The organism is Agarivorans sp. MS3-6 (genome assembly GCF_054112545.1).
Map to the genome: position 1 here is coordinate 1,878,186 of NZ_CM134202.1, position 115,343 is coordinate 1,993,528.

At 45.0% G+C, this 115,343-nt stretch carries 100 protein-coding genes (2 of these 100 cut by a window edge); 49 read left to right on the forward strand and 51 right to left on the reverse strand.

What is annotated here, in order from left to right; all coding sequences use genetic code 11:
- Both ACVFI8_RS08495 and ACVFI8_RS08500 read left to right on the forward strand, forming a co-directional pair.
- Window positions 1-640, forward strand: partial view of an ABC transporter permease subunit gene (locus tag ACVFI8_RS08495; RefSeq protein WP_248713899.1) — the 3' portion only. The gene continues 206 nt to the left of window position 1, outside the view; the window shows 640 of its 846 coding nt (coding positions 207-846); its start codon lies beyond the left edge, outside the window; its stop codon occupies window positions 638-640.
- 27 nt (window positions 641-667) lie between these two features.
- A complete protein-coding gene (locus ACVFI8_RS08500) occupies window positions 668-1,210 on the forward strand; it encodes a cupin domain-containing protein (RefSeq protein WP_248713898.1) in 543 nt (180 codons plus the stop codon).
- Window positions 1,211-1,277: 67 nt separating this feature from the next.
- Here the strand turns inward: ACVFI8_RS08500 and ACVFI8_RS08505 are convergent, their stop codons facing one another.
- Both ACVFI8_RS08505 and ACVFI8_RS08510 read right to left on the reverse strand, forming a co-directional pair.
- Window positions 1,278-4,364 (reverse strand): efflux RND transporter permease subunit, encoded by a 3,087-nt coding sequence (locus ACVFI8_RS08505; protein WP_248713897.1) that lies wholly within the window; start codon window positions 4,362-4,364, stop codon window positions 1,278-1,280.
- Window positions 4,364-5,464 carry an efflux RND transporter periplasmic adaptor subunit gene (locus ACVFI8_RS08510; protein ID WP_248713896.1) on the reverse strand — a complete coding sequence of 367 codons (1,101 nt, stop codon included), beginning with the start codon at window positions 5,462-5,464 and terminating at the stop codon, window positions 4,364-4,366. Before ACVFI8_RS08510 ends, ACVFI8_RS08505 begins: the two co-directional genes overlap by 1 nt.
- Before the next feature lie 295 nt (window positions 5,465-5,759).
- On the opposite strand from ACVFI8_RS08510, the gene ACVFI8_RS08515 reads away from it, so the two are divergent.
- Window positions 5,760-5,951, forward strand: a complete 192-nt coding sequence (locus ACVFI8_RS08515) for a hypothetical protein (RefSeq protein WP_248713895.1) — start codon at window positions 5,760-5,762, stop codon at window positions 5,949-5,951.
- 13 nt (window positions 5,952-5,964) lie between these two features.
- Here ACVFI8_RS08515 and ACVFI8_RS08520 read toward each other — a convergent pair whose 3' ends face one another.
- Window positions 5,965-7,461 carry an aldehyde dehydrogenase gene (locus tag ACVFI8_RS08520; RefSeq protein ID WP_248713894.1) on the reverse strand — a complete coding sequence of 499 codons (1,497 nt, stop codon included), beginning with the start codon at window positions 7,459-7,461 and terminating at the stop codon, window positions 5,965-5,967.
- Between the two features lie 133 nt (window positions 7,462-7,594).
- Between ACVFI8_RS08520 and ACVFI8_RS08525 the strand changes: the two genes are divergently transcribed.
- The 4 genes from ACVFI8_RS08525 to ACVFI8_RS08540 all read left to right on the forward strand — a co-directional run bounded on the left by ACVFI8_RS08525 (window position 7,595) and on the right by ACVFI8_RS08540 (window position 14,161).
- The gene (locus ACVFI8_RS08525; protein WP_248713893.1) at window positions 7,595-8,299 is read left to right on the forward strand and encodes a glutamine amidotransferase-related protein; all 705 of its coding nucleotides are present in this window, start codon (window positions 7,595-7,597) and stop codon (window positions 8,297-8,299) included.
- Window positions 8,300-8,485: 186 nt separating this feature from the next.
- Window positions 8,486-9,841, forward strand: a complete 1,356-nt coding sequence (locus ACVFI8_RS08530; protein ID WP_248713892.1) for a TolC family protein — start codon at window positions 8,486-8,488, stop codon at window positions 9,839-9,841.
- 6 nt (window positions 9,842-9,847) lie between these two features.
- Window positions 9,848-11,011, forward strand: coding sequence for an efflux RND transporter periplasmic adaptor subunit (locus ACVFI8_RS08535; RefSeq protein ID WP_248713891.1), 1,164 nt, complete (start codon window positions 9,848-9,850; stop codon window positions 11,009-11,011).
- Between the two features lie 12 nt (window positions 11,012-11,023).
- Window positions 11,024-14,161 (forward strand): efflux RND transporter permease subunit, encoded by a 3,138-nt coding sequence (locus ACVFI8_RS08540; protein ID WP_457873815.1) that lies wholly within the window; start codon window positions 11,024-11,026, stop codon window positions 14,159-14,161.
- 105 nt (window positions 14,162-14,266) lie between these two features.
- On the opposite strand, the gene ACVFI8_RS08545 is transcribed toward ACVFI8_RS08540, so the two are convergent.
- Window positions 14,267-15,091, reverse strand: coding sequence for an HDOD domain-containing protein (locus ACVFI8_RS08545; RefSeq protein WP_248713890.1), 825 nt, complete (start codon window positions 15,089-15,091; stop codon window positions 14,267-14,269).
- Between the two features lie 172 nt (window positions 15,092-15,263).
- On the opposite strand from ACVFI8_RS08545, the gene ACVFI8_RS08550 reads away from it, so the two are divergent.
- Window positions 15,264-15,476 carry a hypothetical protein gene (locus ACVFI8_RS08550; protein WP_248713889.1) on the forward strand — a complete coding sequence of 71 codons (213 nt, stop codon included), beginning with the start codon at window positions 15,264-15,266 and terminating at the stop codon, window positions 15,474-15,476.
- Here ACVFI8_RS08550 and ACVFI8_RS08555 read toward each other — a convergent pair.
- Complete coding sequence (locus ACVFI8_RS08555) at window positions 15,468-16,208, reverse strand: TetR/AcrR family transcriptional regulator (RefSeq protein ID WP_248713888.1); 741 nt, start codon at window positions 16,206-16,208, stop codon at window positions 15,468-15,470. The two genes, ACVFI8_RS08550 and ACVFI8_RS08555, sit on opposite strands and share 9 nt — an antisense overlap.
- A 168-nt stretch (window positions 16,209-16,376) precedes the next feature.
- Here ACVFI8_RS08555 and argA point away from each other — a divergent pair, with 168 nt between their 5' ends.
- Window positions 16,377-17,708 carry an amino-acid N-acetyltransferase gene (argA, locus tag ACVFI8_RS08560; RefSeq protein WP_457873600.1) on the forward strand — a complete coding sequence of 444 codons (1,332 nt, stop codon included), beginning with the start codon at window positions 16,377-16,379 and terminating at the stop codon, window positions 17,706-17,708.
- Window positions 17,709-17,884: 176 nt separating this feature from the next.
- Here the strand turns inward: argA and ACVFI8_RS08565 are convergent, their stop codons facing one another.
- From ACVFI8_RS08565 to ACVFI8_RS08590, 6 genes are all read right to left on the reverse strand, one after another.
- Entirely contained in the window at window positions 17,885-18,904 is a 1,020-nt protein-coding gene (locus tag ACVFI8_RS08565) for a porin (RefSeq protein WP_248713886.1), read from the reverse strand.
- A 213-nt stretch (window positions 18,905-19,117) separates the two neighbouring features.
- On the reverse strand, window positions 19,118-19,711 hold the full coding sequence (locus tag ACVFI8_RS08570) for a hypothetical protein (protein ID WP_248713885.1): 594 nt from the start codon (window positions 19,709-19,711) through the stop codon (window positions 19,118-19,120).
- A gap of 134 nt (window positions 19,712-19,845) precedes the next feature.
- Complete coding sequence (locus tag ACVFI8_RS08575; RefSeq protein ID WP_248713884.1) at window positions 19,846-20,043, reverse strand: DUF4250 domain-containing protein; 198 nt, start codon at window positions 20,041-20,043, stop codon at window positions 19,846-19,848.
- Window positions 20,044-20,211: 168 nt separating this feature from the next.
- Window positions 20,212-20,469: a GrxA family glutaredoxin gene (locus ACVFI8_RS08580; RefSeq protein ID WP_248713883.1), complete on the reverse strand. Its 258-nt coding sequence runs from the start codon at window positions 20,467-20,469 to the stop codon at window positions 20,212-20,214.
- Window positions 20,470-20,595: 126 nt separating this feature from the next.
- Entirely contained in the window at window positions 20,596-21,903 is a 1,308-nt protein-coding gene (locus tag ACVFI8_RS08585; RefSeq protein WP_457873601.1) for a phthiocerol/phthiodiolone dimycocerosyl transferase family protein, read from the reverse strand.
- Between the two features lie 60 nt (window positions 21,904-21,963).
- A complete protein-coding gene (locus ACVFI8_RS08590; protein WP_248713881.1) occupies window positions 21,964-23,145 on the reverse strand; it encodes an MFS transporter in 1,182 nt (393 codons plus the stop codon).
- 115 nt (window positions 23,146-23,260) lie between these two features.
- On the opposite strand from ACVFI8_RS08590, the gene ACVFI8_RS08595 reads away from it, so the two are divergent.
- Complete coding sequence (locus ACVFI8_RS08595; protein ID WP_248713880.1) at window positions 23,261-24,133, forward strand: LysR family transcriptional regulator; 873 nt, start codon at window positions 23,261-23,263, stop codon at window positions 24,131-24,133.
- Between the two features lie 93 nt (window positions 24,134-24,226).
- Here the strand turns inward: ACVFI8_RS08595 and ACVFI8_RS08600 are convergent, their stop codons facing one another.
- Window positions 24,227-24,352 (reverse strand): hypothetical protein, encoded by a 126-nt coding sequence (locus ACVFI8_RS08600; RefSeq protein ID WP_457873602.1) that lies wholly within the window; start codon window positions 24,350-24,352, stop codon window positions 24,227-24,229.
- 727 nt (window positions 24,353-25,079) lie between these two features.
- Complete coding sequence (locus ACVFI8_RS08605; protein ID WP_457873603.1) at window positions 25,080-25,529, reverse strand: hypothetical protein; 450 nt, start codon at window positions 25,527-25,529, stop codon at window positions 25,080-25,082.
- Window positions 25,530-25,941: 412 nt separating this feature from the next.
- Between ACVFI8_RS08605 and ACVFI8_RS08610 the strand changes: the two genes are divergently transcribed.
- Together ACVFI8_RS08610 and pntB are read left to right on the forward strand one after the other, a co-directional pair.
- Complete coding sequence (locus tag ACVFI8_RS08610; RefSeq protein ID WP_457873604.1) at window positions 25,942-27,501, forward strand: Re/Si-specific NAD(P)(+) transhydrogenase subunit alpha; 1,560 nt, start codon at window positions 25,942-25,944, stop codon at window positions 27,499-27,501.
- Between the two features lie 13 nt (window positions 27,502-27,514).
- Window positions 27,515-28,915, forward strand: coding sequence for a Re/Si-specific NAD(P)(+) transhydrogenase subunit beta (gene pntB, locus ACVFI8_RS08615; protein ID WP_248713877.1), 1,401 nt, complete (start codon window positions 27,515-27,517; stop codon window positions 28,913-28,915).
- Window positions 28,916-28,978: 63 nt separating this feature from the next.
- On the opposite strand, the gene ACVFI8_RS08620 is transcribed toward pntB, so the two are convergent.
- The 5 genes from ACVFI8_RS08620 to ACVFI8_RS08640 form a co-directional block, all read right to left on the reverse strand.
- Window positions 28,979-29,845 (reverse strand): hypothetical protein, encoded by an 867-nt coding sequence (locus ACVFI8_RS08620; RefSeq protein ID WP_457873605.1) that lies wholly within the window; start codon window positions 29,843-29,845, stop codon window positions 28,979-28,981.
- Window positions 29,846-30,661 carry a HipA family kinase gene (locus ACVFI8_RS08625; RefSeq protein WP_457873606.1) on the reverse strand — a complete coding sequence of 272 codons (816 nt, stop codon included), beginning with the start codon at window positions 30,659-30,661 and terminating at the stop codon, window positions 29,846-29,848.
- A gap of 2,021 nt (window positions 30,662-32,682) precedes the next feature.
- On the reverse strand, window positions 32,683-32,994 hold the full coding sequence (locus ACVFI8_RS08630; protein ID WP_248713874.1) for a DUF496 family protein: 312 nt from the start codon (window positions 32,992-32,994) through the stop codon (window positions 32,683-32,685).
- A 189-nt stretch (window positions 32,995-33,183) separates the two neighbouring features.
- Window positions 33,184-33,705 carry a DUF2058 domain-containing protein gene (locus ACVFI8_RS08635; protein ID WP_248713873.1) on the reverse strand — a complete coding sequence of 174 codons (522 nt, stop codon included), beginning with the start codon at window positions 33,703-33,705 and terminating at the stop codon, window positions 33,184-33,186.
- 121 nt (window positions 33,706-33,826) lie between these two features.
- On the reverse strand, window positions 33,827-34,354 hold the full coding sequence (locus ACVFI8_RS08640; RefSeq protein ID WP_248713872.1) for a DUF4115 domain-containing protein: 528 nt from the start codon (window positions 34,352-34,354) through the stop codon (window positions 33,827-33,829).
- Window positions 34,355-34,450: 96 nt separating this feature from the next.
- Between ACVFI8_RS08640 and recG the strand changes: the two genes are divergently transcribed.
- Window positions 34,451-36,532 (forward strand): ATP-dependent DNA helicase RecG, encoded by a 2,082-nt coding sequence (gene recG / locus ACVFI8_RS08645; RefSeq protein WP_248713871.1) that lies wholly within the window; start codon window positions 34,451-34,453, stop codon window positions 36,530-36,532.
- A gap of 6 nt (window positions 36,533-36,538) precedes the next feature.
- On the opposite strand, the gene ACVFI8_RS08650 is transcribed toward recG, so the two are convergent.
- Together ACVFI8_RS08650 and glpK are read right to left on the reverse strand one after the other, a co-directional pair.
- Window positions 36,539-37,480 (reverse strand): LysR family transcriptional regulator, encoded by a 942-nt coding sequence (locus tag ACVFI8_RS08650; protein ID WP_248713870.1) that lies wholly within the window; start codon window positions 37,478-37,480, stop codon window positions 36,539-36,541.
- 213 nt (window positions 37,481-37,693) lie between these two features.
- Complete coding sequence (glpK, locus tag ACVFI8_RS08655) at window positions 37,694-39,208, reverse strand: glycerol kinase GlpK (RefSeq protein WP_248715576.1); 1,515 nt, start codon at window positions 39,206-39,208, stop codon at window positions 37,694-37,696.
- A 226-nt stretch (window positions 39,209-39,434) separates the two neighbouring features.
- On the opposite strand from glpK, the gene ACVFI8_RS08660 reads away from it, so the two are divergent.
- Entirely contained in the window at window positions 39,435-40,238 is an 804-nt protein-coding gene (locus ACVFI8_RS08660) for a DeoR/GlpR family transcriptional regulator (protein ID WP_248713869.1), read from the forward strand.
- On the opposite strand, the gene ACVFI8_RS08665 is transcribed toward ACVFI8_RS08660, so the two are convergent.
- Complete coding sequence (locus ACVFI8_RS08665) at window positions 40,215-40,958, reverse strand: MBL fold metallo-hydrolase (RefSeq protein ID WP_457873607.1); 744 nt, start codon at window positions 40,956-40,958, stop codon at window positions 40,215-40,217. The genes ACVFI8_RS08660 and ACVFI8_RS08665 overlap by 24 nt on opposite strands.
- 190 nt (window positions 40,959-41,148) lie before the next feature.
- Between ACVFI8_RS08665 and glpD the strand changes: the two genes are divergently transcribed.
- Window positions 41,149-42,693, forward strand: coding sequence for a glycerol-3-phosphate dehydrogenase (gene glpD / locus ACVFI8_RS08670; RefSeq protein ID WP_457873608.1), 1,545 nt, complete (start codon window positions 41,149-41,151; stop codon window positions 42,691-42,693).
- A gap of 92 nt (window positions 42,694-42,785) precedes the next feature.
- Here glpD and ACVFI8_RS08675 read toward each other — a convergent pair whose 3' ends face one another.
- Window positions 42,786-43,172 (reverse strand): hypothetical protein, encoded by a 387-nt coding sequence (locus ACVFI8_RS08675; RefSeq protein ID WP_248713866.1) that lies wholly within the window; start codon window positions 43,170-43,172, stop codon window positions 42,786-42,788.
- Between the two features lie 436 nt (window positions 43,173-43,608).
- Between ACVFI8_RS08675 and arnB the strand changes: the two genes are divergently transcribed.
- From arnB to ACVFI8_RS08715, 8 genes are all read left to right on the forward strand, one after another.
- Entirely contained in the window at window positions 43,609-44,784 is a 1,176-nt protein-coding gene (arnB, locus tag ACVFI8_RS08680; RefSeq protein ID WP_457873609.1) for a UDP-4-amino-4-deoxy-L-arabinose aminotransferase, read from the forward strand.
- Window positions 44,774-45,781: an undecaprenyl-phosphate 4-deoxy-4-formamido-L-arabinose transferase gene (gene arnC / locus ACVFI8_RS08685; RefSeq protein ID WP_248713864.1), complete on the forward strand. Its 1,008-nt coding sequence runs from the start codon at window positions 44,774-44,776 to the stop codon at window positions 45,779-45,781. The genes arnB and arnC overlap by 11 nt, the downstream gene beginning before the upstream one ends.
- Window positions 45,782-45,810: 29 nt before the next feature.
- Entirely contained in the window at window positions 45,811-47,787 is a 1,977-nt protein-coding gene (gene arnA, locus ACVFI8_RS08690; RefSeq protein WP_248713863.1) for a bifunctional UDP-4-amino-4-deoxy-L-arabinose formyltransferase/UDP-glucuronic acid oxidase ArnA, read from the forward strand.
- Window positions 47,788-47,789: 2 nt separating this feature from the next.
- Window positions 47,790-48,704: a 4-deoxy-4-formamido-L-arabinose-phosphoundecaprenol deformylase gene (gene arnD / locus ACVFI8_RS08695; protein WP_457873610.1), complete on the forward strand. Its 915-nt coding sequence runs from the start codon at window positions 47,790-47,792 to the stop codon at window positions 48,702-48,704.
- Window positions 48,705-48,716: 12 nt separating this feature from the next.
- On the forward strand, window positions 48,717-50,366 hold the full coding sequence (arnT, locus tag ACVFI8_RS08700; protein WP_457873611.1) for a lipid IV(A) 4-amino-4-deoxy-L-arabinosyltransferase: 1,650 nt from the start codon (window positions 48,717-48,719) through the stop codon (window positions 50,364-50,366).
- A gap of 1 nt (window position 50,367) precedes the next feature.
- Window positions 50,368-50,727 carry an EamA family transporter gene (locus tag ACVFI8_RS08705; RefSeq protein WP_248713860.1) on the forward strand — a complete coding sequence of 120 codons (360 nt, stop codon included), beginning with the start codon at window positions 50,368-50,370 and terminating at the stop codon, window positions 50,725-50,727.
- Window positions 50,718-51,143, forward strand: a complete 426-nt coding sequence (gene arnF / locus ACVFI8_RS08710; RefSeq protein ID WP_457873612.1) for a 4-amino-4-deoxy-L-arabinose-phosphoundecaprenol flippase subunit ArnF — start codon at window positions 50,718-50,720, stop codon at window positions 51,141-51,143. The genes ACVFI8_RS08705 and arnF overlap by 10 nt, the downstream gene beginning before the upstream one ends.
- Window positions 51,144-51,279: 136 nt before the next feature.
- A complete protein-coding gene (locus ACVFI8_RS08715; protein ID WP_457873613.1) occupies window positions 51,280-53,535 on the forward strand; it encodes a hypothetical protein in 2,256 nt (751 codons plus the stop codon).
- A 9-nt stretch (window positions 53,536-53,544) separates the two neighbouring features.
- On the opposite strand, the gene ACVFI8_RS08720 is transcribed toward ACVFI8_RS08715, so the two are convergent.
- From ACVFI8_RS08720 to ACVFI8_RS08730, 3 genes are all read right to left on the reverse strand, one after another.
- Entirely contained in the window at window positions 53,545-54,450 is a 906-nt protein-coding gene (locus ACVFI8_RS08720) for a LysR substrate-binding domain-containing protein (RefSeq protein ID WP_248713857.1), read from the reverse strand.
- 112 nt (window positions 54,451-54,562) lie between these two features.
- Window positions 54,563-55,462 (reverse strand): bifunctional GNAT family N-acetyltransferase/hotdog fold thioesterase, encoded by a 900-nt coding sequence (locus ACVFI8_RS08725; protein ID WP_248713856.1) that lies wholly within the window; start codon window positions 55,460-55,462, stop codon window positions 54,563-54,565.
- Between the two features lie 81 nt (window positions 55,463-55,543).
- Entirely contained in the window at window positions 55,544-55,993 is a 450-nt protein-coding gene (locus ACVFI8_RS08730) for a hypothetical protein (RefSeq protein WP_457873614.1), read from the reverse strand.
- A gap of 132 nt (window positions 55,994-56,125) precedes the next feature.
- Between ACVFI8_RS08730 and ACVFI8_RS08735 the strand changes: the two genes are divergently transcribed.
- A complete protein-coding gene (locus tag ACVFI8_RS08735; protein WP_457873615.1) occupies window positions 56,126-57,388 on the forward strand; it encodes a hypothetical protein in 1,263 nt (420 codons plus the stop codon).
- A 58-nt stretch (window positions 57,389-57,446) separates the two neighbouring features.
- Here the strand turns inward: ACVFI8_RS08735 and ACVFI8_RS08740 are convergent, their stop codons facing one another.
- Window positions 57,447-58,382, reverse strand: a complete 936-nt coding sequence (locus tag ACVFI8_RS08740) for a MalM family protein (RefSeq protein ID WP_457873816.1) — start codon at window positions 58,380-58,382, stop codon at window positions 57,447-57,449.
- Window positions 58,383-58,483: 101 nt separating this feature from the next.
- Window positions 58,484-59,680, reverse strand: a complete 1,197-nt coding sequence (locus ACVFI8_RS08745; protein ID WP_457873616.1) for a carbohydrate porin — start codon at window positions 59,678-59,680, stop codon at window positions 58,484-58,486.
- Window positions 59,681-60,539: 859 nt separating this feature from the next.
- Between ACVFI8_RS08745 and ACVFI8_RS08750 the strand changes: the two genes are divergently transcribed.
- Together ACVFI8_RS08750 and ACVFI8_RS08755 are read left to right on the forward strand one after the other, a co-directional pair.
- The gene (locus tag ACVFI8_RS08750) at window positions 60,540-63,743 is read left to right on the forward strand and encodes a GH116 family glycosyl hydrolase (RefSeq protein ID WP_457873617.1); all 3,204 of its coding nucleotides are present in this window, start codon (window positions 60,540-60,542) and stop codon (window positions 63,741-63,743) included.
- A 49-nt stretch (window positions 63,744-63,792) separates the two neighbouring features.
- A complete protein-coding gene (locus ACVFI8_RS08755; protein WP_457873618.1) occupies window positions 63,793-66,207 on the forward strand; it encodes a GH36-type glycosyl hydrolase domain-containing protein in 2,415 nt (804 codons plus the stop codon).
- Between the two features lie 75 nt (window positions 66,208-66,282).
- Here the strand turns inward: ACVFI8_RS08755 and ACVFI8_RS08760 are convergent, their stop codons facing one another.
- The 5 genes from ACVFI8_RS08760 to ACVFI8_RS08780 all read right to left on the reverse strand — a co-directional run bounded on the left by ACVFI8_RS08760 (window position 66,283) and on the right by ACVFI8_RS08780 (window position 71,430).
- The gene (locus tag ACVFI8_RS08760) at window positions 66,283-67,374 is read right to left on the reverse strand and encodes an ABC transporter ATP-binding protein (RefSeq protein WP_248713850.1); all 1,092 of its coding nucleotides are present in this window, start codon (window positions 67,372-67,374) and stop codon (window positions 66,283-66,285) included.
- Window positions 67,375-67,376: 2 nt separating this feature from the next.
- Complete coding sequence (locus ACVFI8_RS08765) at window positions 67,377-68,720, reverse strand: GH1 family beta-glucosidase (RefSeq protein WP_457873619.1); 1,344 nt, start codon at window positions 68,718-68,720, stop codon at window positions 67,377-67,379.
- Window positions 68,721-68,922: 202 nt separating this feature from the next.
- On the reverse strand, window positions 68,923-69,924 hold the full coding sequence (locus ACVFI8_RS08770; RefSeq protein WP_248713848.1) for a LacI family DNA-binding transcriptional regulator: 1,002 nt from the start codon (window positions 69,922-69,924) through the stop codon (window positions 68,923-68,925).
- 190 nt (window positions 69,925-70,114) lie between these two features.
- Window positions 70,115-70,552, reverse strand: coding sequence for a D-aminoacyl-tRNA deacylase (dtd, locus tag ACVFI8_RS08775; RefSeq protein WP_248713847.1), 438 nt, complete (start codon window positions 70,550-70,552; stop codon window positions 70,115-70,117).
- A complete protein-coding gene (locus ACVFI8_RS08780) occupies window positions 70,552-71,430 on the reverse strand; it encodes a virulence factor BrkB family protein (RefSeq protein ID WP_457873620.1) in 879 nt (292 codons plus the stop codon). Before ACVFI8_RS08780 ends, dtd begins: the two co-directional genes overlap by 1 nt.
- Before the next feature lie 195 nt (window positions 71,431-71,625).
- On the opposite strand from ACVFI8_RS08780, the gene ACVFI8_RS08785 reads away from it, so the two are divergent.
- From ACVFI8_RS08785 to ACVFI8_RS08795, 3 genes are all read left to right on the forward strand, one after another.
- Window positions 71,626-73,185, forward strand: a complete 1,560-nt coding sequence (locus ACVFI8_RS08785; RefSeq protein ID WP_248713845.1) for a SulP family inorganic anion transporter — start codon at window positions 71,626-71,628, stop codon at window positions 73,183-73,185.
- A gap of 126 nt (window positions 73,186-73,311) precedes the next feature.
- Window positions 73,312-74,760, forward strand: coding sequence for a cardiolipin synthase (gene cls / locus ACVFI8_RS08790; protein ID WP_248713844.1), 1,449 nt, complete (start codon window positions 73,312-73,314; stop codon window positions 74,758-74,760).
- Window positions 74,761-75,095: 335 nt separating this feature from the next.
- Window positions 75,096-75,953 carry a PEP-CTERM/exosortase system-associated acyltransferase gene (locus ACVFI8_RS08795; protein WP_248713843.1) on the forward strand — a complete coding sequence of 286 codons (858 nt, stop codon included), beginning with the start codon at window positions 75,096-75,098 and terminating at the stop codon, window positions 75,951-75,953.
- A 53-nt stretch (window positions 75,954-76,006) separates the two neighbouring features.
- Here the strand turns inward: ACVFI8_RS08795 and typA are convergent, their stop codons facing one another.
- The gene (typA, locus tag ACVFI8_RS08800) at window positions 76,007-77,830 is read right to left on the reverse strand and encodes a translational GTPase TypA (protein ID WP_248713842.1); all 1,824 of its coding nucleotides are present in this window, start codon (window positions 77,828-77,830) and stop codon (window positions 76,007-76,009) included.
- Window positions 77,831-78,172: 342 nt separating this feature from the next.
- Here typA and glnA point away from each other — a divergent pair, with 342 nt between their 5' ends.
- From glnA to glnG, 4 genes are all read left to right on the forward strand, one after another.
- Window positions 78,173-79,579 carry a glutamate--ammonia ligase gene (gene glnA / locus ACVFI8_RS08805; RefSeq protein WP_248713841.1) on the forward strand — a complete coding sequence of 469 codons (1,407 nt, stop codon included), beginning with the start codon at window positions 78,173-78,175 and terminating at the stop codon, window positions 79,577-79,579.
- Window positions 79,580-79,682: 103 nt separating this feature from the next.
- Window positions 79,683-80,213: a DUF4124 domain-containing protein gene (locus ACVFI8_RS08810; protein WP_457873621.1), complete on the forward strand. Its 531-nt coding sequence runs from the start codon at window positions 79,683-79,685 to the stop codon at window positions 80,211-80,213.
- 76 nt (window positions 80,214-80,289) lie between these two features.
- Window positions 80,290-81,345: a nitrogen regulation protein NR(II) gene (gene glnL, locus ACVFI8_RS08815; protein WP_248713839.1), complete on the forward strand. Its 1,056-nt coding sequence runs from the start codon at window positions 80,290-80,292 to the stop codon at window positions 81,343-81,345.
- 12 nt (window positions 81,346-81,357) lie between these two features.
- On the forward strand, window positions 81,358-82,767 hold the full coding sequence (gene glnG / locus ACVFI8_RS08820) for a nitrogen regulation protein NR(I) (protein ID WP_305883146.1): 1,410 nt from the start codon (window positions 81,358-81,360) through the stop codon (window positions 82,765-82,767).
- Between the two features lie 71 nt (window positions 82,768-82,838).
- On the opposite strand, the gene ACVFI8_RS08825 is transcribed toward glnG, so the two are convergent.
- The 4 genes from ACVFI8_RS08825 to ACVFI8_RS08840 all read right to left on the reverse strand — a co-directional run bounded on the left by ACVFI8_RS08825 (window position 82,839) and on the right by ACVFI8_RS08840 (window position 86,266).
- Entirely contained in the window at window positions 82,839-83,417 is a 579-nt protein-coding gene (locus ACVFI8_RS08825; RefSeq protein WP_457873622.1) for a DNA topoisomerase family protein, read from the reverse strand.
- Window positions 83,418-83,609: 192 nt separating this feature from the next.
- Window positions 83,610-84,083 carry a DUF494 family protein gene (locus tag ACVFI8_RS08830; RefSeq protein WP_248713837.1) on the reverse strand — a complete coding sequence of 158 codons (474 nt, stop codon included), beginning with the start codon at window positions 84,081-84,083 and terminating at the stop codon, window positions 83,610-83,612.
- 2 nt (window positions 84,084-84,085) lie between these two features.
- Window positions 84,086-85,189, reverse strand: coding sequence for a DNA-processing protein DprA (dprA, locus tag ACVFI8_RS08835; RefSeq protein WP_457873623.1), 1,104 nt, complete (start codon window positions 85,187-85,189; stop codon window positions 84,086-84,088).
- Entirely contained in the window at window positions 85,190-86,266 is a 1,077-nt protein-coding gene (locus ACVFI8_RS08840; RefSeq protein WP_248713835.1) for a LysM peptidoglycan-binding domain-containing protein, read from the reverse strand.
- Window positions 86,267-86,366: 100 nt separating this feature from the next.
- On the opposite strand from ACVFI8_RS08840, the gene def reads away from it, so the two are divergent.
- From def to ACVFI8_RS08865, 5 genes are all read left to right on the forward strand, one after another.
- Entirely contained in the window at window positions 86,367-86,867 is a 501-nt protein-coding gene (gene def / locus ACVFI8_RS08845) for a peptide deformylase (RefSeq protein ID WP_457873624.1), read from the forward strand.
- 25 nt (window positions 86,868-86,892) lie between these two features.
- Window positions 86,893-87,849 carry a methionyl-tRNA formyltransferase gene (gene fmt / locus ACVFI8_RS08850; protein ID WP_457873625.1) on the forward strand — a complete coding sequence of 319 codons (957 nt, stop codon included), beginning with the start codon at window positions 86,893-86,895 and terminating at the stop codon, window positions 87,847-87,849.
- Complete coding sequence (rsmB, locus tag ACVFI8_RS08855; protein WP_457873626.1) at window positions 87,842-89,164, forward strand: 16S rRNA (cytosine(967)-C(5))-methyltransferase RsmB; 1,323 nt, start codon at window positions 87,842-87,844, stop codon at window positions 89,162-89,164. Before fmt ends, rsmB begins: the two co-directional genes overlap by 8 nt.
- Window positions 89,165-89,234: 70 nt before the next feature.
- Window positions 89,235-90,611: a Trk system potassium transporter TrkA gene (trkA, locus tag ACVFI8_RS08860; protein ID WP_248713831.1), complete on the forward strand. Its 1,377-nt coding sequence runs from the start codon at window positions 89,235-89,237 to the stop codon at window positions 90,609-90,611.
- A 14-nt stretch (window positions 90,612-90,625) separates the two neighbouring features.
- Window positions 90,626-92,080 carry a TrkH family potassium uptake protein gene (locus ACVFI8_RS08865; protein ID WP_248715573.1) on the forward strand — a complete coding sequence of 485 codons (1,455 nt, stop codon included), beginning with the start codon at window positions 90,626-90,628 and terminating at the stop codon, window positions 92,078-92,080.
- A 446-nt stretch (window positions 92,081-92,526) separates the two neighbouring features.
- Here ACVFI8_RS08865 and ACVFI8_RS08870 read toward each other — a convergent pair whose 3' ends face one another.
- A complete protein-coding gene (locus tag ACVFI8_RS08870) occupies window positions 92,527-92,757 on the reverse strand; it encodes a hypothetical protein (protein WP_248713830.1) in 231 nt (76 codons plus the stop codon).
- Window positions 92,758-92,772: 15 nt separating this feature from the next.
- Complete coding sequence (locus ACVFI8_RS08875; RefSeq protein ID WP_457873627.1) at window positions 92,773-93,162, reverse strand: SirB2 family protein; 390 nt, start codon at window positions 93,160-93,162, stop codon at window positions 92,773-92,775.
- A gap of 287 nt (window positions 93,163-93,449) precedes the next feature.
- Here ACVFI8_RS08875 and ACVFI8_RS08880 point away from each other — a divergent pair, with 287 nt between their 5' ends.
- Both ACVFI8_RS08880 and ACVFI8_RS08885 read left to right on the forward strand, forming a co-directional pair.
- Window positions 93,450-93,593, forward strand: a complete 144-nt coding sequence (locus ACVFI8_RS08880) for a hypothetical protein (RefSeq protein WP_248713828.1) — start codon at window positions 93,450-93,452, stop codon at window positions 93,591-93,593.
- 275 nt (window positions 93,594-93,868) lie between these two features.
- Entirely contained in the window at window positions 93,869-94,201 is a 333-nt protein-coding gene (locus ACVFI8_RS08885) for a hypothetical protein (protein WP_457873628.1), read from the forward strand.
- Here the strand turns inward: ACVFI8_RS08885 and ACVFI8_RS08890 are convergent.
- The 3 genes from ACVFI8_RS08890 to ACVFI8_RS08900 are packed head-to-tail and all read right to left on the reverse strand — an operon-like array spanning window position 94,198 to window position 96,476.
- Entirely contained in the window at window positions 94,198-94,524 is a 327-nt protein-coding gene (locus tag ACVFI8_RS08890) for a YdbL family probable chaperone protein (protein ID WP_248713826.1), read from the reverse strand. The two genes, ACVFI8_RS08885 and ACVFI8_RS08890, sit on opposite strands and share 4 nt — an antisense overlap.
- A gap of 6 nt (window positions 94,525-94,530) precedes the next feature.
- Window positions 94,531-94,731 carry a YnbE family lipoprotein gene (locus ACVFI8_RS08895; protein WP_248713825.1) on the reverse strand — a complete coding sequence of 67 codons (201 nt, stop codon included), beginning with the start codon at window positions 94,729-94,731 and terminating at the stop codon, window positions 94,531-94,533.
- Entirely contained in the window at window positions 94,689-96,476 is a 1,788-nt protein-coding gene (locus tag ACVFI8_RS08900) for an intermembrane phospholipid transport protein YdbH family protein (RefSeq protein ID WP_457873629.1), read from the reverse strand. Before ACVFI8_RS08900 ends, ACVFI8_RS08895 begins: the two co-directional genes overlap by 43 nt.
- 250 nt (window positions 96,477-96,726) lie before the next feature.
- Between ACVFI8_RS08900 and ACVFI8_RS08905 the strand changes: the two genes are divergently transcribed.
- Entirely contained in the window at window positions 96,727-97,104 is a 378-nt protein-coding gene (locus tag ACVFI8_RS08905) for a DUF2500 family protein (protein ID WP_248713823.1), read from the forward strand.
- Between the two features lie 9 nt (window positions 97,105-97,113).
- On the opposite strand, the gene ACVFI8_RS08910 is transcribed toward ACVFI8_RS08905, so the two are convergent.
- Both ACVFI8_RS08910 and ACVFI8_RS08915 read right to left on the reverse strand, forming a co-directional pair.
- The gene (locus tag ACVFI8_RS08910) at window positions 97,114-98,022 is read right to left on the reverse strand and encodes a patatin-like phospholipase family protein (RefSeq protein WP_248715572.1); all 909 of its coding nucleotides are present in this window, start codon (window positions 98,020-98,022) and stop codon (window positions 97,114-97,116) included.
- A gap of 104 nt (window positions 98,023-98,126) precedes the next feature.
- A complete protein-coding gene (locus ACVFI8_RS08915; protein ID WP_457873630.1) occupies window positions 98,127-99,047 on the reverse strand; it encodes a DMT family transporter in 921 nt (306 codons plus the stop codon).
- A 137-nt stretch (window positions 99,048-99,184) separates the two neighbouring features.
- Here ACVFI8_RS08915 and ACVFI8_RS08920 point away from each other — a divergent pair, with 137 nt between their 5' ends.
- The 5 genes from ACVFI8_RS08920 to ACVFI8_RS08940 all read left to right on the forward strand — a co-directional run bounded on the left by ACVFI8_RS08920 (window position 99,185) and on the right by ACVFI8_RS08940 (window position 104,393).
- On the forward strand, window positions 99,185-99,640 hold the full coding sequence (locus ACVFI8_RS08920; protein WP_248713821.1) for a DUF2214 family protein: 456 nt from the start codon (window positions 99,185-99,187) through the stop codon (window positions 99,638-99,640).
- Window positions 99,641-99,748: 108 nt separating this feature from the next.
- Window positions 99,749-100,753: an alpha/beta fold hydrolase gene (locus ACVFI8_RS08925; RefSeq protein WP_248713820.1), complete on the forward strand. Its 1,005-nt coding sequence runs from the start codon at window positions 99,749-99,751 to the stop codon at window positions 100,751-100,753.
- Window positions 100,754-100,791: 38 nt separating this feature from the next.
- Entirely contained in the window at window positions 100,792-101,586 is a 795-nt protein-coding gene (locus tag ACVFI8_RS08930; RefSeq protein WP_248713819.1) for a Cof-type HAD-IIB family hydrolase, read from the forward strand.
- A 22-nt stretch (window positions 101,587-101,608) separates the two neighbouring features.
- Window positions 101,609-103,138: a copper resistance protein NlpE N-terminal domain-containing protein gene (locus ACVFI8_RS08935; protein WP_457873631.1), complete on the forward strand. Its 1,530-nt coding sequence runs from the start codon at window positions 101,609-101,611 to the stop codon at window positions 103,136-103,138.
- 67 nt (window positions 103,139-103,205) lie between these two features.
- Window positions 103,206-104,393 (forward strand): NAD(P)/FAD-dependent oxidoreductase, encoded by a 1,188-nt coding sequence (locus ACVFI8_RS08940; RefSeq protein WP_457873632.1) that lies wholly within the window; start codon window positions 103,206-103,208, stop codon window positions 104,391-104,393.
- A 487-nt stretch (window positions 104,394-104,880) separates the two neighbouring features.
- Here the strand turns inward: ACVFI8_RS08940 and ACVFI8_RS08945 are convergent, their stop codons facing one another.
- Window positions 104,881-105,813, reverse strand: a complete 933-nt coding sequence (locus ACVFI8_RS08945) for a helix-turn-helix domain-containing protein (RefSeq protein WP_457873633.1) — start codon at window positions 105,811-105,813, stop codon at window positions 104,881-104,883.
- Between the two features lie 164 nt (window positions 105,814-105,977).
- On the opposite strand from ACVFI8_RS08945, the gene ACVFI8_RS08950 reads away from it, so the two are divergent.
- Together ACVFI8_RS08950 and ACVFI8_RS08955 are read left to right on the forward strand one after the other, a co-directional pair.
- Window positions 105,978-107,615 (forward strand): sulfatase-like hydrolase/transferase, encoded by a 1,638-nt coding sequence (locus ACVFI8_RS08950; RefSeq protein WP_457873634.1) that lies wholly within the window; start codon window positions 105,978-105,980, stop codon window positions 107,613-107,615.
- Window positions 107,616-107,704: 89 nt separating this feature from the next.
- On the forward strand, window positions 107,705-108,841 hold the full coding sequence (locus ACVFI8_RS08955; protein ID WP_457873635.1) for a DUF3179 domain-containing (seleno)protein: 1,137 nt from the start codon (window positions 107,705-107,707) through the stop codon (window positions 108,839-108,841).
- A gap of 301 nt (window positions 108,842-109,142) precedes the next feature.
- Here the strand turns inward: ACVFI8_RS08955 and ACVFI8_RS08960 are convergent, their stop codons facing one another.
- On the reverse strand, window positions 109,143-110,471 hold the full coding sequence (locus tag ACVFI8_RS08960; RefSeq protein ID WP_457873636.1) for a 6-phospho-beta-glucosidase: 1,329 nt from the start codon (window positions 110,469-110,471) through the stop codon (window positions 109,143-109,145).
- Window positions 110,472-110,585: 114 nt separating this feature from the next.
- On the opposite strand from ACVFI8_RS08960, the gene ACVFI8_RS08965 reads away from it, so the two are divergent.
- Window positions 110,586-111,515 carry a LysR substrate-binding domain-containing protein gene (locus tag ACVFI8_RS08965; RefSeq protein ID WP_457873637.1) on the forward strand — a complete coding sequence of 310 codons (930 nt, stop codon included), beginning with the start codon at window positions 110,586-110,588 and terminating at the stop codon, window positions 111,513-111,515.
- Between the two features lie 198 nt (window positions 111,516-111,713).
- On the opposite strand, the gene ACVFI8_RS08970 is transcribed toward ACVFI8_RS08965, so the two are convergent.
- The 5 genes from ACVFI8_RS08970 to ACVFI8_RS08990 form a co-directional block, all read right to left on the reverse strand.
- Window positions 111,714-112,424, reverse strand: coding sequence for a TPM domain-containing protein (locus ACVFI8_RS08970; protein ID WP_248713806.1), 711 nt, complete (start codon window positions 112,422-112,424; stop codon window positions 111,714-111,716).
- A gap of 36 nt (window positions 112,425-112,460) precedes the next feature.
- A complete protein-coding gene (locus ACVFI8_RS08975) occupies window positions 112,461-112,886 on the reverse strand; it encodes a DUF1493 family protein (RefSeq protein ID WP_457873638.1) in 426 nt (141 codons plus the stop codon).
- A gap of 474 nt (window positions 112,887-113,360) precedes the next feature.
- Window positions 113,361-114,269, reverse strand: coding sequence for a diguanylate cyclase (locus tag ACVFI8_RS08980; protein WP_457873639.1), 909 nt, complete (start codon window positions 114,267-114,269; stop codon window positions 113,361-113,363).
- Between the two features lie 135 nt (window positions 114,270-114,404).
- Window positions 114,405-114,980: a YdeI/OmpD-associated family protein gene (locus tag ACVFI8_RS08985; protein ID WP_457873640.1), complete on the reverse strand. Its 576-nt coding sequence runs from the start codon at window positions 114,978-114,980 to the stop codon at window positions 114,405-114,407.
- A 98-nt stretch (window positions 114,981-115,078) separates the two neighbouring features.
- A protein-coding gene (locus tag ACVFI8_RS08990) for a hypothetical protein (RefSeq protein ID WP_248713802.1) crosses the window boundary here: on the reverse strand, window positions 115,079-115,343 show its 3' portion. Its footprint extends 56 nt past the window's final position; only the last 265 of its 321 coding nucleotides appear in the window; its start codon lies off the right edge, out of view; it ends in the stop codon at window positions 115,079-115,081.

Here is a 115,343-nt window from a genome sequence, read left to right on the forward strand (position 1 = left end):
AACCATTGGCTTTTTGTCTGCGAGTGCCGCGGTTGTGCTAGGCACATTGGCAGCATTTGTGCTTACTCGCTTTGGTAAGTTTAAAGGCGAAACCAGTTTTGCCTTTATGATTACCGCTCCGCTGGTGATGCCAGAAGTGATCACCGGTTTAAGTTTGTTGTTGCTGTTTATTTCTTTAGGTCAGGTGTTTGACCTATTTAATCAGCGCGGCATGCTCACCATTTGGATAGCCCATGTTACTTTTTGTACGGCTTATGTCTCGGTAGTGGTCAGTTCGCGACTGCGTGAACTAGACCAAAGTATCGAAGAAGCCGCCATGGATTTAGGGGCGACGCCGCTTAAAGTCTTTTTTGTGATCACTCTACCGACTATTTTACCTGCGATTGTAGCTGGCTGGTTATTGGCCTTCACCTTATCGCTAGATGACTTAGTCATTGCCAGTTTTGTATCGGGGCCAAGTGCAACCACTCTACCGATGGTGGTGTTCTCGAGTGTGAGATTAGGCGTAAGTCCTAAAATTAATGCCCTTGCTACATTGATAATTGGTGTAGTATCTGTCGCTACTTTTATTGCTTGGTGGTTGATGGCCAGAGCAGAGAAACGCCGCTTACTCGAATTTAGAGCCAGTAACGCTGGCTAATCGACGTAGATTAAGGAACAAATTGTAATGGATGTTGGCAAACGACTAAAAAGTATCCGTTTAATGCGTGGGATTTCGCAACGCGAACTCGCCAAATTAAGCGGAGTAACCAACAGCATGATTTCGCAGATTGAACAAAATCAGGTTAACCCTTCAGTTGGCTCGATGAAAAAAATCTTGGATGCTATTCCAATCTCTATGGGGGAGTTTTTCACCCTAGAAATGGAAAGTGAAGACAAAATATTTTATACCCCTGAAGAGCTAACCGACCTTGGAGATGGGGTGGTAAAAATGCTATTGGTAGGCAGTAAACATACTGGCCGACAATTGGCTATTCTGCGAGAAGTCTATCCCCCCGGCGCGGATACCGGCACCGAGTTTATTCAACACGAAGGGGAAGAAGGCGGCATCGTTATACGGGGAGAAATTGAAATCACCGTAGGCAGTAAGTCTAAAGTACTTAAAGCCGGCGATTCTTACTATTTCGAGACTCGCAAACCACACCGCTTCCGTAATAAAAGCAAGGAAGAATGTGAGCTGATTAGTGCGGCTACCCCACCAACCTTTTAGGTGTATCACCGTTGATTAAAAAAAGCCGCTTCCTTGATGAAGCGGCTTTTTTGTTGGCCATCATGTATTAGTGAGCGACGGTAGGTTCCCCAACCGATGGGATTTTGCGTTTACCTTTGGCAATTAATGAAAATACCACTGGCACAAAGAAGAAAGACAGCATGGTGGTTAATACTGTGCCGCCTGCAATGGCAACAGCAAAAGGTGGCCAAAAACCACCACCGGCTAAAATCAGCGGTAAGAAGCCCCCCACGGTGGTAATAGTGGTAGAGCTAATATGCCGAGTACAACTTAATACCCCAAAGCAAATCGACTCACTATCACCCGCACAGGCTTTAGCATCAGATTTAAGCTCGGCGACAATCACAATCGCAGCGTTAATGGCTAAACCAATTAACCCGAGTAAACCAATAATCACCGTAAAGCCAAAGGGATAATTACCTAAAAATACACTTAATAGACCCAAACCCGCCGCTTGAATAGCGGTAAACATGATCAAAAAGCTCAACCTAAATGAGTTAAATGAAAGCACCACTACCGTCACCAGTAACACCGCAATAATGCCCACACTGGCTAATAGGTTGCCAACGGCTTCATTACGCTCTGCGCCTTCCCCGCCAAACTCCAAAGTGTAACCGGCAGGTAACGGTATGTTTTCTTCTATTAGGCGCTCTCTAAACACCTCTAAAACTTGCTCGGGTAAAATATCGGTAGTGAGGTAACCCTCTACCACATTAATCCGCTTACCATTGCGGCGAGGAATCTCTCCTCGGCTTGGTCGAATATCAAACTCGGCCAAAGAAGCCAAAGGAATATTTCCGGCAATCTCGCTGGTTAAGGTGATATCCCCTAAGCTAGCTAACTCTTTACGTTGTTCATCGGCTAGGCGGATCCTTACCGGTAGCGACTCACTGGCCTCTAATACGCTGCCATTAATGCGTCCTTCTAAATTAGCCTGTAATTGCCCCGCAACTTGAGTAAGGGTGACCCCACTCAGGCGTGAAGCATCCTCATTCATTTTCAACCACACTTTAGGAGTCCCTGCTAATAGGGTTGCTCGAGTGTGAATAACATGAGGGATCTCAGCCAATATCCGTCGGTATTGGTCACCTAGTTCTTTAAGCTGATCTAGATTAGGACCATATACCCTAAGTTCGATAGGCGCGTTAAAAGGAGGGCCTTGTTCTAGCTTGCGCACCAAAATTTGCGCTTCAGGGTAGAGTGAGTCTAACTCTGATTGTAATAAGGGAATCAGCCGGTTAGCCGCTCTAAAATCATCGGTAGTAATCATTGCTTGGGCATAGTTTTTTGCCCCTTGTTGACGCAGCATTAAGTTGTAATAGAACGAGGGGGCATTATTGCCGACAAACCAGCTCACTGACTTAATCCCCTCTTTACTGTAGAGATGTTCAGTCACACTCTCGGTTAAGCGCTCAGTGGCATAAATACTGGCTTGAGGCGCCATATACACTTCAATTTGGAACATATCTCGATCAGACGGCGGGAAAAATTGCTCGGTGAGGCTTCCGGCACTATAAAAACCAAACATCGGTAGCGCAGACACCAATAAAATAGTGATTTTAGGATAACGTAAACTGGCTCGTAAGCAGGCATGAAAGCCATTACTTAAGCTGGCTAATTGAATGCCTTTTTCATACCAATGATCAGCGGTTTGCTGCGAAGGTAGAAAATGCCCAGAGAAGGTTGCCACTAGGGTATGCGAGATAAAGTAAGAGCCAATAAGTGAGAAAATAACACTTAAAGCGATGCCACCCACAAACTCACCAGCGGGACCTGGCATCAATACGATAGGTAAAAAGGCCAGTATGGTGGTTAAAGTTGAGCCCAATAACGGCAGCCAAAGGTGTTTAATTGACTCCGTTACCGCCTGCAGCCCTGATTTTCCTTGCTGGCGTTTTTGCGCGATGGTATCGGCCATAACAATGGCATTGTCCACCATGATCCCCAATGCCACCACTAAGCCCGTGACCGACATCTGATGAATAGGTAAGCCGTAAAACTTCATGCATGCCAAGGTAAACATTACCGTTAGCGGCAGCGATAAACCTACAATCAATGCCGAGCGCCAACCTAGGGTCAGCAGTAATACCGCGACGATAATGGCAAAACCGATAAGTACGTTAACCACCAGCTCACCCAGTCGCTTAGAGGTATAACCGTCTTGTTCAAAAATGATCTCAGCATTCACGTTACTAGGCAAAATACTGCGAAATTCATCCAAAGTTTTATCGACGCGCGCGCTCCATAGATCAACGCGGTATTCAGCTAACATTCTAATGCCAACCACTACTGCAGGTTGACGTTCAACGACGGCTATCTGCTCAGGCGGAGACTTGAGCTGTCGGCTAACTGTTGCCAAATCACCCAAGCGATAGACAAAGCCATTTTCAGCACTACTAATGGGGATATCTTTAATGCGTTCTAGCGAGTCCAACTCGCCCTCTAATTCGAGCTGCATTCGGGTGTAGTCGTTGCTTAACTCACCGGCTGACACTTTAGCATCGGCTCCGGCAATCATTTGCGAAACTTGCTCGGTGGTAAGTTTTAACGCGGCCGCTTGGTAAGGTTCTATTTCAACCAGAATTTCTTCTACGCCTTGCCCCTGCAAATCTACAAAATCTGTACCAGAAACATTACGTAAACGGTTTTGTAACTCTTTGGCATAACGGCCTAAAATAGCTAGATCTGCCTCACCGGGCCCTACCCAGCGTAAGGCAACCAAACTGGTAAAGGCATAACCCCGATCGTCATCAACCACCGGCTCAGAAGTGCCCGCGGGTAAAAATGGCGGTAACTCTCCGACTAAGTCTCGAACCCTTGCCCAAATGGGGACAACATCAATCACGTCATCGTTCAGCTCCACTTGCAACACTGAAAACCCAGGACGAGAAGAAGACTGCACGCGTTTAATTTCGGGTAATTTTCTGATTTTGTTTTCAATTAGCTCAGTCACTAAAGCTTCGACCCGCTCAGCTGAAGCGCCAGGGTACTGAGTAACAATGCTAGCAAAACGGCTGGTTATTTTAGGATCTTCACTGCGTGGTAAGGTACTTATTGCTCCTAAACCCGCCACCACTATCAAAGTGATCAGTAGGGCGATAAAACGACCGTTGTTATAAATAGCAGCTATCATTACTGGCTAGCCTCATCGCTAATATTGCTAGGGTTAACCGTTTGACCGGGTACGTAGCGGTGCATGCCGGTGGCAACTATCGCCTCGCCAGGCTTTAACGCTCCGCGGACAAAGGCTTTATCTTCAGTGGCATAACGTACACTCACATCACGCCGCTCTAACTCATAATGACCATCGTCTTTTGCGACTATCGCGTAGATATTCCATAAACCTCGAACACCATCGGTAATGGCGCTAACCGGGATCCAATAGCCGGGTTCATTCACCCGTTCAATGACATTTAGATAAGCCAGTTGACCGCTAATCAAACGGTCATTTTCAGGCAAAGCAAAACGCAATTGTACAGTACGAGTTGCTGGGTCTACTTGCCCCCCCGAGGCGACCAAATCAACACTGTAATCGCGCTTAGCCACCGTGACAGATTTAGGGGTAAGCATGTCTACATGCTCTAGTAGCCGCACTGGCACACCCACTTTAATTTCATTAGCGCCAAGCTGAAGTACCGTAAGCACAGGCTGAGAAGCGCCTATTACCGCCCCTTCAGAAACGGTACGGCTGTCGATAATACCGCTGTAGGGCGCCAGCAGTGTGGACTTTTCAATGCGTGTTCTATTGGCTTTTATCGATGCATCAATACGCGCTTTATTCGCCCGTAACGATTTTTGTTGAGCGATCAGTTCATCAACACTTTGCTCGGAAGCATAGCCTTCAGTTTTCAAGGACTGAACCCGTTTAAGATTGGCTTTTACCAGTGAAGCATCGGCAGCTAGCTGTTGTAACTGAGCTTGTAAATCAATGAACTCGATCTCTAATAGCTCAGTATCTAGCTGCATTAATATATCACCTTGCTCGACCCGCTCTCCTTCATCAACGAAAATTTGCGAGATTTTACCCGCCAATTCAAAGCCAATATCAGCCCGTTGTTTAGCGATAACTTGACCGACAAACTGCCGTTCAACGGAATAGCTTTCACTTAAGACCGGTACAAAACTTTTAACTTGTGCCACGTTTTTTGCCTCCGCAGAATTAACCGCAGCGTCTTGTGCCACGACAATCAGAGGGATAAACAAAAAAGTGAGAGAAAATAGTGACCTAAGCATAGTAACGTCCAATGTAACCAATCTAATGAATGCATTACTCAGTGTAGAAAGAGTGTGCTTGAGTGTCTAGTGTTTGCCCACTCAATCGACAAATACTTATTAAGCTGCCCAACAGCGCACTGATTAGTTTGCCGCTAAATATCGTGCCCAGTGATAGCCACATAAGCATTCTCTCGTGCTCGGTCTTAGGCTTAACAAGCTTAACTATAGACCGTTGTTAGCTTGATTAAGCTGAATACGAGGCTAAATAGGCCTTTAGCACTATACTTAAAGCAAGCAATGTGGAGGGCAAACGATGAGTGATTGTAGTTTATTGCCTAAAGGCACCGACTTAGTGAGAGCGGTTAAATACATTGGTGAGCATCATTGTCATGATTATCGCTCGTTAAATGAAGTGGCGTTTCGCTTTGATCTAAACCCCTTGGATCAACAATTTATTTTGGACCATTTTTATGAGGCGCCCAAGCCCGAAGGCTTGGACAAATAGGCTTACTGGCCCACTACGTTAAATCTATCCAGGTAGATTTGAGCTCGGTATACTTATCCAAAGCGTGTAATGACTTGTCGCGGCCATTGCCTGACTGTTTAAAACCGCCAAATGGCATAGTCATGTCTCCACCATCCCAATTATTAACAAACACCGTACCCGCTCGCAAAGCTCGAGAAGTGCGAACCGCTGTATTGAGATCCGCAGTCCATACACCCGCCGCTAAACCAAAGTCGGTATCGTTGGCTAAGGCTATGCCCTGCTCTAAGTCATCAAATACTTGCACCACTAATACCGGGCCAAATATTTCTTGCTTCACAATGTCGAGGCTGGCATCTACATCGTCGAAAATTGTAGGCTGTATATAGAAGCCGCCTGTGTGTTGTAGGGCTTGCTCGCCACCACACAGTAATGTTGCACCTTGGCTTTTTGCTCCTTCAATAAAGCCAAGCACCCGTTGCATCTGCGCTTCATCCACCATGGCTCCCATACTTGTTGTTGGGTCGAGAGGATTACTAGGCTGCCATTGCTCGACTAAATTTAGCATTTTGTCGAGCAATAATTTATGGATACTGCGATGTACAATTAACCGTGAGGCTGCAGTACATACTTCACCTTGGTTATAAAAGATCGACGCTACCGCGGTTGCCGCGGCTTTATCGAGGTCAGCCACATCGGCGCAGACTAAGTTTGGGCTCTTGCCACCACACTCCATAAAAGCGCGCTTAAGGTTAGATTGACCAGAAAACTCTACTAGCTTTTTACCCACCCCAGTTGAGCCTGTGAAGGTAATACAGTCTACATCCATGTGCAGCGCTAAAGCTTGGCCAGCCGTATGCCCATATCCTGGCAGTACGTTAAACACACCATCAGGAATGCCCGCTTGTTGAGCCAATTTAGCCAACATTAATGCACTCAATGGTGATTTTTCAGAAGGTTTAAGAATGACCGAATTACCAGTAGCTAAAGCTGGACCAATTTTCCAAGACGCCATCACTAAGGGAAAATTCCACGGTACGATTGCCGCTACCACCCCTAAGGCTTCTCGGGTCACTAGGGCTAAGGCATCACGGGTGACAGGGGCAACTTCATCATAAAGTTTGTCGATAGCTTCGGCATTCCAAGCTATGCAACGAGCCGCTGCCGACGCATCGTAAGATAGCGCATCAGCGATAGGCTTGCCCATGTCTAAGCTTTCTAACAAGGCTAATTGTGAATGGTGCTGATCGATCAAAGCAGCAAATTTTAGTAACACGGCTTTGCGCTCGGCCGGGGCTTTATTTGACCAAACACCTTGGGTATAGGCATCACGGGCCGCCTTTACCGCAATCTCTACATCGGCGGCATCACACTCGGCAACGCTGGCTAATCGCTCACCGTTCGCCGGATTGATGCAAGCAAAGGTCTTACCAGAAACAGCATCTACGAACTTCCCGTTAATAAATGCTTGTTGCGGAAACTCTAATTGAAGAGCCTGTTGCTGCCAATACTGCACATCATGTTGCGTCATGTTACCTCCGAGTAAACCATCACTGTCATTCAATAATTAACAAAACTACACAAATATTAATTATTATTCTAGGGTTGATACAATTTATTTAACAGTTTATGTTTGAAGCATTGTTTATTTTAGGAATCCAAAGATGCAGATTGCTATTCTTAACTGCGATCGAGTAGACCCGCATTTAGCCAAAACCTTTGGTGAATATCCCGATATGTTCATTCACCATTTATCGGCGCAGGACTCTCGCTTAAGTTATCAAATATTTAACACCCTAGAAGGTGAGTTACCTGAACTGGAGGACTTTGATGGCTTTCTGATCACCGGCAGCCGACATAACGCTTATGATCAGCATCCATGGATATTGCAATTGCAAACTTGGATACAGCAATGCCACCAGCTAAAACGCCCCTTAGCAGGTATTTGTTTCGGCCATCAAATAATCGCCCGAGCACTAGGTGGTGCGGTTAGTAAATCAGATAAAGGTTGGGGTTTAGGCGTTGCTCAAAATAGCTTAACTAAGCCCCCTTCATGGTCTGAGCTAAGTAGCGAAAGCTTTAATATTTTAGTCAGTCACCAAGATCAGGTCAGCCAATTACCCGATGCAGCAGTGCTGTTAGCCAGTAGTGACTTTTGCCCCTATTTCATGTTTCAGATCAGCGAACATATCTTTGCTATTCAAGGACATCCTGAATTTGATAAAGACTACGCCGCAGCGCTAATTGATAAAAGACAACTGATCTTATCGCCCAATCAGTTCGTTTTAGCTAAGTCGAGTCTAAATCATACACTTAACGCAGAGCTGGTGTTTACTTGGATTTTGCAAATGTATCGTCAAAATGTCTGACAAAAAAATCAATTATTCGGCTTTTCTGTAAAGATTGTGTAAAAGCGCGGCATTGGCTATCGACAACACGCTATTGGCAACGTTAAATAACGCTAATAAGGATATTCAATTTAAATAGGGATAAAGATGCAGCGGCTGTTAAGGGCGTGGATCATATTAGGGAGCACGCTGCTACTAGGATGTAGTATGACCGATACTCCTAATCACAACGAGGTTCCTGAAGTTTCAGCCCCTAGTTGGACCAGCAGCTATCAATCAGGCAGCTTTGTTGACCAACGCTTCGAACAAGCCCTGCCTGTCCCCTTGCAAGAGTTAGTCACAGAAGCGCTAAGCAGCAATCCCGCGCTGCGACAAGCTGGTTATTCGCTAGACCAGCAGCTTTATCAGATACAAATTGAAAACGCCCAACAATGGCCTAGTGTTAATGCTTTTGTTAGTGGGCAACGCAGCGGCGCGAATAGCAGCTCAACCTCTCAACTCAGCTTAGGTGTTGATTTCAGCTGGGAGATTGACTGGTTAGGCAAACTCGATGCTCGCCAACAAGCCGCGGTGCTTGATGCAAAAGTCAGTTTTGAACAATGGCAACAACAGCAAATTGATTTAGCGGCTACCACCGCACAACAATGGTACAACGTGCTTGAAGCTCAGCAGCAGCTGGCCTTGATTAACGAGCGTTTTAGCAATCTCAAAGCCAATTTGCAGATTATTGATGAGAGTTACCAAAGTGGCCTTAATAGTGCCTTAGATGTGTATTTAGCCCGAGCCGATTTAAGTGCAGCCCAAGTACAACAAAATAATCGAGTCAACCAACTAAGCCAAGCGCAAAGAGAGCTAGAATTGCTACTAGGGCGTTATCCCAGCGGCACCATTTTAGTCGAGGGTGAGTTAAACGTTCCTTTAGACACCCTTCCTGCCGGTGTACCGTCTGAATTACTGCAACGTAGACATGATATTAAGGCTGCCCAATACCAATTAGCCGCAGCCGACCTGCGGGTGTATGCCGCCTATCGCGATCGCTTTCCTAGCCTCACGCTAACCGCCAGCGGTGGTAGCCAGAGTGAACAACTTAATCAGTTATTAAATGGTGATTCAGTTGTGTGGTCATTATTTGCCGGTATTACAGCGCCCATATTTGACGCCAACCGCCGAGAAAACTTGCAATTACAGCAATATGCCCGCGCTCAATCACTCAACGCAGCCTATCTAGAGCAAGTATTAAGCGGTTTTGCCGAGGTAGAAGAGCGCTTAAATCTTGAACCCAGCCTCTATCAAAATGCCCAATTGTTAGCGGCCGCAGCTGAAGACTCAAAACAAGCGGAAACCCTCGCCTTTGAAAACTATTTAGCGGGTTTAAATGGCTACGTAACGGTACTCGAGTCTCAGCGACGCGCCTTTGACGCTCGCAGCAGCGCGATTAGCGCACTCAATTTACAGTTACAAAACCGTATCGCGCTATACCTAGCCTTAGGTGGCAGCTTGAATCAGCCACAAACTACCCGTGAGGCCTTTGCCTCAGAACCACTATTTGAACCTGGAGCTTAGCCTACAATGGCCAAATTACTGAGATTGAGTTTGCCGTTAATCGTTATCATCATCGGCATTGCGGTTAGCCAATATATCAAAGCAAATAAACCAGAGGCGCAACGCAAGCCCAAGGCACAAATAGCTAAATTATCGGTAGAAGTCAGCCCGCTTCAAGCACAAGACTATGTTGCTAAAGTTAATTCTTACGGCAGCATTCAAGCTCATACCGAAGCTAACTTGATCTCTCAAGTTGCTGGCAGTATTACCTATGTAGCAGCCAACTTTCGTGAAGGAGCCTTTTTTGAAAAAGGTGAAGTACTACTAAAAATTGATGCCAGAGACTATCAGAACGCGATTACCATTGCCGAAGCAGAACTACAGACCACCCAACTGCAATTAGCAGAAGAGTCAGCCAAAGTAGAACAAGCATTGCGTGATTGGAAGCGTTTAGGCAAAGGTAAACCGGCCAATGACTTAGTATTACGTAAACCCCAACTGGCAGCCCAACAGGCGGCTTCAGCCTCGGCAAAAGCTAAGTTAACGAAAGCCAAGTTGGACTTAGAAAGGACCATTATTCGCGCGCCTTACGCCGGTAGAATCATCGACAAAAATGTAGAACTGGGCGAATACGTCAGCAGTGGAACTAAGCTGGCCAGCAGTTATGCCATTGACTACCTAGAAATACGTTTACCGTTAAGCTCACGTGAACAAAGTGTATTAAGCATTCCTGAAAACTACCGCCAACGGGACAGCTCAGAGGCTAAACCCGAGGTTCAAGTCAGTACTCAGTTTGGTAATAAGCAATTTAGCTGGCAAGCACAAATAGAGCGCAGTGAAGCGGCGTTAGACAGCAGCAGCCGGCAGCTGTTTGTAGTGGCACAAATTGATGATCCTTATGGCCCAGCAAATGAAGATAAACCACCGTTAAAAATTGGCCAATTTGTTAGTGCAAGCATCACCGGCAATACCCTCAACAATGTGTTTGTAATACCCCGCAGTGCACTTTACTCAGACCAACAAGTCATTATTCTTGAAGATGGATTACTGCAACGTAAAAGCGTGGATGTGGTTTGGCAAGACCCGCAACACTTCATCATTGAAGGCGGCATTGAAAATGGGCAGGTACTGGTCACAACGCCACTGGGCAGAGTGATCAGTGGCACCCCAGCACAAGCGGTAGGAGAGTAAGCCATGCACGGAATGATTGCTTGGTTTACCCGCAACCATGTAGCGGCCAATTTACTCATGGTGCTCATTGTTGGCCTGGGTTTGTACTCGGCTAAATTTCGCTTGCCGCTTGAAGTGTTCCCAGAGTTTGAACTGGACATGGTAAACGTAAGCATCGCCTTACCGGGCTCAAGCCCAGAAGAAAGCGAAGAGAGCCTAGCAATTCGCATCGAAGAAGCGATTAGCGATATCGAGGGAGTCGAGCAAATTTCCTCAGTCTCCCAAGAAGGGGCTGCTCGCGTCAGCGCTGAAATCAATTCACGCTATGACACTCGAGATGTAATGAGCGACATTAAGTCTCGAATCGACGCCATCAATACCTTTCCCAGTGATGCCGAGCGCCCAGTCGTGAGCCTAAGTCAAAGAAAGCGCGAAACGATTACCGTTGCCATCTCTGGCGAGCTGAAACACAAAGAATTACGACTCGTAGCCGAATCTATTCGTGATGAATTGTTACAATTACCTGAGCTAACCCAAGTAGAACTCGATTCGGTTGCCCCTTATGAAATATCCATTGAGGTGTCTGAACAAAAGCTTCGTGAATACGGCTTAGAACTGAGTAAAGTAGCCGAAACCATCCGCCAAGCTTCTCTGGATTTGTCCGCTGGCTCGGTAAAAACCCAAGGTGGTGAAATACTATTGCGCACCAAAGGACAAGCTTACATTGGTGGTGACTTTGACGATCTGGTGATTATCAGTCGAGCAGACGGTACTCGAATTAAACTGTCTGATATAGCCACAGTTGTGGACGGTTTCGAAGAAACGCCTATCGTTAATCGCTTTAATAATCAGCCTGCGGTAATGATTGAGGTTTACCGAGTGGGTGACCAAAGCGCAATTGCTATCTCAGAAGCGGTAAAACAATACATCGTCGACAAGCAAGCCTTTCTGCCCCAAGGCTTGTCACTCAACTATTGGCGTGATAGTGCCAAGATTGTTAAAGCGCGTCTCAATACCCTCAAAAATAGCGCGATCCAAGGCTGTATATTAGTGGCTTTGCTATTGGCTATTTTTCTGCGCCCAGCCATTGCGGTTTGGGTATGTATAGGTATCCCAATCAGCTTTATGGGTGGCTTATTACTGATGCCAACCCTAGATGTCACCATTAATATTATTTCCTTGTTTGCCTTTATTATGGTGCTGGGGATCTTGGTTGATGATGCGATTGTCACCGGAGAAAATATATACACCCATCTTAAGGCCGGGGAAGAGCCCCTTCACGCTGCAATTAAAGGTACTCAAGAAGTTGCGGTTCCGGTTACCTTTGGGGTATTAACCACCGTGGCCGCTTTTTTACCTTTGATGATGATTGATGGGGTTCGCGGCAAAATTTTTGCGCAAATCCCGCTGATTGTGATTCCAGTGTTGTTATTTTCTCTCGTCGAATCAAAATTGATTCTGCCGGCTCACTTAAAACACATAAAACCGGTAGATCCAAATAAACAGGGCCGTTTTAGCTATTGGCAAAACAAAATTGCAGATGGTTTCGAAAATGCCATTTTGCGCTTTTACCGCCCACTACTAAAACGGGTGTTATCTAGACGCTTACTCAGTGCCAGTGTCGCCATTAGCATTTTCATCATCATTTTATCTTTAGCAACATCAGGCTGGGTGAGGTTCATTTTCTTCCCTAGAGTACCTAGCGAAACCGCGAGAGCAAGCTTAGTGATGCCGGCAGGAACCGCTTTTAATACCACCGACAACTACATCAATCGCATGTTAGATGCGGCCTTAATCCTGCAAGACAAATATCGCGACCCTGATGGCGGTGACAGCATTATTTTAAATATCTTAGCAACCAGTGGTTCGAGTGGAGGCTCAGGTAGCGGTCAAAGTAATGTTGGCCGAGTCATATTTGAGATTGAGCCCCCAGAGTCGCGCACCGACAACGTTACTAGCAGTCAATTAGTCAAAGAATGGCGTCAATTGATCGGCGGCTTACCCGGCGCTGAAAGCCTCACCTTTCGAGCAGAAATTGGCCGCGGAGGATCGCCCTTAGATGTGCAACTAAGCAGTAACGATTTTGCCGCTATGGCACAGGTGGCTAGCTTAACCAAACAAAAGCTGGCGGAGTATCCTGCAGTGTTTGACGTTGAAGACAGCCTCGCCAATGGCAAACTTGAGTTACAGCTAAATATTAAGCCACAGGCACAAGCCTTAGGGTTGAGCCTAAACGACTTAGCACAGCAAGTACGTAGTGCTTTCTTCGGCTACCAAGTACAACGAATTCAACGCGGCAAAGAAGATGTAAAAGTGTATGTTCGTTACCCTGCCAGCGAACGGCGTTCACAGTACAATTTAAATACTATGCTAATTCGAACGCCCACCGGAGCGGAGCTTCCATTTAGTGAAGTGGCCACCATTACGCCTTCGCAAAGCCCGGCCACCATCACCCGTATTGATCGCTTACGTACGCAAAACATTCGTGCCGACGTTAATAAAGCACAGGCCAATATCGAAGTAATAAAAAGTGAGTTACAACAATGGCTAAGTGACACCTTAGTGGCTTATCCGCAGGTTAATGCCAGCTTAGAGGGCGAAGCCAAAGAGCAGCGTGATTCTTTTTCAAGCTTAGGCTTGGGTTTGATATTTGTGCTGTTTGTGATTTACGGACTATTGGCGATACCGTTTGGCTCTTACTGGCAACCTTTAGTTGTGATGTCGATTATTCCCTATGGCGCGGTGGGCGCTGTAGTCGGTCATATGATCATGGGCATGCCATTAACCATTATGAGCATGATGGGGATGCTTGCCTTAACTGGGGTTGTAGTTAACGATAGCTTGGTGTTAGTTGACTACATAAACCGCCAACGCGCTAAAGGTGTCGAATTGCTCACGGCAGTGACCAATGCTGGAGTGGCCCGCTTCAGAGCGGTGATTTTAACGTCTTTAACTACCTTTGCCGGTTTAATGCCGTTAATTTTTGAGAAAAGTACCCAAGCTCAATTTTTGATTCCTATGGCGGTATCCTTAGGCTTCGGTATTCTCTTCGCCACCATGATCACTTTATTGATAGTACCAGTGAACTATTTACTGCTAGAAGATGCGAAGCGCGGTTTACATGGATTAAAAGCGTGGTGGCGACAAGGATTTGAACAATCAGCTAGCTAAACCCAAGGTAGATAGTGCCTCTAGGTTTAGATGAGCCTAATGAGGCAAAATGTGGATATAAAAAAGGGCTTAGGCAGCCCTTTTTTAAACAAGATGTATGTCTGCTTAAACCACACTGGCAGAGACCATGTCTTCGGCTTGCTCTAATGCTTCCTCAACAAATAGAGTGGCATTATCTTTATTGAGGCCAACTAGCTCACATAACGGAGCCGGTAAGTTGCTGCATACCATCTCAGCACTTAAACCTGCATCAAGCGCATGGTGCGCGAAAATAGCCAAACGAATTAATACCGCAGGTTGAGAAACCTCATCATAATCCATCGGGTTAAGTTGCTGTTCGATCGCATCGGTGACTAAAGGAGAGAAATTCCAACGATGGGCTAACTCACCGCCAATTTGCGCGTAGTCTAAGCCCAAGGTTTGCCTTTGCGCCGATACCCGGGTTTCGCCACTCTCAAGGCATAACTCTATTAAACCAGCCTCTTCAGGTGTGGCACTCGCGATCAGCAATTCACCAAAGTTATGCAACATACCGCAGGTAAAAGCGGTGTCAGGGTCAACCTCGGTACATTTGGCAAGGGCCTGAGACAGCAAGGCTACGTACATAGCTTGTGACCAAAACTGCTGCTGGTCGAAGCCTTTAGTTGGCATCATGCCATTTAAACCTGCGGCAACAACGATAGAGCGGACCCGCTTTAAGCCCAAACGGATAGCGGCGGCTTCTATAGAATCAATCTGCTTCACCCCTCGAAAAGCAGCCGAGTTTGCCATTTTAAGTACGTTTGCTCCCAACGACTGATCAGTGGCTAGCTTTCTTCCTAAGTGGTGAAGATCAACGCTATCATCATTTATGCTGGTTAATAATTCCTGCATGATTTGTGGCATCACCGGAAGTTTTTTAACTTGCTGGAAAAAGGCTTCCAGTTCCATGGGTAACTCTCCTAAAAATATTGTGTGAAGCAAATCTGGCTTTGGCACACAAAACGGTCAAAAATTAAGCACCACTTCACAATACGACAAGTCATGAATTAGCTTTTTGCTTAATTGACCCACACTAAAGATGTATTCGGAATAGTTTGACCTTATAGGCGCGGAAAATACAGTGACGATCGCACAAAATGACAGGAAATCTTGGCCCAGCTGTAAACCTATCACTCAAGGTTTGTCTGAACAGGTACTGAAAGAATTAATTCTAGGAGACGAAACCTTAGATTATGGTTCTTGGCTTCACTGCTTAGGCGCAGAAAAACTGGTAGACGCACAAGAATACCCAAGTACCAGTCAAGCGCATATGATCAGTGACGCACTAGCGTAAAAACTGCGTCGGCACTGCCTGCTTTAGTACCAACTCACGAAGTCTATCTAGCATAATTTGATACCAGGCAAACTGATGGTGTAGCTCTTCGGCAGTAATGCCAATGGTTCCAGCCATGAAATTTCTAGTAAAACCATATAGGTAAAGACAAACACTGGTTAAGGCTTCATCATCCCAGTTAGAGCCATTCTGCCTAAAAGAGGCTTTGGTATGCTCGATGAGAATAGAACGGTGCCAATTTTCAAGGGCTTTAAAGTCTTTGTCATGCGTAAATAACTCGTGAAAGCTTACCAACATCACTTCTGTTTCAGCTAAAGCGTTAATTTTAATCTGACCACTATTAGCATAATCAACAATGTTACCCACCGCTTGCTGAAAATTTGACTCTTCAACAACCCGTTGTACTTTTTTAAACCAACGATGAGCCAAGGCGAAAAAAATGGCTTCTTTGTTTTTAAAAAAGCGGTACAAAGAAGCAATATCAATAGCGCAACTTTGGGCGATCAGATTAGTATTAACGGCGGCTAGGCCTTGTTCCTTTATTAACACGAGAGTGTTATCTAAAATGTCTTCAACTAGTCGTCTAGTGCGCTCTTGGCTCGGTTGGTTACGCATGGCCAAATGGTCTGGGACAACATAGTTCTCCATATTTACCTCTAGAAAATTAAAATTACCTATCAAACCGTTGATTTGATAAAAATTAAATGACGCGGTCATAAAATAACACAGCATGCTTATACGCTACCTTGCCGCTGTAAACAACTCCCAGCCAAAGAGCAATGCTATAATCATCCGCTTATCGAGAAAATTAACACTCGACAATATTGTAGACTATGCAACAATATCACTATATTTGACTTTTTAGTCGAATCTAACAAATAGTTATTCACGGAGAAGACATTGGACCGCTCTGCCGAAGATTTAGTCAGCTGGTTTCGCCAGTCTGCCCCCTACATAAATGCCCACCGCGGCAAAACATTTGTTGTCATGTTAAGTGGTGAAGCGAGTAGCAGTGACAATTTCAGTAATATTATCCAAGACATTGCCCTACTAAAAACCTTAGGGGTAAAAATTGTCTTGGTTTGTGGGGCTAGGCCACAAATTGATGCCTTGATCGCCGCTCATCAACATAGCTGCCTATTCGCCGGGGAGCAACGCATCACCGATGAACGCAGCCTAAACATCATAAAACAAGCTGTTGGCCAGATTCAAATGGATATCGAAGCCCAGCTTTCGATGGGCTTAGTTAACTCTCCTTTGCACCAAGCCCATATTAACGTCGTGCGTGGTAACTTCGTGGTTGCTCAGCCTATTGGTGTTGAAGACGGCATTGATTTTTTGCATACCGGAAAAGTAAGGCGTATCAACCATCAAAGTATTCAACGTCAGTTAGAACATGGCGAGATTGTCATGGTATCGCCGATAGGCGTATCAGTTACCGGCGAACTATTTAATATTTGTTCTGAAGACATCACTACCGAGATTGCTGTATCGCTAAAAGCAGACAAGGTTATCTATTTTTGCCCAGAGCAAGGTATTCATGATCAACATGGCCAACTGGTTAGCGAACTACTCCCCGACACCGCCAATCAGTTAATGCGCTCAGAGCAATTCTTAAGAACCACCGATAAAGACACATTGCGGTATTTAAGTGCAGCAATACAATGTAGCGACCGCGGCATAGAACGTTGTCACTTAGTCAGTTATCAGCAAGATGGTTCGTTACTTCAAGAACTGTATACTCGTGACGGCAGTGGTACGCAATTAGTTCAATATAGTTATGAACGGGTGCGGCTAGCGAGACTGGATGATATCAACGGTATTATTGAATTAATAAGACCCCTAGAAGAAGAAGGGATCTTAGTTCGTCGCTCACGAGAACTGCTGGAGATGGAGATTGAACGCTTCACCATTGTAGAACGAGATGGAATGATTATTGGCTGCGCAGCCCTTTATGCCTTCGCTGAAGAAAACATTGGTGAGCTAGCTTGTTTGGTTAGCCACCCCCAATATCGCCAAGCAAGCCGAGGCGATCGCTTGCTACAAGCCATCATCAAACGCGCTCGCCAACAAGGTTTAGGCCAGCTATTCGTTCTTACCACCAAGAGTATTCACTGGTTTAGAGAACGTGGCTTTTCACCCGCTGATTTTGAAGATTTACCCACCGAGAAACAAGCTATATATAACCTACAGCGGCGTTCTAAAATTTTGCTGATGGATATTGAGAGCTAAGAACCCCATCAAATAAGAGTGAGAACGAAGGAAGGTTAAGGCCTTCCTTTTTATTGGCAGGCATGTGGTGCAAGCGACCAACAAAAAGCCAGCTCTAGGCAGAGCTGGCAAAAAACAAACATACGCAGAAATAAACAAACACACTAAGTTAGGCACTTAGTGTGTAATACACCCAATTAGAAGTCATAACGAGCCGCGAAGTGCAACTCGTTTTCGGCATCATCGATGTTGTTAAGTTGGTAAGCCGCTACGATACGCAGTTGCTTAGTGAGGTCGTAGCGACCTTCGATGGTGTAGTAATCAACATTGTCATACTTATCGCCATCTTTTGGATCAAGCTCTGATTTGTTCCACATGACTTGGGCACGGAAGGCCTTGGTGAACTTGTAACCCGCCACTAATTCATATCCGGTGTAATCACCTTGTTTATCAGCAGAGTGTTGCTTGAAAGCTTTGTTGTTAGTACCCGTTGAGTAGTTCGCTGCCGCGTAAACACCGTTTGCATCGTAGTTAACGCCAACTAAGGCCATTTTGCTATCGTCAATACCGTCAGCATTACTCGCCATGTTGTAACCAGCACCGAGACCTAAACCGAAGTCAAAAGTGTAAGCCAAGGCCAAGCCATAAGCCGAGTTATCTTGGCTGGCGCCAGTCTCGTCTTTCTGATTATCGTTAAACTTGTAAGAAGCATGAATATCAAAACCACTGAATTCGCCCGCGTACTTTAATACGTTATCTGAACGACCAATGCCTTCTTCACGGCTAGAGCTAATGCCAATCGCTGAGTTGCCGTAAGGGTTAACATAACTTGAGTCTGTCCAATCAGCGATTAACTCTAAAGCGCCGTAGTTACGACCAAAAGTGACCTGGCCAAAGTCGCCGCCAAACCCAGCATAAGCTAAGCGCGCCTTAGTGGCAGAGGTATTATCACCTTCACCGTTATTCTCCATTTGCAGCTCATAACGGGCTAAAGCGTAATTTGACTCACCGAAGTTAGATTTAGCTTTAGCGCCAAAACGAACATATTGATCTGCACCAAAATTATCTGACTTACCAGCGTCATCACCCGCAGTATAACCCGCATAAACACGACCATATAAATCAACAGCGTGTTTTTCGTCTTGATATACTTTAGCGGCTTGAACCGAACCGGAGGCGGTAGCAACCGCTAGCGCAATAAGAGTAAGCTTTTTCATTTGAATCCCTAAAAAATGTGAACTACATCAACTAAATAAGTTGAGCAAATTCTAGGGACGAAAAATGACAGTTAGGTGACTGAATCATTAAAGATTAATGACAAAGGAACTTTATGAAAATCACCATAAACACATAATTAATAAGCATTTTACTTTTTCATAAGTTAATCAATAACAACTTAAAAAAGAATAAAGATGCATTATAAACAGAGGCTAAAAGCGGTAGTTTAAACCCAAATTCAAACCCAGTTGCGACCAGTAACTGCCTGTAAATGTGACTTCACAACCGGGACCACATTGGATCTTGGTGCCTTCGTTGACAAAGGTGCTATAAAGACGCCCCTCCAGTTTTAAATCTAGGTTTTTGCTTAGATGATAAAAATACCCCCCACCAATACTAATAGAGAAACGTTGCTTATCGCTGCCAGGGCTTGCCGCAAAGTGTGTCATTCCGGCCCCACCGCTAGCGAAGGTCTCAAAGTTTTCATAATGCCAACGACGAGAAGCCGTTAGGTGGGCATAAACAACATCAACATCGGTTGACTGCTGATCGTCCATCTCGGTGTTTTGCCACGACACTAAAGCGCCAACGTAATTATCGAAGCTTTCTCGTTTACGAGTTTCGCCAGAATTAGTAGCAAAATCGAAGGCAGCCATATAGGAAGGAGATGAACGGACGGAATAGGTTTGTTCAGTATTTAGGTCATCCATTTCGCCACCAAAGGTGTAGCCGGCTCCCACACTCACATCTGCTAATGCGGGTAACGATACCAATAAACCGAGAAACAAAAATCCTTTTTTAAGCATAAGTCACCTCCAGTAGACACGGTATCAGTGTCTACTATTCAGTAACTTATGCCAAGTCTAAATAAGCTTAACTTGGAATAACCTAAGCCTCACTCACCTAACAGTCGCGCGTTTTTCAATAATCCCAGTAGCCGCTATATGGCTTTAAACTGATTGGTGATTACATCATAGTGGTAACCAATGGTTTCTAGCCGGCGAGACAATGAGCGCTCTTCAAAACCGAATGTTAGCGCCAAATCTTCTAGACTGTCGCATTCTAGGCGTAGCTTTTCATTGACGATCCCCAAAATAATGCTGGGCTCTAAATTAAGTAAATAACTCGCATCCATCATCCGCTCCTCATGTAAATGGTCACACCATCTCATTTCAGCTTAGTTAAGATTTTTCGATTAATGGAATTATTTTAGGCTGATAGCTCAGTGCTTATTTGTATTGTTTAGTTTACTAGAAACAGCAAAGCCAGACCGGAGCCTGGCTTTGCTGTTAACAAAAGAGAGTACTTAGATATCGAACTGTTCGCGCATTAGGGCTTCATATTCGGTGCATCCACCTACGTGCGCTTCATCGACAAAAATTTGCGGTACCGTTTCCACTGGCTTGCCTACGGTTTTTTCTAAGTCAGCTTTAGAAATACCCTCAGCATGAATATCCACATAACGGTAGTTATAATCTTCATGGGCGGCACTCAATTGCTCTGCAATTTGCTTAGCACGAACACAATATGGGCAACCAGGACGACCAAAAATTACTGCAAACATTATTACACTCCAAGGGAATTAAACTGGTTCTACTATAACGGCTAATTAAAAAATTAAAAAATCGAATATGTCGTTACTTGTAATAGGCGCTACCTATCAAAGTAAGCTGAATCACTTCAGAAATAACTAATCTGCTCGTGAATCTGATAGCAAGGCTAATAGCTCATGGCGAAACGAATCGATAAATCGACGGCGCATACTGGCAGATACTCCCGGCGCTACGCAATTGAGAGTGATAGACAATTGATCGTTAACCGTTTGCGCCCCCAGCCAAAAGATAGAACCAACCACATGCTGCGCGGCGGTAAAATAATAGTGTCGCAGCGTTAGGTCGCCCTCAGTCAAGTTAAATAGATGACTGATATTACCCAAATTGGATAGATGAATGGTATTAAAACGCCCTTGGCATTGAGCAAAATCATCGCCTAAGCGGCGCGGTGGTTGTGCCTTCCACCAATCATCATTGCAACTCGCAAGGTGAAGCCCTGAAGCCACTTTTTGTTGATAGCCCGCTTTCACTTTAGCGGCCCGTTGCCAAACGTTATCAGATAAATCAGCGTCAACCGTAAATGAAAACATCGAGACGAAGCAGGCGAGCTCTTGCTCAGTAACAGGGGGCTCAACCAGTGGGCGAACATTGGCATTACCACCGGCACTAAGGTGACTGGGTGGGTATTCAGCTAAAGCCAAAGCAACCCCCAAAGCCACGCTGTACAGTACAATATTCAGGCTAAACCCATGCTGGCGACAAAGCACCAATAATTGCCGAGTTTGCCGCTGAGAAAAATAGCACAACTCTAGACAGTTTATGGCCTCGACCAGCGGTTCTGATTCAAGGGGTGCATTTAACCATGCCAACGCATCTTTAGTACTAATTGGCACGCAAAAAGGACTATCATCAACGGAGAAATCAGGTGGATTAAGGCTTGCGTGTAAGCCTTCTCTGATAGCAAACCTGCTCGGCGACGCGCAAACATCTTGCTTTAACTGGTTATGTCGCTGGATCCATTCACCTAGCAAAGCAGCCGCAGACAAGCCATCGCAAATACTGTGATGAATGCTAATGATTAACGCAGATTGTTCAGCGCCATTTAACACACTAACCCGCCAAAGAGCCCCACCAAGCTTTAGTGGGGTATTACACTGAAGCTGCATTATTTCGCCCAGCTGCTGCTCAAACTCAGCGGGCTTAATATCTGCCTCTAATACTTCTACCAAAGGCTCACCACTGGCTTCAATCCAGTTCCATTGCAGTGCCGTTTTACTTAGGCTTACATTGAGTAAGGGGTGACGTTGCTGTAATAAACCTTGGATCTGGGGAATAAGGCCAGTATCTATCTTTCCCTTAATGCTGGCGGCATTAACCACCAACATCGCTCCGCTGACAGTGAATTCAGCAAACAGACTTTCGGTAACCCCCAGTGGACGATACATTTTGTGCACTCCATAACTGCGCAATACAGCGGCTAACCTACAACAAAAACAATGCCCTTATCATTGCATAGAATACACTTTCACTTTTAGCGCTTGGATCACTATGTTTAGTGCTAATCCTATCCCCATCAGCATAAATATGATCGCCATCGCGCTAGGGCTAGGCTCCAATAATGTAGTCAGGCCTGCAATTGCCAGTGCCGTTAAGGTCATTTGCGTGGTGCCGCTTAAAGCTGAAACCGTGCCAGCTTGAGCTGAAAAATAACGAAATAAACCAGACTGAGAAACAGGGTAGATCGCACCGACACTGACACTAATAAGCACCATGGCCAACATCACCATCGCTAAGGACTGACCCCAATTAAGCAATATCAAACTAGATATTATCGGTAAACACCCCGCCAGCATCAGTAGTTGTTGCTCGGGTAAACTTTCACCAAAACGCCGAGTAAATGCACTACCGAGTGCTAAACCAGCAGCCGGAATAATCATAATGAGGCCAAAATCATCGGCGCTCAAACCAAAACCACGCTGTAGAATAAAAGGAGCGCTAGTAATCATATACATTAAGCCAATACTGGCTATCCAAGCAAAACTAGCATAACGAATAAAATTGCCATCGATCGCCAGATTCATGTAGCGAGTAATCACCCGCTTGGCTTGTAAAGCTTGGCCCGGTTCAGTTTGCGTTTCAGGTAATAGTTTAGCCGCCACGATCATCAGGCCAGCGGCTGCAACACCAATGATAATAAATAGATAATGCCAGCCCCAATAAGCTGTAATTATCCCGCCGATCACCGGACCCAAGATGGGTACCACAGAGGCCGCCATGCCCAACCAAGCAAATCCATGCCTTAAGTGGGAGCCTCGGTAACTATCACTGAGTAAACAACGCGCTAAAATTTGATTACTACCGGCACCGAGACCTTGGATAACGACCCCCGTTAAAAGGATATTTAGGTTATTAAAACCTAAAAAAGTCACTACGTTACCGACTAAAAAAATGCTTTGTCCTAGCCAAAATACCCTACGCCGCCCATAACTATCCGCCAGAGGGCCATAGAACAACTGTGATACCCCTAGGCCAAGGATAAAGCCAACGATAAGCTGCTGAACCAAATGTTCATCCACGCTAAAGTGCAGCGCCATTTCGGGCAGTGCAGGGGTGAGTAAACCATTGGTTATTTGCGAACAGGCAATGAAGGCGATTGAGAAAAACAATGGAATGCGCGAATCAGTCACTCATAACCTCCAAAAGGGAAACGGGCTGTATTGTAAATTAATCACAAAAGAAGATAATCATTCATCAAAGACACGCTTTATTTCCCAACAGGAAACAATCTTAAGGAATACCCATATGGATTGGCTAAACGCAGTTCAAACCTATGTGGCGGTGGTAGACAGTAATAGCTTTGTACAAGCAGCGACACATTTGGATATCACCACCTCAGCTTGCAGTAAACGAATCTCCTGGCTAGAGTCGCAACTACATTGTCAATTGTTATTGCGCACGACTCGGCGGATCCGCACCACCGAGCAAGGCCAGCAGTTCTATTTACAAAGCCGAGATTGGCTCAGTCAGTTTGCTAGCATGCGCCAACAACTAAGCCCTTCCATTCAAGGTTTAAGCGGAAGTCTAAGTATTGGCGCGCCAGCAGTATCAGGTAGCTTGTTTGTAACGCCACTGATTGCGTCTTTTCTACCTAAGCATCCTCATTTAAGAGTTGAACTGCATGAAGTAGACCCTGGAGTCATCCCCGACCTATCTTTAGATATTGTAATAAGTCGCCAAATCGATAATTTTGATAGCACCAGCTATCGAATGCTGCATTTGTTTGATTACGCGGTTAAGTGTTTCGCCAGCCCTCAATTTTTAGCCAGTCATGGGCCTGTGCAAAATGCAAAACAACTAAAGAACTTGCCATTACTGTTAGTGCAAGGACAAATAAAAGCTGGCGGGGTTAAATTTAATGAGGGGACCGTGCTCAACCAAGCATCTCGTTTTATCACTCACGATCCGCTGGCTGCGATTCAAGCAGCCGTTCACCACATGGGGGTGGTATTAGTCTCTGAGGATTTAGTTCAGCAACAACTATTAGACGGGAAATTAATAGAGGTAGTGCCGGGGCTATTATCAGAGCAACGCAGCGTATGTGCTTATTATCCGGCGCAACGTTTTGAAAACCCCAACCTCAGCGCATTTTTGACACATCTTCGACAACAGATTTAGGTATAAAAAAACCGCTAACCAAGTGGCTAGCGGTTTGTGATGTAACAAGCGTAAATTAAGTCGCGAGTTATTAAAGGCAACTACAGAGGTAGTTTACTCGGCCGCTTCAACATCTGATTCACATTCTTTTGCTTCAATGTCTTCATTGATAGGTAGGCGTACAAAAAAACCTTTACCTGTGGCAAAACAGCGCATCGTTTGCTTTTGTTCTTGTTCCATTTGGATAGTTCTCCTAAGTTGTTGCAAGTATAAAAAAGTTCGATTTTTTCGTTTTTCTTCGTCATAGCCACTTGCGTAAGTAAGGCTAGCTAGTGAATAAAAATTGCACAAGCCATTATCGGCGAAAAGTACTTTTAGCTGATAATTTCTTGATCTAGCTCAGTCTTGCGGGGAGTAATTTATAGGCTTTTTGCCAAAATGTGAAGTACTAATTTACTACTTTGGAGGCAGCCCCTAAAAACCAATAAAAAAATAACCTTAAAAAACAAAGGTTTAACAAATACCAAAAACTTACTTTTATTAGATATCGCCAAGTATTCTAGCGCTGTGTTGCTTGGGAATTTGCCATTGAATACGCTAAAAATAACTCAGAAAATAAAAACTATTGAATCAACTACTTAGCGCAGCGCTTTAGACCATTGTCTATACACGCATAAATATTCAATTAAACCATTAAAAATAAATGAGTCATTATTAGATTGCAGCTACAGCCCTTTACTGATGGGGCTTAGCGCTTTTTCATCTTAGTAATGTCTAGTAGAACCCATAGACCAACAATAACTGCTGATACGGTGACACCATACTCAAGGTAAATGTGGATATATCCTAATAAGAAGCTAACAAACGGGAGAGCGAAAACCAGTAAAAAGGCCAACAACAAATAGCCCACAATGATTCCTTATGAAGTTTTTAGCTATTATACCTAGGGTACAGCAAACGAAACAGCTTATTCGAAATAAGATTTCAACTGTAATTGCACGTGACCGTCTTTCCAAACAGTGGTATCTAAATGTGTTTTGCAAATTGCACATAAAAATTTGGTTGGTACCGTTAAATGACCAGACAGTCGGTTCCCTTTCACTTTGAACATTAAGTTCTTCTGCGCTTGCCAGTTCACCCCACCACGCCAACTTGAGCGCCATTGAGGTACTTGCTGATATTGTAGAAAAGCACTGTTGTTATTAAGGTTTGAATTTGAAATATCGGAGTCTGCAGGCGAGTGGCTAGGTGCTAGCTCTTGATCTTGTAACCAATTAATATCACTAAATAATTGCTTAGCCGCTTGAGGCTGTCGCAACTCATTATCGACACTAAATTCCAACTTTAGGGCTGGCTTTGCTTGCACACTACTCACCCCAAATAACATGGCAACGATTAATGATAAATAAATCCCCATAACAAGCTCCTCACTCGTCGATTATGCATCAGGCTACTTCCCCTTACTTAGCTGATAGTGAACCAACGAAATATGCGAATTAGGCATATACCTAATATAAAGAGTAGTAGATACTCTTACTTGTAGCTATTTACGTGCCAGATCTTGAACAAGCATTCGCACCCTTACATTTCACTAACCAAAACACACATCGAACTAACCTATCACACCAATAATCTTTACAAATTGGTTTGACCATTAGAAATAAGCGATACTTTTTCCCAAAGTTACTTGACTGTTAGGCCGTAGTTATCTTTCATATCACACCAAATGCATAAAGTTGGCTTTAGATGTCTGGCTAACATTTATGTAATAAACAGAAAGTGTTGTCTAAATAGCAACTCAACATAACCACCATTAGCAGGAACACACTATGCAAATCGGAATACCTAAGGAGATCTTCGATAAGGAGAGCCGGGTAGCCGCCACCCCAAAAACCGTAGAGCAGCTCTTAAAAATGGGCTTCTCTGTGGCAGTGGAAAGCGGTGCAGGAACAGCAGCCAGCTTTAATGACGAAGCTTACGTTGAAGCAGGCGCTGAAATCGTCACTAAAGAGCAAGCTTTTCAAGCTGACCTCATCTTTAAAGTTAATGCCCCTCTTGATGGCAGCAACGATACCACTGACGAACTCGCTCTTATAAAAGAAGGTGCTACAGTAGCCAGTTTTGCATGGCCCGCGCAAAATCCTGAACTACTTGAAAAGTTCAAAGCCGCTAAAATAAACCTACTCGCCATGGACATGGTGCCACGTATATCTCGCGCTCAATCGCTGGATGCGCGTAGCTCATTAGCCAACGTAGACGGTTACCGTGCAGTTATCGAGGCCGCTAATCACTTTGGTCGTTTCTTTACCGGTCAAATTACCGCCGCAGGTAAAGTCCCCCCCGCAAAAGTACTTATTATTGGTGCTGGTGTAGCAGGTTTAGCCGCTTTGGGTACCGCCGGCAGCCTTGGCGCAATTGTTCGCGCCTTTGATACTCGCCCAGAAGTAAAAGAACAAATTAACTCTATGGGTGCTGAGTTCCTTGAGCTTGAATACGAAGAAGAAGACACCGGCAGCGGTGATGGTTACGCCAAAGAAATGAGCGCAGCCTTCATTGAAGCTGAAATGGCCTTGTTCCGCGAGCAAGCGAAAGAAGTAGACATTATCATTACTACCGCGTTAATTCCTGGTCGCCCAGCGCCTAAGCTGATTTTGGCTGACATGGTTGAATTAATGAAGCCTGGTAGTGTGATTGTCGATTTGGCTGCCGCCACTGGCGGTAACTGTGAATTAACCGAGCCTGGTGAAATTGCAGTAAAACACGGCGTAACCATTATTGGTTTAACCGATATCTCTCGTCGTTTGCCAGCGCAAGCGAGCCAACTTTACGGCACTAACTTAGTTAACTTACTGAAGTTACTAAGCCCAGAGAAAAACGGCGAAATCGACATCAACTTCGAAGATGAAGTATTGCGTGGCGTCGCCTCGGTGAAAGACGGTGAAATCACCTTCCCACCACCTGCTATTCAAGTAAGCGCCCAACCGAAAGTTGAAGCGCCTGCTGCGGCACCCGAAGTGGTGGTAGAAGACAAGCCGAAGAAACCATGGGTAAAACCATTAATTGCGGCAGCGGGTTTAGCCGCTTTTGCTTGGGTCGCCGATGCTGCACCGAGTGACTTCTTACAACACTTCACCGTATTTATGTTGGCCTGTGTTGTAGGTTACTACGTGGTATGGAACGTCAGTCATTCGCTACATACACCGTTAATGAGCGTCACCAACGCCATTAGTGGCATCATTATTGTGGGTGCCTTAGTACAAATGAAAGCCGACACCTCCTGGGTAGTATTACTGCTTTCAGGGATTGCCGTGCTTATCGCCACCATCAATATAGCCGGTGGTTTTACTGTGACTCAGCGGATGCTGAAGATGTTCCGCAAAGACAACTAGGAGAAATAGTCACATGTCTCAAGGTATTGTATCAGCAGCCTATTTAGTGGCTGCGCTATTGTTTATTTTTAGCCTCGCAGGCTTAAGTAAACAAGAAACCGCTCAACGCGGAAACATATTTGGCATTATTGGTATGGCCATTGCGGTCATCGCAACGCTCGCTAGCACTCAAGTAACGGGTGGTAGCTGGATCATCACCCTAGCGATGGCTATTGGTGCAGCCATTGGTATTCGCCTAGCGCTTAAAGTTGAAATGACCGAGATGCCTGAACTAGTTGCTGTTCTACACAGCTTCGTAGGTATGGCAGCGGTACTAGTCGGTTTCTCTAGCGCTATCGACCACAGCTCGTTAATGGATGCGGTGACCGGTCTTATCGACCCAGTCGCTAAAAACATTCATGACGTTGAAGTATTCTTAGGTATTTTCATTGGAGCGGTCACCTTCACCGGTTCAGTTGTCGCCTTTGGTAAGCTTCGTGGCATCATCAGCAGTGCCCCTAAAGCGCTCCCAGGAGCTCACTGGCTAAACTTAGCCATGATTGTGGTATCTATCTACTTAGGCAGCATGTACATGGACAGCGGCTCTATGTGGCCACTGATCTTTATGACGCTAATTGCCTTTGTATTTGGTTACAACCTCGTGTCGGCCATTGGTGGCGCAGATATGCCTGTAGTGGTATCTATGCTTAACTCATACTCTGGTTGGGCAGCAGCAGCGGCTGGTTTCATGCTAGGCAACGATTTACTTATCGTTACCGGTGCACTAGTCGGTAGCTCAGGGGCGATTCTGTCTTACATTATGTGTAAAGCCATGAACCGCTCATTCATCAGCGTAATCTTAGGTGGTTTTGGCGCAGAAGGTGGCACAGTTGTCGCCAGCGATGTTGACCAAGGTGAACACACTGAAGTACAAGCTGAAGACGTAGCCGAAATGCTAAAAGACGCAAACGAAGTCATTATTGCCCCAGGTTACGGTATGGCGGTTGCGCAAGCCCAATACCCGGTGGCAGAAATTACGCAGAAGTTACGTGATAAAGGCATTAAGGTTCGCTTTGCGATTCACCCTGTTGCCGGCCGTTTACCTGGCCACATGAACGTGCTGTTAGCCGAAGCCAAAGTTCCTTACGATATCGTAATGGAAATGGACGAAATTAACGAAGACTTCGCGTCTACCGACGTAGTGCTAGTCATTGGCGCCAACGACACGGTTAACCCTGCGGCTAAAGAGCCAGGCAGCCCAATTGCCGGTATGCCAGTGCTTGAAGTATGGGATGCGAAGAAGGTGGTGGTGTTTAAACGTTCAATGGCGACGGGTTATGCTGGTGTTCAAAACCCATTATTCTTTAAAGAGAATACTGACATGTTGTTTGGTGATGCTAAAGAAACGGTTCAGAAGATCCTTTCTCATATCTAAGCAGATAGCTTGTTAACTATGAAAGCCGCTCCTAGAGCGGCTTTTTATAACGTTTGTACCATATTAAGCTGCTACACCAGCCCATTTACAAATTTCATCGGCTAAGCCAGAAACTGAAGTGTGTCCTTCGACAGCAATTCCTTGCTTTTTCATATGCCAATCAAATCGATCAAGTGTATTCTCAACTGAAATAATTTGGTCACTTTTCAACTTGTCCAACTCGTCTCCAGGCATCAAAATGAATACGGAAGCGTTATGCCCTCGCCCTAACTTTATGGCTGCCTCTACATCTCTGGCTGCTTTTAGTAAATTTAACTCAATTGTTTGAACATTAGAGTAAACTGTTGACGCCAGCCCTCCAACTAAATCGATCCCATCACGAAACGGAACAAAAAGCTCATGGTGACCAGACTCATCATCAATATGAATAGAGCTATTAACTGGCACAAACCTCTCAAATTGTAATGCAGCCTTGATTCTCAATTCGTCTAACAAACAGGTATAGAGTTTCTCTGTGTTAAATGAGCTAAATCTATTCCCTCCTGTGTTTTGCCTAATTTTTTTTTGTAACGGGACAGTTTGTTCGAATAAGTTAGTTAATATTTCATCAACTGAATAACCTTGAGCAAAGCCGGAAGGATCAAATGAAACCTGAGGAATAGGAGACTCTTTATTATTTTGCCGTAAGCTTTCCCCAACGATAGATGTAGTGAGTTCCAAATGGTAAATGCCTCGCTCACCATACAAGCACTTTATACGTTCAAAGTAACTTAATAGGCGGCTATGAACCCTCCCGCCTTCTAAGAAGCCAACACCTATATTTAGCTTTTCTCCGGTTGCAATATCAGGCGTCCACCGAATATTAAACCACTCTCCTTTAACTAAATTTTGATCAGCGCTTTGACTTAATAAATTCTCTAAATTTTGCATTTAAGCCACCAATAAGCCCGTTTTATCTTTCATTCTAGCAACACTTAGCCTAGCTCGAGCCTCTAAAAAGTGTCGAAGATGCTCAGAGTCACTTGAATCAAGTAGAATATCGCTCCATTTTTTTATTTCTAACCGTACTTGTTCATAGATTTTTGAGTGTGCCTTAGTTGATTCAATAAGTTTTGAAGACATAGGGAGAGGGTAGTTGTGATCATATAACCCATCTAGCAACTTATTTTCGTATACGCGATCTACGACTAAGCAATCCTTAGTCCACGCCTCAGAAACAGGGACATTTCCGTGGTCGATTATTCTAAAATCATTTCTGCTTTTGATAGTAATATTGCCTGTGTTTCTATCTTGATTGGCCACCCAGTCGTCAAACGCCAATAGAATTGGGAGTGCATCCCAATTCTTGAGACTTTCTAAGCACTGCTTATAACCTGTCATATCACCCACTTTAAGGTACGTATTTGGAGTAGGTCCAGAATCTTCACTAGCCCACCCCCAGCAATAATCACCAGTAAAACTGAATTCCCCTTTGAAGTTATGTTTCACTACGTCTTTAGGAATTTGAATTAGAGCGACTTTATTTGGTTGAGGAATTCCAGCGGCATGAGCGATCAAATACCCCACAATCTCATTAATTAGTCCTCGAGGGTGACAAGTAGGGTAGGTTTTCACGTAGAAACGCCCCGCTTTATTGTCCAGCCATTTCACATTAGCTAGGTGAGTAGCAGCCATCATTCCATCTGATGTATGTTCTAATGCGGCTATATACTTATCAAACGACAATATTTTTACTATATCGCTCACTCTAAAATCCCCTCAATAAATAAACAAACAGGGTGCTAACTCCATAAATAGAGGCACTTATCTGTATATATTTTGTCTAAAACAATATCATTTGTTTTTAATTATTTCAGCCAGATAAGCGTCAAATTGACAGTTTAGTCATAATGATTTTTCGTTTCTCCCCTGGCACTTAGCAACTTAAACATTCAAGTTAAGTACCGATTTTCGCCCTGACGGCGACTTCCTTAAGCTTCAAACAGCCAGAGCTTAACTAAGGAAAAAGAAAGGCTGCCCCAGCATCATCTTCTTCCTCCGTTGCGCACTCACTGCGGCGTCAAAACAACTCGCTACGCTCAAACAGGTTTTGCCTTTATCCGCAGCTCACTTGCGCTACTCGGCGATGATGAGGGGATACCAAGATCAAGAGCCTACGCTGACTGCTCTGTGCCCCATCATTCCCGCTGAGTATCGCAGTAAATCAGCGAATAAGCCGAGGACTGTTTGAGCGAAGCGAGTTTCCGTAGGCGCGTTGATTTATGAGAAACGCAAGATTCAAGGGAATGCGGGGTGGCCTTTCTTTTGTGTCCTTTTCTTTGGCCAAGCAAAGAAAAGGACATCGCCGGCAAGGCGAAACCTGAACGACCCATAGAAGCTGATGTAAATAAGCCAACATACACAAAAGCGAGCGCTGATTTGCTCTTTAATCACCATCACGTCCGCTGAGTATCGCTGTAAATTAGCGATTACATTCTCAAACATTTAAGCCCTAGCGCTAGCTTTACTTGCAGATTTCGCCCTAACAGCGACTCCATTTTTCTTTGAACAGCCAAAGAAAAGTAGAGGAAAAAGAAAGGCTGCCCCAGCATCATCTTTTTCCTCCGTTGCTCACTCACTGCGGCGTCAAAACAACTCGCTACGCTCAAACAGGTTTTGCCTTTATCCGCAGCTCACTTGCGCTACTCAGCGATGATGAGGGGAGTGAAGTTCAAGAGCCTACGCTGACTGCTCTGTGCCCCATCATTCCCGCTGAGTATCGCTGTAAATTAGCGATTACATTCTCAAACATTTAAGCCCTAGCGCTAGCTTTACTTGCAGATTTCGCCCTGACGGCGACTCCATTTTTCTTTGAACAGCCAAAGAAAAGTAGAGGAAAAAGAAAGGCTGCCCCAGCATCATCTTCTTCCTCCGTTGCTCACTCACTGCGGCGTCAAAACAACTCGCTACGCTCAAACAGGTTTTGCCTTTATCCGCAGCTCACTTGCGCTACTCAGCGATGATGAGGGGAGTGAAGTTCAAGAGCCTACGCTGACTGCTCTGTGCCCCATCATTCCCGCTGAGTATCGCTGTAAATTAGCGATTACATTCTCAAACATTTAAGCCCTAGCGCTAGCTTTACTTGCAGATTTCGCCCTGACGGCGACTCCATTTTTCTTTGAACAGCCAAAGAAAAGTAGAGGAAAAAGAAAGGCTGCCCCAGCATCATCTTTTTCCTCCGTTGCTCACTCACTGCGGCGTCAAAACAACTCGCTACGCTCAAACAGGTTTTGCCTTTATCCGCAGCTCACTTGCGCTACTCGGCGATGATGAGGGGATACCAAGATCAAGAACCCACGTTATTAGTTAAATTACTAATTCACCACTCCTACTCTTTGCTCTTTGCTCTTTGCTCTTTGCTCTTTAGGACCATCATCTCCGCTGAGTAGCGCAGAAGACAAACGAATAAGCCATGGCCTGTTCGAGCGTAGCGAGTTGCCATTGGCGCGTTTGGATTCGAGCAACGCAAGATGAAGGAGATGCAGGGTGGCCTTTCTTTTGCTACTAAGCTTTGCCCAGCGAAGCTTAGGACATCGCCGGCAAGGCGAAACCAAATCCAACAACACATTCCAGCACTGGTGAGTTATTAATACTGCTAACAAGCGTAATTACCCTCTTAGGAGTGATACTGAGAGCAGCCCGCTACCACGCAAGCAAAACCGTAAACAACATGCTAAACCCACAAAAAAGCCGCTTTATCAGCGGCTCATGGTCCCAAAAGTAACAACCTACCCTTTGGCTTCTTTTAGCTTCTTCGCTAATTCACGGCGTTCTTTCGACAAGTCAGCATTTTTGATGGTGTACTCGTCAACACGATCTTCGTAGTCGGCACGCATGTTCTCGATAATTGCTTTAACATCGCTAACACTCATGCCTTCTTGAATGTAGTTTCCTAAGTTATCCAGTAATTCTACACGCTTTCGGTTATCACGAATTTTTTTATCTACATCGACCATTTCACGTTTTAGCTTATTGCGTCTGCGACTCATAGAAACAAACTCCAATACCTTAGATACATTACTCGCAGTTTGATTTTCCATTACTTCTCCTAAGTGGTGATAATTCATAAATGCACACTTGTGATCAACTTACTCGCTTAAGTTTTTTCGGCAATAAAATTTTATAAAAAATGCAATATCTCCGAACATAGATCAAACGGCGCGATAGTTAGAGCCTAGCTTAAAACAAAAAAGCCGCTAAATTAGCGACTCTTTCTGATGCATTTTTGCTTACCACATCAAATCATCAGGGATTTGATAGTCAGCGTAGGGATCATCTTCATCAATCACATCTTGGCTGGGGTCATTCACCAGTACCACCACGCTTTCATCTCTTTGGGCGATTTTCTCGGCGACAATGCTCGGAACCACTTCATAAGCTTCACCGAGAGTAACAATGGCTAAACGACCATTACTCAATTGCTTGCGTAGCTCTTCTGTAACATAAACCTTTTTAATTAAGCCTTCATGGGTGAAATTATAAGACTCTTGGCCACGAGAACGGTCTAACTTATTCATTTCAATAAGCTGTTTAATTTGTGCGGCAACGGCTTTTTTCGCTTTTTCAGCATTTTGCTGCTGAGCTAACTCGGCGTCACGTTGTTGTTGCTCAGTGCGAGCTTGCTCAGCGGCGGCTTTCACTTCTTTGGCTAAAGTTCGTGATTTTTTGTTAGTTTTGCCGACTTTTTTCGCTTTTTTCTTATCAACTAAACCAGCTTTAAGCATCTGCTCTTGCAGGGATAACTTGGCCATGGGAAATGCACACCTTTCAATCTATTAGTGAATAGTAAAGAATCGTTTAGCGTATCTGCTAGTGGCGTAGATGATACGCCAAGCAACGCAAAATTTGAACCGTTAGCACCACCACTGGCCCTTATTCTGCTTCTGGAGCCAAAGTAAGAGACACAGCCTGATCCTGGGGGTAAGTCGATAAGTCAATATCGCTGCCATTTAGCTTCAAACTAAAGCCGTGAACTTCTGAAAAGTATAACGATGCTGGGTGCACCACTTGCCAAGTACGTAAATCGCCCATGCCTAGCCAGCCATCAAATACCACTTTGTCACGGCCATCAATCAATAGTAATTCGGCTCGGTCGTTAGCTTCAATTTCTACTTCAATCACTTGGTCTGGCCGTAAGCTTTGAGGCTGCCATTGCTCGCTGGGTGCAACCCAGTAGTAAGTTCTGGCACCTTGCCAACGGTGAGGCAATTGCGCTGGAGGTCGAATCGGTAAGATAGGTCTCACAGGGCGCTCAATAGGGTGACTAGGAATGGGTCGCTCTATTGGTTGCTCAGGTCTGTGAATAATTGCCGGCTGGGCAGTTTGCTCTGCCATACTCACGCCAACCAAACTGATCACTAACTGTATGGCTAGAGCAACCTGACCCCAAAATCTCCGCATGTCTTCGTCCTAGAATAGCTTAAACCCTTGATGACTAATAATAGCCGAAAAATTCATATATACTGCTAGTACATGATCATACTTACAGTAGTTTAAGTGGAATTAAGCAGCTTAGCGATCACCGCACTAAAAGGTGTTGGTGACAAACTTGCCGAAAAGCTCCATCGTTTACAGATTTTTACTGTAGGCGATTTACTGCTGCACTTGCCGCTTCGCTATGAAGACCGCACCCGCATTTGGCCCATCAACGACTTACTACATGGTGCCCATGTTTCAGTGCATGGCGAAATCAGCAAAGTTGAACTCATTCATGCTCGCAGGCGCATGCTTACTTGCCGCATTAACGATGGTAGCGGCAGTATTACTCTGCGTTTTTTCAACTTTAACAACGGCCAAAAAGCCGCCATGCAACAAGGCTTATGGATGCGCTGTTTTGGCGAGGCAAAACGAGGCAAGCACGGCTGGGAAATGATCCACCCAGAATACAGCATTGTGAGTGATGCGGGCGCGCCGCTGATGGATGAAAAGCTAACGCCGGTGTACCCTACTACCGAAGGCTTAAAGCAACTCAACTTACGTAAGTTAAGCGAGCAAGCTTTTAAGCTATTAGAGCAATATCCGCTTATCGATTGGCTACCGCCAGCGCTGCGTCCCCATGGCTTAAACCTTAATCAAGCCTTGATGCAACTGCACCGCCCCGAACCTGATACCGAGTTAAGTTTACTAGAAGAAGGTAAACACCCTGCTCAACAACGCTTAGTCATTGAAGAATTAGCCGCCCATCAACTAAGCATGTTAAAACTTCGTCAAGAGCAGCAACGCCAAGCAGCTATAGCCTTACCTTTGGCCAGTGAACTAGAACGTCAGTTTTTAGCACTGTTACCCTTTAAACCCACTAATGCACAGCAGCGAGTAATCGCAGAGATTAAAACCGACACTCAGCAACCTCATGCAATGATGCGTTTGGTTCAGGGTGATGTGGGCAGTGGTAAAACCTTGGTAGCCGCCATGGCCGCAGTGCAGGCTTTAGCCAATGGTTATCAAGTTGCTTTAATGGCACCCACCGAAATATTAGCCGAACAGCATGCGCTAACCTTCGCCGGTTGGTTCGAGCCTTTAGGCATTAAAGTAGACTGGCTTGCTGGCAAACAAAAAGGCAAAGCCCGTAGTGAAGCCATGGCCAGAATTGCCAGCGGTGAAGCACAAATGATCCTAGGCACTCATGCCATCTTTCAAGAACAAGTACAGTTTGCCAAGCTGGCTTTGGTCATCATTGACGAACAGCACCGTTTTGGGGTGCACCAACGTATGGCTTTGCGTGAAAAAGGCGCAGCAATAGATGGCAGCAATACGCTGCCACACCAGTTGATAATGACGGCTACCCCTATTCCACGAACCTTAGCCATGACCGCTTATGCCGACCTAGAGCTGTCGATTATTGATGAGCTGCCACCTGGGCGAACACCGATTAAAACGGTAGCCCTGCCTGATACCCGTCGTGAGCAAGTCATTGAACGGGTCTACCAAGCGTGCCATAACGACGGCCGCCAAGCCTATTGGGTATGCACCCTAATTGAAGAATCGGAAGTATTGCAGTGCCAAGCCGCCGAAGATACCGCTGATACTCTGCAAAAGCAGCTGCCCGATTTACGTATTGGTTTAGTACATGGGCGCATGAAGCCCCAAGAAAAACAGTGGGTCATGGAGCAGTTTAAGACTCATCAATTGGATTTACTGGTGGCCACTACCGTGATTGAAGTCGGCGTAGATGTGCCCAATTCCAGCCTGATGATTATCGAAAACCCTGAGCGCTTAGGTTTAGCTCAATTGCACCAGCTGCGTGGCCGGGTGGGCCGCGGCCAAGTAGAAAGCCACTGTGTATTGATGTATCACAGCCCTTTATCAAAAACGGCGAGTTCGCGCTTAAGCGTATTGCGCGACAGTACCGATGGTTTTGTGATTGCTCAACGCGATATGGAAATTCGTGGCCCCGGAGAATTATTAGGCACTAAGCAAACCGGTTTAGCCGAATTTAAGATTGCCGACCTAGTGCGAGACCAAGTATTGATTGGAGAAGCGCAAGCGCTGGCTAAACAATTGTTACAGCAAACACCTGCCAGCGTAGCGCCCCTAATTGAACGTTGGCTTGCTGGTCGAGAGCAATTTGCACAGGCTTAAAAACGCCTAAGCAAGGCTGCAGCTTTCATCGCGGCAGTGCTCAAGCAAAATTGTTTGTAGCCACATATACAAGGGGTTTTGTCTATTTCGATAATGAAATACATAACCAGCATCATACTTAAGCGCCAAGTCGACAAAGTCATCACTTAATGCTAAGCGCCTAATCCCGGGAATATCCTCCGCAGGGTAAAAAGTAACGCAGGGATAAATAAGGTCACTAACGCGAAGAACATCTAAAATAGAACCCGGTAATTCCGAGCGAAAACCCACGCTGATATCTACATGATGACTTGCCAAGAACTTTTCAGCCTCACTACGCGCAGCGCTCCAACCCGGTACGTGGATTAATGCCGTAGGGTAAGTGGCAAAATCTTGAGGGGATACCGGATGATTACCAATCGGGTGACCCTCTCTAGCATATATGTAAACCGGTTGACGCCACACCCGCCGCTGTACTAACTCTTTAGAGCCCTCTACAGGCAGTAAACACAGGCCAAAATCGATTTGCCCTCGTTGGATCAATTCGCAGGTATCTGAACCCCAAGTGGTCACTTGTAAGCGCAAGTCGGGCGCATATTGCTGCAACACCACAAACAAACGCTTAGCCACAGAGGCTAGCAACATCGGGTGCATTGCCACTTTTAATAGGCCTTCTAAGTCAGCTGGATTAAAATCATTGTGATGATCAACAACATTTGCGAGTTCAGACAAAATGCTCGGTACACTCAGCGATAGTTGCTCTGCCTTTGGGGTGGCAATTAAACCGTGTTGGGCGCGCACAAACAGTTCATCACCAAAATGCTCACGCAGTTTTTGTAATGAGCGGCTTATCGCTGGCTGGCTGACACTCATTCGTTCTGCGGTGCGCCGAGTATTTAGCTCTTGGGCCAATACCACAAATACTTTAAGTAGATTTAGATCGAGCGTTGCAAATGAACTGCTAGTCATTGGGTTCCTCTCTCTGCTTTACGCTACTTTAATCGCAAGACATTAAGTCGATTAGATGATCAATAGAATTGGTATAACAGTAGCAGTGAATACCGCTAAGCTCATCATAATTCAAAGACAATAGGCGTTTAATGAGCAAGTTAACATAAGCCGGTACAGATACAAAAAAACCGCTAAGAACACCACTTAGCGGTTGATTATATGCGCAGAGTCTTACCCATCGAGCTCTTTGTCGTACCACCCTCTACTGCACTCTACTGCGCGCTTCCAGCCTTTATACAAGCGTTCTCGCTTATGTTGGTCGCCTTCAGGAACAAAACAGCGGTCTGGCACATGGCTTTCAGCTAAGCTTTCAATACTGTCCCAGTAGCCTACAGCCAAACCCGCTAAGTAAGCCGCTCCTAAGGCTGTTGATTCAATCAAGGCAGGGCGCACCACTTCTGTGCCTAAGGCATCAGCCTGAAACTGCAATAGAAAGTCGTTGGCCACCGCTCCGCCATCAACCCTTAGTTGTTTAAGTGAAATACCCGCATCAGCCTGCATGGCCTCTAATAAATCACGACTCTGATAAGCGATAGATTCTAAAGCGGCGCGAATAATGTGGTTACGATTTGCGCCACGGGTTAAGCCCACTATGGTTCCCCGCGCATAGGGGTCCCAATAAGGCGCACCTAAACCGACAAAGGCGGGCACCAAATAGACACCGTTAGTATCGTCTACTTTCGAGGCAAAATACTGGGTATCAGAAGCATCACGAATCAAGCCCATTTCATCACGTAACCATTGAATTGTAGCGCCCCCCATAAATACACTGCCTTCCAGCGCATAATTCACCTTACCGTTAATTGAAAAGGCAATGGTGGTTAATAAACCATGGGTTGACTTGACCGGCGTTTCCCCAGTATTCATCAATAAGAAGCAACCGGTACCATAAGTATTTTTAGCCATTCCTTTGCGGTAGCATTGTTGACCAAACAAGGCAGCTTGCTGGTCACCAGCGATACCCGAAATAGGGATTCGCGTGCCTCCTTTACCACCGATGTTGGTTTGACCATACACTTCAGAGCACGATTTCACCTCAGGTAACATGCTCTTTGGAACCCCCAATAAATCTAGCAGTTTTTCATCCCACTCAAGGGTATGAATATTAAACATCATGGTGCGTGATGCATTGGTGTAATCAGTGACATGCACTCGGCCATTGGTGAGCTTCCATACCAGCCAGGTATCAACGGTGCCAAACAGCAGGTCACCCGCTTCGGCTTTTTCACGGGCTCCTGCTACGTTGTCGAGGATCCATTTAAGTTTTGAGCCTGAAAAATAAGCATCAATGACCAAGCCTGTAGATTCTTGAATGTAGTCTGCCCAGCCTTGCTCGCGGAGTTGTTCGCACAGCTCAGTCGTACGGCGACACTGCCAAACAATGGCGTTGTAGATAGGTTGTCCAGTATTTTTGTCCCAAACAATGGTGGTTTCACGTTGGTTAGTGATACCAATGGCGGCAATCTGATCGCTGCGGATGCCGGTTTTAGCCAATACTTCGGTTAATGAGGCGCTTTGGCTAGCCCATATTTCCATCGGATTGTGCTCGACCCAACCTGATTTAGGAAAAAACTGGCTAAATTCGCGCTGTACGCTGCCAACGATTTCCGACTGTTGGTTAAAGATGATCGCTCTTGAGCTAGTCGTGCCCTGATCAAGAGCAACAATATAACGCGCCGTGTCCATTGTGAGATTCATTCCAGATTATCATTTCCAGTTATTATGCTCGAAAACGAACATTTTAGAACATTTTTTTAACTGTTACGTGACATAAACTTAATTTTATCGCTGCGATTACTTCTCACTAAGTTGCTTTAACCTAGCCTGTATCACTTTGTTAACCGTGACAAAAACGAGTTTTTAAGTAGACTTAAGCCAGTGCCACACTCCATAGCAATAACGGAACCCAGTTGTGAAGCAGACCCAACGCCACCAGCAAATACTGCAAGTGATTAAAACCCAAGGTTTTGTCGCGACAGAAGAACTCGTTGAAACGCTAAATGTAAGCCCGCAAACCATTCGCCGAGACTTAAATGTATTGGCCGAGCAAAAACTCATTCACCGCCACCATGGCGGGGCATCGCTGCTAGCTAGCAGTGTAGTAAATGATTCATATTCCAACCGTAAAATTAAACAACACTTAGAAAAAGAGAGCATCGCCTTAAAAATTGCGGAACAGATCCCCAATGGTGCTTCGTTGTTTTTAGATATCGGGACCACTGCAGAAACTATTGCTCGCGCCCTACTTAATCATCGAGACCTACGCATTATCACCAACAATATTCATGTTGCAGCGTTGCTCATGGTGAAAGATGATTTCAACGTCATTATGGCGGGAGGGGCCTTGCGAAATAAAGATGGCGGCATAGTGGGCGAGGCCACCATCGACTTTATTAAGCAGTTTCGCTTAGATTATGGCGTGATTACCGTCAGCGGCATTGATTTGGAAGGCTCGTTACTCGACTTCGACTACCATGAAGTACGGGTAACTCAAGCGATTATTGCTTGTTCTCGCAATGTTATTTTAGCCGCAGACCACAGTAAATTTGGCCGTAATGCAATGATCAACATTGGCAACATAGCGCAGGTTGATCAGCTTTATACCGATAAGTCAGTCCCCCAAGATATTGCCGATATTTTAAAGCGTGAAGAAGTTCAATTACGTTTATGTCCGCCAGCACTAAACGGTCAATCAAGCGAAGCGCTTACGTATTAAGCTACCTAAAAAACCTTTATAAGTGCTTGGAGAGTTTGGGCAAAGTTGTTGTAAGGCGCTCAGTTCTTCACTACTAATCACTCCCCCTTGGCCATGTGCCAGTAAGTACTGGCTAACCTCCAGCGGACGATATCGCTCTAAAGATGCCCGATAGGCGGCCGGTTGGCTTATTGGAAAAGGACATATCAACTTTCCTTTTACCCGTAAAATAGTATCTGCCACGTACAAGGTTTGGCTGGTAGGGTGATACAAGGATAGATCGCGGTCGGTGTGACCTGGGGTAAACAGGACTTGCCAATCATTAAATCCCGGTATTAGCTGACAATCATGCAAGCGGTGATCGGCTTTGATGACCGGCGGATACCACAAATTAGCACGGCGACGTTGATGGCGTCGCCCTACGTAATAGGCCAAGCCTAAATCAACGAGATGCTGACAGCGCCCAGCAACACCTTGATACCACTCTCCAGGACAATTTGCAGTAGCCACATCGATAGCGTAGTGACGCTGTAAATAGCTAGCACCACCGGCGTGGTCGGGGTGCATATGGGTAACCATAATCAACTTAAGCTGCTCAAATGGTCTACCTAGGTCTTGGGTGATAAAGCTTTTTACTAACGGTACATCTGCACGACAACAGCCATCGAGCAGCAGTAACTTATCGGGGTACTCCACTAAAAAAATATTTTGAATAAAGCCTTCAAGCTGGTGAATCTTCATTAAATACCGCCCAATTGTTAATGGAATGTAACACTCTAGAGCAATTGCTCCACACTGACAATCTTGGGTTAAAGTAGTTTCACCCCTTTAACACAAGATTTTTTACATTGGCGGTTGTTTTTTAATCTCAAAATGCTCTATTATGCTCGATAACGAAAGAAAACGAACTTTACATAAAGGATCGCAAGCAATGGAACAAGCAAACGACCAATATAACTATGACTTGATTGTAATAGGCGGTGGCATCAACGGTGCAGGTATCGCAGCTGATGCCGCAGGCCGTGGTCAACGTGTCGCCTTGTTTGAACAAAATGATCTGGCTAGCGCCACCTCCTCTGCCAGCTCTAAGTTAATTCATGGTGGTTTGCGATATTTGGAGCACTATGAGTTTCGTTTAGTCAGTGAAGCCCTTAAAGAGCGAGAAGTGTTATTAAAAATGGCTCCTCACATCGTAGAGCCAATGCGCTTTCGTTTGCCACACCGCCCACACCTTCGGCCATGGTTACTGATCCGCATGGGTTTATTCCTCTACGATAACCTGGCTCAGCGCGGTACGTTACCCGGCTGCACGGGGTTACATTTTGGTAACGATAGCGTACTAAAAGCCGACATTACCAAAGGCTTTGAATACTCTGATTGCTGGGTCGATGACGCCCGCTTAGTAATTAGCAATGCCCTATTGGCGGAAAAACACGGCGCCTATATTGCACCGCGACAGCAAGTGGTGGCGGCAAAACGCCAAGCCCAGCATTGGTTAGTAGAGGTGCGCGATACGCATACCGGAATACAGCAACAATACCGTTGTAATACTTTGGTAAATGCTGCTGGGCCGTGGGTACAGCAATTTATCGAACAACACATGCACCAAACACCACCTCGCACTATTCGTTTAGTCAAAGGCAGTCACATCGTTGTACCAAGGCTACACCAAGAGGAACAAGCTTATATCCTGCAAAATACCGACAAACGCATCGTATTTGTCATCCCCTATCAACAAGACTACTCCTTAGTCGGCACAACCGATGTCGAGTACCAAGGTGACCCAGCAAAAGTAGCGATCTCCGAACAAGAAATTAGTTATCTTTGCGATGTGGTGAATCAGCACTTTAAACACCAAATTGCACCTAGTGACGTTATTCACTCGTTCTCTGGCGTTAGACCACTGTGCCAAGATGAATCAGACGATCCCTCAGCGGTGACTCGCGATTACACCTTAGAGCTCAGCGAAGAAAGCGAAGGTGCGCCACTATTATCGGTATTTGGTGGCAAACTGACCACCTATCGAAAACTCGCAGAAGCGGCCTTGTTAATGCTAGAACCTCGAATCAATAATCTTGGCCCAGCCTGGACAAAAGCCACTTGCTTACCTGGCGGCTCACTACAGTGTTCAAGAGACACCTTTATTAAGCAGCAGCAAAACAAATACCCGAATCTTGATACGAAATTGGTCGAGCGCTGGTGTATGCAATTTGGCAGCAATGCTTGTCAGCTATTGCATACTGCTGAACAACAGGGCTTAGGTAAGCTATTTGCCGGTACACTGTACCAAGTAGAAGTGGATTACTTGTATGATAAAGAATGGGCTTATCAAGCTGAAGATATTCTATGGCGACGTACAAAACAGGGTTTGCACTTTAACGCTGAGCAACAACAAGCATTGTCTAATTATGTGCAGCAAAAGCCCCCCTTAGCGCTGGTAGAGAATACCCGTGCTAACAGGGCTCAGGCTAGCTAGCACGCCTTAGAACAGCTTGGTTGTAACTATTGAATACCGCTTGTAGAGATGCCCTCTGCAAGCGGCCTGTGCTTAACCTCAGAAGTACCGCCCTACCCAACGCTACGCAATACTTCCTCAATGTTACAATGGTTGTTGTCGTAAACCACTTGAGCCATAGCCCGCGCTTCTTCTTTACCGCTATCATGCTCTACCGCATGCAAGCCCATTGAAGCTTCTCCCAAGGCATAACTTAACACTGTCATAAACCCAATAGACTCGCGATTGATCCGCTGGTCCGGCATGTTGGCGATCATTTGCAACAACGCTTCACGTTCATCTTTATCATTAATATAAGCATGAGCAGCTAGGCAGCGAGCACTGCTATTTGCAAGCTCTGCTCCGGCCTGCAGCTGCTCAAGTTCAGGTTGCTTAGCGGAAGCCGACATAGAGGCCAACGCGGTGGTAGCAGCAAGCGCTAGAATGGTTAACTTTTTCATTGATATTTACCTTTAGCAATAAATGCCTATTCAAAACCGAGTTTTACCTATCAACTCACTTGGATGATGAGGTAAAGCGTAACGAAAGCAGAGAAACACGCTTTATATGAGCATTGTTACATGGCCTGATAAGTTGATTAACCCGTGCTGATGGCCCGCATTGTTTCACTCAATGCAACAACCGGTTTCCCCCTGCGGCCCGTTTTTTTACACCTAAGCTCAACCGCTGAACAGCTCACTTTATGTGGATATTTTTAGTAAACGACGCGTCACACGAAGTCGCCTAAAACATGCTAAGAGAAGCGAAATACAACAAACACTTACAGAAATTAACCTTTTTACTGAAAGACCGCATAACAGCGGTATTCATCCTTTCATTCACGCCCTTGCACGGGTAGAATTTGCAGCACTTTGGTATGGATAAGCTGACTGAATAATGAATCAAACATTTTTACCCTTAAGTCGCCCAGCTATTGAGCAGCAAGAAATCGATGCTGTAGTTGACGTACTAAAATCAGGGTGGATAACCACGGGGCCGAAAAACGCCGAGCTAGAAGCGGCGATAAAAGACTATACGGGCGCAGAACATGCCGTTGCTTTAAGCAGTGCCACCGCGGGTTTACACCTTACTTTAGTTGCTCTAGGCATTGGCCCCGGCGACGAAGTAATTACGCCTTCGATGACTTGGGTATCTACGGTAAATCTAATTACGCTAATGGGCGCTAAGCCGGTATTTGTCGATGTCGATGCCGATACCTTGATGACCACCGCCGATCGTATAGAAGCACTTATCACCGACAACACCAAACTGATTGTACCGGTGCATTATGCTGGTGCTCCACTTGATCTGGATGCTATTTACGCGTTAGCGGAACGTTTCAATATACCAGTGGTCGAAGATGCAGCCCATGCAATTGGTTGTGAATATAAAGGCCGCCCTATTGGTAAAACAGGTCACTGTATTTTTTCTTTGCATGCAATCAAAAACGTGACAACCGCTGAAGGCGGCATATTCACCACCAACGATGGGCAGTTAGCCGACAGGATCCGCCGACTCAAGTTTCATGGTTTAGGGGTAGATGCCTTTGATCGGGAAACCCACGGTCGTGCACCTCAGGCCGAGGTGATAGAACCCGGCTATAAGTACAACATGCCCGATATTTGCGCTGTACTGGGGCTAGGCCAAATGCAACGCTTAGCGCAAATCACTAAGCAGCGGCAAAATTTGGTGGCCCACTATCGGCAGTTGTTGAGTACGGTTGATGGAATTAGCCCTCTGAGTATTCCGGATTACCCGCATACTCACTGCTGGCATTTAATGATAGTAAGAGTAGAACCTAGTATTTGTGGTTTCGACCGCGATCAACTGATTAGTATGCTAAAACAAGTTGATATAGGTGCAGGCATTCACTTTAAAGCCTGCCATAGCCAAAAATACTATCGCGAAAATTATCAAACACGTTTTGGCGCAATAAACCCAGATCTGAACAATACTGAGTTTAACAGTCAACGAATTTGCTCATTACCACTGTTCCCAGACATGCAGCTAAGCGATGTTGAAAGAGTGGTAGCGGCTATAACTAACTTTATTGGTACCCTTCATGAGGCATAAGCAACAGATAAACTTCGTATCTATCGTCATTCCGGTATATAACGAAGCCGACAGTTTACAAGAGCTGATCGAACGCACCTGCGCTGCAGCAGACACAATGGGCAAAGACTATGAAGTTTTGCTGGTTGATGATGGCAGTAAAGATAATAGCGCAGACATTATTGAAGCCGCATCAGCCAATGAAGGCAGTCACATTGTCGGTATTATCTTAAACCGTAACTACGGCCAACATAACGCCATAATGGCCGGGTTTGAGCACGTTCGCGGTGATTTGATCGTTACCCTAGATGCCGATTTACAAAACCCTCCTGAAGAAATCCCTAACTTGGTGGCAAAAGCAGAAGAAGGTTATGACTCAGTCGGTACAGTGCGTAAAAATCGCCAAGACAGCCGCTTACGTCGCTACCCGTCAATGCTGATCAACAAAATAGTCAAGCGATCTACTGGCGTTGAGATGAACGACTATGGCTGCATGTTACGTGCTTATCGTCGCCATGTTGTTGATGCTATGCTGCAGTGCCACGAGCGCAGTACCTTCATTCCTATTTTGGCGAATGGTTTTGCTCGCCATACCGTAGAAATCGATGTAGAACACAGTGAACGCCAGCAAGGTGAGTCAAAGTACAATGTATTAGGTTTAATCAACCTGATGTTTGATTTACTGACCAGTATGACTACCGCGCCTCTAAGAATGCTAAGCCTTGTGGGCGGTGCTATTGCCGCTTTAGGCAGCTTGTTTGGTCTAATTTTGCTGGCTATGCGCTTACTTTATGGCGCAGAGTGGGGCGTAGATGGGGTATTCCCCTTATTCGCGATCTTATTCATCTTTATTGGTGCGCAATTTGTCGGTTTAGGCTTACTCGGTGAGTATATTGGCCGAATTTATTCCGATGTCAGGGCCCGCCCTCGCTACTACGTACAAGACGTTTTAGTAGGAGAAGCAACCCAACAGGCCCGTACATCCAACGAATCCAAGTCATCGCCTAGCGAAAGCTAAGCTTGACCAATAACTTTAAGGAATATCCCATGAAAGCAGTGGTTTTCGCCTATCACAACATTGGTTGTGCTGGTATTCAAAGTCTCCTAGATGCGGGTGTAGACATCGCCGCCGTATTTACTCACCTAGATGACAGCAATGAAAACGTATTTTTTGATTCAGTGGCTAAATTGGCCGCACGCAACGGTATTGCAGTGTTTGCACCTGAAGATGTGAACCACCCTCTGTGGATAGAGAAAATCAAGGCGATGCAGCCAGATGTATTCTTCTCGTTCTACTACCGTTCAATGATCAGCCAGGCTTTGCTAGATATTGCGCCTAAGGGTGGCTTTAATCTACATGGCTCGCTACTACCAGCTTATCGTGGACGCGCGCCCGTAAACTGGGCCTTGGTAAAAGGTGAAACTGAAACCGGCGTCACCTTGCATGCAATGACAGCGAAAGCCGATGCCGGCGACATTGTCGCTCAAGACAAATTAAGCATTGCGCTAGATGACACCGCAGCCACCTTGCATAGCCGACTAACCCAACTAAGTAGTCAATTGTTAGCTAAAACCGTTCCAGCAATTGTTGCCGGTACGCATACCCTAACGCCACAAGATGAAAGCCAAGCCACCGTGTTTGGACGTCGTACCCCAGCAGATGGTGAAATTAAGTGGGCCGACAGTGCCCAAACGATTTTCAACCTGTGCCGTGCGGTAACAGAACCCTTCCCTGGCGCCTTTACCTTTTTAGGTGAGCGTAAGGTAATTTTCTGGAGCATGGCCACCAGCGAACAAAATTACGATGCAACCCCTGGTACTATTGTGGCTACTTCGCCGCTAACCATTGCTTGTACTCAGGGCTCTATCGTCGTGACCGCAGGTCAGGCCGAAAGTGGTTTGTACTTAAACGGAGAGCAGTTAGCCAGCGAAATGCACCTGGTAGCAGGTATGCGTTTTGGTCCTCAAGCCAGTGCTATTATCGCCGCTAAAAAACGCCAAAAAGTCCTGATTTTGGGTGCTAATGGTTTCATTGGTAACCACCTAACCAAACGTCTATTAGATGACGGTAAATACGAAATCTACGCCATGGACATGAGCGCTAATCAAATTGAGCAGCACTTAGACCATCCTGACTTTCATTTCGTTGAAGGTGATATCACCATTCATAGCGAATGGATTGAATACCACATTAAGAAATGTGACATCGTATTACCGCTGGTAGCGATTGCTACACCGATTGAATACACCCGTAACCCTTTACGTGTATTTGAGTTGGACTTTGAAGAGAACCTGAAAATTGTTCGCGAGTGTGTGAAATACAATAAGCGCATTATCTTCCCTTCAACTTCTGAAGTATACGGCATGTGTACCGATGAAGAGTTTAACGAAGATACCTCTCCGCTAATCACCGGCCCAATTAACCGCCAACGTTGGATCTACTCAACGTCGAAGCAGTTATTAGACCGTGTGATTTGGGCATACGGCAAGAAAGACAACCTAAAATTCACCTTGTTCCGTCCGTTTAACTGGATGGGCCCGCGCTTAGACAGCTTAAACTCAGCCCGTGTTGGTTCTAGTCGCGCCATTACTCAGCTAATTCTAAACTTAGTGGAAGGTACACCGATTAAGCTGATTGATGGCGGCGAGCAAAAACGCTGTTTTACTGATATCTCTGAAGCGATTGAAGCCTTATTCCGTATTATCGAGAACAAAGATGGTTTGTGTGATGGTCAAATCATTAACATTGGTTCACCAGACAACGAAGCTAGCATCAAACAGATGGCTGAAACCTTAGTCGATAAATTTGACGCTCACCCGCTGCGTGAAAAATTCCCACCGTTTGCCGGCTATCACTTAGTAGAAAGTAAAACCTTCTATGGTGATGGTTACCAAGACGTACAACACCGTCGCCCAAGTATTCGCAATGCTAAGCGTCTACTAGACTGGGAACCGACCATTATGATGGAAGATACCATTGAAGAGACTTTAGACTTCTTCTTAAAAACGGCCGTAGACGAGTAATAATGAGTTCGAAAGATACGATTAAAGTAGGCTTAAGAATAGATGTAGATACCTTTCGTGGCACGCGTTTAGGCGTGCCCAAGTTATTAGACATTTTTCAACGCCACAACATTAAGTCGTCATTTTTCTTCACCGTTGGACCCGACAACATGGGGCGCCATATTTGGCGCCTTCTGCGTCCAGCCTTTTTGAAGAAAATGCTCCGTTCTAAAGCGGCTAGCCTTTACGGCTGGGACATTATTTTTCGCGGTACGTTTTGGCCAGGCCCGGTGATCGGCAAGAAACTCGCGTCGGTGATCAAAGATACCGACCAAGCCGGTCATGAAGTGGGGTTGCATGCTTGGGATCATCATAAATGGCAGATGAAAACCGATAGCATGTCGCCAGCTGAGCTGGCGAATGAAATCCGTAAGGGCTATCAATTACTGGCTGATATAACCAATAAAGATGTTCAGTGCAGTGCGGTGGCAGGTTGGCGTTGTACCGAAACAACCCTAGACGAAAAGGAAGCTTTTCCCTTTCGTTATAACAGTGATTGCCGCGGTGAGTCGATTTTCGTCCCTAAACCGGGCATGGCACCACAGATCCCTGTGACCCTCCCTACCTACGATGAGCTAATTGGCCAAGACGGGGTAGACGAAAGCAATTATAACCAAGCCATTATTAGCCGAATTAAAGCCGATGCTTTGAATGTGTATACCATTCACGCCGAAGTAGAAGGCATAGTTTGCGCCGAGATGTTTGAACAGCTAATTATTGCCAGTAAACAACAAGGTATTGAGTTTGTGCCGCTTTGTGACTTACTTGACCAAGATTACGTAAACTGGCCCAAAGACAGCATTATTAATATAGAAATGGACGGACGCGAGGGCTGGCTAAGCCATCAAGCGTCAACGATTCGATCTCAACCGAGTTAAACCAGGATAAACATGCGCCACTTACGAATTAACCTAGCCACTTGGGTACCGATTTTCTTCATCATTCTGTACTTATTACCCTTAGGTTTACGCGATTTATGGTCGCCTGACGAATTGCGTTACGCTGAGATATCACGCGAAATGGTGGCCAGTGGTGACTGGGTTGTACCGCGTTTTAATGATCTACGCTATTTTGAAAAGCCCGTCATGGGCTACTGGATGAATGCCGTATCACAGTTGGTATTTGGTGAGACTAATTTTGCAGTACGTGCGGCGTCAGCCTTAAGTGCCTTAGGCGCAGCCTTCTGTATTTTCTTGCTACTTGCACGGTTTGCTTCTCGGCCAGTGGCATGGTTAAGCTCAGGCATTTATTTAAGCATGTTTATGGTGTCGGGAGTGGGCACCTATAGTGTATTAGACAGCATGCTTAATCTTTGGCTCACTGCCAGTTTCACCGCTTTCTATTTCGCTATTCGCAGTGAACAAGCTCGGCAACGCGCCAAGTATTATGGCCTAGCCGGTTTTTATTGTGGCTGTGCGGTGCTCACTAAAGGCTTCTTGGCGCTAGCCTTGCCAGTCATTGTCGTGGTGCCTTATATGCTTTGGACCAAGCAACTTACCGCCATTTTAAAGTGGGGTTGGTGGGTCATGTTGTTTGCCCTATTAACCTGTTTGCCTTGGGCTTTAGCGATCCATGCCGCAGAACCAGACTACTGGCATTACTTCTTTTGGATTGAGCATATTCAGCGTTTTGCTGCAGATAACGCCCAGCACTCAGCGCCAGTTTGGTACTACCTGCCATTCTTAGCCGCTGGCGTTTTGCCTTGGTTATTTTGGTCGCCCAGTGCCATTGGTCACTTAAAAGGGCAAATGCATTCTCCCTTGTTACGCTACGCTTTATTGTGGGCCATATTACCGCTGTTATTCTTCTCCATGGCTAAGGGCAAACTCGCTACCTATATTTTGCCAATAATGGCACCACTCGCTATCTTGTTTGCTTTTGGTATTCAACAGGCTTTTGCCAAATCTTGTAAAGGTTTGAAGTGGGGGAGCGGGTTAAATGCAGTTTTCTTTGCACTACTAGCCGTTATTACCTTGGTATTGCATTACGCCGGCAAACTGCCATTAGACGCCGAGGAAGCTTACCGCCCATGGCTGCTATTTAGCATCTTTGCCTTTTGGTCAGCGATGGCCTTTGTCGCTTTAAAAGCCAATAGCTTAAATGGCAAGGTAGCCAGCTACATGTTGATGCCTCTAGGCCTATTTATGTTGGCTTGGGCAACCTTTCCTAATGTTAGTATTTACTCGAAGATGCCGGCAAAATTCATGCAGCAGGTATCCCACTTAGTTGAGCCAAATACTGTTTTGGTTGCCGACTACCCCGATACTATGTCGGCCTTCAATTGGTATTTTAAGCGGGCAGATGTTTACTTAGTCGGTCAAAAAGGCGAGGTGCGTTACGGGCTGGAGTACCCTGACGCACAACACCGCTTTATTGAAACTAAACAATTAGCCGCTTTTATCGAACAACAGCGCCAGCAAGCTCCGGTGATGATCTATTTCCGCGATAAACCTAATATGGGTAACGGCTTACCAGAGACCGACCAACGCATCGAGAAAGGCCGTTATACGGTGTTGTATTATCAAGCATTAAACCAATAACATGATAAGTTGGTTGTTAGTTATCGCCTCAATATCTTGTAGCTCGCTGAGCCAATACTGGCAAAAGCGAGCGGCGCTATTGTTTACTGCCGAACCCAATTTAAGTACTCGCCAGAAATTACTCTGTAAACCTTTATTGCTGGGCATTATTTTTTTAGGCTTAGGGGCCGTTTTTTGGTTAGGTGTACTAAGCCAATGGGACGTATCAGTCGCTTACCCCTTGCTCAGCAGTAACTTTGTCATCATGCTACTGGTATCAAAATGGGTATTTAATGAAGACGTCAGTCGACGCCAATGGCTTGGTGTGGCCTTCATCGTGCTTGGTGTTGCCATTCTTGGTGGAGTAAGCCAATGGTTTTAAGAACGCAGCCTAAAAGCGTGGCCTTGGCGCTACTGAGTGTTATGTTTATCTCACTAGCCCAACTTGCCATGAAATGGGGTATGAGCCAACTCAATTTACACTTTCCTGAGGTCAGCGAACTATGGCAGCTACAACGTTATAGTGAGCTACTTAGCCGCTATTTACCCTATTATTTTAGCGTGTTTTCAGGATTAGTGTTTTATGCACTTTCAATGTTATGTTGGGTAATAGCATTAAAACGCTTAGCCTTATCGGTCGCTTACCCTTTGCTAAGTTTAAGTTACGTGATCGTGTATTTTGCAGCGATAGCGTTACCGTGGATAGGCGAACAGTTTAGCTGGATTAAAGCCCTTGGCATTGTGTTTATCTTGGCCGGTATATACTTGGTATTTCCGCGAAGTACCGCCAAGGAATAGCTGACTTTACGCGTAAAGTCAGGGCTTTTACTAAAAGGGGTGAGCCTAGCGCTATTAAATGTGTGAATACTCAAGTATTGTTGCATCATCTACCCATTAACATCGCATAAATTAGTCGCATGGAGTTTGCGCCAACATGAAACGCATATTTGACCTACTTGCCATTGTTTTATTGCTATTACTGGCAACCTCGGTCTTTTTCTTGTTTTCATTTCATCCTGATCGCTACAAAAGCGATTTTCTGCACTGGTTCAACCAACAAAGTGATTGGCAGCTTGCCTATAAAAGTTCTAGCTGGTCCTTAAAGAAGCCACTTAGCCTACAAGTTAACGGCGTAGAACTGGCGAAATCAGGTCAGGCAGCCATATTGGCTGATCAGATCCAGCTGACGGTTGCGGCCCTACCAATGCTAAAAGGCAGTATAGACTTCAGCTCTATCTCTGCTGAACGCTTACAAATAGCGATTACCCCGACGTTATTCCAACACAGTGATAAGCCGGTAAGCCAAGCAGAAGATAATCAAGCCTTTGACATGCCTTGGTTTGATCACATTACGGTGCAACAGTTGTTCATCAAAGACAGCGACTTTACTTGGCAACAGGCTAAACAAAGCTACCGGCTAGAGCGCTTTGAATTAGCCATCGAAGATTGGCGCATCGATTTGGCCAAGCCACAGCTACAAGATTGGCAGTTTAATTTACATAGCAGCGCGCAACGCCTAGTAGGGCCTAATCAGGAATACATATTACCTCAGGTAAGTCTTGCTTATGCCGAACAGCAATTGGTAATAGACCATATTGGCGCCGACCTATTGCAAGGTTCACTATACGCCTCAGCAGAGCTCAGTAACAAACAGCTACGGATACGTGAGTTGGCCTTTAGTGATGCCCGAATAGAGTACTTACCCAATGAAGATGCACTCAGCCAGCAACCAACAGAAACGTCCAATACACTCAGCGTCAATTTGCCTGAGCTAAGCTGGCTAGAAAGGGTGCGAGTGGATAACTTGCTATTAAATCAAATCAGCATTGCCGCCCAAATTGGCGGGCATAACTTCACTTTAAATCGGTTTACTGGTGAACTCGAAAATCTCGATACGCCTTGGCCAATCGATAGCCAACACATCGCAGCGGATTATGCCTTTATCGCTGATGAGTTTGGGATTGACCATATTCAGTTTAATCAGCTAACCGCCAGCGGAAGCATCGCCCAAGGAAGTGCACATTTAGCCGCCTTGCGCAGTGAAGTGTTTGAAGGACAGTTAAGCCTAGCGCTCAGTTACCAATGGCAACAGCAAGCTTTAACCATTCACCAGCTAGGTCTAAGCAATACCGAAATCCCTATCCAGCCCAGTTGGGTTAACAATCTATCCACAGATTCATTGGAAACAGACTCTAGAGCCCCCTTACAGCAGCTTAACATCGAAAAAGTAGAGCTTAAACAGGTCAAATTATTATCGTATGTCGACCAATTACCGTTCTCTGCTGAAGGCTTAAACCTAGAGCTCCGTCAGCTCATGTTAATTAGACAGGGGCAATGGCAAAATATAGAACAGCTTTGGCAAGCTAACAGCCAAGCTTTTGTTGAAGCGCCAGAACTAGCCTTTCGTGGTTTAGTATTAAGCCATGTAAACATGGACATCGGTAGCGAACAGCAAGTTGGGTATTTTAATTTATATGGCGAACTGCCCTTAGGCCAATTTGAGCTTCAGGGACAAGTATTATTGGATCAAGAAAATAAGCCTTGGCAAGCCGAATTATCAGGCCTACTGCTAGACATTAGCCCGCTGGGTAGGCTGGCTAACCATAGAGATTTCAAATTAATTGGTGACTTAGAAATTGCCGGTAAGCTACGTGGAAAATTAACTGATTTTGGTGCCAATATAGATGGCTCGGTCGACATCCATAGCCAACTCATTCAAATACCGGGAGCAGATTTAGAGACGACGCTTGACCAAATCATAGAGAGCCCACGCCAATACTACGAAGACCCTAACCCGCTCATCAGTATGGGCTGGCCGGTACTTTGGCAAGCCCCCAATAGCCTGCCAAAAGGTATCACCCAATTAACTAATCTCAATCTCAAGGCCGAGTTAGAACAAGGTAAACTGACCATTGCGCCACAGCCGCTAAACGGGCTACGTTACCAACTAACGCTAGCCGGCGAAGTAAATCTAGCCAAACAACGATTTAACCAACTAAAACTGATTGTCTCGGACCAACCTTGTTGGCGTTTAGCGCATATCATCCATGGCCCATGGGAGCAGCCAGCCGTGAGCTTTGATCATTACTTATCACCACGTCGCTACTTAGTGAAACAGCAAGAATTTGTAGCAGCGCCCAGCATTCCAAACTGCCGCTACCCTCTAGATGTAGCCAGCACAGCGCAGTAAAACAAGGATTTAAGGATTTAGCTTTAATTCTAAGGCGTGTTCGATAAAGCAATCTCGCAAAGGGTTTTGACTACTATCCTTACGCCATACAAAGTTAAATGTACGTCGCATATCTAAGTCAGGCGTATTTAGCGCTACCAACTCACCCGCCTGTATCGCCTGCTCAACACTGCGTAACGGCAAGCAGCTCAAATATGCCCCGTTAGCCACCAACGCAATTAAGCTCGCTACATGGTTATATTCCCGCCACACCTTTAATTTGCTTATCTTGCCGTGGATCGCTCCATTGAAAATATCTCGAGTACCAGACCCGCCCTCTCTAAGTACCCAACGGGCTCGACTCAAACTGGCTAGATTAACCGCTTGCTTGGCAGCTAAAGGGTGCGATAAACCCGCCACTACAACTAACTGATCTTCACACCAAACTTGCTGGGCGATGCGGCTATCGACACAATGTCCTTCGATCAACCCCAGCTGTAAACGATAATCAAGCAAGCCCGCCACCACCACTTCACTATTACTAATTTGTGGGCTGACCACCAGATCAGGGTAGTCCTTATCTAAGCGAGAAATAATCTGAGCAAGAAAATATTCAGCGATGGTCTGGCTAGCGCCTACGGCCAGCTCTCCACTAATGATTTGCTGACCCGCAAAGCCTTGCATGATATGTTGGCTTTCCATTAATACGCGTTTTGCTCTGGGCCGCAACCAGTGCCCCCAGTGATTAAGTCGTAAACGCTTGCCTTGACGCTCAAACAATCGCTGCCCTAGCCCCGTTTCTAACTGACTTAACGCCATACTCGCGGCTGATTGGGTCATGGACAGTTGCTGTGCAGCGATACTGACACTCTGAGTTTCAGCGATACAAACAAATACCGATAGCTGCTTAAGACTAAAGCGATAAAGATGCTGCATATAAGTATTCCTGATGAATTGTTGTCGATGAAGATAGCCGCTAAATATACTACGGACAACAACAAAGAAATACCGGTAGGTATGCTAGCTGATAGGCTTTAGGCTTTAGGCTTTAGGCTTTAGGCAATATGACATAGAAACCTTTAAATTCAGCAGCCACTTTTTCTTGACTAAATACCTGAACAACAACGGTCATTTTACATTTCTTACCTTCTAGTAAAGGTAACAAACTCCCCTTCATCTGGCTTTTCTTCACTGTCGCTAAGGCGTTATCAGAAATGGCTCGTCGGTGTTTAATTTCACCTTTGGCTAACACTATATCTCCAGCAAAACCGTGTTCTTCCAACATTAACCAAATCATCCCCCAGCCCGATAAAACCGCTTGGCTATAAATGCTTCCAGCAAACATCGTGGAGTGAGGGTTGCCGTTACCAGCAATGGGCAACTTAGTGGTTAGCTCGTTACCGGTATATTGGTGCAAACGCACTCCCATCTTTTCGCTTAATGGGATCTGTTGATTAAACATTTGCTGCAAAGCAGTACATAGCTTGGGCTGACGAACAAAACGATGTTCAGGCGACAGCTCTTTAACCATTTGTTGTACTTTTACCTTCACTTTATCAAAGGTAGGGCTACCTGCAGCTTCAAAACCACAGCTGGTAAAAAACTTTTGCGCATCACCTCGGGCGTTTACCACAATGCGTTTAACCCCCTCTTCATGGGCTGCTTCTTCTAGGGCTAGCATTAACAAGGTGCCCAAACCTAACTTGCGCTGTTCTTGGCTTACCGCCACATGACGGATAAGCGCTTCCTTATTATCACTTAAGAACAAGCGGCCAACCGCTAAGGGCTCACCATTCTTATCGCGGATCATCCGGTGAATACTGTGGTCATCGTAAGCATCCCTTTCACTGCCTAATGGCAACTGCAAAGGTTTATTTAATACCTCCCATCGAAATTGATAGTATTTATCCATCTCACCGGTGGCATCCGGACAAATCACCTTAAACATAAAACGCTTCCCTTATTGCTGACTCACTGTAAAGCCGTTGTGTTAACGTGCTTTAATAAGACAGCTATCAATTATAATAATTCATTTTTCACTACTGCTTTGATCACACCCACCGTTCACAATTTTACATACTGCACCTAATTGCAACAAAACACCAACAACCAACATCGTAGTTAGCATGTCCATCACAGTATGGTAATCCAAGTACCACATCAGATATAGATAACTAAAATAGACCGCCCAAGTCGTCGTTCTCCAGCGAACAAACAGCCGCATGTTCACCCTTTGTAGACAAAAAGCCAACGCAGTATGGGTGCTGTAATCAAGCCCGAAGCGCGGCCACCAGCGCCAATAACCATCAAGTAACATCACCCCGTAAGTTAAGCCAATGCCTAGCAACAATAAGCCGCTGAGCTGCCGGAAAAACCCGCCTTGTTTGTTTCGCCAAAGATGAATCAAGCCAAGCGCACATGTAATCGCCAAAAAAGGAGTGTAGACATCCGCCAACCATGGCAAAAATAGATCCAGCAAAATAGTTCCTCAGTAGCCCTCTCATTACAATCACATCCAGTTTACAGTTTACAGTTTACAGTTATTGTCGCTTTCAATATAGAATGGCCTAGCATAGGTTTCGCTAAGCACGCCCAAACAGGATTATATTTGATGAAAAAAACAGCCATATCTTTGCTGCTTATATCGCTAATGTTGGTCTTAGGACAATACCTTACCCGCCAACAATACCAACACCAGTTAGACCAACTACTCACTCAATTGGCTGAGCAACATTCAGGCTGGGATGTGTCAGTACAGTTGCTTAAACAAGGCTGGTGGCAACGTAATGAGCAATGGACGATAGTAGGAGATATGGCTGAACTAGGCTTTGAGCCACAGGCCGTAAACCTAGCGATTAATCATCAGGTAACCATTTTTCCCATTTGGTTAAGTGGTCAATGGCAACTCGACCCAGTCGTTGGTGACGACCAACCATCACTGACCAACACCAAGCTAAAGCAGATACCACATCAAGGTTTGTGGACCGCTAATCTTTTAAACCGCTCCATGGTGCATGACATTAGCGTGGATACTTTTCAACAAGACTTCGAATCACTCAGTCTTGCTTTTAAACCGCTAAAAGTGATGATTGAGAGCGACTTAGCCATGCAGCAAGGTTCCGTGGTACTCACTTGGCAAGGTATGAAGTTAGATGACCAACAACAAACAGGTGACTTCATAAACATTGGCCAAGTCGACATCGAAGAGAACTTCACTCAACACCATGACTGGAGTATCGTCGATCAAGCCAACTGGAAGCTCCAACAACTAAGCCTTAGCCTAGATCAAGGAGCCACCCAACTCGCCGTTCATCAGCTCAGAGTGAATAATGTTTTTTCAGAGCAACAGCAATTAGCGTATATGCGCATAGATACCGCGTTAACCGATCTTCAATTCAAGCAAAATAACCAACAGCTCACTATGGGCAATCTAGATTTACGTTCTAGCGTGGGTGGAGTGCCTATGGACACACTTATTCAGTTAGCCCAAGGCCACAATAAGCAAACAAACTTAGACCAACTTATCCAACAAGTCGCCTCCAACAAGCTTACCTGGACACTGGAGAGCTTGAGTGTAGATATAGATTCAGACCTCTATAGCTTCCCCCTGTCTGGCGATGTCAATATTGCAGGCACAGCCGCGCTACTCCCCTTCAAGTTGTCTGAGGTATCCAGCTCGTTGCAGTTATTACGCTATCTAGATGTGAATTTGTCTGTCGACTTAAGTGACCAGTTGTTCAGTGCTAATTCTCTTTCAGCCTATGTATTGGCATTACGTCAAGCCGGTTATTTAGAACACAGCAATGGCCGAGATAAAAGCCAACTCATCTTTAATGACAGTGAATTTTCTATGAATCAGCAAGCGGTAAATTAGACAAAAAAACGCGGCGATAAACGCCGCGTAAACAGGGATTAGAAAAAAACACTTGTTACTATTGCTGCTGATGTTTCTTTAGCTGTTCCATGAAATGGGATTGAGCTTTAGTTGAACCAGCACGCTCTGCCTCCTCCACTAGGTTTAAGGCCCTAGCAAGGTCATCTTTTGCCACCGCTTTAGATATCTGTTCTAAATAAAAGTCTTCAGTATCACTCAACATGTCAGCGTCTTTGCTAGAAGCGACAGCGGCAGTACCTACAACTGCGGTGCTTGCTACTGCAGAGGTTTTAGCGTCTGCGGCAACGGTATTTGTTTGAGAAATGGGGCTACTTGCAAAAGTAGAACTAAATAACACATCAGCAAAACGAATATTCAAGTTACCAATGGGTGAATGCTTAGAATAATATTTAAAGGTAGCAGGTAAACCGCCGCCATTTTTCTCTTCGTAGACCGTTTTCGGGTCAATTAATTCTGTCTTACCACCATATTGAGTGGCCTTGCTGTATACCAAAATATAACGAGTTTGGCCTGCTAGCTCAGCGCTGATAGGCATCTTCATCGTTAAAAAACCCTCTGGATCTAGAGTGGTTTCTTCGATACGCAGTATTTCTTTTAAGCTTTCATCATAGAAAACCACGGTAGGCACAAAAACCGTGCGGCTAACAATGCTTTCTAGGTGAAACGTAAATTGGTTCATATTTTCTGGTACGAGTAATGCCGCCGTATAAGAGTTACCTTCAGCAAAATGCACCACGGGTGACTGTTCTGTTACATCAATACGATTAGTTCTATCAAGCACTAATAATTGATATTGCAGTTGGGTCGGTAAAAGCGGTGTAACACTTGAAGATTTCAGGTTTTCAGCTATCGCAGCCTCATCAGAAAATTGGGCTCCCCATGTTCGAAACGGGTCTGTGACTTCTAAAGGCTTATCATCGCTTGAGCTAGAACAAGCGCTCATCAATACACAGCCTAAAACTACCGTTAACACCTTTTTCAAATTACCACCTCTTAAAAGGTGAACACCAACACCATGTTGATGTTCACTCCTTGGTTAAGTTAAGTACTAAATAGTACTTAGCTTAAACTGGCTTACCACCAAGCTTCAACCATGGCGCCAATTTTTGTTACATCAACAGTATCTTTGTCATCTGTTTTCACTTCACCGGTAACGGCATAGAAGCGAACTACAGGACGAGACCACATGAAGTGACCTACTTGGAAGTTTTGTGACAAGGTCACTTTCCATGCGTCACTGGCTACACTGTCTTGCTCAGTAGCTTGGAAACCTACTTCTAAAGCAGTTGCCATGAACTCGTTCCAGTGATGTTGTGGACGAACAGCAACACTGTATTCAGTATTGTCGTTGAAATCACAGGTTTCTGAAGCATCAGTACAGTCAATGGTCAAGTAGTTAGCGTTGTATTCCATGGCGGTCATTTCGCCAAAGTTTACTGCACCATCTAGGAATAAACCGTAGCTGTTTGCGTCAACATCTCTTACGTTTGACCAGTTGTGGCCCGCAGAGTTAGAAATAGTTAATGCTGCTGCATCAGTTTCGTAACGACCGGCAATTTGGAACCAGCCACTGCTTAAGTTTTGGCGGTAAGACGCGAAGAACTGGTAAGCAGTGTCGTTAGCAAATTGGTCAGTGTAATCATCAGTACCGATAGCGAAAGCATAGTTAAAGCGGAACTTTAACGCTGCAGAATCACTGACTTTAATGTCATGCCAGTTAAATTGAAGCATGTTCACTGTACCGTTAGCTGACTGGTATGCACCGTCACCAGCTTGAGTCCAACCTAAATCTAGTTGACCAACACCAACGTTTAGGTTGTCTACACCCGCACCAGCGCCATCAGCACTTAGCATGAAGTAATCACTTAGACCACCTTGCTCACGACCGTAGAAACGTTTACCAGCCCAAACGTATGCGTCTGGTTGTGAAGCAAAGATACCTTTACCACCACCGTAAAATTGAGCTAAACCGATAGTATCGCCCCAAGTTGGTGAGTATCCAGGAGTGTTAAGCATCACGTTCATGTCGAATTCAGCATCGCCATTCTCGAAACCTTGGCTCAACATGAATTCCATCCAGTTACCTTCGTTACCCAGACGGCCGACACCGTTGATAACACCAAAGTCACCTTTGATTACTTGAACTTCATCTTTACTCATTTCTAAAGCATAACGGCCATAACCAGAAAAATTTGGCGTGCCTGCTACTGAAGCGAATGAGGTTGCCGCGGACGCGACTGCAATTGCAATTGTAAGCGCTTTCACTTTCATTTTGTTCAACTCCGTGTGAATCTTGAAATTTTTATTGGAAGCATTTTTAAATAATGACCAACTAGCCATTGGATAAGAGTATAGAGCTCAAAATAAGATAAATAAGTGATTGAGATCACCCTTGAAAGCGCTTGCAAACAATTTCGATCACAATTCAAACAAAATATAAACTTTTGGTTTCATGAAATATAGCAAATCAACCACCCAAAATATGAAAGCGGTTACACCCATAAAGCATTGAAATAAAACAATATATAACTTACAAACCAGTGCACAAATAAATCTATGAAACAAATTATGTTTTATCAGATCCTATTAAGTTAACAAAAATGGAACTATGTGAACTTAATCAACTTATAAAGATGGAATGAATATTTGTTCATTATTCGAGCCGATAAATCGAACCCAATAAACCATCTATATGGCTATCACTAGCCCAATACAGGCCAACTGAAATCTTGTAATACAACATGGTAATTGTATAAAGGCTCACTTAAGCTAAAAAAAAGATCAAATGACAAAAATGCCTTTAGCGGAGGTTCTGTTATAGCCTTGCGCGGTAATTTTAGCTTTCCCGCCCCAGCCTATCGGCTTCTACGCTTATGTTTATAATCTGCATAAAAAGTAAACTACCGAGGATTTTGTAGCTTGATAGATAGAACCACCCTATCGCATGAAGGGCTTATGTTCCTTCTCTATATGCTGACTTTGAAGTTTCTTTCATGGCTTTCCTATTAAAAAATCTTTTATTGAAGCCGATCACTTTTTCAAACTCAGAGATAAAAATGCCCTGATCTTGCTGCTAACATGCCAACATGAAAGCGCTTACACCATTTTTGTGCATAATCGAGGAAAACCAATGCTTAACTCTTACATCGCCCAGTCTAGTTATCAGGGCAGCGTTAACCAATTAATGACCCCAGGGTTAGCAGATGAGTTTATTCAGCCTTGGTATGTACCGTTAAGCACCACGCCTGCTGATACAGGTATCGCGTTAGGCGGTATTGGTAGCGCTTATACCCTAACACCTGCAGGAACAACTCCTCTGTTACACATGCTTCCTGGATTACATTTGTCAGACAAACAACGTGATTCTCTTCGCTTAGAAGATTTCTACTTCAGCCAAACTCGGGCCGATGAAGCGCGTTTAGAAATGGTTAACCAAAGCGATTTTCAGCAAAAGCAAAAGTTCTTCTGTTTAGTCAACCAAGACCAACAGCCATTGTTTAACCCTCAAGATACTGCTGAGCAACAGCTTACCCAGCTGCAACAACTGATCGACGACAGCGGTTTTTACCAGTGGAACGAAGCAAGCTTAGATCGTTGGAAAATTGAGCTTTCACCTAGAACCCAGCAGCTGCTAGCCCTTCAAACACAGGGTAGAGCGCTTAACCTAAGCTGGTTACTTGATTTTTATGATGGGGCTATCGGTATTCAACAGCAGGTGACTCAATCGCTCATCTGTGATTGGGAGCAAGCGGCTTATCACGATCAAGCCACTTGGCCTAGTTCACAGGTTGAATACAGCGCATTGTACCCTGTAGCAAAGCAAAGCTTTAAAGATCAGCAAGCCATTCAGCTCAGTAAGTTTCATTACAGCGGCGTGATCCCAGGGCAAGAAGAATTAGCGGCTCTGCCAGTCAGTTATACTCGTATCGTGTTACGTAACCAATCACAACATAGCCAACACTTCAGCTTAGTGCGATGCCTAGAGAACCTGAGTGGATTTCAGGCCATAAAACAGCGTCCAGGAGCACAAGATGCGGCATGCTCATTGGTAAGAACAGCCAATGGACAAAGTAGCTCACGCCATGATTGGCAAGCAGAACAACAGGCGCATTGCGCCGTGAGTTTAAGCGGAAATGCCGCGCACGGTGTCGACTTTGATGGCCAAAGCTGTTTTTCAATATCGGCCCCCGAAAAATTTAGCTTGAGTGCAAAACCCTACTTTTATAGTCAATCCAGTAGCAATGTTATTGCAGGCGCCTTAGCCAGCGGTCGCTTAAGCAATCAGTTTGACCGAGGCATTTATAGTGGCCGCGAGCTAAGTTCCGCAGCCCTATGTATTAGTGGTGAGCTCGCCCCTGGTGAAGAAGCTGAAATACTATTTAGCCTAGTGCTAGATTTCCCACACATTCATTTACCTGGTTTAGACAGCCAGAAAAAGTATACCCAGCTATACCCCGAAGCCAATGATAGAGCCCTAAATATTTGTCAGAAAGCCATCACCAACGAACCACAAATCCGTGCAGATTTAGCCGAAATAAGTGAACAGTTAATGCCTAATGACTGCCTAGACAAGCTGCAGTTAAATGCCCTAGAACAGGCGCAAACACGGACTTTGGCGCTTAACACCCTATCTTTCATGGCAGAAGCCACGGTGTGGGATAAACAAGACCGCTTTTTGGTTAGAGAGTGTGCCGACTATCCATTTTTTAACTCGCTGGATGTATATTTTTATGGTTCATTCTCACTATTACAAAGCTTCCCACGCCTAGACGGTGCTGTAATGCGCCATTTCTCGAAAGCAGTACTGGCTGAAGATTCAACCATCCGTCGTCATCATGAACACGTTGGTTTACCCTTTGCAGATTTACCCAATAGTAAGACAGAGAGCCAACGCGCCGTGCGTGGAGCGGTAATTCATGATTTGGGTAGCCCATTTGACGCTATCCCTGATGCTTACGATTGGCACAATGTTAAAGAATGGAAAGACTTGGCGCCCAAATACATTTTGATGTTGTTACGTCACTACAAATATCACCACGACTTGACACTATTACAAGACTGCTGGGAAGCCTGTGAAGCCGCGATGGGCTACCTTCAAGCCATGGTAGAGTCAGGACAAAACTTCCCGCTAACGAGAGGGACTGACGACACCTTTGACAATCTATCATCACATGGTATCTCGGTTTACTGTGGGTCACTGTGGATTGCTAGCTTAGAGGCATATGCCAGCATTGCCGAGCGCCTTGATAAAGCCGAAATCTCACTACAATATCGCGTCCAAGCCGCTAGCGCGCGGGCTGAGTTCCAACATACATTGTGGGATGAAGAAGCCGGTTACTACCACTTTTTTGCCACACCATTGCAACGCCAGGATCTAAAGGATGACGCGTCAGCAGGTCTACAATCTGCACTAATGGCTTCAAGCTTTAATCAAGATTTACAACTAAGCGAGAATAGCAGTCAGGTAGAATTGCTCAGTACGCTTAATCACTGGTTAGCCATCGCTAAGCTGCCTGAGCTTGGTAATGCTGCTGCCAAAGTAAAAGCACTATGGCAACAGTACTATCCTGAACAACGCTGGCCAAGCGATGCTGCCACACGCTTACAAAGCCGCCAAGTACGCAAATTGGCCTTATTAGCGCTGGGGGATTTTTGGCAAACATCGTGGTTAGACAAACTGTCTCTAGATAGTGATGACAGCTTTGCCGACCAACTATTAGCTGATAGCTATTGCCGCATGCTGCAATTACCTGCGGTTTCAAGTGAGCAACAACAACAGCGAGTATTACAGTATGTTTATCAACACAACTACTTAGCCAATAGCGCTCGAGTTGGTGCCGCTAATCTTGTCACACGTGACGGTAGCCCTAAAGAATGGGGCAATTTCCAAGCGCACGACGTATGGATTGGCGTTCAATACTCATTGGTCAACGCGATGATGGCCGTAGACATGAATAAACAAGCCGCCGAACTATTAAACGCCTGCTATAGAAACTTGTATCACGATGCCCGTATCCCCTTTGCAGCACCAGAAGGATTTAATGCCAGCTGTCGCTTTGAGGCTGACCTTCTGCTGGGTCAACTGCAGGCGTCGCCAGAACAACTCAACAAGGCGCTAATTGAAGTAGGGCTACTCTACCCCGATGGTCGAATCGCCGCCGATATTCCGCGCCAGCTCAGTGATTTTGAACACGCTTACGAGGCCCTTTGCCAGCAGTTTAAAATTGACAGCAAGACCTTATTTTACGCACTACATCACACCGGTTTGAAATACACGGCCGGACGTTATTTTCGACCGGGAATGATTTTTTCACTGCCTTTGGTTAAGGCGTAGCCTGACCAAGCACAATACTGAATTTAGAATAACTATCTCTGAGGTAAATATGAGCAAGCAATATGGTTACTTTGATGACCAACATAAAGAGTATGTACTCACTACGCCAAAAACGCCGATAAAGTGGGCTAACTACGTTGGCACCTTAGATTTTGGTGGTTTAATTGACTGCACGGGTGGCACAGTTGTGTGTAAGCAAGACCCTGCATTAAACCGAATTACTAAGTACATTGCTCAAATGCCACAGTCAGAGTTTAAAGGCTCTACGGTTTATATTCGTCGCAAAACCGAGCAAGGTTACCAACTATTTTCACCGTTCTTCACCCCATGTTTGGTGGAATTAGATAAATTTGAATGTCGTGTGGGTTTGTCTTACACACGCTGGGTGGTTGAAGCACAAGGTTTGAGAATTGACCTCAAGATATTTGTTCCACAAGGCTCAGATACTTTATTGCAAGACATTACTGTGACTAATATTAGTCAGCAAACTCAAGCGGTTGATGTTGTGCCTGTTTACGAGTTTACCCATTTTGATGCGCTTAAGCAGTTGGTAAACGCTGATTGGGTTCCCCAAACAATGACGGTAAAAGCCCATCCAGAAAATGATGGCAAGCTCGTGCTTGAGCAATATGCTTACATGAAGCGTGACACCTCAGTTAACTACTTAAGCTGTAACCGTGAAGTAGATTCTTGGGAAGGCGACCGTCGAGCCTTTTTGGGTGAGAATGAATTTGGCTCATGGGCCAAACCCTTGTCGCTGATGGAAGACAGCCTGAGTAATTCAGAGTGTGACCGCGGTGATAACGTCGGTGCGTTACTGGTAAAATTGGGTGAGTTAGCGCCTGGTCAATCTGAGCGCGTGATTACCCAATTAGGACAAGTTCCTAGCTTAGATAAAGCTGCTGATAGCATCGCTTTATACCGTGATGAGCAAGCCGTTGATCAAGCCTTTACCAAATTGACCGAATTTTGGGAAAGCTATTTAGACGTCATGCAAGTTGATACGCCTGATGCAGCAATGAACTCAATGCTAAACGTTCATAATCCGCGCCAATGCCACACCACCAAAAACTGGTCTCGCTACCTATCGCTTTACCAATTAGGTTACGGTGCCCGCGGAATCGGCTTTAGAGACTCATCGCAAGACTTAATAGGCGTAATGGCCCACATGCCGCAAGAAGCCCGTGAGTTTGCCGAACGGTTGCTTTCAGTGCAGCTAGAAAACGGCTCGGCAATGCACCAATACTTCCCATTAACCATGGAAGCTAACGAAGGTGACTCGCGCGAAGAGCCTGATTGCCCAAATTATTACGGCGATGACCACTTATGGATAGTGCTCACTATTGCTCAATACCTTAAAGAAACCGGCGATCTAAGTTTCCTCGACAAGCCTATTAGCTACTACAGTAAAACCTTAGAGCTCGAGCAGCGGGCCCAAGGTAGTGTTTATCAACATCTACTTAAAGCTATCGACTTTACTTGGAACAACATTGGTGAACACGGACTACCTTTATTGGGTTTTGCCGATTGGAATGACACCGTAAACCTGCCAACAGGCGCTGAGTCGCTGTTTGTTGCCAATTTATTTGGTAAAGCACTAAAAGAAATCATTGATATCGCCGCCGCGATTGATGATCAAGCAAACCTTGAGTTATTGACTGGCTACTACCAAGAGATGAAACAGCGAGTAAATACTCACGCTTGGGATGGCGAGTGGTGGGTTCGCTATTTCACCAATGAGGGCCAACCGATTGGTTCGCAACAAAACCAGCACGGCAGCTTATATACCAATGGTCAATCTTGGCCGGTTATTTCAGGTTTTGCTGAAGGTGACCGAATGTTCGCAGGCTTGGATGCAGTGAACCATAAACTGAATACCAAGTACGGTATTATGCTGTCAGGTCCTGGCTATAACGGCTTTGATCCAAATCTGGGTGGCGTAAGTACTTATCCTCCTGGGGCTAAAGAAAATGGGGGTATTTTCCTTCATTCGAATCCTTGGGTGATGATGGCGGAAACGATTGCTGGAAATGGCGACCGCGCATTTGAATACTACAATCAAATTAACCCTGCCTATCAAAATGACAATTTAGACGTATTTCAGTCTGAACCCTACTGCTATCCGCAGAACATTTTAGGGGCAGAACATAAACAATTTGGTATGGGGCGTAATGCTTGGCTATCAGGTACATCTAGTTGGACCTACGTTGCCGGCACACAATACATACTAGGGGTTAAACCAAGCTTAAACGGTTTAGAAATTGATCCCTGCATTCCATCTGCTTGGGATGGCTTCAGCGTAAAGCGTCACTACCGCGGCGCGTTATACCAAATCAAGGTGACTAACCCCAACAATGTGAGTAAAGGCGTTGCCAGTATTAGCGTAAATGGTGAGCTAATTGACGGACAAATTCTGCCAATAATGACCGACGGTACACATACCGTTGAAGTGGTAATGGGATAAATCAGCCCGCCACAAAAAAGCCAGCGTCAGTGACGCTGGCTTTTTTAATGGCGTTATAATTTCACCAATCTTGTATTATGCGAGAGAAAGCTGGCTCTCTATATCGAACATATGTAAGAACTGACTATCCAAATACACATTGATAGCCCCCTCTAGCGAACCATGCTCTGCTGGAGTTTCTATGATTATTTGTTCACCGCCCAGCTCCGCCTTAATCAGCATCGTTGCTCCGAGCAGCTCATGATCAATCAGCTTACACTTAGCTTCAATACCATGCCCAGCTTCCAGTTGGTGCTGATGTAAGTGTATATCGTTAGGGCGTACCCCAAGAGTGACCGCTTGACCATTAGTCACCTTGCCTAAAAACTTCGCAGGTAAATCAATTTTTTGATCGCTCAACGATAAAGTCCAGCCCTCTTGCTCTTGGTTAACCGTAGCGGGGATCATATTCATCGTAGGTGAACCAATAAAACTGGCCACAAACTTATTCGCTGGTTGAGTAAACACCTCGTAGGGCGTACCAATTTGGGCGGTAATACCTTTATTCATCACCACAATACGGTCAGCTAAGGTCATGGCTTCTACTTGGTCATGCGTTACGTATAAAGTAGTGACACCTAACTTATGGTGCATGTCTTTTATCTCAGCACGCATTTTTCCGCGAAGCTTAGCATCAAGGTTAGACAAGGGTTCATCAAATAGAAATAGTTTAGGTGTGCGCACCATGGCTCGCCCCATCGCTACCCGTTGACGTTGACCACCCGATAACTGCTTAGGTCGTCGATCTAAATAATCGGTTAATTGCAGCATTTCTGCCGCCCAGTCGACCGATTTTTTTATCTCAAGCTTATTTTTACCCTGCATTTTAAGACCAAAGGCAATATTTTCGTACACCGTCATATGGGGGTATAAAGCGTAGCTTTGGAACACCATCGCTAAATCACGATCTTTAGGGTCAACCGTATTAAGACACTTTTCCCCCATGGAGATGTCTCCCGAGGTGATCGTCTCTAAGCCCGCCACCATTCGCAGGATGGTAGATTTGCCACAACCCGAGGCGCCGAGCAATACCACAAATTCACCATCACCCATATCTAAGTTGAAACCTTTTACGATTTCAACTTTCCCGTAGCTCTTACGTAGATCTTTGAATGATAGTGAAGCCATGCTTATATCCCTTTACGTTGTTTTAAAAATTGTTGAAAGTACTTAGCACTTTGTTTAAATACTCGCTGCTGTGAAGCATAGTCAACATAGACTAAGCCAAATCGTTTATCGTAGCCGTAGGCCCATTCAAAGTTGTCCATTAAGCTCCAAGCAAAGTAACCGCGTAAATCAACGCCTTGCTCAATAGCCACCGCTACAGCATCTAAGTGGCGCTGGTAATAGTCACAACGTTGCTGATCAATCACTTCGCCATCTTGCAGGCTGTCGGCACTAGCCATGCCATTTTCAGTGATAAAAATGGGGGGTAAATCATAACGTTGATGCAGTTTAATCAATAAATGGCTAAATGCTTCTGGACACACTTCCCAGCCCATATCAGTTCGTTCAACACCCTCTAAGCGCACATGCTCAGGGCCGTGCTCTCCAGCTTTAATCACATGGCGGGTGTAATAGTTGATACCAAGAAAGTCGATGGGTGCCGCAATCAGTTCCAAATCACCAGGTAAAATGGTTGGCCACCATAACGGTTGCTGCTGGCGAATGGCTTCTGGGTATGTCGCTTCCATTAATGGTTGCAAAAACCAATGAATACCTTGCTGCTCATCAAAATCAGCGGCATCAATGTCGGCCTGGTTATTTGGATCTAAAGGATAGGCAGGAGCAAAATTAAGCACGATGCCATGGTCTGCCTTAGGCGCATTAGCGCGCATTTTTGGTAACGCTAAGCCGTGAGCAAGTAACAAATGGTGGGCAGCCTGAAAACCAAATTTGTCATCCTTCAAACCTGGAGCGTGATCCCCAAAACGGTAACCTAAAAAGGCGCTACATAGCGGCTCATTAAAGGTGGCATAACTGGTAACCTGATCACCTAAAGCTTTAGTCATTATGTCGGCAAACTCTGCGAATTTGTATGCGGTTTCACGGTTTAACCAGCCACCTCGGTCTTCTAAATACTGTGGAAGATCCCAATGGTAAAGCGTAACAAACGGTTTGATGCCCAGCTCATTTAGCTTAGTAATTAGGCGCTGATAGAACGCGATACCAGTACTGTTTACTTGCCCTTCTACTGGCATAATACGTGGCCATGCTATCGACAAACGATAAGCATCTACGCCAAGTTCTGCGATCATCTCTAAGTCTTGTTCCCAACGATGATAATGATCACACGCTATGCTGCCGTCATCACCATTAACCACTTTACCTGGAGTGGCGCAGAAACGGTCCCAAATGGATTCACAACGTTGATCCTCTTGGTTTGCTCCTTCGATCTGGAAAGCGGCGGTGGCAACGCCAAAGACAAAGTCTGAACGACGAAAAGGTGAAGACTCGGGAAAATCAAAAGACATAAAAACCTCGTAAACAAGATAACCACAGCTCAAAGAGGCGAGTTATCGCTGGAACATGAAAAGATACGGTGACTAGCAAGGCTAGTACTACTGACTAATTTTAGTCTTAGGCTCTTGGCTAAGCGCAGGACTAAAACAAGGCAAGGAATTAAATGATTAGGCAGATTGTCGATGCATATTTAATTCCTCACGGTTATTTAGATTAACTCTTGGGAGGAGCGGTAGATTCACGAACAACGAGAACAGGTTCTAGCTGAACCCCTTTCACTAGGTCGATATTAGACAAGTTTTGCAACACCATATTGGCAGCAATCGTCCCCATTTGTTCAATAGGAAAACGAATCGTAGTCATTTTGGGCCTAAGGTAACGCGAGTAAAACATATCATCGTAACCCACCACCGAGATACGCTCTGCGGGTGACTCATCGTCCAAAGACAACACATCGTAAACCCCAATCGCGATATTGTCGTTACCGCAAACCACGCCAGTAAAATCTACACCACGTTGAAACAATTTCGCGGCGGCTTTATTGCCACCATCTTCTTGATACAAACCTTCAACGATTAATTGCGGATCATATTCAATACCCGCTTCGCTAAGCGCGTTACGATAACCTTGTAAACGTTCACGTGCATCCAAATGCACTAAGGGGCCGGTAATCGATGCGATTTTGGTGTGGCCTAAATCAATTAAATGTTTGGTAGCCAAATAGCCACCCAGTTCGTTATTCAGATAAATACAGCGATTTGCTAGTTCAGGCACATAACGGTTAAGTACAAATATATTTTGGTCGCGCTGACACAACTCGATCAGCTCATCATCGCTCATTGCCTGAACCACTAGCAAGATAGCATCAACCCGACGAGACTTAAGGAAACGCACTGCGTCTCGCTCTTGATCGATATCATCATGCCCGCTGGTCGCAATTAAGTGTTGGCCTTCGTTGCGTAATACCGATTCAATACTTTCCATCATCGGCCCATAAAACGGACCCGACAAGGTACCCACTACGATACCAATACTGTATGAACGATTAGTCGCCAAAGCTTGAGCAAATGAATTAGGCTGGTAACCCAGTTTATCCATGGCGGCAACGACACGGTCTCGATTCTCAGTCGATACTTTGTTGTTGCCATTCATCACTCTGGAAACCGTGGCCTGAGAGACCCCAGCTAAATCAGAGACTTCCTTGATTGTCGCCATTTTTCATTCAGCCTTTTAATTATGTAAGCGCTCGCACAATCACAAAATAGGGAATTTATAAGTGAACCACAGGGTTTCGTGAAAGCGCTTTCTGACAATATGACTGATAAAAGTCATTACTGTCAATTACCATTGATACGTCCAAACGGGTTCTGTGAGGCGCCGCAAAGTTTACTTTAATCAATGAAACTTAAACCTTTAACCAAAAAGTCATTGGCCCATCATTCACCAGTGAAACTTGCATGTCAGCGCCAAACGACCCCGTCTGAGTTTCTAGGCCTCGTTCTTTACAGGCATCAACATAAAACTGATACAAATGCTCTGCTTGCTCTGGCGTGGCCGCTTTAGAAAAGCCAGGCCGTAATCCCTTGTCGGTTTCAGCCACCAAAGTAAATTGTGAAACCACTAATAAGCTTCCACCTGCCTGCTGCACATTGAGGTTGGTTTTACCTTGTTCATCGCTAAACACTCGATACTTGATGACCTTTTCACACAACTTAATCGCTTTTTGGTAATCATCCGCTTGTTCAACACCTAGCAAGACTAACAAACCTGATTCAATGTTCGCGGTGGTTTCACCGCCGATGCTAACACTTGCTTGTTTTACCCGTTGTATTAAAGCAATCATTATTTCTCCTCGAACTCTGTGATTAGGGGGGGATGCTCTGACTCAAACTCGCCTAAAGCGGCGGTAATCTCAGCCCCAATCAATACCACTATCCAACTCAAATAAACCCACACAAACAAAATTGGAATACTGGCTAATGCCCCATAAATGACTTGGTAAGAAGGAAAAGAGGAGACATAAAAAGCAAACCCTCGCTTACACAGCTCAAATAATAAGGCAGCGACCACCGCCCCCGCTAAGCCATGTAAGAATCGAATTGATTTGTTAGGCACCAGTAAGTAAAGAATACAAAATGCGCCAATAGAGAACATCAGCGGAACAACGCGCAGTAATTGATTCCAAATACCCAGCAAGGTTTCATCGGAAAACACTTGGATTGAGAATATATAGGAGCTGAGCGCTAAACTCCCTCCCATCAATAAAGGCCCAAGCGTTAAAATCATCCAATAAATGGGAAACGCACCGTGCCAGCGTCGAGAGATCTTGACCCGCCAAATCATGTTTATGCTTTTATCGATTGCCGATATTAGCATCAGAGCCACCACCGCTAAGGCACCAATCCCCACGGCAGTCATCCGCGATGCATTTTCCACAAACCCGCGTAAGCTTTGTTTAACGACTTCTCCTGATGCTGGCACAAAGTTGTTAAAGACAAAATCTTCGATCAATGTTTGAAAACCAGAAAACACTGGAAACGCACTAATAATAGAAAAAGTGACCGCCACTAAAGGTACCAGTGACAATAAACTGACATAAGCAAGCGACCCAGCAATCATGGTGAGTTTATCTTGCTTCATTCTTGAAAAGAGAAAATAACTAAAAGATTTAGCCAATGCTAAACCCGACTGCCATTTACTGATTTGTAGTAAGGCATTCATGATTTTTATTACTCCCTAATAAATAATCACTTAACAGCTAACTACGGTAATTATTCAGCTACCGCATTACAACAATTAATCAGTATTTATCGCTAAATTAAACAGAACAAAAGCTGACGTTTTTTTGAACTGAATCACATTAAGTGGTAGACTCCCGCCCCATTTCTTTTCGTTCTTTAATGGATTCATAGAACCATGTTTGAATTTCCAAAATTTCGCGGAGCCACGGTTAAAAATGACCTGCTCTCTGGTTTAACTGTAGCACTAGCCCTAGTTCCAGAGGCCGTTGCTTTCGCTTTTGTGGCAGGCGTAGAACCATTGGTGGGCTTATATGCAGCCTTCATGGTTGGACTCATTACTGCTGTCATAGGCGGCCGCCCAGGTATGATTTCTGGCGCAACCGGTGCCCTAGCGGTAGTGATGGTAGCGCTTGTGGCAGACCATGGTGTTGAGTACCTGTTTGCCACGGTAGTGTTGATGGGTATCCTGCAAGTATTGGCCGGGGTATTCCACCTTGGTAAGTTTATTCGAATGGTGCCACACCCGGTAATGCTGGGTTTTGTAAATGGCTTAGCCATCGTTATTTTCTTAGCCCAACTTAGTCAATTTCAAATACCAAATGCCTTTGGCGAAATGGAGTGGATGCAAGGTAGCCAGTTATGGATCATGTTAGGTCTAGTCGCGGCAACCATGGGAACGATTCACTTTCTTCCTAAGCTCACCAATGCTGTACCGGCTTCATTGGTAGCGATTGTAGGAGTCACCTTAGCGGTGCATCTGCTCGGTTTAGACACCCGTACCGTGGTTGATTTTGTACGCAGTATGACCGGTGATGTAAATGCCACTATTGCTGGTGGCTTACCAGCGTTCTCTATTCCTAGCGTTCCATTCAACCTTGAGACACTGCAAATTATCTTCCCTTATGCGCTAGTACTAGCGGCGATTGGCTTAATTGAATCGCTACTAACCTTGACGGTAGTGGATGAAATGACCGGCACGCGCGGCCACGGCAACAAAGAATGTATAGGCCAAGGTGTTGCCAACGTAACGACCGGATTTTTTGGTGGTATGGGTGGCTGTGCCATGATTGGTCAAAGTATGATCAACATTCGCTCTGGTGGGCGTGGACGTCTCTCAGGCATTACCGCTGCTTTGGCACTATTAGGCTTCATTTTATTTGGTTCTTCCTTGATTGAAATGATCCCATTAGCTGCCTTAGTCGGTGTGATGTTTATGGTGGTGTTAGGTACCTTCGAATGGGCCAGTCTACGGATGATTAACAAGGTGCCTAAAGCTGACTTCTTTGTGATTGTATTGGTATCGGTTGTCACAGTATTTACTGACCTCGCGGTAGCGGTAGTTATCGGTGTGATTGTCTCAGCCTTAGTATTTGCTTGGCAGCATGCAAAACACATTTATGTCACCACAACGAGTGTCGATGAAGACCACAAAGTGTATGAGCTTGATGGGCCATTATTTTTTGGTTCAGCAGCCAACTTCTTAGACTTATTTAACCCAGCGAACGATCCAAAAGACGTAGTGATAGACTTTGCTAAATCTAGAGTCAGTGATCACTCTGCTATTGAGGCCATTGATACCCTCGCAGAGCGTTATGAAAAAGCAGGTAAAACGCTACACCTTAAGCACCTGAGCTCAGAGTGTCGTAAGCTTCTCAGTAAGGCTGGCAGTGTAGTGGAAGTCAACTTAATCGAAGATCCCAACTACAAGGTTGCTACAGACACCTTAGATAACTAAGGGCAATTAACTCACCAACTTGTTATCGATAGCCGCTATCCTAATCACTTTAGGATAGCGGCTTTTTTGTAAGCATAAGCTGGCATGTTAGGTTAAGCTTTAATTTTGCACTGATGGTGAGCGAAGGTGATAGACCTATTGTTCGTGAATGTCGGTTTTATTTTATACGTATTGCTTATCTTTGCGGTGGCATTACAAGTGGTACTTAGGCGCCGCCCAGTGGGTGTTACACTCACCTGGCTACTGTTGATTTTCACTCTTCCTCTATTCGGTATTATTTGTTATCAGCTATTCGGCGAACGCTACCTCGGACGATTTAGGGTGAAACGCGCCCGCTTAATGGAAATAAAGTATAAGCAAAGCATCGGCCAATTTAACCGCTCACCTCATGTTGTCAAAGAAGCCTGTTCACGCCAAGCAAAACCCCTAAACAATTTGACTCATCGCTTATTAGGCCTACCTATTTTGGGGGGCAATCAACTTAGAAATTTTGACAACTCCTTAGCTGCACTCAGTGCAATAAGCCAAGATATAGAAGCAGCTACCTCAACCATTTATATGGAGTTTTACATTGTACATCTAGGAGGTTTAGTCAACCCTCTACTAGAAGCATTAGCACAAGCTGCACAACGCGGCGTAAGTGTTTACTTACTCGCTGATTCAGTAGGCTCTAGACAATTTTTGAAATCCACTATGCGTCAACAGCTTGAGGAGGCGGGGGTACAGATCATAGAAGCTTTACACGCCAATCCTGTGCGGATGCTATTTCAGCGTATCGACCTGCGATTACACCGTAAAATAGCGGCCTTTGATCAAAGTGTGGCTTATACCGGCTCAATGAATTTGGTTGACCCAAGATTTTTTAATCAACAAAGTGGAGTTGGCCAATGGGTTGACCTAATGCTGAGAGTCGAAGGCCCAGCGGCAATAAACCTTCAAGCGGTCGTGGCTTACGACATAGAGATGGAAAATGGCCTCCCCCTAATTGAACAGTTAGATTTTAAAAAAAACATACCCAATATTGGCCAACAGACGATGCAAATCATGCCGTCGGGGCCAGGCATTTTTGGTGACCATGTGATTGAGCTTTTAATCACATCGCTCTATGTCGCGCAACAGCAAATCATTCTTACTAGCCCCTATTTTGTGCCAGACGAAAGCTTACAAATGGCACTGGTGACAGCCGCTAATCGAGGGATAGAAGTGAACCTTATCTTACCCGCCAGAAATGACTCGTTTTTAGTTCGCTACGCGAGTCACTCTTTTTATCAGCAACTGCTCGATGCTGGAGTAAAGATCTACAGATTTAATGGTGGTTTACTACATACCAAAAGTTTACTCATTGATCAGCGGGTGGCATTAGTGGGCACCGTTAACTTAGACATGCGCAGCCTGTGGCTCAACTTTGAAGTAACCTCAATCATTGACGATAAAGATTACGCCGAAGATTTATACCGTATTATTCAACGCTACCTACAACAAAGCACCAAAATAGATGCTATAGCGTGGCGCAAACGGCCTATCTACCGACGCCTAATGGAAAACATCATTCATATATTTAGCCCTTTGTTATGACTAACTCATCAAGCGCATAGCCGACTGGCCAATTCTTCTTTCTTACTTACACTTAATGTCATTTTTACCCGCTCAATATCGAGGCTGAGGTATCAGCGCCCGTCAACCCAATAATGTTGCTTACTTTACTCTATATGAGCTTATTCAAGCTGTATCTATTAAGTTTATGACCAAGGCTTTCAAAGCCAATAAGCAGAACCACCGCACAGTTTAATCAAACAAAACTCTAAAAAAGGTGACTAAAAAGACAATACCCCCTTTAATTGGCAAACTTATAAATAGTGAGTAAGCGATAGCATCGCCTAGTCGTTTAAGGGATTAATCTAGGTTTTAATGTGAGCAATCAAACCATTAGCAGCGCAGCGCCACCAATACTGCGCACCATCGTGCCGGAAATTAAGCAACAAGCACAGCAAGGTCAAGGCGAAGAATTGGCTCAACGTTACCAACGCTATTTTCAAGCCGGCTTGGCAACCAGCGAGCGTGAAATACAGCGCATATATCAATTGCGCCATAGGGTATATTGCGAAGAATTTCATTTTGAGCCGAGCAATACTTCAAAAATGGAAACCGATCAATACGATAGTCATTCTCAATATTGCCATGTGCAGCACTTAAATAGTGGCTTAGATGCCGGTTGTCTGAGACTAATCAGCCCTAGCAGCACGCAATCCCTACCGCTGTTAGACGCATGTGGTTTAGCAATAAATCACCCCCAACTTCATCCCAATAATTTTTCGCCAGATAGTATTTGTGAGGTGTCTAGAGTCGCCTTAGATAGCCGTTTTCGTCGTCGTAAAATTGATAATGGTGGTGGCGCAAACCCGGTAGGGATCGGCATTAACCCATTTAGCGAGAAAGAACTAAGAACCTTTCCTTATATCAGCATGAGCCTTTACCTCGCGGCTTCGGTTGTCGCTCAACAAAGCGGTATTAAACATGCTTACCTAATGGTTGAACCTCGCTTGGCACGCAGTTTATCCCTACTAGGTATTAAAATGACTCGCATCAGCCCAAACATCGATTACCACGGAATTCGCGCTGCTTATCACGTCACTATAGAGCATTTCCAACAGCAGCTGCCCGTGCTTTTTCAACCCTTGTTGACCCTAATTGAACACAGTTTTAAACCAAACGTAGCTTTTCGTTTTGAGCAAACAAACGATACCAGCGCGCTTAGCGAGGCTATTTAAAGCAAAAAGGCAGCCTAAGCTGCCTTTTTTAACATCAACCTTTAAACGCTAACTTATGGTGCCTTTGGTGGGCGACCAGCACGTTTACGTTCGTTTTCTGTTAGCAAACGCTTACGAATACGGATGCTTTCTGGCGTTACTTCAACTAACTCATCATCATCAATAAACTCTAAAGCTTGCTCTAGGGTTAATACGATAGGTGGCGTTAGCGTTTGTGCTTCATCAGTACCAGAAGAACGTACGTTAGTCAGCTGCTTACCTTTCAAACAGTTTACGGTTAAGTCATTTTCGCGAGTGTGAATACCCACAATCTGACCTTCGTATACTTCATCCGCGTGCTTAGCAAACAGGCGACCGCGGTCTTGTAAGTTAAATAAAGAGTAAGTCAGTGCTTTACCGGTAGCATTTGAAATCAATACGCCGTTTTGACGCTGACCAATAGTACCGCCTTTGTGTGGGCCGTAACATTCGAAGGTGTGGTAAATCAAACCAGAACCAGAAGTCAGTGTCATAAATTCTGTTTGGAAGCCCATTAAGCCACGGCTTGGCATTAGGAAGTCCATGCGTACACGGCCTTTACCATCTGGTGCCATATCAGTAAGGTCACCCTTACGTAGGCCCATTTGCTCCATAACACTACCCTGATGCGCTTCTTCAACATCAATGGTGACTGTTTCATAGGGTTCTTCTAACTTACCATCTACTGTGCGAAGAATTACTTCTGGGCGAGATACAGCAAGCTCAAAGCCTTCACGACGCATGTTTTCGATAAGGATACCTAGGTGAAGCTCACCACGGCCAGATACGCGGAATTTATCCGGATCGTCCATTTCTTCAACACGTAATGCAACGTTGTGCACCATTTCTTTCTGTAAACGCTCTAGAATATTTCGCGAGGTAACAAATTTACCTTCTTTACCTGCAAACGGAGAGTTGTTTACTTGGAAAGTCATGTTAACGGTAGGTTCGTCAACGCTTAACGGTTTTAACGCTTCAACGTTATTAGTATCACACACGGTGTCTGAGATTTTTAATTCACCTAAACCAGTAATAGCGATAATGTTACCGGCTTCCGCTTTTTGCGTTTCTTGGCGCTCTAGACCTAAATAACTTAATACTAAGCCAATTTTACCGTTACGTTTCTTACCGTCAGCACCTACCACAGTAACCTGTTGGTTTGGTACAACACTACCACGAGTAATACGGCCTACACCGATAACACCAACGTAAGAGTTGTAATCAAGCTGTGAAATTTGCATTTGGAAATCACCGCTTGGATCCGCAGCAGGGGGAGCAACGTTATCAACAATCGCTTGGAATAGTGGTTCCATATTGTCTGAAGGATTGTCTAAATCCATGGTCGCCCAACCATTGATGGCTGATGCATAGACCACTTTAAAGTCTAGCTGGTCATCGGTCGCGCCAAGGTTATCAAACAAATCAAAAACTTGATCCATAACCCAGTCAGGACGAGCGCCAGGCTTGTCGATTTTATTGATAACCAAAATTGGCTTAAGGCCTTGCGCAAATGCTTTTTGAGTTACAAAGCGAGTTTGCGGCATTGGACCTTCTTGCGCATCAACCAACAGCAACACAGAGTCTGCCATAGACATTACGCGTTCAACTTCACCGCCAAAGTCGGCGTGTCCAGGAGTATCAACGATGTTGATGTGGTAATCGTGCCACTCGATCGCAGTATTCTTTGCAAGAATAGTAATACCACGTTCTTTTTCAATATCGTTAGAGTCCATGACTCGCTCTTCAGCATCGCCACGGGTGGTTAACGTTCCTGATTGCTGCAATAGTTTGTCTACCAGGGTGGTTTTCCCGTGGTCGACGTGAGCAATAATGGCGATGTTTCTTAACTTATCTAGCACGGCGTTTAGCCCTTTATATAATGAGGTAAAATCAAAAAGTGGGCTATTGTACATATAAACGACAAATTCTCATAGTTTTAAGTTGATCACGGTTTTTCCTCTGCGTATTTAAGGTATGATGTTCACTGCCAAAACTACTTGCACCAAAACGGACAAGATTAGCACCATAAGGGTGCAATCAATTGCACCATATTGACGCTAACGCCCATTGTAACCATAAGTTTCAATAGCTTATGCATTGGCACAGTTTTCGCTAGATGCAACACAGCAGTGATAAATTCGCAATTATTACAATTCAAATCGATTGAACCATCAATTTTGATGACACCGGAGGTTAAAAACATGTCTGCAGAAGTTTTAGCTTTGCTTAAAGAGCAAGAGGTTAAATTTGTTGACTTACGCTTTACCGATACTAAAGGTAAAGAACAACACGTATCTATCCCATCTCACCAGGTTGACGAAGATTTCTTCACCGACGGCAAGATGTTCGATGGTTCTTCTATTTCTGGCTGGAAAGGCATTAACGAATCAGACATGGTATTGATGCCTGATCCTGCTACTGCTGTTTTAGACCCGTTCACAGAAGAAAATACTCTAAACATTCGCTGTGACATTTTAGAGCCTGCAACAATGCAAGGTTACGACCGTGACCCTCGCTCGGTTGCTAAGCGCGCTGAAGAATACATGCGTTCGACAGGTATTGCAGACGCTGCTTACTTTGGTCCTGAGCCTGAGTTCTTCTTGTTTGACGATGTTAAATACAAAACTGACATGTCAGGTTCTATGTACAAAATTGATGCGGATGAAGCATCTTGGAACTCAGACAAGCACTTTGAAGATGGCAACACCGGTCACCGCCCAGGCGTTAAAGGTGGTTACTTCCCAGTAGCGCCAGTTGATTCTTCACAAGATCTACGTTCAGCAATGTGTTTAGTACTTGAAGAAATGGGTCAAACTGTTGAAGCGCATCACCACGAAGTGGCGACTGCTGGCCAAAACGAAATTGCAACGCTTTTCAACTCTATTGTTGAAAAAGCTGATGAAACTCAAGTGCTTAAGTATGTTGTTCACAACGTAGCTCACGCTTACGGAAAAACAGCAACCTTCATGCCTAAGCCAGTTGTTGGTGATAACGGTAGTGGTATGCACGTTCACCAATCAATTTGGAAAGACGGCGAAAACTTGTTTGCTGGTGACCTATATGGTGGCCTATCTGAAACTGCATTGTTCTACATTGGCGGTATCATCAAACACGCGAAAGCGATTAACGCTTTTGCTAACGCATCGACTAACTCGTACAAGCGTTTAGTACCAGGCTTCGAAGCACCCGTTATGCTAGCTTACTCAGCGCGTAACCGTTCTGCGTCTATTCGTATTCCTGTAGTACCTTCGCCTAAAGCACGTCGTATCGAAGTACGTTTCCCTGACCCAACAGCAAACCCATACTTAGCATTCTCTGCAATGTTGATGGCTGGCCTTGACGGGATCAAAAACAAAACTCATCCTGGCGACGCTATGGATAAAGATTTGTACGACCTACCTGCAGAAGAAGCAGCAGCAATTCCACAAGTGGCAACTTCACTTGAAAATGCACTAGCTTGCCTAGATGCTGACCGTGAATTCTTAACGGCTGGCGGCGTATTCAGCGATGATTACATTGATTCTTACATCGCATTGAAATCTGCTGACGTTGAACGCATTAACATGACAACTCACCCAGTTGAGTTCGAATTGTACTACAGCGTATAAACAAAACGTTACACGGCATATAAAACCCGCTTTAAAGCGGGTTTTTTTATTGCTTTTCAATGAGTTTTTGCCCATTTTAAGTAAGTAGAATGGAGGAACAAAAATGAGCAAGTGGTTTGCAATCTTTTTAATGGCTGGTTTAGGACTTATAAATGCTCACGCGGCCAATACGGTATATCAATGGGTAGACAAAGATGGGGTGACTCATTTCTCTGATCGCCCTCAAACAGGAGCCAAAGAATTAAAAGTCGATGTCGCTCCACCCGCAACAAATGGGCCCTTGGTAACACCACGCGCGCCGCTGAAAAAAGCGGAAAAGCCGATTAAATACCAAGTGAGTATTACCAGCCCCAGTCATGAGCAAACAATTCGTGATAATGAAGGGAAAATATCCATTAGTGCCAGCGCCAATCCGGTGCCACTAAACGGAATGGGCTACAAATTGGTGCTAGACGGCGTGCCTCAAGGACAAATCACCAATGTGGGTTATTTCCAACTCACCAATATCGATCGTGGTGCACATTCCATTCAAGTGCAGCTTGTTGATAGTTCAGGCAAGAAACTTGCATCATCTAATCCAATAACCGTATTTCTGCACCGTGCTAATGCAAATGGCGCTGCAGCTGGAGGATAAGTTGTTTCTCTCTGCTGCATAAGGGTAAACTCAGTGCAGAAGCACCGTATTGGTGCAACCTTTTCAGGAGAGAGTGGTGTTAGAGATTTCAGGGCTCGAACGTTTAGTGCTAGAAAACCAAGTAACCGCCATTGTATTACTTGATGCTGGCCTCAAGATTCAATACGTCAATGCAACAGCAGAGCAACTGTTGGGGCAAAGCGCTAAACGTTTAATTGATGAACCATTAGCATTTCAAGTGAAACATAGCTCTTTAGATTTAAGTAAATTAGACAGCGTATGCAGCTCGGGTCAAAGCTTTACCGACAATGAAGTCACCTTAGTATTCGATAGTCATCACGTACTTGTAGAGCTATCCGCTACTCGAATTCAACATGAGCGCAGCTACTTATTAATGTTAGAAATGCGCGCCATCGGTCAACAGAAGAAAATATCCCAAGAACTTTACCAGCATGCCCAGCAGCAGGCCGCCAAAGAATTAGTTCGTGGCTTAGCCCACGAGATAAAGAATCCCTTAGGGGGCTTACGCGGCGCGGCGCAGCTATTAGAAAAAGAATTGGTTAACCCAGAGCTGAAAGAGTTCACCGGTATCATTATTGAACAAGCCGACCGTCTAAGAAAGCTAGTAGATCGTTTATTGGGTCCACAACGGCCAGGCTTACATGAAATGCATAACGTACATTCGGTGCTAGAGAAGGTTCGCCAATTAGTAAACTTAGATTTACCCAAAGGTATCGTGGTTGAACGGGACTACGACCCCAGCATTCCCGATTTTGAAATGGACCACGAGCAACTATTACAAGCTTTCCTTAATATTGTACAAAATGCGACACAAGCCTTGGCCAGTAAAGGGGGAAGAATAGACATCATTACCCGTACCGCCCATCAAGCGACTATCGCAGGCCAACGTTTCAGGTTAGCAGCAGAAATAAAAATAATAGATAACGGACCAGGAATTCCCACTGAGCTATTAGACACGCTATTTTACCCCATGGTTACTGGCCGCGAAGGGGGTACCGGTCTAGGTTTATCGATCGCTCAAAATTTAATAAATCAGCATAAAGGCAAGATAGAATGCGCCAGTTGGCCGGGTCATACCGAGTTCACCATTCATCTTCCATTAAGACGTTAAGGATGTATTAACATGGCAGCAACAGTATGGGTCGTCGATGACGATAGTTCTATTCGGTGGGTGCTAGAAAAAGCCTTAAAAACAGCAAATTATGATTGCCTAAGTTTTGCCGATGGTGAAATGATGCTACAGCAATTGGATTATGAGCAGCCAGATGTGGTGATATCAGACATTCGTATGCCTGGCATGGATGGCTTAACTCTACTAGAAAAAATTCAAGCCCATCACCCTGATATGCCGGTAATTATTATGACCGCCCATTCAGATCTAGACTCAGCGGTAAACGCCTACCAACGCGGCGCTTTTGAATACCTACCCAAACCCTTCGACATTGACGAAGCAGTCGCCTTAACCGAACGCGCCGTGGCCGTGTCTCGCGAACAAAAAGGCAATAAGGGTAATAATAAGCCTAGCTCACCGGCCCCCGAAATTATTGGCGAAGCGCCTGCGATGCAGGAAGTTTTCCGCGCCATTGGTCGCTTGTCTCGCTCGAGTATTTCGGTGCTAATTAACGGTCAATCGGGTACCGGTAAAGAGTTAGTGGCACATGCACTACACAAACATAGCCCACGCGCTAGCGGCAGCTTTATTGCGCTCAATATGGCGGCCATTCCCAAAGATCTGATCGAATCAGAACTATTCGGTCATGAAAAAGGGGCGTTTACTGGGGCGAATAACATCCGTCATGGTCGTTTCGAGCAAGCCAACGGCGGCACCTTATTCTTAGACGAAATCGGCGATATGCCTTTAGACATTCAAACCCGCTTATTACGGGTCTTAGCTGACGGGCAATTTTATCGAGTAGGGGGGCATTCACCAGTACAAGTTGATGTAAGAATCATTGCCGCGACTCACCAGAATCTTGAGAAAAAGGTCGCCGAAGGTGATTTTCGCGAAGACTTATTTCACCGCCTAAATGTAATTCGCATTCATCTTCCGTCACTATGTGAACGCCGAGAAGATATTCCAGCGCTAGCCAATCACTTTTTAAGCCAAGCGGCCAAAGAACTAAATGTAGAAAGTAAGTTACTGCACAAAGATACCCAGCGTTTCATGATGCAATTAGCTTGGCCTGGTAATGTTCGGCAGTTAGAAAACGTTTGTCGTTGGCTAACGGTGATGGCAAGTGGTCAGGAAGTACTGCCTAATGACTTGCCGCCAGAACTTAGCAAGCCCGTCACCACCGAGCAAGAAGACAGCGCTGAAGGGAACTGGCGCTCGCTATTAAAAAGCTGGGTGTCACAGCAACTGGTATCGGGTCAAATTGATATTCTAGGTGAAGCTATGCCCGACTTTGAACGAATCATGCTTACAACCGCATTGGAACACACTCACGGTCATAAACAAGAAGCTGCACGTTTACTAGGATGGGGTCGCAACACGCTGACACGTAAGCTAAAAGAGTTAGACGTAGAGGCTTAACTCGGCGGCTCGGTAACAAAAAAGGAGAATATTCATTCTCCTTTTTTATTTGCTTGCTGAAAGTCGCTCGCTTAGCTCTCTACCAGCGGTGCACTCTTATAACGACAACTTTTTTGCGGACACACTTCTCGCTTACCGGCTGCCGTTTTCTTCAGTACCAGTAATTTCCAACCGCAATCGGGGCAAGGTTTAGCGACCGGTTGGTCATTCACCGCATAGGAACATTTAGGATAAGCATTACAAGCGTAAAAGGTTTTACCAAAACGTGACTGACGCGAAGCCAGCAAGCCTTTATTACACGACGGACAACTTATCTCAGGTGCGCTTCCAGCCTGTGGTTGGGCTGACTCAATGTGTTGGCAACTCGGAAAGCCACTACAACCAATAAACATCCCATAGCGACCTTGGCGCAGCATAAGCTCCTTACCGCATTCAGGGCATGTGGTGCCTGGCAATACTTTATCTAGCGAGTGATCCTGCTGATGCAGGGCACGACTATAATCGCAGCTTGGATACTGGCTACACCCTAAAAAAGGGCCTGACTTACTGTTCCGGTGCTGCAACTCGCCACCACATTTAGGGCAAACGTCATATTCTTTTTCTAAAGCATGTTCGTGAGCAGAAAATAGCTTAGGATCTATCTTTGACATGGTAACACCTCATTCAACTGAGCTAAGCATAACAAAATCGACGCTTAACACGCATTGATTAGATACCAGTAGATGGCAATTAAAAAAACTAAAGATGTGGGGGAAAATCGAATGGCAGTCTATTTTACAAACACTACGCTTTAGCTACACCGCCATTAGGCGGTGTAACCACAAATAAAGCTCTAGACCTTTTTAGTGTAAGGGCCCGTCACCTAAATCAAATAACAGCTCTTCCATTTGCTGATAAGCCGACTCACTACCGGGAACATTAAATAGCACCATTAAAATGATCCATTTTAAATCTTCCAACTCGAGTTCTGGCCCATCTAGCTCCATTATTCGATCAATTACCATTTCGCGAGTTTCTGCATTTAACACTTTCATTTGCTCTAAAAACAATAGAAAGCCACGACAAGATACATCCAGTTTGGCAATTTCTGGCGCCGTGTAAATGCGCAAAGACGGAATTTCAGAAGGGTTTAAGTAGGGTTGCTTATCACTATCTTGTAGCGCAGCAAGTTGCTCTAACCAATCTAAAGCCTTATAAATTTCTTCTTTATGAAATCCAGCACGGCTAAGCTCTTCTGTTAGCTCATCGTGATCCATCAATAGCTCTACATCACTATGAATGTAGGTTTCAAATAGATACATGAGGATATCAAACATAGTTAGTTCCTCCTCAGCTTGACGTAACCACCTGGCACAACGGCCACAACACCCAATATCTCAAGCTCAGTTAACTGAGCCAGTACAGCATCAACAGGTTGTTGAGTGCTTAAGACCAAATCATCAATTGACGTTGTCTCATAGGCTACGTTATCCAACAATTGACGATAAGGCAAATCTTGTTCTCGCATAATTTGTTCCGCCGCCGATAAAGGCAAGCTAGCTTGAACATTAAAACCACTTAACTCTTCTACTATATCGACCGGCGTAGTCACCAGTTTAGCGCCTTGTTGGATCAAATGATGACAGCCTGCATGTAAGGGGTCATCAATTGACCCTGGTACAGCAAATACGTCTCGGCTTTGTTCGGCAGCGTAATTGGCGGTAAGTAATGAACCACTGGGTAATCCCGCTTGCACCACCAATACCGCTTGGCTCAAACCACTTATAATTCGATTTCGCCGAGGGAAATGGTTGGCTTTGGCGGCGGTGCCGGGCCAAAACTCACTGACAATAGCGCCTTGTTGCACAATGTCATGCGCCAGTTGCTGATGGCGTTTGGGGTAAACTCTGTCTAGCCCAGTCGCGACCACCGCAATGGTGGCATCGCCGCGGGCCGCCAAGGCCCCTTTATGCGCCGCCGCGTCAATACCCAAGGCTAAGCCACTGGTTATCGTTAGCCCTTGCTGAGCCAGCTTTAGGGCAAAACCTTGAGCATGATTAAGCCCCGATACACTGGCATGTCTACTGCCCACTATCGCTAACTGAGGTTTAATTAATAACTGAGGATTGCCGCGCACAAATAACAACATTGGCGGGCGTTGAATGTTTCGCAAGCATTCGGGGTACAAGGGGTCAAAACAACCGATGACATAGCAATGCTCTTGCTCTAACCAAGTTAAAGCCGCGTTAATCCGCGCTTGGTTAGGTTGGCGTAGTGCAGAAATTTGTTGAGGGCTAAACTGCCAAGCTTGTAACTGTGCATCATCGGCAGCCAATAATTGCTCAATAGAGCAATGGCTTAAAGCCACCTGCAGGCGTGACACAGAAAACCGTGGCACACCTGCAAGCTGAAGATATTGAACTACCGATAAACTCGGTAGCAACTATAGGTTCTCCACCAGATAGTTTTCACGCAAAATAACTTTGCTATCGGTGATAATGGCGTAGCTTAATTTTTCATAAGCTTTAAACACCATCAACTCACCCACTTTTTCATTGGGCAAAGTCACTAATTGTTCTTCGTTATTAAACGCACGGTCAAAGTGATTGGCCATTTCCTCGTAAGATTTACGCTTAACCTTATCAATCATCACCGTTCCAGGCTGAGCAATGGCAAACATATCACCTGGAGCCACTTGATCACGGGTACCTTTGTTGATAATAACCACGTCGTAACGGCTCATTACCGAGGTATCAGTAGCGGCCGATACAATGTAGCCACTGCTGTCTAGCTGCTTGTTATTAGGTACAAAATAAGCAGGAAGACGGTCTTGGTCGGGCAGTTCCAGCAAAATATCGCCCTGGTTAATCTCGTTTAATACCTGAGTGACTTTGAACTGAGTAATATTATTCTCATGCAGGCGTTCAGATACCGCCACGGCAATAAAGGTTAAGGTTTGGCCTAATTCTTCCTTCGTCTCAGGATCTCTATACTTATCGGCAACACGATAAACACCGTAATACTTACCGGGTTTAGACTGCCCTCTTACATACATCGCTCGACCAATCGCGATTCGAGATTGCGCATCATTATCACCCAATACATAAGGCGCATTTTTGAGGGCATCTTCGTCAACAATATGATCGTGACTTAAAAATGCACTAATTGCCGCTAATGGCACAGTTGGAATTGGGCTAGCTTTTTCCTCAACATGTACTTTAGGAGAAACTTTAACAATACGCTTGCGAACTAAGCGAGGCTCACCGTTTTCATAAATTAGCGACAAACGATCGCCAGGGTAAATCAAGTGAGGGTTTTCAACCTGAGGGTTAAACTGCCATAAACGCGGCCACAACCAAGGTGAATGTAAATATAAAGCTGATATATCCCATAAGGTATCACCTTTTTTAACCACATAAACTTCGGGAAAATTCTCCTTTAATTTCAATGTGTCAGCAAGAGCGCCCCCCACAAACAACATCAAACAGGCCCAAAGCCAAACCAATTTCTTCCCTTTCATAGTGTCTCCCAGCGACATCCCTATATCCAAAGCTGTTTTTTAGTCACATAAATGACTAGAATTACCACAATCTACCAAAACCTGATTAAAGAAAGAAGTTATGGCTTTACTTGAAGTACTGCGTTTTCCTGACGAACGATTACGGACTATAGCGCAACCTGTTAAAAATATTGACGATAATATTACAACTATAATCGAAAACATGTTTGAAACCATGTATCTAGAGGAAGGAGTTGGTCTAGCTGCGACGCAGGTCAACATTCACAAGCAAATTGTAGTGATTGATGTATCAGAACAGCGAGACCAAAGACTCGCTTTGATCAATCCTGAGATTATTGAAGCGGATGGTGAAGCACTCAATGAAGAGGGCTGCTTGTCGGTACCTGAATATCGAGCGCAAGTACCAAGAGCCGAAAAGATTAAAGTTAAGTCACTCGATGCTGAAGGGAACGAACAGACTTTTGAAGCAGAGGGCTTATTAGCCATTTGTATTCAGCATGAACTCGATCACCTCAAAGGTAAGCTGTTCATTGACTACTTGTCGCCACTAAAGCGCCAACGAGTGAAAGTAAAATTAGAAAAGCTTGCTCGTCGCAAGTAATCAGCTAAGCATTGTGGAGAGAAGCGTGACACCATTGCGGATCATTTTTGCAGGTACGCCCGATTTTGCGGCGCGCCACCTTTCAGCCTTACTCGATAGTAAACATCAGGTAATTGCCGCCTATACGCAGCCAGATCGACCCGCAGGCCGAGGCAAAAAACTGCAGGCTAGCCCAGTTAAACAACTCGCAGAACAGCACGGTATAAGCGTTTTTCAGCCCGAGAACTTTAAGAGTGAAGACGCCCAACAGCAGCTCGCCGAGTTAAACGCCGATTTAATGGTGGTGGTCGCTTACGGCTTGCTGTTACCTCAGGTAATTCTTGATACGCCACGTTTGGGTTGTATTAATGTGCATGGTTCACTGCTACCGCGCTGGCGCGGAGCGGCGCCTATTCAACGGGCAATTTGGGCCGGAGATAGCCATTCAGGCGTCACCATTATGCAAATGGATATAGGCCTAGATACCGGTGACATGCTGCAGTTAGATGAACTTGAAATTGCCAGTGATGAAACCAGCGCCTCACTGTATAACCGGCTTGCAGAGGTTGGCCCGCACGCGCTTATTAAAGCGCTAGACGGCATCGCCGAAGGCAAGCTCACGGCAACGCCGCAAGATGATACGCAAGCAAACTATGCTAAAAAGCTCAGCAAAGCAGAAGCCTGTATCGACTGGCAACAAGACGCAGCCTTCATCGAACGCTGTATTCGCGCCTTTAATCCATGGCCTGTCAGTTATTTTCAAGTGGCCGACCAGAATATCAAAGTATGGCAGGCCAGCGTTGTCAGCACCGCTACCGACAGCCCCGCCGGAACGATTATTAGCGCCGATAAAGCCGGTATTGTTGTGGCGACAGGTAAAGATGCGCTGCGTTTAGAACAGATTCAAATTCCGGGTAAAAAAGCCCTACCAGCCGCCGATGTACTTAACGCACGTAAAGACTGGTTTACCGTCAATAGTGTGTTGGAGAGTAACCATGGCTGAACAGCCAAAAACTAAACAAATTAACGCCCGAGCCGCCGCCGCAAATATATTGTATCAAGTGGTCGATCAGGGCCAATCTCTCAGCCAAATGTTACCTAGGGTATTACCCCAAGTAGTAGCGCGCGACCATGCCTTGGTAAAAGAACTGTGTTTCGGTGTGCTGCGTTGGTTACCGCGTTTTGAAGCGGTACTGCAACAGCTAATGGATAAGCCACTGAAAGGCAAAATCCGTAACGGCCATTTCCTACTAATGGTGGGGCTATACCAACTGTTCTATATGCGAGTACCTGCTCATGCGGCAGTATCAGAAACCGTGTCAGCCACCAGCCAATTAAAGCTGCATAGCTTAAAAAAGCTGGTCAATGGGGTACTGAGAAACGCTGAGCGCCAGCGCGATCAACTAGAGCCACAACTCACCGCCAATGACGGTTTGCAATATTGTCACCCAAGCTGGATAACTAAACGCATCAAAGCCGCTTATCCGCAGCATTGGCGCGACATTTTAGATGCTAACAACCAACATGCGCCAATGTGGATAAGGGTCAATGCCTTGCAAGGTCAGCGCGATAGCTACCAAGCGCAACTCAGTGAGCTAGAAATAGCCAGCCAAGCTTCTAACATCGCTCTACAAGCGCTATGTTTAGAAAAGGCTCAAGCTGTACATAAACTGCCTAACTTTGCAGAAGGGGCAGCCTCAGTGCAAGACGGCGCCGCGCAAATGGCTGCAAGTTTGTTAGACGCTCAAGCCGGTGAACGAGTATTGGATGCCTGCGCCGCACCTGGCGGAAAAACCTGCCATATTCTTGAGCTGCAACCACAACTGTCTGAGCTAGTGGCGGTAGATACTGAGCAAACGCGGTTAAATAGAGTAACTGAAAACTTAGACAGAATCGGTCTCAAAGCTACCTTGCATTGCGCCGACGCCAGCAAACCAGAGCAATGGAATACCCAGCCCTTTGACCGGATATTGTTGGATGCGCCATGTTCAGCCACCGGCGTTATTCGTCGTCACCCTGACATTAAATGGCTGCGTCGAGAATCAGATATTGCAGAGCTTGTGAAACTGCAAAAAGAGATTCTTAGCGCCCTGTGGCATCAACTCAAACCGGGTGGAACACTGTTATACGCAACGTGTTCGGTATTGCCAGATGAAAATAGCCAGCAAATCGCGGCTTTTTTGCAACAAACAGACGATGCCGAGCTAATAGCCATTAACCCTGATGAAACGCCAGAGCAACCTGGATGGCAACTTTTGCCCGGTGACAATAACATGGACGGCTTTTATTATGCGCGTCTGCGCAAAAGTGTTAGTTGAGCTTGCCATTACGTGCGGTAACGGTGACACTTAAAAATTAGCAATGAATGCTTAAGGTATTGTTAGGATAATGAAAATCATCATTCTTGGAGCGGGCCAAGTAGGCGGCACGTTAGCAGAAAACTTGGTTGGCGAGAAATCAGATATCACCTTGGTGGATACTGACCAAGATCGCTTAAGAGAGCTACAAGATAAGTTTGATTTACAGGTCGTATTTGGCCACGCAGCTCACCCTAGCGTGCTGCGTGAAGCCGGTGCCCATGACGCCGACATGCTAGTTGCGGTCACCAATAGCGATGAAACAAACATGGCAGCCTGCCAAATTGCTTACACGCTATTTAATACTCCCAACAAAGTGGCGCGGATCCGCTCTGAAGAATTATTAGCAGAAAAAGAGGCATTGTTTTGTAACGAAGCGGTACCGCTCGACCATCTCATTGCCCCAGAACAGCTAGTCACCGACTACATTAGCCGCTTGATTGATTACCCCGGCGCACTGCAAGTTATGCAGTTTGCTCGCGGTCGAGTAGGCCTTGTCGCCATTAAGGCCTACTATGGCGGCCCCTTAGTAGGCAATGCCTTATCGGTATTGCGCGATCACATTCCTGATATTGAAACCCGTGTAGCCGCTATTTTCCGTCAGGGGCGCGCTATTCGGCCGCAGGGAACCACGGTTATCGAAGCCGATGACGAAGTGTTTTTTGTAGCCGCCAGCGACCACATCAGAAAAGTTATGGGCGAACTGCAAAAGTTAGAAAAGCCCTACCGACGGCTAATGATTGTGGGTGGAGGTAACATTGGTGCAGCCTTAGCTAAACGCTTAGAAAGCCAATATAGCGTCAAACTTATCGAACATAACCAACGCCGCGCAGAACAACTGGCCGAAATGCTCAACAACACAATTGTGTTCTGTGGTGACGCATCAGACCAAGAGCTGCTCAGTGAAGAGAACATCGAACAAGTGGATGTTTTTATTGCGGTAACCAACGACGACGAAGCCAACATTATGTCGGCCATGTTGGCTAAACGCATGGGCGCTAAGAAAGTCATGGTGTTGATTCAACGTGGCGCCTATGTTGAGTTAGTGCAAGGTGGCACCATCGATATTGCCATCTCACCGCAACAAGCGACTATTTCAGCGCTGCTCACGCATGTGCGGCGCGCCGATATTGTCAACGTCTATTCTCTGCGCCGTGGCGCAGCCGAAGCCATTGAAGCAATCGCCCACGGCGACAGCAGCACCTCAAAGGTCGTTGGCCGCAGTATTGGCGAACTAAAACTTCCCCCGGGCACCACCATTGGTGCAGTAGTGCGAGGTCACGAAGTAATCATTGCTCACGATCATACGGTAATAGAACAAGATGACCATGTGGTGATGTTCTTAGTTGATAAGAAATTCATCCCTGAAGTAGAACGTTTGTTCCAACCTAGCCCGTTCTTCTTGTAGGCTTTTTTGTTGTGATGATTACACCCGATATTCGGCCCATCATGTTCATGACTGGGCTGGTTCTCTCCAAACTCAGTTTGTTAATGCTAGCGCCGTTAGCTATTGGCATGGCTTACGACGAACCTGATTACGTTGAATTTTTTTATACCATTGTATTAACCCAAACAACCGCCTTTGCACTCATTCGCTGGGGCAAACGCCCCAGCTTTAAGCTTTCAGTGCGCGGTATGTTTCTTTTGACCACCACCGTTTGGCTAATAGCCTGCATTTTTGGTGCTCTGCCACTGTATCGCATCGACCATATTAGCTTTACCGATGCATTTTTTGAGACCATGTCTGGGCTAACCACCACTGGCTCAACGGTATTAGCGGGTTTAGATGAGATGCCCAGAAGCGCGCTATTATGGCGCTCAATGCTGCAATGGCTTGGCGGCATAGGCTTTATTGTATTAAGCGTGGCGATACTGCCATTTTTAAATGTAGGTGGCATGCGGTTATTCCAAACCGAATCTTCTGATTGGTCAGATAAAAATACCCCTAAAACCAAAAATGTAGCCAGCAGCATGCTAACGGTCTACTTGTTGTTGTCACTACTCTGCGCCATTGCCTACCATCTGACTGGGATGAATTGGTTTGAAGCAATTAATCACGCCATGACCACCATTTCCACTGGTGGTTACTCCACCTCAGATCAATCAATGGCCCATTTTAGTAATGCCAGCCACTGGGTAGGCAGTGTATTTATGTTGCTGGGCGGCCTCCCCTTTTTATTGCTGGTTCAGACCATCAGGCATAAAGACTTACACCTTATTTGGCGAGATGCACAAGTACGCGGCTTTATCACCTTAATCGTTTGTGTGGGCGGCATGATGAGCTTGTGGCTTTGGCTACACGGCACCTTCCCACTGATAGACGCGTTGCGGATCAGTATTTTTAACATTATTTCTATTGTTACCACCACCGGTTACGGGCTGACCGATTTTAGCCATTGGGGCAATTTTACTACAGTGCTGTTCATTTTCTTGATGATGGTGGGGGCATGTTCTGGCTCGACTTCTGGCGGGATAAAAATATTCCGTTTTCAACTGGCCAGTGGCTTGTTCTCCCGCCAGCTGAAACAACTGGTACACCCCAACGGTATTTACCCTCATCGCTACAATAGTCGGCAAGTGAGTGAGCAACATATCCGCTCTTTAGTGGCCTTTATTTTTGCTTTTTTCTTTACCCTTATTTTGTTAGCGAGTGGTTTAGCCCTGCTAGGCCTAGACCCCATAACCGCATTATCGGGTGCCATGACCGCCTTGGCCAATGTAGGCCCAGGATTGGGCCATGTGATTGGCCCAGACCACAACTTTCACTTGCTTCCAGATTCGGCTAAATGGTTATTGTCTTTAGGCATGCTACTGGGCCGTTTGGAAGTGCTTACCGTATTAGTGTTGTTAATTCCTAGCTATTGGCGCTACAAATAACAGCTTCGGTGATAGGCTAATGCCCACCCACTACCTATTCAGCCAGACCCAGCTAAGTACTTATTATATTTAGAAATACTACAAGGCGTTTGGAAGTGCTTACCGTATTAGTGTTGTTAATTCCTAGCTATTGGCGCTACAAATAACAGCTTCGGTGATAGGCTAATGCCCACCCACTACCTATTCAGCCAGACCCAGCTAAGTACTTATTATATTTAGGAATACTACAAGGCGTTTGGAAGTGCTTACCGTGTTAGTGTTGTTAATTCCTAGCTATTGGCGCTACAAATAACAGCTTCGGTGATAGGCTAATGCCCACCCACTACCTATTCAGCCAGACCCAGCTAAGCACTTATTATATTAAGGAATACTACAAGGCGTTTGGAAGTGCTTACCGTGTTAGTGTTGTTAATTTCTAGCTATTGGCGCTACCAATAGTCACTCGGCTAATAGGGACGGCGTATCCGAGACAAACGTGGATTTACCAACAGCCACACCCCTAAATAAGCCAAATAAAGGCCAATAATGATTAGCTTATGCTGACTAATGCCATCATCTATCTCAGCAAAGGTTTGCCCAGTAATACGGCAATATAACCAGCCGATGATCAGCACACTGTAAACAATAGAAAAACGCCATAAGCTCAATAATAATGAACGTAGCGCATCACTAAACATTATCGCTCCTTAATTTTAAGCAAACATACCCAAGGGTGAACGAGTAAAAGCCACCACCAATAATTGCACAAATACCGCAATAGCCGCACTGCCAGCCAACAAGCGCACTAACTGATTAGGTGCTCGCTTCAAGGCAAATACACCCAAAACGATATACACCACCAACAGCACTACTTTAGCCGTCAACCAATCTTGGGCAATCGGATACTGCTCTAACATCAAGCATAATAGTATTGCTGCAGTAAGCAATAAGGTATCAACAATATGCGGTACAACCTTCAACCACGTTTTGTTAAGCATGGCCGAACCTTTCAGGGCTAATATCCATCGACCAATAAAGCCAACAATACTGAGCATCGCTAAAGTCATATGTAAGTGTTTCACTACTGAGTAATACTCAAGCATGGTTTTTCCCTGATTATTGTAAATGCGTCCCAACTAAAGACAGTCAGTGTATTGGCAAGCCTTGCAGACCACAAATATTTTTTAACAATTGCGCTGCCCCATATTGTGCATAGGTTGCTGATTACTCACAAAATAACCGCTTATACTCACATAACCGCTCAATAGCTGTGCTTTTTTTGTACAAAACAAAGTAAATAACGTGATCTAGCTCTCTTGGGTCGCGAGCGTATTTGTGGGAGAGTGACCGATACCCATTATCTTTTTATTAACAATTACCGGAGTCGGCCATGTCTGAAGTACCAAGTTTGCTTCCCGCCATCGACATTTTAATGTGCCATACGGGAGCGTCATTTTTAGATGCTTGTCAGGAATTGGGAATTGATCCAAACGAAATCGCTGAATTTGAGCCACCTCAGTCGGAACTGGATTAATCATCTAGGCAGCGTTAGCTGCCTTTTTTATTTAACGCTACACCATACCTACATTTTATCCTGTTGCATCTCCCTCTCGGTTCATCAGCCTTACTCATAACTTAAGCAGACAAAGTAACCTGTTTATCGCGAGCTGCTGTGGTGGTTTACGTTATCTCGAACTGCGCACCTCTAGCTTTGATCGCGCTAATGTGGTTAAAATCCAATAAATGGGACTCACCTGCAGCAATGAACAAAACATCCCAGTTTCCATTAACGGTAGATACGCCACCAGCATGAATAATTTAGAAAATATCGATTGGTTTAAGCTAAAAGCTCAGTTTGGTAATCCACTGCTATTGCAGCACTGGCTGGGGGATTTTTTAAACGGTGCAGAACAAGAGTTAAGCTTGCTAAAACAAGCCCAGCAGCAACAGCGTTGCTCGGCGGGCCTGCTAATGCAACTTCAAGGGCTTGCTTCGCTACTGTGTAGCCCAAGCTTAACTCATTGCGTCAAACAGCTGAAACACAGCCAAGCCCCAGCGGATGACTTGCAAGCGTGTATCACTAGCTACCAAGGCATTACCGCCGAAGTGACCGAATACTTACGCGCGCACTCCGTAGATTAAGGTTTTTGCAGCCAGTCGCCTGTAGCCGACTGAATGTAAGCGCCGCTGCTTGAGCGTTCAATGGCTTTTTTACCTGCCAGTGTCGCTACTTGCTGCTCTGTTAAGCCATTTTCAAGGGCGATCTGTTTATATTTAGCGACCCGCTTTTGGTTTATATCTTTCACCAAGTGAGTCACTTCGCTAGCATGGCTTACCACACCCAACAAACCATTGGTTTGTTCGCCAACCCAGCCATTGGCTTTAGCTGCATCTAGCTCGATAGCAAATACAGAAAAGCTAAGGCTCAACAACAAGGCGATTATCCAGCTATTCCACTTCATCATACTCTCCTAAAATAGCCCGCTTTCATCGGTGAATAAGTCATCAAGCTGCTTATCAACTCGAACTCTAATTTCATGATCAATTTTAACGTTCAAATTAACCGTTATTGGCTTATCCACCGCCACCTCTACTTTTGGCGTGCAAGCACTAAGGCCTAACAAAAACGCTACGGCGAAGGCTCGGCTAACAAAGATGTTTCGTCTATCCATTGTTGCAGTTGTCCTGACAATTGTTCGCCAATGCGTAAACTTCGCAATAGCTGATAAATGTTCTCTTGATGACTATAGTTCACCGTCACCAAACTTGGGCTGACATGTTGATTACGCCCAATAAGTTTAACCTGCATATCTAGTTGCCCATCTTCGGCAAAATCTAGCTGAGCTGCAAGCTTTTCATAGTTAAAGTCTTCCAATAAGCTCAACGCAAAGTCTAAAGAGGGATGTTGTGCTTTCACCGACACCAACGATTGATGGGTTAAGGCTATGTGTCCCTGCGGCTCTACTACCGCTAAATTGCCGCCAGCAATCCTTAGGCCTTGCTCGCTGATGTGCAGCGGCAAATCGCCTGATACAGAACCCTGCATGCTCAGTTCTAATTCGGGGTATAAAGCCACCAGCTCCGGCAACTGAACTCCCTGCAATTGCAAGCTTGCCTCGCTAGGCAGTGTTAAGGGAAGTTGAACAATATTGCCGCTTCCCCCCAATACCGAAAAGCCAATATTTTCTAGCTGTACGCTGCTCCACTGGCTGAGCGTTGCCGCATGAGTTTGTCGCCAATCTAGCGACAACTGACTAAGCGGTATACCAATATCCCATTGCGCTAATTTAACCGTGCCTTGGTGCATCCAGCCTATTTCCGCTTGATGCGATATATGCCCGCTCAACGAGCCGTTTTCAAAAATCAACTCATCCCAAATTGCATTAATACCATCGAGGGTAAATTGGCTCTCAAAAGTATCTATATCCCAATCAAAACTACACGCAGCTTGAGCCGATAACAAATTCAGCGGAGCGGGTAAATCAACTAAGGCCTGTTGTAGCGGCAACAAATTATGAGTACGTAAATGCCCACCAAGCGTTAGCTGAGGGCTTAGTTGCCATTCCCCCCTGCCATCTAGCGACCAATCGGCTACATGCACTTGCCATTGATTTTGCTCAAGCTGCCAGCGAGCCTCGGGGACCCGCGTATCGCTCACCAGCAACGCACTGCTACTGGCGGTAACTCGCCATGCTTGCCACCCCGCTAACTGACCTTTCAAACTAGCTGGATAGGCAGGTAACTGAATATCAAACGACAAGGCTAATTGCTTGCCCACATTGCCAGACATTGCTAGCTTCATTTCCGCTAAACGAGGATCGGCTAACCACGATTGCTGGGTAAGAGTGGCAAGGGTTGTTAGGCTATTAGCCGAAAGCTTAGCACTGAGCGCTAACGTTTCCTGCTTGGGCATCACTTTTAAAGTAAGGGCAAACTCCCCTTTGCTTTGGAAATTGGCCTGCCATTGCTGCGCTTGCTGTACCAGCTTTAGTTCACCGCGAAATAGCAACTGCCCACCATTCACAATATTGAGTTGCTCTACCCCAACGCTAGTGGCAGCTAGGCTAAGCGGTGAGCGTTGTAGCTGCTGAAACATCTGCTGTATAGGAGCTTGCCATTGTGACAGCTTAAAGCCCCCCGCTTGGCTGGCTGAAGAGCCTTGCTCTAGCAAACAGGCAATATCAAGGTCTAGCTGCTTAATGTTTAACGCCAGCGGCAAGCCTTGTATTTGCAAACCGGAGCTCGTTACCGCAGGGCAGCCCCCCCAGTTAGCCTTGGCAAGGTTGCCGGCTAAATCACTAACATTAGCGGCTGCTGCCCCACTGCATAAGATCAGGCTAAACAGCCACACACCGGACCGTAGTAAAGCTAAACCAGAGAAAATAGCAGCGGCATAGTTAGCCATGAAACGTCTCAAACAAGCCATCCTATCGCTTGATTTTAATACCCGCATACTAAGCGCTTTTAGCCAAAATAACGAGCCGCTCAATAGTTACTGCTTAATTTATGCTTGACGAATCAGCAATGAATAGCGATAACTTAAAGACCTAAGCAAGCCTTAGGTCTTGTTATTATAGTGATTCGCATTCAGCCACTCAGCCACCTTATAAGGACATAGCTATGTTTCTGACTTCAATAAAATTGCTTTCAATACAAGGAGCTTGCTAATGCCTTGGTGGTGGTCGGCAGTAATGGCGCTAATAATTACCATGGTGATTTATCAGCTTTGGCGAAACGTACAGCAACGACGCTGGGACTCAAAACAACCATTACATAGCTTACAGGTTGTGATTGCTAAACGAGAGCAAGTTCCGGTGACCAAAATACACTCCAACAAAGAAAACGAAAACCGCCATATTCGTTACCGCTACTTTGTAGAATTTAGGCCACAAGAAGGCGGAGAGTCGCGTCGTTTCCAAGTGAAAAAAGCCCAGTTTGAGCAGCTAGAGCTAAATTTACGCGGCGAACTCACCATCCAAGGCAGCCGTTTAATTAGCTTTAAAAGCGCCGAGCTCAATGAAGATACCCAGCAAAATAGCGACTAATACCAGCGCTTAGCTCGCCAATGTCAAAAAGCGCTCTCCGGCTGCCACACCGAGTTGGTAGTCTTTGTCTAAATCGGCCTGCTTGCTACCCAGCAATTTACTGGCTAATTCTTGGCTGGGATAAATTTGAGTTATTTGTGCATCATGCGGTGGCCGAGCGATAAAGTCTAAGGCTCGCTTATAGGCCTGCTCATGCTCTAACATGTAGTCAATGGCTTTCGGGCATTGCCCTGATGAACACACCCAAGCTTTTAACCAATGCATCCAAGGCGACTCTACTTGGTAAGATTCGGGTTTAGTGCGAATAACCACTATTTTGCGCGCCCCTTGGCGATAGGCTTCTTCTACGGGGAGCGGCGCCACTAAGCCCCCATCAACATAGTTGTGGCCATTAATGTCTACGCCCCCTTTATATAAAAACGGTAAAGCGCTTGAAGCTTTTAAAAAATCGATCCAGTTTTCACTGTTTGGGCTGAAATACTGAGCGCTTTTGTCATCGACTTTGGTAGCAGCAAACAACAAACGTCGTTGCAATAATTGCTCTGAAGCACAATTTACTTTTAAGGGCTCGGCTTGCTGATTAACCTGTTCAAAATACCAATCTAAATCCACTACGCTGCGACCAGCAATAGAACGACTCAAACGAAAAAACCTTTTACTTGAGGAGCTTAAGGCTATTGATTTATGCGCAAAGCCCGGCTGACAGGTCATGTAACTCGACAAATTTTGCGCACCAGCAGAGGTACCAATCAATAGACTAAATGGATTGAAGCCCGCGGCTAACCAACGGTCTAACACCCCAGCAGTAAATATGCCTCGTTGCCCGCCCCCTTCGGCAATTAAGGCCATATCACCTTCGATGGGGCTGCGATAACAAGACCCAGAGCAAGGGCTTATTGATGGCGCGGCATTCAACATCACTATCATCCTTATAAGGTCAACAAAGACGCTAGCTTAACGGCACAGAAGTAATATTAAAATTCGATTGATTTTATGAATTCGATAGGTTTTAACGATGTAAATTAGCGCTTGATTGAACCGGCAATACTAGCGGCTAATCGCTTAAAGGGAACTAAAGCCACTAACAAACCAACAGCGATAAACAATGCCCCTAAAGCATGGTAACTAGCCAGTTGCTCGCCGAGAAAAGAAATACTCAATACCGCGCCAAATAATGGCATCAAATGAATATACTGACCCGCAATGTTAGCGCCAACCACTTTTACTCCGTAGTTCCATGCTAAATAGGCTAACAGCGAAGGAAAAATGGCAACATAGGCCAAGGCGGCGATACTTGCTCTGCTTAGCTCGAACTGAGCTTGAGGCAGACTTAGCCAATAAAAAGGGCTTAGCACCAGTGAGCCCACCACCAAGGTACACCCCAAAAATGCAGCACCAGTGAGATCGGCAGGCTTAAAGCGCAAACCAATCGAATATAAAGCCCAAATGAGGGATGACAATACGATCCATGCATCGCCGCTATTAATACTTAATGACGCCAATTGCTGCCACTGGCCTTCCACCAATAACGCGAGTACGCCAGTAAACGACAAAACAATACCCATGAACTGCCGAGCAGAGATCCGTTTGCCTAAGCAAATCCAGCTCACCAGTAAAATAAAAATCGGGATCATCGAGTTAATAATAAGGGCATTGGTGGCGGTGGTGGTTTGCAAGCCAATGTAGACACAAGAGTTAAACCCCGCCACCCCTAAGCAGGCCAGTATTACAATGCGTAAACCGTTCGCAGCGATCACTTCTCGCTGTTGCCACATGGTGCGATAAAGCAAGGGCATGGCGATCAGCATTGCTAGCGTCCATCGCCAGTAAGATAATGACATTGCAGGGATTTGTTCTGAAATATAGCGGCCCGTAACAAAATTTCCGGCCCAAAATAATGGGGGTAGTACCAGCAAACCATAAGCCAACAGCTTTCCCTTCATGACAACTTCCTTATCTACCCTAGACGACCACCACTTAGGGCTGTTAGGGTATAGCATCACGCATTGTTTTGCAGTACTATCCCGCCTGCGCGATGATAGCGTTTTCTAAATTAACAGACTTTCATGGGTAACGATCAATGGATCTACTTGAGGCGATTAATGCAGGGTTGCATGTAACGGCAATTATTTTGCTGGCAGGAGCACTCTACTCAGAAGCCTTTTTATTCCGTCGCGGAATGACCGAAGATGATGTGAAAAAGCTACTGCTAGCCGACGCGACACATGCTTTTTCCACGGTGTTGATTTTTATTACCGGTGCCCTGCGCCTTTTTGTATTCCACAGCACCAGCCACTCGTATTTAGACAATCCATTTTTTGCCTTAAAAATGCTGTTGTTTTTTGCCGTTGTATTATTGTCAATTTACCCATCGACTACCTTCTATCGGTGGCGAAAATCACTAAAACAAGGCAAACCATCAATGATTAGCTATCGACAGCATTCATCGGTTATTTGGTTAATCCGCCTAGAGCTAGGTGCCTTACTACTAATTCCTATGTTGGTTACCTTGGCACGCGCAGGTTTTGGCAGCTAGTCGATAACAGTGTCATTTAGTGTGATAATTTTCGCGCTATACGCTCACTCAATCTTCATACTGAGCAGCCGAAATAAGGCAACGCCTGACTAATTTAAAGAGGCCATTATGAGCAGTTCAGCCTATCAGCTCAGTGTTGAAGACAACTTAGACTCCGTTTACGCACATACCATTTTTCCCTACTGGCAACAAAATGCCGAGTGCTTACAATTTGATGGCGTAAATGGTCGCAAGATTTGTTTCGCTAAATTGCCCCCCCAAGAGGCTAATGGCAATGCTATTGTCATATCGCCCGGCCGCACCGAAGCCTACCTCAAATACACAGAACTTGCCTACGACTTAACCCAGCAAGGTTATCATGTTTATATTATTGACCACCGTGGGCAAGGCTTGTCAGAGCGAGAAACCAAGCGACAACAGCCTGGTGATGTGGCCCAGTTTCAATATTATGTCGACGATCTAGCCCAACTGCTTGAGCAATTTGTATTGCCCAAACAATACCAACAATGCTTTTTATTGGCCCACTCTATGGGCGGCGCGATCGCTGCACATTACTTGCAGCAACAACCCAATGTATTTACGGCGGCAGCGTTATCGGCCCCGATGTTTGAAATCAACTTAGGCGCTGTGCCAATGTTTGCGGCAAGCGCCTTAGCGTCGCTAATGGTGAATATAGAGCACACATTTAACTGCGGCCCTTACTACGCGCCAGGCCAATCAGATTATAAACACGGCAGCTTTAGCACTAACTTGCTCACTCATAGCCAAATACGCTTTAAGCACATGCAGCAGGTATATCGAGATAACCCGCAAATTCAATTAGGGGGCCCAACCAACCGTTGGCTCTATCAAAGCTTTAAGGCGATGCAATCGATTATTGAACAAGCCAAAACTATCAATACTCCGCTATTATTATTACAAGCCGAACAAGATTCTATTGTTATGGCCGCGGGCCAAAATGCCTTTTATGAATCGCTAATGAGCACGGCATCACCTCACAACAAACTGTTGCCAGTGCCTGGTTCAAAACATGAAATATTGTTTGAAAGTGATAGCATTCGTCACCCGGCCTTAAGCAGTATTCTTGATTTTTTTGCCAGCCATACCAATTAAACGGTAAGCCGTGTTCTGGCTTGCCAGGAGTAAATACCATGTACCAACTTATCGCCACCGATCTAGACGGCACCTTATTAAACGCTGAGCACCAAATATCAGAGCACACCCTACAAACCATTACTTATTTGTATCAGCAAAATGTTAAGTTTCTTATCGCGACAGGCCGTCATTACATCGACGTGCGGCCGATTGCTGACCAATTCGACTTTCCCATGTATCTGATTACCTCTAATGGTGCTCGAGTACATAACAAGCAAGGTGAAGTGCTATTTCGCGCCGACCTTAACTCGCAGCAAATTAACAAGATATTAGCGATTTCGGCCAACTACCCACTACACCGCAATATTTACCACGAAGACAACTGGTATGTAGAAGAAGAGAATGAATATGTTCGCTCTTTTAATCAGCATTCTGGTTTCAATTATCAGGTCATCAATTTTGATGAGCTAGAACACCAGCACATTTGTAAGTTATTCTTTGTGGCCGAGCACGACATTTTGCTTAAGTTAGAAAGCGATCTAAACAAAGAGTTTGGCGACAACCTCAACATCACCTTCTCACTGCCTGATTGCCTAGAAGTTATGGCACAAAAGGCCAATAAAGGTGAGGCGCTTAACGCCGTATTAAAACAAAAAAATATCGCCGCTGAAGACTGCATCGCCTTTGGTGATGGCCTAAATGACAAAGAAATGCTCGCTATAGCAGGAAAAGGTGTGATCATGGCCAATGCTCACGACCGTTTAAAGTTGACATTACCTCATTTAGAACAAACACTTAGCAACAAAGAAAATGGCGTTGCCGAATATTTGATCGGCACCTTCAAGTTGTAGCAGTCTTCACAAGGGAAAAATAATGAGGCTTTTAACATCTCTGAGCATGCTCGTGTTAACCAATATCACTTTATTAGCCTGTTCCCAGTCACCGCCTCCGCCGCCTGCAGAGCCGGCGCCCAAACCCACGGCCAGCGTAGCCAAACTCAACCCGATCACCGAGATAAAAGGCACGCTAAACACCAGCCAACAAGGGGCTACCTTTACCCCTTGCCAAGGCGAGCGCCAATACTGGCTTGAGTTAAGCACCAACGACCGCCAGCTATTAAGCCGCTTTGCCGACAATAGCTCCGTATATGTCGAATTTCGTGGCCGCTTTAGCAATGTGAGTAAACAGGCACCTCAAGCAGACTATTTAGCCAAAATAAGCCCACAAGACTGGCTATATATGGCCAGCGAAGGGCACGGTTGTAAGGCAAATATTGCTGAACTCAGCGCACAGGGCAACGAGCCCGGTTGGCGCATTGACATTGAAGAAGGCAAGCTACTACTTAGCACCATGTCGGGCTCTGCGACTAAAACCATTACTCGCAGTGGTATCGACAATGGAACCCATTTTTGGGAAGCCGGCTCAGAGCTGCAACTCACGGTGACTAAACAGCAGTGTTTAGATAGCATGGCCGATACCATTTATTCTTATCAAGCCCAGCTAAACTACAAAGGCAAGAGTTATCAAGGCTGTGCCAGACGCCCATTTGCCCAACAGTTGGAACAACTTACTGGCTATTATCAAGTTAAACTGCCCACAGCTTCAGGCAGCGGCAGAGTGGTAAACCTAAGCCTCAATGGCGACTTCAGTGCCGAACTACAAAATACGTACCTCGAACAAGATAAAAGCTTTGTTGAAAAAGGCTATTGGTACCCTATCAGCCATTCAAGCTTGGCGCTTACCTTAAGCCAAAGCAGCAAAAAGCAAGTAAAGAGCGACATGCTATTTGATTGGGACGGACGCTTATTACACTTACGTAATCCCGAACAACAACAGCAAGGCAGTGTTGGCCTAAGCATGATGAAGATGGACGGCCCAGCCGTCACCGCAGCCAATCCCCCAAAAACTTACCAACAACGCAGTTTTGAACCCGCCACCTTACTGGCTAGCAGCGACTACGATCCCGCCGTAGAAGCCGCATTAAAGCAATATTTTAAATTGCACCGCACCGAACTCAACGGTACTAAATACCAATGGTGGAAGTTTGATTTAAATGGCGATGGTAAAGACGAGATCATTACCTATGTAGACTGGTGTGGCAGTGGCGGTTGTAGCTTATTGGTATTTGAGGCCAACGACCATAATCATCGTTTTTTAAGCAAAACAACCTTAGTACATACGCCCTTTTATTTGGCTAGCTCTAGCAACGCCCGCTGGCAAGATCTGCTGATTGAAGTATCAGGCGGTGGAGCCACTCCTGGTTTACGTTTGCTGCGTTTTGACGGTTTAAGCTACCCGCTTAACCCCAGTGTGCAACCTAATGCGCCATCGCCTGCCCCAGTCAGTGGAATCACCTTCTACGCTGAATCATTTGGCAAGGGCGCAGGCCGTGCGCTTAACTAGCCTATATCATTGCTAGCCCAATCATAGCGCTAGCGTTACAATGCCCCTGATTTTTCAGGGGCAAGTTATGACACAAGCATTCGACGTTATTATTATTGGCGCTGGCGCCGCAGGTTTAATGTGCGCAGCCACCGCCGGCTATCGTGGCCGATCAGTACTGGTAATAGATAACGCCAAAAAGGCGGGCCGTAAAATACTGATAAGCGGTGGCGGCCGCTGTAACTTTACCAACCAACAAGTGGCCCCTGATAACTTTTTGTGTGGCAACCCGCACTTCGTAAAATCGGCGTTAGCGCGTTACCCCTCAAGTAACTTTATCGAGTTAGTAGAGCGTCATGGCATTGAATACCACGAGCGTGACCACGGCCAACTGTTTTGCGACGACAGCGCCAAGCAAATCGTAGATATGCTACTTACCGAATGCGAATGGGCAGGCGTTACCATTAGCCTACGTAGTGAAATTAAATACATTAAGCAGTTAGATGAGCAGCAGTTTGAAGTTCACGCTGGCGGGCAATCTTATCAGGCCAACTCGCTGGTTATCGCCACTGGCGGTTTATCTATGCCTAAATTAGGTGCCACGCCCTTTGGTTACAAACTGGCCGAGCAGTTTGGTTTAACGGTATTACCAACCCGCGCAGGCTTGGTGCCGTTTACCTGGCATAGTGAACAAAAAGAACGCTTCGAAGCCCTCTCAGGCATCGCTGTACCCACTTGCATCACAGCTGCCAACGGCAAACAATTCAGCGAAGCCTTATTGTTTACCCACCGCGGTTTATCGGGGCCAGCCATTTTACAAATATCTAACTACTGGCAACCCGGCGAAGCTATCAGCATCAACCTGTTGCCTAAACAAGACGCTAGCGCATTGTTAGAACAAGTATTGTTACAACACCCCAAACAAAGCCTTAAAAACACCTTAAGCCAATGGTTACCTAAACGCTTAGTAGAAGCCTTGTTTAACGAAGCCCAACTGGCCAAAGCACTTAATCAGCTTGGCCACGGCGAACGTGATGAGATTGCCGATAAGCTAAATAACTGGCAAATCACCATGAATGGCACAGAAGGTTATCGAACTGCTGAAGTCACACTAGGCGGCGTAGATACCAACGAACTAAGCTCTAAAACCATGGAAGCGAATAAAGTAAAAGGCTTGTATTTCATTGGTGAGGTGATGGATGTGAGCGGTTGGTTAGGCGGTTTTAATTTTCAATGGGCCTGGGCCAGCGGTGTGGCCTGTGGGCTAGATTGTTAGTTGTTTTGATGAAATTAAAACGAAGACTGTTTGAATAGAACGAAGACAATCTGTCTAGTGAAAAAAATAACACATTGAAATAATAGAAAATAGAGTGTCTTCGTTTTGAAAAGCAATTGTTCTAACCGGAAACGCTAATTTTCTCGCATCGAAAAGAACTAGCCACAACACGCGTAATCCTTTGGCTTCGTGTTGTAACTCAGCTTTGGACAATTTCGAGTTACGGTTAACCATTTCTTAGAACCGGGAAAGTGTCTACGATTCTCAGGCCTTACCAATTCACTGCTTTCTTCCATTTTCAATCTCAATGCAAAAAGGTACTGGCTCAAATAAATTCAAATTTTTACTGGCTAAAATACTGTTTAGTTGGCCAGTGAGCACCATTTGTAATCGAAATTGAAACTAGAAGCACAAGAGCATTGCTCCCTTGCTCTTGTAACAAGCTGACTTTCCCATGCTTTAAGTATGCCGATATACATAGTCTTATTTAGGTCATTTTCAAACGAGTTTGAGTTGGTAGCTCCCCAAATACTACCTTGTAATCTTGCGTTAGCTTTGACAAATGCCAAAAACCAAATAGAGAGGCAATTTGATAAATTTTAAGCTGAGGATTCTCAATTAAACAACGTCTAAAAGCGTGTAGTCGTAAGTAGGTAATGACTTCTTTAGGTGATAAGCCAAATTTACTCTGAAAACAGCGAGTCAACGTTCTAGCACTGGTATACACCTGACTGCAAAGCTCACCAACCAAAATAGGCGTTGAGATATTATCTTGGATGTAAATCATTGCTTTTTGAATTAATCTATCTCGCGGTAATTTAATCATCGGTAAATGGTATACCTTTGGTGAGTCCATAGCAGATATCAGCAAGTAACCCAGGTCAGACTTCAGCTCTTCAGCAAAGTGGGGGGCGTTTTCAAATGGTTGTAGATATAGTATTTGTTCGCTCAACATTTTGAGTTTATTTAGCACTAGTGGATTTGCTTTTTCGACACGGTGAGCGAGTGAAATCAAATCTATATCTAACGGAATCCCGCACTGCTCCTTAAGCTGCATGAGTTCATCATAATTAACTGAAAATGTCAGTGCTGAAAATCCGGCTGGAGAAACGATATCAAACTTATCTTCTCTGCCAAATAGTTCTAGTGTAGTAGGAGTAATAGCTTGATTATTCCAAACTATCCCTGCCTCATCAGATGTCAGTATTCCGAATGTAATCGCATTACTAGGGGGGGAACCGCGTTGCCAAATTTTCTTACTAAACGAAATGTGTTGTAAGCTAATCCCAGGCATTTCGGCTTTTGTTAAACCTGTTTCCAATATGCCACGATCTAATTGCACAAAATCTAATCCCCAGTCTCGAAGTTTCGTATTTAAACTCTCTATACCAGCAATTTTGATTTCACTACTTATCATCATAGGCCTTAGTCTGATTGGGAGTATATTTAATTTTGGCCGATATATTATAAAAAAAGTGAATTATTAACGCCATAATTACATTTTTATTACATCAATTAACCTTTTAGTGTTGAATGTTTTTCGGCTCGGAGTGATTTTCTTGTTGGAATATCAAGGAGTTTTAGATGAAAGAGTTATCGTTTCTAACCATTTTAGCTTGTGCATTTGTACTACCTGCACAAGCTGAAGACATAGTTCATGATGCAGAATATAAGATACTAGAGCGGCAACATTCACAAAAGTGGCAAGAGCAAGACAAAGCAATCGATAAAAAACTTGCTGAAATTCGCATGAATAATGGCGATGAACGACCAAACATCATTTACTTATTGGTCGATGATTTGAGCTACGGTCAGATGGGAAATCGGAAGATGAACCATGTAATGGGCGTCAATACTAAGAATATAAATGACTTTGCCAACGAGGGTTTATCACTAGAACGAATGTATACCGAGCCATCTTGTACTCCAACGCGAGCAGCAATGATGACGGGGCGTCACCCTATTCGTAGTGGTTCAAGTGAAGTGAAAGTAACTTTGGTTGGGGAAGGATTATCCAAAGATGAAGTTACTATTGCTGAAGTTCTATCAGAAGCAGGTTATAGCACATCACATGTAGGTAAATGGCACCAAGGCGATATTGAGGAATCCTACCCACATAATCAAGGGTTTGATTATGCAGCTTTCCCTGCACATCAACAAGTTCAGTTATCACTGATGACAAAAGAAGCGGCATTGGCAAATAACCTATTTGGTTGGAATGATACAATGCAAAATAATGATTTTGTTATTGATAAAACCTTTCGACCAAATGGGATGGTTACAGGGTTAGAAGCAAGAAAGGGCGAAATGGCTAAAGAAGTGCATATGCCTGCTGGCCATGAATGGAGCCAAGCTGATTACCATGAAATGAATGTTCGATATCAACGCCAAGCAATTGATCAACTCCAACAACTTTCTAAATTAAACAAGCCATTTTATTTACAGTATTGGCCTCTATACCCTCTAAATTTCGTTCATGACCAAACACCTAATGTAACAAGAAATGGTGGTTTCATGGCAGAGAAACTACAGCTGCTTGATACTTGGTTTGGTGAATTCCTGAACGAACTCGATAATCTTGGTATCGCAGATAATACCGTGGTTATCTTAATGGCTGATAACGGCTTAATGTATCATTATGGCGGTCCTTCTGGCTTAAGCGAGCTAATTTATCGAGGCGGTAAAACTGACTTTTTAGAAGGAGGTATTCGCACTGATGCTTATGTTCGTTGGCCTGGTGTAATTGAAGCCAATTCCGCGGCTAGTGATATTATTCATGTCAGTGACCTTTACACCACGATAGCAAGAATTGCGCAAGCCACCGATCAAATTCCTAGAGATCGCATTATTGACGGAATAGACCAAACGGCCTTGTTACTTGAAGGGGAGACAAATGGTCGTAGAGATTATGTCTACGTTTACCAAAATGAAACTTTGGCTGCTGTAGTGAAAAATGAGTTTAAAATGCATGTTCCCACTCCAGGCATGCCTGGCGCTGCCGCACCAGTATTTAATGTTTATCGCGACCCGCGAGAAGAAAATCCCCATATTGGTATGGCCTTATGGTCTGGAGCGTCATTTCAAGACATGATGAAACGCCATATGATGATGATTCAAAAATATCCACATCTACCATTAGGAAAAGGTGTCCCTTATTCAGGGATAGAAAACCTTAGACCTGAAACAGTAAAACTGGTCGATGATTTCAAATCTTGGCATTAATGTAAACAGGCTCTAAGCCTTAACTATTACACTAGTTAGGGCTTGCCACTCTATTTAGACTATCTTCGGAAAGAAAGGTAAAACAAATAATGCGTTTATTGATATCGGTAGTTGTTTTGATAAGTGTTTTTATAGGGATATTTGGTGCGGTCGCGTTAACAGAGTTCGGGCAAATCTTGGACATGCCTAGACCTTGGGTTTTTACTTATTTTGACTACAAAAGCGTGTTTAGTGTGGCAATTTTATTCGCGGTAGTATTGGTTTTCTATCTCGATAACACCCCCCGTTTTTTCTCTAAAAAGTTAAAAGTTTGCTATGCACTGGGTATTATTGCTTGTGTATTTTTCATCAATTTTTTCGCACCTGATTTTTGGTTACGCTCTCAACATTATGGCGCTCAGTTTATGTCAGTTCAAGAAGCTGACTCAAAATTAGATGATGATACGGATATGTTTGTTTTAGAGATAGATGGCGATGCACGAGGATATCCTCGTGATTGGATGCAGTTACCTCATATCGTTGGCGATAACATAGCAGGGCAAGATACAGTAATGACGTACTGTGCTTTAAGTAATTTGCCAATGGCATTTAACCCAAAAATCAATGGAAAAGACACTGATTTTAAAGTTATCGCCCAAGTACATAACAATCTCATTTTTTCAGATAGAAATAGCGGGGAGCTTATCCAACAAGTCACCGCTACAGCTGAATATAGTCAGGAGGAATTGGATCAATATCCGGTCCAACGTATGCCTTGGAGTTCCTATAAAAAACTCTACCCAAAGGGAGAAGTATTTAACTATGAACCAAACTGGTATGACAAGTTAACACTTAAGTTATTTGATAGTGCATTAGCCCCTCATTATGAAGGCTCCCCAATGTTCCCTACTTTAAGCTTAGCTGATGACCGATTAGAAAGTGGAACCGTAATTTGGGGAATAAAAGTTGCTGATGAAACATTGGCTATCACCAAGGATGCTTTCACCGAACAAAATATTAGAATCATTAAACTAGAACAACAGCACATTGCATTCGTTTTTTACGCTGAGCTAGATACTATTGGTGCTTTCTATATAACTGACGATATCCATGAAATAGATAACCTAACAATAGATGCTTACGGTAATTCCCCCTTTGGTAAGTTACAAAGAGTTAACCTTTATTCTGGAATGCCATGGATGATATGGAGCCATTGGTACCCCAACACTCAGGTGGTTTCATCTTAAACTGTGAAAAGCATGTTACTCAAACACATTAATTGTAGTGGTATACTGAACTATGCTCCCAACTCGTTTTTGGACAAAAGTGAGTCAGCTACAATTTGTAGACTCATAGTTGAACAAAGGGAAGTTAGAGAAAATGCTCAAATCTAATTAAACCGCAAATTGGAAAGTGACAAAATGATCCTGACAAATCCAATGTATAAAGTATCTGCATGGTCTTCGAACTCAACATAAAAAGCAGTAGAGATGATCAAATCTCTACTGCTCCATAGTTTCTTACCTTATAAGAGCAAATCACTGCGCCTTAACGACAGACATTTTTTCGAAACTGAGGCATGTAATCCAAGTTAGCGTCAATGGTTTCATTTAAGGCTGTTTCTAGGACGGTACCAGTAGTGACAAGCGGGTTTAAAACTAGCGCTCGGTGCGCTGTGTTTCGATCTCCAGTAATGGCCGCTTCCACCGTCAGTGATTCAAATTCTTTCAATACCTGAATTAGACGCAACGTATCGTTCGGGAATGGTGCAACGTTTAATGGAAGTGGGCCTGATTTAGTGATCACGCTGCTCACTTCTACTGTACAGTCATTGGGGAGCCCTTCAATGGCGCCATTGTTTCTTGTGTTTACATGCATAATAGTACGCTTGTCATTGAAGATAGAGCTCATTAGTTCACAAGCTGCTTCTGAATAATATTGCCCGCCACGCTTTTCTAACTCTTTAGGTTTTTCATTTTGTTCTGGATTTCGATAGATATCAAATAATCTATTTTCCATCGCTTTAACCACTTCACCGCGCGTACCTTGCCCACTCGCTTCTTCCAGTTCTTGACCCAAGATGTCTTCACTGGTGTAGTAGTAACGTAAATAGGCACAAGGAATCATGCCCATATTACGCAGCAGTTCCGCAGGCCATTTAAATTTAGGGATATTCTGTGGCACAAGTGGATCATTGCCTGAAAGCATTTCTTCAACCACATCTTGCAGTTTATCGCGCCCCTCATGAAGTACTTTACGTGCCCAGATGAAGTGGTTTAGCCCAGCGACTTGCAATACGAAATCTTGTTCATTTGCGCCAAGCATTTTTGCTATGCCTTTTTGCATAATTACAGGGACATTGCACAAACCTACAGCTTTCACTTTGGTATGTTTCAAGATAGCTTCTGTCACCATACCCGATGGATTGGTAAAGTTAAGTAACCAAGCTTCAGGACACAATTCTTCCATCTCTTTTGCTATTTCTAAGGCGATAGGAATCGTGCGACATGCGTTTGCAAAACCGCCTAATCCATTGGTTTCTTGACCAATCATTCCATACTTAAGAGAAATACGTTCATCACGAATTCGACCTTCTAAACAACCCGCGCGAAACTGTGAACAAACAAAATCTGCCCCTTCAAGTGCAGGTTTTCGATCTAAGGTCACATGAACGGCAATATGTGACATATTATTCTTGGCCAGCATACGGCGTGTTAAATCACCGATGATGCTAACTTTTTCTGCACCATCTTCAATATCAACCAACCACAACTCACCAATGGGAAGTTCATCGTTACGCTTTATTAGGCCTTCAATAAGCTCTGGAGTGTAACTTGAGCCTGCACCAATAACGGTGATTTTTATATTCTTGTTCATCGTAATGCCTCGCATGGATAAGATAGGCTAATTTAAAAGCATACCCACCTGGTTTACAAACCAGAATTTAGCTGGTATGAATTAGCCAAGCTAATCCATATAGTTGTATGCACCATGAACCAAAAACAGCAAATGCTATCCAACATGTACACTTTTGCCATCGCGGGTAAATCTCTTAGCTTTACCAAAGCCGGTGAAGAGCTGTTTATTACACAAGGCGCTGTTAGCCAAAGAATTAAATCTTTAGAGAAGCAACTGGGTTTTAGTTTGTTTGTAAGGTTAACAAGGAGACTTGAACTGACCAACGAAGGAAAACGCTTACTCCATGCTTTGAATCAGTCTTTCGAGGTCATATTCTCCGAGCTAGATGATATTAAATTTAACGAGTTACGAGGCGAACTCTACATTGGCGCGGCACCCACGTTTGCTCAAAGGTGGATTCTAGAGAGGCTTCCAGATTTTCAACAACGCTACCCAAATCTGAAAATCAAGTTGAGAGTAAAAGCGAGCCGCTTAGACTTTCAACATGAACCTGTCGATATCGCCCTATATTACAGCAACAACGAGCATCCAGGGTTCTATCATAAACGCTTGTTTGATGAGGTATTAGTCCCCGTATGTAGCCCTCAGTATTTCGATGAATATTTTGACAATGCTGATCCAGTTACAACGCAACTCTCAAACGTCTCATTTATCCATTGTACAGAATCATTAGAGGGCACTGAGCCAGACATAGAATGGTCAGTGTGGCGCGATCATCAACAAGACGAAGAACTACAATCCCTAGATATAATGAAAAGAACGTTTCAAATTAATCATTCTGATATGGCTATGATCGCCGCTCGAAATGGATTAGGTATAGGCATTGCTCGGAAATCTCTTGTGCAAGAATATTTAGAAAATGGTCAGTTAGTTATGCCACTCTCCGAAGCGCCATCTGGTCTGGGATACGACTTAATATGTATGCAAGGACAACAAACCAGACCCAAAATAGCGGCATTTATAAACTGGATGTCATCGCAGTTAACAATGTTAGACGCCTAGAGAGTTCGTTCACTACCATTTCTTAACTCACTTTATTTGGCAAACGTTTAGTAAGACTGCGTAAGCGAGTAATATATGCATGAGCTATTGCTCTTAGGTGCAATGGGCATAAAGGTGTTTAAATATCGCCTTTACTTAAACAAGAAAACGCTTGAAACCTAAAATGCAGGTGGCTGGTCGATTTGTTTCGCACTTTCTTTAATCCCCACCAGATGCGCCCCCACCGTCAGAGCTTCCTCCACCGAAGCCATCAGAGGCGTTCCCATCTTTAAGTAGACCCCAAATACCTAGAATAATAAACCCAGCAAATCCCAGTAAAACCCAGAACAATCCAGCGTTTTTCTTACGGTCAACAGAAAGGGCTATAAGTGTGGATAATAAAGCTCCGACACCGCCCAAGATATACCACTTATACCATTCAAAAAAAGAAACAGGCTCAGTGACGGCGGCTACGATTGCGTCAGTACCACTAACAATACCTTGCGAATAGGCATCAATTTTGAAGCTTGGGTATATGGTTTCATCAATGATGACCTTCATTATGTGGTTGAAGCGGCTTGGGTAGCCCGCACCAAGCTCTATACGTATCTTTCTCCCGCGTTCAGACACAAGCAACATGACACCGTCGTTTTCTGGAAGATTGCCGACTCCCCATTTATTAAAGAGGCTGGTGGCAAATGATTCCCATGTGGAGAATTGGTCACGGTATAGTTCAAAGTCATTTATGGTTACCACCGTTATCTCTATACCTGTGTAATACTCGACACTCTTTAACTTTTCAGTGAGTTCTACTTCATCACTGGAGCGGATTAAGCCCGCAAAATCATTAACGTATTCGGCTCTCGGTTTGGGTAGAGCTGCAAAACAAATATTTGATATCAATACCAATAGTAGTACGAAATGTTTCAACACTTTCTCCTTGATGTTTAACCCCTGCTGGCTTGCTTAGGTCCCAAACTTTTCAGATACCCAGAGCAATAGGCCGATTAACCCAAGGCCACCAATAATGATGTTGTTGCACATTAAATCAGGGCGCCCCTCACCCATTTGATGCGCGGGATAGGAAATTGGCCAAATTTTTGTACTGGCAGCTGCAAGTAATATATTGGGGGTTACATTAATTCTATCTACTTGGGCATAGGGTGGCTTGAAAAATAGCGCCCCGAAGTTCCAGCCTTCCTCTCGATGATGGAAGTACCAACGATATTCACTCATCTCCACACCAAATTTTTCCGCAAAGAGTTCGATGGTTTCTGACAAATCGTCTCCCTCTATACCAAGATCTTTAACTAGGTCTGAATCGGGGTGCAAACTAGACCTTTTAATAGCCTCTTCTTCAACGAGAAACGTGTATATCTCTTCGATATCCATTTGCATCTAACCTTCAGTAAGAAGCACGCGCTTCCTATCCCATTCAATGAGCATGCTTTCTAACTCAGGTAAGTGTCGCCTAATGCAAAGCCGCCAGGCTGTTCTTACTCTATCTTTAACTCATAGGCTACTTTGAAGATTTATTTTAATTTTATCAATTGTCCGTATTCACGTTTTGTGACCGCTTTGACAACCCCAGCATGATAAATGCAGGGGTTGTATGTCATTCACAGTGCTTTACTCGCCAATAAGTAGACAAGATAAAGCCGTATTTCAAATTTTTGGCTGTAGCTCACTATGCGGCATGTGCAGGTTTGCTTTTGCTTCCCTTGCCCTCTTCCATTATCGCCGAGTCGCGGAAGTAATAAGGGTTGTTTTAAACAAAGCATCGCTTTGTAAGCTTGAACACAGGATAACGATAATGCAGGGCGGCCCTTCAACAATAAGCTAACAAGGGCAAAGTATTGAACACGCTTATTGCTGCTGCGATACCAACACATAGGCTAGTTTTTCAACTTTAGACTGATACATGGCCTTATCCGCTTTATCTATCACTTGCGACAGTTCTTTACCATCATGCGGTAAGGTGCCAATACCAATACTTGCTCCAACGCTTAGGTCTTGGCCAAGTTTGTCATTGTGAATAGGTGCTGAAATCAAGCTATGTAGCTTGCTGCCAATGCCCTTTGCTTCGCCTAGATAGTCTTGATGGTCATTAATGTTAAACAGCACTAAAAACTCATCGCCACCAATTCGAAAACAAATATCACTGCTGCGTAACTGTTTGCTTAAACGGCTAGCCACTTCTACCAACAAGGCATCTCCAACATCATGCCCAAAGGTATCGTTGATCGCTTTAAAGCCATTTAAGTCTAAATATGCCACCCCTAAACAGCCAGAATCTTGAATCGCAAGGTACTGTTTGTCGATGACGTTTTCTAAGTGTCGTTTGTTAAACAAGCCCGTTAGCGGATCTGTGCTCGCTTCGCTTTTAAGCTCATCTATTAGCTCTTGCACGGTGGAGTAATCTTGTATGGTGGCAATGCCACACGCCTCACCGTTAAAAGCAATATTGGCAATAGATATTCTGGCGTTAAAGCCCTCGCCACTGGCATTTAGGCACGGCATAATGCTGCGCGACATCATCGGCTTGGCTTGCGATTGATTAACGATATAGTGGCTCACTTTAGAGCGATGCCCTTTCACAACGTTAGGCTTAATTAAGTCTTCTAGGGTGAGCCCTAATAATACTTCTTGTTGGTAACCAAATAACTTAGCGCAAGACTTGTTAGCGAACACAATGTTGGATTGCTCATTCACAATAACAATGGCATCGGCCAGAAAATCCAAAAATCTTGCTATTTCATTCGATTGTTCGGTCACTACTCATCCTTAATGTCGACTCACTCACTGATTACAATAGTATATTTAATCAGCTACTAATGCCTTATTATTAAACAAACCATGGTGCCTAAAACGGCATTATGAGGCTAAAAAATTTAATCATACCTACCCCATTTATTTAGGTTTTTCTTGGTTAACCAGCATGTTCATGAATTTGTCAAAGCGCTTTTGTCTAGTTTCTGGTTTCTTGGCACTGAGTAAACCATAGGCGATAACATAGCGACTCGATTTATTGAGCGTTTCAAAAAAACGTTTCGCATTCGGCGTACACTCAAGTGCAGTGATGAAATCAGCCGGCACGTCCATTTCACTAACTACATAAGCGCTTTCCCAACGGCCATCGGCTTTAGCCGCACGAACGTGCACCAGCCCAGGCTCCATCATTCGGTCCGCTGCGATCAAGCGCTCTACATGCTCGGTGTTCCTTTTAGACCAGTTGCTACGCACTTTTCTAGGCGTAATACGCTGAAGATAGGCTTGATCATCAATCGACTTTTTAACGCCGTCGATCCACCCCCAGCACAGCGCCTCAATGACCACATCATCCCAAGTTACACTCTGCATACCGCTATTCTTTTTGTATATCTTCACCCACAGTTCATTTTCACAGGCGTAATTCACCTTAAGCCACTGACCGAGATCTTGTGATGTTGCAAAGGTGATGATTTTCAATGGGTCGGGCACAGGCATAAAATGAGATCCTTTAAATATATAGCGTCAATAATGCGCAACAAATACCGCAAGATCCAGCCCAGCAGGCTGGGCTATAGCGCTATGGCTTATTAATATTATTTTTTAATCAGCTTATAGGTAAAGCCAGCCATTGTGGCGTCCATTTCCTTGCTATCGAAGCGAGTAACCGTGATTTTTGCATAGCCTAGATCTATCACTGCTGGAGATACTGTAAAGGCATCAGGTGACATTCTTCTCCCAGCAATGTTTTGATAGAAATTTTGCCCCTCAAATTGCCACATATCACCATCGGGTTCTGGAGAACCATGAAACTCAGTAATGACCCAGTCGCCCTGTAACGCAGACTGACTTAAGTCAGCA

Bases quoted from the DNA above. Each gene is read 5' to 3' on its own strand.
- ACVFI8_RS08500 (WP_248713898.1), top strand. From the start codon at position 668: ATGGATGTTGGCAAACGACTAAAAAGTATCCGTTTAATGCGTGGGATT.
- ACVFI8_RS08505 (WP_248713897.1), bottom strand. From the start codon at position 4,364: ATGATAGCTGCTATTTATAACAACGGTCGTTTTATCGCCCTACTGATC.
- ACVFI8_RS08510 (WP_248713896.1), bottom strand. From the start codon at position 5,464: ATGCTTAGGTCACTATTTTCTCTCACTTTTTTGTTTATCCCTCTGATT.
- ACVFI8_RS08515 (WP_248713895.1), top strand. From the start codon at position 5,760: ATGAGTGATTGTAGTTTATTGCCTAAAGGCACCGACTTAGTGAGAGCG.
- ACVFI8_RS08520 (WP_248713894.1), bottom strand. From the start codon at position 7,461: ATGACGCAACATGATGTGCAGTATTGGCAGCAACAGGCTCTTCAATTA.
- ACVFI8_RS08525 (WP_248713893.1), top strand. From the start codon at position 7,595: ATGCAGATTGCTATTCTTAACTGCGATCGAGTAGACCCGCATTTAGCC.
- ACVFI8_RS08530 (WP_248713892.1), top strand. From the start codon at position 8,486: ATGACCGATACTCCTAATCACAACGAGGTTCCTGAAGTTTCAGCCCCT.
- ACVFI8_RS08535 (WP_248713891.1), top strand. From the start codon at position 9,848: ATGGCCAAATTACTGAGATTGAGTTTGCCGTTAATCGTTATCATCATC.
- ACVFI8_RS08540 (WP_457873815.1), top strand. From the start codon at position 11,024: ATGATTGCTTGGTTTACCCGCAACCATGTAGCGGCCAATTTACTCATG.
- ACVFI8_RS08545 (WP_248713890.1), bottom strand. From the start codon at position 15,091: ATGGAACTGGAAGCCTTTTTCCAGCAAGTTAAAAAACTTCCGGTGATG.
- ACVFI8_RS08555 (WP_248713888.1), bottom strand. From the start codon at position 16,208: ATGCTGTGTTATTTTATGACCGCGTCATTTAATTTTTATCAAATCAAC.
- ACVFI8_RS08565 (WP_248713886.1), bottom strand. From the start codon at position 18,904: ATGAAAAAGCTTACTCTTATTGCGCTAGCGGTTGCTACCGCCTCCGGT.
- ACVFI8_RS08570 (WP_248713885.1), bottom strand. From the start codon at position 19,711: ATGCTTAAAAAAGGATTTTTGTTTCTCGGTTTATTGGTATCGTTACCC.
- ACVFI8_RS08575 (WP_248713884.1), bottom strand. From the start codon at position 20,043: ATGATGGATGCGAGTTATTTACTTAATTTAGAGCCCAGCATTATTTTG.
- ACVFI8_RS08580 (WP_248713883.1), bottom strand. From the start codon at position 20,469: ATGTTTGCAGTAATTTTTGGTCGTCCTGGTTGCCCATATTGTGTTCGT.
- ACVFI8_RS08585 (WP_457873601.1), bottom strand. From the start codon at position 21,903: ATGTATCGTCCACTGGGGGTTACCGAAAGTCTGTTTGCTGAATTCACT.
- ACVFI8_RS08595 (WP_248713880.1), top strand. From the start codon at position 23,261: ATGGATTGGCTAAACGCAGTTCAAACCTATGTGGCGGTGGTAGACAGT.
- ACVFI8_RS08600 (WP_457873602.1), bottom strand. From the start codon at position 24,352: ATGGAACAAGAACAAAAGCAAACGATGCGCTGTTTTGCCACAGGTAAA.
- ACVFI8_RS08605 (WP_457873603.1), bottom strand. From the start codon at position 25,529: ATGGGGATTTATTTATCATTAATCGTTGCCATGTTATTTGGGGTGAGT.
- ACVFI8_RS08610 (WP_457873604.1), top strand. From the start codon at position 25,942: ATGCAAATCGGAATACCTAAGGAGATCTTCGATAAGGAGAGCCGGGTA.
- pntB (WP_248713877.1), top strand. From the start codon at position 27,515: ATGTCTCAAGGTATTGTATCAGCAGCCTATTTAGTGGCTGCGCTATTG.
- ACVFI8_RS08620 (WP_457873605.1), bottom strand. From the start codon at position 29,845: ATGCAAAATTTAGAGAATTTATTAAGTCAAAGCGCTGATCAAAATTTA.
- ACVFI8_RS08630 (WP_248713874.1), bottom strand. From the start codon at position 32,994: ATGGAAAATCAAACTGCGAGTAATGTATCTAAGGTATTGGAGTTTGTT.
- ACVFI8_RS08635 (WP_248713873.1), bottom strand. From the start codon at position 33,705: ATGGCCAAGTTATCCCTGCAAGAGCAGATGCTTAAAGCTGGTTTAGTT.
- ACVFI8_RS08640 (WP_248713872.1), bottom strand. From the start codon at position 34,354: ATGCGGAGATTTTGGGGTCAGGTTGCTCTAGCCATACAGTTAGTGATC.
- ACVFI8_RS08650 (WP_248713870.1), bottom strand. From the start codon at position 37,480: ATGACTAGCAGTTCATTTGCAACGCTCGATCTAAATCTACTTAAAGTA.
- glpK (WP_248715576.1), bottom strand. From the start codon at position 39,208: ATGGACACGGCGCGTTATATTGTTGCTCTTGATCAGGGCACGACTAGC.
- ACVFI8_RS08665 (WP_457873607.1), bottom strand. From the start codon at position 40,958: ATGAAGATTCACCAGCTTGAAGGCTTTATTCAAAATATTTTTTTAGTG.
- glpD (WP_457873608.1), top strand. From the start codon at position 41,149: ATGGAACAAGCAAACGACCAATATAACTATGACTTGATTGTAATAGGC.
- ACVFI8_RS08675 (WP_248713866.1), bottom strand. From the start codon at position 43,172: ATGAAAAAGTTAACCATTCTAGCGCTTGCTGCTACCACCGCGTTGGCC.
- arnB (WP_457873609.1), top strand. From the start codon at position 43,609: ATGAATCAAACATTTTTACCCTTAAGTCGCCCAGCTATTGAGCAGCAA.
- arnC (WP_248713864.1), top strand. From the start codon at position 44,774: ATGAGGCATAAGCAACAGATAAACTTCGTATCTATCGTCATTCCGGTA.
- arnA (WP_248713863.1), top strand. From the start codon at position 45,811: ATGAAAGCAGTGGTTTTCGCCTATCACAACATTGGTTGTGCTGGTATT.
- arnD (WP_457873610.1), top strand. From the start codon at position 47,790: ATGAGTTCGAAAGATACGATTAAAGTAGGCTTAAGAATAGATGTAGAT.
- arnT (WP_457873611.1), top strand. From the start codon at position 48,717: ATGCGCCACTTACGAATTAACCTAGCCACTTGGGTACCGATTTTCTTC.
- ACVFI8_RS08705 (WP_248713860.1), top strand. From the start codon at position 50,368: ATGATAAGTTGGTTGTTAGTTATCGCCTCAATATCTTGTAGCTCGCTG.
- arnF (WP_457873612.1), top strand. From the start codon at position 50,718: ATGGTTTTAAGAACGCAGCCTAAAAGCGTGGCCTTGGCGCTACTGAGT.
- ACVFI8_RS08715 (WP_457873613.1), top strand. From the start codon at position 51,280: ATGAAACGCATATTTGACCTACTTGCCATTGTTTTATTGCTATTACTG.
- ACVFI8_RS08720 (WP_248713857.1), bottom strand. From the start codon at position 54,450: ATGCAGCATCTTTATCGCTTTAGTCTTAAGCAGCTATCGGTATTTGTT.
- ACVFI8_RS08725 (WP_248713856.1), bottom strand. From the start codon at position 55,462: ATGTTTAAGGTGATTTGTCCGGATGCCACCGGTGAGATGGATAAATAC.
- ACVFI8_RS08735 (WP_457873615.1), top strand. From the start codon at position 56,126: ATGAAAAAAACAGCCATATCTTTGCTGCTTATATCGCTAATGTTGGTC.
- ACVFI8_RS08745 (WP_457873616.1), bottom strand. From the start codon at position 59,680: ATGAAAGTGAAAGCGCTTACAATTGCAATTGCAGTCGCGTCCGCGGCA.
- ACVFI8_RS08750 (WP_457873617.1), top strand. From the start codon at position 60,540: ATGCTTAACTCTTACATCGCCCAGTCTAGTTATCAGGGCAGCGTTAAC.
- ACVFI8_RS08755 (WP_457873618.1), top strand. From the start codon at position 63,793: ATGAGCAAGCAATATGGTTACTTTGATGACCAACATAAAGAGTATGTA.
- ACVFI8_RS08760 (WP_248713850.1), bottom strand. From the start codon at position 67,374: ATGGCTTCACTATCATTCAAAGATCTACGTAAGAGCTACGGGAAAGTT.
- ACVFI8_RS08765 (WP_457873619.1), bottom strand. From the start codon at position 68,720: ATGTCTTTTGATTTTCCCGAGTCTTCACCTTTTCGTCGTTCAGACTTT.
- ACVFI8_RS08770 (WP_248713848.1), bottom strand. From the start codon at position 69,924: ATGGCGACAATCAAGGAAGTCTCTGATTTAGCTGGGGTCTCTCAGGCC.
- dtd (WP_248713847.1), bottom strand. From the start codon at position 70,552: ATGATTGCTTTAATACAACGGGTAAAACAAGCAAGTGTTAGCATCGGC.
- ACVFI8_RS08780 (WP_457873620.1), bottom strand. From the start codon at position 71,430: ATGAATGCCTTACTACAAATCAGTAAATGGCAGTCGGGTTTAGCATTG.
- ACVFI8_RS08785 (WP_248713845.1), top strand. From the start codon at position 71,626: ATGTTTGAATTTCCAAAATTTCGCGGAGCCACGGTTAAAAATGACCTG.
- glnA (WP_248713841.1), top strand. From the start codon at position 78,173: ATGTCTGCAGAAGTTTTAGCTTTGCTTAAAGAGCAAGAGGTTAAATTT.
- ACVFI8_RS08810 (WP_457873621.1), top strand. From the start codon at position 79,683: ATGAGCAAGTGGTTTGCAATCTTTTTAATGGCTGGTTTAGGACTTATA.
- glnG (WP_305883146.1), top strand. From the start codon at position 81,358: ATGGCAGCAACAGTATGGGTCGTCGATGACGATAGTTCTATTCGGTGG.
- ACVFI8_RS08825 (WP_457873622.1), bottom strand. From the start codon at position 83,417: ATGTCAAAGATAGATCCTAAGCTATTTTCTGCTCACGAACATGCTTTA.
- ACVFI8_RS08830 (WP_248713837.1), bottom strand. From the start codon at position 84,083: ATGTTTGATATCCTCATGTATCTATTTGAAACCTACATTCATAGTGAT.
- ACVFI8_RS08840 (WP_248713835.1), bottom strand. From the start codon at position 86,266: ATGAAAGGGAAGAAATTGGTTTGGCTTTGGGCCTGTTTGATGTTGTTT.
- def (WP_457873624.1), top strand. From the start codon at position 86,367: ATGGCTTTACTTGAAGTACTGCGTTTTCCTGACGAACGATTACGGACT.
- rsmB (WP_457873626.1), top strand. From the start codon at position 87,842: ATGGCTGAACAGCCAAAAACTAAACAAATTAACGCCCGAGCCGCCGCC.
- trkA (WP_248713831.1), top strand. From the start codon at position 89,235: ATGAAAATCATCATTCTTGGAGCGGGCCAAGTAGGCGGCACGTTAGCA.
- ACVFI8_RS08865 (WP_248715573.1), top strand. From the start codon at position 90,626: ATGATTACACCCGATATTCGGCCCATCATGTTCATGACTGGGCTGGTT.
- ACVFI8_RS08870 (WP_248713830.1), bottom strand. From the start codon at position 92,757: ATGTTTAGTGATGCGCTACGTTCATTATTATTGAGCTTATGGCGTTTT.
- ACVFI8_RS08875 (WP_457873627.1), bottom strand. From the start codon at position 93,162: ATGCTTGAGTATTACTCAGTAGTGAAACACTTACATATGACTTTAGCG.
- ACVFI8_RS08880 (WP_248713828.1), top strand. From the start codon at position 93,450: ATGTCTGAAGTACCAAGTTTGCTTCCCGCCATCGACATTTTAATGTGC.
- ACVFI8_RS08885 (WP_457873628.1), top strand. From the start codon at position 93,869: ATGAATAATTTAGAAAATATCGATTGGTTTAAGCTAAAAGCTCAGTTT.
- ACVFI8_RS08890 (WP_248713826.1), bottom strand. From the start codon at position 94,524: ATGATGAAGTGGAATAGCTGGATAATCGCCTTGTTGTTGAGCCTTAGC.
- ACVFI8_RS08895 (WP_248713825.1), bottom strand. From the start codon at position 94,731: ATGGATAGACGAAACATCTTTGTTAGCCGAGCCTTCGCCGTAGCGTTT.
- ACVFI8_RS08905 (WP_248713823.1), top strand. From the start codon at position 96,727: ATGCCTTGGTGGTGGTCGGCAGTAATGGCGCTAATAATTACCATGGTG.
- ACVFI8_RS08910 (WP_248715572.1), bottom strand. From the start codon at position 98,022: ATGTTGAATGCCGCGCCATCAATAAGCCCTTGCTCTGGGTCTTGTTAT.
- ACVFI8_RS08915 (WP_457873630.1), bottom strand. From the start codon at position 99,047: ATGAAGGGAAAGCTGTTGGCTTATGGTTTGCTGGTACTACCCCCATTA.
- ACVFI8_RS08920 (WP_248713821.1), top strand. From the start codon at position 99,185: ATGGATCTACTTGAGGCGATTAATGCAGGGTTGCATGTAACGGCAATT.
- ACVFI8_RS08925 (WP_248713820.1), top strand. From the start codon at position 99,749: ATGAGCAGTTCAGCCTATCAGCTCAGTGTTGAAGACAACTTAGACTCC.
- ACVFI8_RS08930 (WP_248713819.1), top strand. From the start codon at position 100,792: ATGTACCAACTTATCGCCACCGATCTAGACGGCACCTTATTAAACGCT.
- ACVFI8_RS08935 (WP_457873631.1), top strand. From the start codon at position 101,609: ATGAGGCTTTTAACATCTCTGAGCATGCTCGTGTTAACCAATATCACT.
- ACVFI8_RS08940 (WP_457873632.1), top strand. From the start codon at position 103,206: ATGACACAAGCATTCGACGTTATTATTATTGGCGCTGGCGCCGCAGGT.
- ACVFI8_RS08945 (WP_457873633.1), bottom strand. From the start codon at position 105,813: ATGATGATAAGTAGTGAAATCAAAATTGCTGGTATAGAGAGTTTAAAT.
- ACVFI8_RS08950 (WP_457873634.1), top strand. From the start codon at position 105,978: ATGAAAGAGTTATCGTTTCTAACCATTTTAGCTTGTGCATTTGTACTA.
- ACVFI8_RS08955 (WP_457873635.1), top strand. From the start codon at position 107,705: ATGCGTTTATTGATATCGGTAGTTGTTTTGATAAGTGTTTTTATAGGG.
- ACVFI8_RS08960 (WP_457873636.1), bottom strand. From the start codon at position 110,471: ATGAACAAGAATATAAAAATCACCGTTATTGGTGCAGGCTCAAGTTAC.
- ACVFI8_RS08965 (WP_457873637.1), top strand. From the start codon at position 110,586: ATGAACCAAAAACAGCAAATGCTATCCAACATGTACACTTTTGCCATC.
- ACVFI8_RS08975 (WP_457873638.1), bottom strand. From the start codon at position 112,886: ATGGATATCGAAGAGATATACACGTTTCTCGTTGAAGAAGAGGCTATT.
- ACVFI8_RS08985 (WP_457873640.1), bottom strand. From the start codon at position 114,980: ATGCCTGTGCCCGACCCATTGAAAATCATCACCTTTGCAACATCACAA.